This is a genomic window from Thermus oshimai DSM 12092, assembly GCF_000373145.1.
In the GTDB taxonomy this organism is placed as follows: Bacteria; Deinococcota; Deinococci; order Deinococcales; family Thermaceae; genus Thermus; species Thermus oshimai.
Genome location: NZ_KB890622.1, coordinates 1 through 109,433 on the forward strand (window position 1 = coordinate 1; position 109,433 = coordinate 109,433).

The 109,433-nt window shown below is 68.8% G+C and carries 102 protein-coding genes, 1 tRNA gene, 2 pseudogenes, 1 CRISPR repeat array and 1 riboswitch (1 of these 107 running past the window's edge); of the genes and pseudogenes, 34 read left to right on the top strand and 71 right to left on the bottom strand.

Annotated elements, in window-relative coordinates; genetic code table 11:
* Positions 1–280, top strand: a pseudogene (locus B043_RS13430) (transposase); the annotation flags it as partial.
* A 16-nt stretch (positions 281–296) separates the two neighbouring features.
* Here B043_RS13430 and B043_RS12445 read toward each other — a convergent pair.
* A pseudogene (locus B043_RS12445) lies at positions 297–788 on the bottom strand (aminopeptidase P family N-terminal domain-containing protein); the annotation flags it as partial.
* Positions 789–871: 83 nt separating this feature from the next.
* On the bottom strand, positions 872–4,000 hold the full coding sequence (gene ileS / locus B043_RS0110285; protein ID WP_018461949.1) for an isoleucine--tRNA ligase: 3,129 nt from the start codon (positions 3,998–4,000) through the stop codon (positions 872–874).
* Between the two features lie 405 nt (positions 4,001–4,405).
* On the opposite strand from ileS, the gene fsa reads away from it, so the two are divergent.
* The 7 genes from fsa to pdxT all read left to right on the top strand — a co-directional run bounded on the left by fsa (position 4,406) and on the right by pdxT (position 11,796).
* Positions 4,406–5,077, top strand: a complete 672-nt coding sequence (gene fsa, locus B043_RS0110290) for a fructose-6-phosphate aldolase (protein ID WP_018461950.1) — start codon at positions 4,406–4,408, stop codon at positions 5,075–5,077.
* Positions 5,074–6,354 carry a transcription termination factor Rho gene (gene rho / locus B043_RS0110295; RefSeq protein WP_016329675.1) on the top strand — a complete coding sequence of 427 codons (1,281 nt, stop codon included), beginning with the start codon at positions 5,074–5,076 and terminating at the stop codon, positions 6,352–6,354. The genes fsa and rho overlap by 4 nt, the downstream gene beginning before the upstream one ends.
* Positions 6,355–6,443: 89 nt before the next feature.
* Positions 6,444–7,664, top strand: coding sequence for a peptidoglycan DD-metalloendopeptidase family protein (locus B043_RS0110300; protein ID WP_018461951.1), 1,221 nt, complete (start codon positions 6,444–6,446; stop codon positions 7,662–7,664).
* An 89-nt stretch (positions 7,665–7,753) separates the two neighbouring features.
* Positions 7,754–8,635, top strand: a complete 882-nt coding sequence (gene pdxS, locus B043_RS0110305) for a pyridoxal 5'-phosphate synthase lyase subunit PdxS (protein WP_026234234.1) — start codon at positions 7,754–7,756, stop codon at positions 8,633–8,635.
* 1 nt (position 8,636) lies between these two features.
* The gene (locus tag B043_RS0110310) at positions 8,637–8,999 is read left to right on the top strand and encodes an ArsR/SmtB family transcription factor (protein ID WP_018461953.1); all 363 of its coding nucleotides are present in this window, start codon (positions 8,637–8,639) and stop codon (positions 8,997–8,999) included.
* Positions 9,000–9,030: 31 nt separating this feature from the next.
* Positions 9,031–11,085, top strand: coding sequence for a heavy metal translocating P-type ATPase (locus tag B043_RS0110315; protein WP_026234235.1), 2,055 nt, complete (start codon positions 9,031–9,033; stop codon positions 11,083–11,085).
* 132 nt (positions 11,086–11,217) lie between these two features.
* A complete protein-coding gene (gene pdxT, locus B043_RS0110320) occupies positions 11,218–11,796 on the top strand; it encodes a pyridoxal 5'-phosphate synthase glutaminase subunit PdxT (protein WP_026234236.1) in 579 nt (192 codons plus the stop codon).
* Positions 11,797–11,983: 187 nt separating this feature from the next.
* On the opposite strand, the gene B043_RS12450 is transcribed toward pdxT, so the two are convergent.
* The 8 genes from B043_RS12450 to hisS form a co-directional block, all read right to left on the bottom strand.
* Positions 11,984–12,301 (bottom strand): PIN domain-containing protein, encoded by a 318-nt coding sequence (locus tag B043_RS12450; protein ID WP_018461956.1) that lies wholly within the window; start codon positions 12,299–12,301, stop codon positions 11,984–11,986.
* Complete coding sequence (locus B043_RS0110330; RefSeq protein WP_018461957.1) at positions 12,288–12,521, bottom strand: hypothetical protein; 234 nt, start codon at positions 12,519–12,521, stop codon at positions 12,288–12,290. The genes B043_RS12450 and B043_RS0110330 overlap by 14 nt, the downstream gene beginning before the upstream one ends.
* A gap of 65 nt (positions 12,522–12,586) precedes the next feature.
* Positions 12,587–13,837 (bottom strand): Na+/H+ antiporter NhaA, encoded by a 1,251-nt coding sequence (gene nhaA, locus B043_RS0110335; RefSeq protein WP_018461958.1) that lies wholly within the window; start codon positions 13,835–13,837, stop codon positions 12,587–12,589.
* Positions 13,838–13,868: 31 nt separating this feature from the next.
* Positions 13,869–15,185, bottom strand: coding sequence for an asparagine--tRNA ligase (gene asnS / locus B043_RS0110340; protein WP_018461959.1), 1,317 nt, complete (start codon positions 15,183–15,185; stop codon positions 13,869–13,871).
* Positions 15,186–15,187: 2 nt separating this feature from the next.
* Complete coding sequence (locus tag B043_RS0110345; RefSeq protein WP_018461960.1) at positions 15,188–16,006, bottom strand: HAD family hydrolase; 819 nt, start codon at positions 16,004–16,006, stop codon at positions 15,188–15,190.
* Positions 16,003–16,896, bottom strand: coding sequence for a PhzF family phenazine biosynthesis protein (locus B043_RS0110350; protein WP_018461961.1), 894 nt, complete (start codon positions 16,894–16,896; stop codon positions 16,003–16,005). The genes B043_RS0110345 and B043_RS0110350 overlap by 4 nt, the downstream gene beginning before the upstream one ends.
* Positions 16,889–18,634 (bottom strand): aspartate--tRNA ligase, encoded by a 1,746-nt coding sequence (aspS, locus tag B043_RS0110355; RefSeq protein WP_018461962.1) that lies wholly within the window; start codon positions 18,632–18,634, stop codon positions 16,889–16,891. The genes B043_RS0110350 and aspS overlap by 8 nt, the downstream gene beginning before the upstream one ends.
* 13 nt (positions 18,635–18,647) lie before the next feature.
* Positions 18,648–19,904: a histidine--tRNA ligase gene (gene hisS, locus B043_RS0110360; RefSeq protein WP_018461963.1), complete on the bottom strand. Its 1,257-nt coding sequence runs from the start codon at positions 19,902–19,904 to the stop codon at positions 18,648–18,650.
* Between the two features lie 40 nt (positions 19,905–19,944).
* On the opposite strand from hisS, the gene B043_RS0110365 reads away from it, so the two are divergent.
* The gene (locus B043_RS0110365; protein ID WP_018461964.1) at positions 19,945–20,271 is read left to right on the top strand and encodes a hypothetical protein; all 327 of its coding nucleotides are present in this window, start codon (positions 19,945–19,947) and stop codon (positions 20,269–20,271) included.
* 457 nt (positions 20,272–20,728) lie between these two features.
* Here B043_RS0110365 and B043_RS0110375 read toward each other — a convergent pair whose 3' ends face one another.
* The 5 genes from B043_RS0110375 to B043_RS0110395 form a co-directional block, all read right to left on the bottom strand.
* Positions 20,729–21,727, bottom strand: coding sequence for an ABC transporter ATP-binding protein (locus B043_RS0110375; protein WP_018461966.1), 999 nt, complete (start codon positions 21,725–21,727; stop codon positions 20,729–20,731).
* Positions 21,706–22,395, bottom strand: a complete 690-nt coding sequence (gene modB / locus B043_RS0110380) for a molybdate ABC transporter permease subunit (protein WP_018461967.1) — start codon at positions 22,393–22,395, stop codon at positions 21,706–21,708. The genes B043_RS0110375 and modB overlap by 22 nt, the downstream gene beginning before the upstream one ends.
* Positions 22,396–22,398: 3 nt before the next feature.
* A complete protein-coding gene (modA, locus tag B043_RS0110385) occupies positions 22,399–23,283 on the bottom strand; it encodes a molybdate ABC transporter substrate-binding protein (protein WP_018461968.1) in 885 nt (294 codons plus the stop codon).
* Positions 23,274–23,398, bottom strand: a riboswitch (molybdenum cofactor riboswitch). (Overlaps the previous gene by 10 nt.)
* Positions 23,399–23,419: 21 nt before the next feature.
* Positions 23,420–24,037, bottom strand: a complete 618-nt coding sequence (locus tag B043_RS0110390) for a uracil-DNA glycosylase (protein WP_016329651.1) — start codon at positions 24,035–24,037, stop codon at positions 23,420–23,422.
* On the bottom strand, positions 24,034–24,402 hold the full coding sequence (locus tag B043_RS0110395; protein ID WP_016329650.1) for a hypothetical protein: 369 nt from the start codon (positions 24,400–24,402) through the stop codon (positions 24,034–24,036). Before B043_RS0110395 ends, B043_RS0110390 begins: the two co-directional genes overlap by 4 nt.
* Positions 24,403–24,482: 80 nt before the next feature.
* Here B043_RS0110395 and B043_RS0110400 point away from each other — a divergent pair, with 80 nt between their 5' ends.
* The 8 genes from B043_RS0110400 (at position 24,483) to B043_RS0110435 (ending at position 32,033) form a co-directional block, all read left to right on the top strand.
* The gene (locus B043_RS0110400) at positions 24,483–25,514 is read left to right on the top strand and encodes a hypothetical protein (protein WP_026234238.1); all 1,032 of its coding nucleotides are present in this window, start codon (positions 24,483–24,485) and stop codon (positions 25,512–25,514) included.
* 4 nt (positions 25,515–25,518) lie between these two features.
* Positions 25,519–26,115 (top strand): hypothetical protein, encoded by a 597-nt coding sequence (locus B043_RS0110405; RefSeq protein WP_018461969.1) that lies wholly within the window; start codon positions 25,519–25,521, stop codon positions 26,113–26,115.
* Between the two features lie 7 nt (positions 26,116–26,122).
* Positions 26,123–27,361 carry a histidinol dehydrogenase gene (gene hisD / locus B043_RS0110410; protein ID WP_016329647.1) on the top strand — a complete coding sequence of 413 codons (1,239 nt, stop codon included), beginning with the start codon at positions 26,123–26,125 and terminating at the stop codon, positions 27,359–27,361.
* Complete coding sequence (locus B043_RS0110415; protein ID WP_018461970.1) at positions 27,358–28,155, top strand: ABC transporter substrate-binding protein; 798 nt, start codon at positions 27,358–27,360, stop codon at positions 28,153–28,155. Before hisD ends, B043_RS0110415 begins: the two co-directional genes overlap by 4 nt.
* 33 nt (positions 28,156–28,188) lie before the next feature.
* A complete protein-coding gene (locus tag B043_RS0110420) occupies positions 28,189–29,601 on the top strand; it encodes a S8 family serine peptidase (RefSeq protein WP_018461971.1) in 1,413 nt (470 codons plus the stop codon).
* An 80-nt stretch (positions 29,602–29,681) separates the two neighbouring features.
* A complete protein-coding gene (locus B043_RS0110425) occupies positions 29,682–30,815 on the top strand; it encodes an LCP family glycopolymer transferase (protein WP_026234239.1) in 1,134 nt (377 codons plus the stop codon).
* A 7-nt stretch (positions 30,816–30,822) separates the two neighbouring features.
* Complete coding sequence (locus B043_RS0110430) at positions 30,823–31,899, top strand: enolase C-terminal domain-like protein (protein ID WP_018461973.1); 1,077 nt, start codon at positions 30,823–30,825, stop codon at positions 31,897–31,899.
* Between the two features lie 45 nt (positions 31,900–31,944).
* A tRNA-Leu gene (locus B043_RS0110435) sits at positions 31,945–32,033 on the top strand.
* Between the two features lie 82 nt (positions 32,034–32,115).
* On the opposite strand, the gene acnA is transcribed toward B043_RS0110435, so the two are convergent.
* The 8 genes from acnA to B043_RS0110475 all read right to left on the bottom strand — a co-directional run bounded on the left by acnA (position 32,116) and on the right by B043_RS0110475 (position 43,163).
* The gene (acnA, locus tag B043_RS0110440; protein WP_018461974.1) at positions 32,116–34,821 is read right to left on the bottom strand and encodes an aconitate hydratase AcnA; all 2,706 of its coding nucleotides are present in this window, start codon (positions 34,819–34,821) and stop codon (positions 32,116–32,118) included.
* A 100-nt stretch (positions 34,822–34,921) separates the two neighbouring features.
* Positions 34,922–35,272, bottom strand: coding sequence for a carboxymuconolactone decarboxylase family protein (locus B043_RS0110445; protein ID WP_018461975.1), 351 nt, complete (start codon positions 35,270–35,272; stop codon positions 34,922–34,924).
* Positions 35,273–35,276: 4 nt separating this feature from the next.
* Positions 35,277–36,023, bottom strand: a complete 747-nt coding sequence (locus B043_RS0110450; protein WP_018461976.1) for an alpha/beta hydrolase — start codon at positions 36,021–36,023, stop codon at positions 35,277–35,279.
* Positions 36,020–39,322, bottom strand: coding sequence for an efflux RND transporter permease subunit (locus B043_RS0110455; protein ID WP_018461977.1), 3,303 nt, complete (start codon positions 39,320–39,322; stop codon positions 36,020–36,022). The genes B043_RS0110450 and B043_RS0110455 overlap by 4 nt, the downstream gene beginning before the upstream one ends.
* Positions 39,319–40,497 carry an efflux RND transporter periplasmic adaptor subunit gene (locus B043_RS0110460; RefSeq protein WP_026234240.1) on the bottom strand — a complete coding sequence of 393 codons (1,179 nt, stop codon included), beginning with the start codon at positions 40,495–40,497 and terminating at the stop codon, positions 39,319–39,321. The genes B043_RS0110455 and B043_RS0110460 overlap by 4 nt, the downstream gene beginning before the upstream one ends.
* Before the next feature lie 2 nt (positions 40,498–40,499).
* Positions 40,500–41,462, bottom strand: coding sequence for a TolC family protein (locus B043_RS0110465; protein ID WP_018461979.1), 963 nt, complete (start codon positions 41,460–41,462; stop codon positions 40,500–40,502).
* Positions 41,459–42,727, bottom strand: a complete 1,269-nt coding sequence (locus tag B043_RS0110470) for a TolC family protein (RefSeq protein ID WP_018461980.1) — start codon at positions 42,725–42,727, stop codon at positions 41,459–41,461. The genes B043_RS0110465 and B043_RS0110470 overlap by 4 nt, the downstream gene beginning before the upstream one ends.
* Positions 42,720–43,163, bottom strand: coding sequence for a MarR family winged helix-turn-helix transcriptional regulator (locus B043_RS0110475; RefSeq protein WP_016329635.1), 444 nt, complete (start codon positions 43,161–43,163; stop codon positions 42,720–42,722). Before B043_RS0110475 ends, B043_RS0110470 begins: the two co-directional genes overlap by 8 nt.
* 75 nt (positions 43,164–43,238) lie before the next feature.
* On the opposite strand from B043_RS0110475, the gene B043_RS0110480 reads away from it, so the two are divergent.
* Both B043_RS0110480 and cdd read left to right on the top strand, forming a co-directional pair.
* Positions 43,239–44,582 (top strand): hemolysin family protein, encoded by a 1,344-nt coding sequence (locus B043_RS0110480; protein ID WP_018461981.1) that lies wholly within the window; start codon positions 43,239–43,241, stop codon positions 44,580–44,582.
* Positions 44,557–44,934, top strand: coding sequence for a cytidine deaminase (gene cdd, locus B043_RS0110485; protein ID WP_018461982.1), 378 nt, complete (start codon positions 44,557–44,559; stop codon positions 44,932–44,934). Before B043_RS0110480 ends, cdd begins: the two co-directional genes overlap by 26 nt.
* Here cdd and B043_RS0110490 read toward each other — a convergent pair.
* From B043_RS0110490 to B043_RS0110500, 3 genes are read right to left on the bottom strand one after another with little or no spacing between them, the layout of a single operon-like run.
* Complete coding sequence (locus tag B043_RS0110490; RefSeq protein ID WP_016329632.1) at positions 44,931–45,581, bottom strand: LEA/WHy family protein; 651 nt, start codon at positions 45,579–45,581, stop codon at positions 44,931–44,933. The two genes, cdd and B043_RS0110490, sit on opposite strands and share 4 nt — an antisense overlap.
* Positions 45,578–46,429, bottom strand: coding sequence for a dihydrodipicolinate synthase family protein (locus B043_RS0110495; protein WP_018461983.1), 852 nt, complete (start codon positions 46,427–46,429; stop codon positions 45,578–45,580). The genes B043_RS0110490 and B043_RS0110495 overlap by 4 nt, the downstream gene beginning before the upstream one ends.
* Complete coding sequence (locus B043_RS0110500) at positions 46,426–48,351, bottom strand: hypothetical protein (protein WP_018461984.1); 1,926 nt, start codon at positions 48,349–48,351, stop codon at positions 46,426–46,428. The genes B043_RS0110495 and B043_RS0110500 overlap by 4 nt, the downstream gene beginning before the upstream one ends.
* Positions 48,352–48,368: 17 nt before the next feature.
* On the opposite strand from B043_RS0110500, the gene sdaAB reads away from it, so the two are divergent.
* Positions 48,369–49,025, top strand: a complete 657-nt coding sequence (sdaAB, locus tag B043_RS0110505) for an L-serine ammonia-lyase, iron-sulfur-dependent subunit beta (RefSeq protein WP_018461985.1) — start codon at positions 48,369–48,371, stop codon at positions 49,023–49,025.
* Positions 49,026–49,050: 25 nt separating this feature from the next.
* Here sdaAB and B043_RS0110510 read toward each other — a convergent pair whose 3' ends face one another.
* Genes B043_RS0110510 through B043_RS0110535 form a run of 6 tightly spaced genes read right to left on the bottom strand, consistent with a single transcriptional unit; the run spans position 49,051 to position 55,447 of the window.
* A complete protein-coding gene (locus B043_RS0110510) occupies positions 49,051–50,022 on the bottom strand; it encodes a sensor histidine kinase (RefSeq protein ID WP_018461986.1) in 972 nt (323 codons plus the stop codon).
* Positions 50,012–51,829: a translation elongation factor 4 gene (lepA, locus tag B043_RS0110515; protein WP_018461987.1), complete on the bottom strand. Its 1,818-nt coding sequence runs from the start codon at positions 51,827–51,829 to the stop codon at positions 50,012–50,014. Before lepA ends, B043_RS0110510 begins: the two co-directional genes overlap by 11 nt.
* A 40-nt stretch (positions 51,830–51,869) precedes the next feature.
* Positions 51,870–52,853 (bottom strand): PhoH family protein, encoded by a 984-nt coding sequence (locus B043_RS0110520; RefSeq protein ID WP_016329626.1) that lies wholly within the window; start codon positions 52,851–52,853, stop codon positions 51,870–51,872.
* Entirely contained in the window at positions 52,817–53,203 is a 387-nt protein-coding gene (locus tag B043_RS0110525; protein ID WP_016329625.1) for a hypothetical protein, read from the bottom strand. The genes B043_RS0110520 and B043_RS0110525 overlap by 37 nt, the downstream gene beginning before the upstream one ends.
* Positions 53,200–54,177, bottom strand: coding sequence for a flotillin-like protein FloA (floA, locus tag B043_RS0110530; protein WP_016329624.1), 978 nt, complete (start codon positions 54,175–54,177; stop codon positions 53,200–53,202). The genes B043_RS0110525 and floA overlap by 4 nt, the downstream gene beginning before the upstream one ends.
* Position 54,178: 1 nt before the next feature.
* Complete coding sequence (locus tag B043_RS0110535) at positions 54,179–55,447, bottom strand: NfeD family protein (protein ID WP_016329623.1); 1,269 nt, start codon at positions 55,445–55,447, stop codon at positions 54,179–54,181.
* A gap of 92 nt (positions 55,448–55,539) precedes the next feature.
* On the opposite strand from B043_RS0110535, the gene rpmE reads away from it, so the two are divergent.
* Positions 55,540–55,755, top strand: coding sequence for a 50S ribosomal protein L31 (gene rpmE / locus B043_RS0110540; RefSeq protein WP_026234242.1), 216 nt, complete (start codon positions 55,540–55,542; stop codon positions 55,753–55,755).
* Positions 55,756–55,814: 59 nt separating this feature from the next.
* The gene (locus B043_RS0110545) at positions 55,815–56,393 is read left to right on the top strand and encodes a thymidine kinase (RefSeq protein WP_016329621.1); all 579 of its coding nucleotides are present in this window, start codon (positions 55,815–55,817) and stop codon (positions 56,391–56,393) included.
* Here B043_RS0110545 and B043_RS0110550 read toward each other — a convergent pair.
* Complete coding sequence (locus B043_RS0110550; protein ID WP_016329620.1) at positions 56,390–56,791, bottom strand: Hsp20/alpha crystallin family protein; 402 nt, start codon at positions 56,789–56,791, stop codon at positions 56,390–56,392. The genes B043_RS0110545 and B043_RS0110550 overlap by 4 nt on opposite strands.
* 18 nt (positions 56,792–56,809) lie before the next feature.
* On the opposite strand from B043_RS0110550, the gene miaA reads away from it, so the two are divergent.
* Genes miaA through B043_RS0110570 form a run of 4 tightly spaced genes read left to right on the top strand, consistent with a single transcriptional unit; the run spans position 56,810 to position 60,936 of the window.
* Positions 56,810–57,718 carry a tRNA (adenosine(37)-N6)-dimethylallyltransferase MiaA gene (gene miaA, locus B043_RS0110555; protein WP_016329619.1) on the top strand — a complete coding sequence of 303 codons (909 nt, stop codon included), beginning with the start codon at positions 56,810–56,812 and terminating at the stop codon, positions 57,716–57,718.
* 7 nt (positions 57,719–57,725) lie between these two features.
* The gene (gene gatA / locus B043_RS0110560; RefSeq protein ID WP_016329618.1) at positions 57,726–59,141 is read left to right on the top strand and encodes an Asp-tRNA(Asn)/Glu-tRNA(Gln) amidotransferase subunit GatA; all 1,416 of its coding nucleotides are present in this window, start codon (positions 57,726–57,728) and stop codon (positions 59,139–59,141) included.
* On the top strand, positions 59,141–59,887 hold the full coding sequence (locus B043_RS0110565) for a 3'-5' exonuclease (RefSeq protein WP_016329617.1): 747 nt from the start codon (positions 59,141–59,143) through the stop codon (positions 59,885–59,887). Before gatA ends, B043_RS0110565 begins: the two co-directional genes overlap by 1 nt.
* Positions 59,884–60,936 carry a hypothetical protein gene (locus B043_RS0110570; protein ID WP_016329616.1) on the top strand — a complete coding sequence of 351 codons (1,053 nt, stop codon included), beginning with the start codon at positions 59,884–59,886 and terminating at the stop codon, positions 60,934–60,936. The genes B043_RS0110565 and B043_RS0110570 overlap by 4 nt, the downstream gene beginning before the upstream one ends.
* Here B043_RS0110570 and csaB read toward each other — a convergent pair.
* Genes csaB through B043_RS0110590 form a run of 4 tightly spaced genes read right to left on the bottom strand, consistent with a single transcriptional unit; the run spans position 60,911 to position 65,358 of the window.
* Positions 60,911–61,906 (bottom strand): polysaccharide pyruvyl transferase CsaB, encoded by a 996-nt coding sequence (gene csaB / locus B043_RS0110575; RefSeq protein ID WP_016329615.1) that lies wholly within the window; start codon positions 61,904–61,906, stop codon positions 60,911–60,913. The two genes, B043_RS0110570 and csaB, sit on opposite strands and share 26 nt — an antisense overlap.
* A complete protein-coding gene (locus tag B043_RS0110580; RefSeq protein WP_016329614.1) occupies positions 61,891–63,591 on the bottom strand; it encodes a DUF5693 family protein in 1,701 nt (566 codons plus the stop codon). Before B043_RS0110580 ends, csaB begins: the two co-directional genes overlap by 16 nt.
* Positions 63,588–64,217, bottom strand: coding sequence for a uridine kinase (gene udk / locus B043_RS0110585; protein WP_016329613.1), 630 nt, complete (start codon positions 64,215–64,217; stop codon positions 63,588–63,590). The genes B043_RS0110580 and udk overlap by 4 nt, the downstream gene beginning before the upstream one ends.
* A gap of 7 nt (positions 64,218–64,224) precedes the next feature.
* Positions 64,225–65,358, bottom strand: coding sequence for an ABC transporter ATP-binding protein (locus tag B043_RS0110590; RefSeq protein ID WP_016329612.1), 1,134 nt, complete (start codon positions 65,356–65,358; stop codon positions 64,225–64,227).
* 127 nt (positions 65,359–65,485) lie between these two features.
* Between B043_RS0110590 and mscL the strand changes: the two genes are divergently transcribed.
* Complete coding sequence (gene mscL, locus B043_RS0110595) at positions 65,486–65,860, top strand: large conductance mechanosensitive channel protein MscL (RefSeq protein WP_016329611.1); 375 nt, start codon at positions 65,486–65,488, stop codon at positions 65,858–65,860.
* Here mscL and B043_RS0110600 read toward each other — a convergent pair.
* Complete coding sequence (locus tag B043_RS0110600) at positions 65,844–66,665, bottom strand: hypothetical protein (protein WP_016329610.1); 822 nt, start codon at positions 66,663–66,665, stop codon at positions 65,844–65,846. The genes mscL and B043_RS0110600 overlap by 17 nt on opposite strands.
* Positions 66,666–66,688: 23 nt before the next feature.
* On the opposite strand from B043_RS0110600, the gene B043_RS0110605 reads away from it, so the two are divergent.
* Positions 66,689–67,747: a pyridoxal-phosphate-dependent aminotransferase family protein gene (locus tag B043_RS0110605; protein ID WP_018461989.1), complete on the top strand. Its 1,059-nt coding sequence runs from the start codon at positions 66,689–66,691 to the stop codon at positions 67,745–67,747.
* Here B043_RS0110605 and B043_RS0110610 read toward each other — a convergent pair.
* The 7 genes from B043_RS0110610 to B043_RS0110640 are packed head-to-tail and all read right to left on the bottom strand — an operon-like array spanning position 67,710 to position 74,841.
* Entirely contained in the window at positions 67,710–68,300 is a 591-nt protein-coding gene (locus B043_RS0110610; protein ID WP_016329608.1) for a TIGR01440 family protein, read from the bottom strand. The two genes, B043_RS0110605 and B043_RS0110610, sit on opposite strands and share 38 nt — an antisense overlap.
* A gap of 33 nt (positions 68,301–68,333) precedes the next feature.
* A complete protein-coding gene (locus tag B043_RS0110615; protein ID WP_016329607.1) occupies positions 68,334–69,401 on the bottom strand; it encodes a branched-chain amino acid ABC transporter permease in 1,068 nt (355 codons plus the stop codon).
* 1 nt (position 69,402) lies between these two features.
* Positions 69,403–71,256, bottom strand: coding sequence for an AMP-binding protein (locus tag B043_RS0110620; protein WP_016329606.1), 1,854 nt, complete (start codon positions 71,254–71,256; stop codon positions 69,403–69,405).
* 9 nt (positions 71,257–71,265) lie between these two features.
* Positions 71,266–72,015: an ABC transporter ATP-binding protein gene (locus tag B043_RS0110625; RefSeq protein ID WP_026234243.1), complete on the bottom strand. Its 750-nt coding sequence runs from the start codon at positions 72,013–72,015 to the stop codon at positions 71,266–71,268.
* Complete coding sequence (locus B043_RS0110630; protein WP_016329604.1) at positions 72,006–72,785, bottom strand: ABC transporter ATP-binding protein; 780 nt, start codon at positions 72,783–72,785, stop codon at positions 72,006–72,008. Before B043_RS0110630 ends, B043_RS0110625 begins: the two co-directional genes overlap by 10 nt.
* Positions 72,785–73,660 (bottom strand): branched-chain amino acid ABC transporter permease, encoded by an 876-nt coding sequence (locus B043_RS0110635; protein ID WP_016329603.1) that lies wholly within the window; start codon positions 73,658–73,660, stop codon positions 72,785–72,787. Before B043_RS0110635 ends, B043_RS0110630 begins: the two co-directional genes overlap by 1 nt.
* A complete protein-coding gene (locus tag B043_RS0110640; RefSeq protein ID WP_016329602.1) occupies positions 73,657–74,841 on the bottom strand; it encodes an ABC transporter substrate-binding protein in 1,185 nt (394 codons plus the stop codon). The genes B043_RS0110635 and B043_RS0110640 overlap by 4 nt, the downstream gene beginning before the upstream one ends.
* Before the next feature lie 119 nt (positions 74,842–74,960).
* Here B043_RS0110640 and B043_RS0110645 point away from each other — a divergent pair, with 119 nt between their 5' ends.
* The gene (locus B043_RS0110645) at positions 74,961–76,367 is read left to right on the top strand and encodes a lyase family protein (protein WP_018461990.1); all 1,407 of its coding nucleotides are present in this window, start codon (positions 74,961–74,963) and stop codon (positions 76,365–76,367) included.
* On the opposite strand, the gene B043_RS12455 is transcribed toward B043_RS0110645, so the two are convergent.
* Together B043_RS12455 and B043_RS0110655 are read right to left on the bottom strand one after the other, a co-directional pair.
* A complete protein-coding gene (locus B043_RS12455) occupies positions 76,266–77,330 on the bottom strand; it encodes an SLAC1 family transporter (protein WP_018461991.1) in 1,065 nt (354 codons plus the stop codon). The genes B043_RS0110645 and B043_RS12455 overlap by 102 nt on opposite strands.
* A 33-nt stretch (positions 77,331–77,363) precedes the next feature.
* Positions 77,364–78,296, bottom strand: a complete 933-nt coding sequence (locus B043_RS0110655; RefSeq protein ID WP_018461992.1) for an NAD-dependent epimerase/dehydratase family protein — start codon at positions 78,294–78,296, stop codon at positions 77,364–77,366.
* A 47-nt stretch (positions 78,297–78,343) separates the two neighbouring features.
* On the opposite strand from B043_RS0110655, the gene B043_RS0110660 reads away from it, so the two are divergent.
* Positions 78,344–78,553, top strand: a complete 210-nt coding sequence (locus B043_RS0110660; protein ID WP_018461993.1) for a hypothetical protein — start codon at positions 78,344–78,346, stop codon at positions 78,551–78,553.
* Positions 78,554–78,555: 2 nt separating this feature from the next.
* On the opposite strand, the gene B043_RS0110665 is transcribed toward B043_RS0110660, so the two are convergent.
* Complete coding sequence (locus tag B043_RS0110665; protein ID WP_016329597.1) at positions 78,556–79,122, bottom strand: thioredoxin family protein; 567 nt, start codon at positions 79,120–79,122, stop codon at positions 78,556–78,558.
* A gap of 72 nt (positions 79,123–79,194) precedes the next feature.
* Here B043_RS0110665 and B043_RS0110670 point away from each other — a divergent pair, with 72 nt between their 5' ends.
* Positions 79,195–80,271, top strand: a complete 1,077-nt coding sequence (locus tag B043_RS0110670; RefSeq protein ID WP_016329596.1) for a TRAP transporter substrate-binding protein — start codon at positions 79,195–79,197, stop codon at positions 80,269–80,271.
* Here B043_RS0110670 and fdhF read toward each other — a convergent pair.
* Genes fdhF through B043_RS0110695 form a run of 5 tightly spaced genes read right to left on the bottom strand, consistent with a single transcriptional unit; the run spans position 80,268 to position 86,288 of the window.
* Complete coding sequence (gene fdhF, locus B043_RS0110675) at positions 80,268–82,307, bottom strand: formate dehydrogenase subunit alpha (protein WP_018461994.1); 2,040 nt, start codon at positions 82,305–82,307, stop codon at positions 80,268–80,270. The two genes, B043_RS0110670 and fdhF, sit on opposite strands and share 4 nt — an antisense overlap.
* A gap of 1 nt (position 82,308) precedes the next feature.
* Positions 82,309–82,905, bottom strand: a complete 597-nt coding sequence (locus B043_RS0110680) for a 2Fe-2S iron-sulfur cluster-binding protein (RefSeq protein WP_016329594.1) — start codon at positions 82,903–82,905, stop codon at positions 82,309–82,311.
* Positions 82,895–84,364: an NADH-ubiquinone oxidoreductase-F iron-sulfur binding region domain-containing protein gene (locus B043_RS0110685; protein ID WP_018461995.1), complete on the bottom strand. Its 1,470-nt coding sequence runs from the start codon at positions 84,362–84,364 to the stop codon at positions 82,895–82,897. Before B043_RS0110685 ends, B043_RS0110680 begins: the two co-directional genes overlap by 11 nt.
* Before the next feature lie 9 nt (positions 84,365–84,373).
* Positions 84,374–85,417 (bottom strand): galactokinase, encoded by a 1,044-nt coding sequence (gene galK, locus B043_RS0110690; protein ID WP_016329592.1) that lies wholly within the window; start codon positions 85,415–85,417, stop codon positions 84,374–84,376.
* A 7-nt stretch (positions 85,418–85,424) separates the two neighbouring features.
* Positions 85,425–86,288 (bottom strand): metal ABC transporter substrate-binding protein, encoded by an 864-nt coding sequence (locus B043_RS0110695; protein ID WP_016329591.1) that lies wholly within the window; start codon positions 86,286–86,288, stop codon positions 85,425–85,427.
* A gap of 81 nt (positions 86,289–86,369) precedes the next feature.
* A CRISPR array of direct repeats spans positions 86,370–86,794; the repeat unit is 36 nt; unit sequence GTCGCAATCCCCTGACGGGGAAGCATCTCGTGCAAC.
* Between the two features lie 440 nt (positions 86,795–87,234).
* Between B043_RS0110695 and B043_RS0110700 the strand changes: the two genes are divergently transcribed.
* Positions 87,235–88,554, top strand: coding sequence for an aminotransferase class III-fold pyridoxal phosphate-dependent enzyme (locus tag B043_RS0110700; protein ID WP_016329590.1), 1,320 nt, complete (start codon positions 87,235–87,237; stop codon positions 88,552–88,554).
* Between the two features lie 4 nt (positions 88,555–88,558).
* The gene (locus B043_RS0110705) at positions 88,559–90,232 is read left to right on the top strand and encodes an ABC-ATPase domain-containing protein (protein ID WP_016329589.1); all 1,674 of its coding nucleotides are present in this window, start codon (positions 88,559–88,561) and stop codon (positions 90,230–90,232) included.
* Between the two features lie 10 nt (positions 90,233–90,242).
* On the opposite strand, the gene hemG is transcribed toward B043_RS0110705, so the two are convergent.
* The 3 genes from hemG to hemE are packed head-to-tail and all read right to left on the bottom strand — an operon-like array spanning position 90,243 to position 93,558.
* Positions 90,243–91,601 carry a protoporphyrinogen oxidase gene (hemG, locus tag B043_RS0110710; protein ID WP_026234244.1) on the bottom strand — a complete coding sequence of 453 codons (1,359 nt, stop codon included), beginning with the start codon at positions 91,599–91,601 and terminating at the stop codon, positions 90,243–90,245.
* Positions 91,586–92,542 carry a ferrochelatase gene (gene hemH / locus B043_RS0110715; RefSeq protein WP_016329587.1) on the bottom strand — a complete coding sequence of 319 codons (957 nt, stop codon included), beginning with the start codon at positions 92,540–92,542 and terminating at the stop codon, positions 91,586–91,588. Before hemH ends, hemG begins: the two co-directional genes overlap by 16 nt.
* Positions 92,539–93,558: a uroporphyrinogen decarboxylase gene (hemE, locus tag B043_RS0110720; protein ID WP_018461997.1), complete on the bottom strand. Its 1,020-nt coding sequence runs from the start codon at positions 93,556–93,558 to the stop codon at positions 92,539–92,541. Before hemE ends, hemH begins: the two co-directional genes overlap by 4 nt.
* A 26-nt stretch (positions 93,559–93,584) precedes the next feature.
* On the opposite strand from hemE, the gene B043_RS0110725 reads away from it, so the two are divergent.
* On the top strand, positions 93,585–94,490 hold the full coding sequence (locus tag B043_RS0110725; protein ID WP_016329585.1) for a peptidylprolyl isomerase: 906 nt from the start codon (positions 93,585–93,587) through the stop codon (positions 94,488–94,490).
* On the opposite strand, the gene B043_RS0110730 is transcribed toward B043_RS0110725, so the two are convergent.
* The 15 genes from B043_RS0110730 to carB all read right to left on the bottom strand — a co-directional run.
* Positions 94,447–95,325 carry a carbon-nitrogen hydrolase family protein gene (locus B043_RS0110730; RefSeq protein ID WP_018461998.1) on the bottom strand — a complete coding sequence of 293 codons (879 nt, stop codon included), beginning with the start codon at positions 95,323–95,325 and terminating at the stop codon, positions 94,447–94,449. The two genes, B043_RS0110725 and B043_RS0110730, sit on opposite strands and share 44 nt — an antisense overlap.
* A 24-nt stretch (positions 95,326–95,349) precedes the next feature.
* Positions 95,350–96,108 carry an SDR family oxidoreductase gene (locus B043_RS0110735; RefSeq protein ID WP_016329583.1) on the bottom strand — a complete coding sequence of 253 codons (759 nt, stop codon included), beginning with the start codon at positions 96,106–96,108 and terminating at the stop codon, positions 95,350–95,352.
* Positions 96,109–96,111: 3 nt separating this feature from the next.
* Entirely contained in the window at positions 96,112–97,716 is a 1,605-nt protein-coding gene (locus tag B043_RS0110740) for a long-chain fatty acid--CoA ligase (RefSeq protein ID WP_016329582.1), read from the bottom strand.
* A gap of 43 nt (positions 97,717–97,759) precedes the next feature.
* Complete coding sequence (locus B043_RS13240) at positions 97,760–97,927, bottom strand: PaaI family thioesterase (RefSeq protein ID WP_245538912.1); 168 nt, start codon at positions 97,925–97,927, stop codon at positions 97,760–97,762.
* 159 nt (positions 97,928–98,086) lie between these two features.
* On the bottom strand, positions 98,087–98,533 hold the full coding sequence (locus B043_RS0110750; protein ID WP_016329581.1) for a MaoC family dehydratase: 447 nt from the start codon (positions 98,531–98,533) through the stop codon (positions 98,087–98,089).
* Positions 98,534–98,545: 12 nt separating this feature from the next.
* The gene (locus B043_RS0110755; RefSeq protein ID WP_016329580.1) at positions 98,546–99,685 is read right to left on the bottom strand and encodes an acyl-CoA dehydrogenase family protein; all 1,140 of its coding nucleotides are present in this window, start codon (positions 99,683–99,685) and stop codon (positions 98,546–98,548) included.
* Positions 99,669–100,238 (bottom strand): TetR/AcrR family transcriptional regulator, encoded by a 570-nt coding sequence (locus B043_RS0110760; protein ID WP_016329579.1) that lies wholly within the window; start codon positions 100,236–100,238, stop codon positions 99,669–99,671. Before B043_RS0110760 ends, B043_RS0110755 begins: the two co-directional genes overlap by 17 nt.
* A gap of 34 nt (positions 100,239–100,272) precedes the next feature.
* Complete coding sequence (locus B043_RS0110765) at positions 100,273–102,165, bottom strand: TRAP transporter permease (RefSeq protein WP_026234245.1); 1,893 nt, start codon at positions 102,163–102,165, stop codon at positions 100,273–100,275.
* Positions 102,166–102,168: 3 nt separating this feature from the next.
* Entirely contained in the window at positions 102,169–103,332 is a 1,164-nt protein-coding gene (locus B043_RS0110770; protein WP_144033119.1) for a TAXI family TRAP transporter solute-binding subunit, read from the bottom strand.
* A gap of 93 nt (positions 103,333–103,425) precedes the next feature.
* Positions 103,426–104,274, bottom strand: coding sequence for a menaquinone biosynthesis prenyltransferase MqnP (gene mqnP / locus B043_RS0110775; RefSeq protein ID WP_016329576.1), 849 nt, complete (start codon positions 104,272–104,274; stop codon positions 103,426–103,428).
* Positions 104,271–104,621: an aspartate 1-decarboxylase gene (gene panD, locus B043_RS0110780; protein ID WP_016329575.1), complete on the bottom strand. Its 351-nt coding sequence runs from the start codon at positions 104,619–104,621 to the stop codon at positions 104,271–104,273. The genes mqnP and panD overlap by 4 nt, the downstream gene beginning before the upstream one ends.
* Before the next feature lie 23 nt (positions 104,622–104,644).
* Positions 104,645–106,195, bottom strand: a complete 1,551-nt coding sequence (locus tag B043_RS0110785) for an Rqc2 family fibronectin-binding protein (protein ID WP_016329574.1) — start codon at positions 106,193–106,195, stop codon at positions 104,645–104,647.
* A complete protein-coding gene (locus B043_RS0110790; protein ID WP_016329573.1) occupies positions 106,180–106,944 on the bottom strand; it encodes a tRNA (adenine-N1)-methyltransferase in 765 nt (254 codons plus the stop codon). The genes B043_RS0110785 and B043_RS0110790 overlap by 16 nt, the downstream gene beginning before the upstream one ends.
* A gap of 160 nt (positions 106,945–107,104) precedes the next feature.
* Positions 107,105–107,434, bottom strand: coding sequence for a cyclic-di-AMP receptor (locus B043_RS0110795; RefSeq protein ID WP_016329572.1), 330 nt, complete (start codon positions 107,432–107,434; stop codon positions 107,105–107,107).
* Positions 107,431–109,433, bottom strand: partial view of a carbamoyl-phosphate synthase large subunit gene (gene carB / locus B043_RS0110800; protein WP_018462002.1) — the 3' portion only. Its footprint extends 1,084 nt past the window's final position; 2,003 of the gene's 3,087 nt are visible here — the last part of the coding sequence; its start codon lies off the right edge, out of view; its stop codon occupies positions 107,431–107,433. Before carB ends, B043_RS0110795 begins: the two co-directional genes overlap by 4 nt.

The window sequence follows — 109,433 nt, forward strand, 5'->3', positions numbered from 1 at the left end:
GGTCCTCGGGGACCGGGGCTTTCGTTGGGTCCAGGGAGTCAAGACACCACCCTATCGGGTCAGGGGAGGAAGGGTGGTGGAGACGGGGTGGAGAGGGTGGATGGGAAGGGTACGGAACTGGATAGAGACCCGCTTCAGCGTGATGGTGCGGTCTTTGGGGCTTCATCGGATAGAGGCCCGGTCCTACTGGGGGCTGGTGGCCCGGGTGAACCTCATCCTGCTTGTTCACAACCTCATACGTAGCCGGGTGCTTCTCAGGATGGCCGGGGTGGAGCTATGAGGTAGCACACGAAGGAATACTCGATCTCCAGGGCCACGTCCCGCTCCCTCACCCCCGGCTTCAGGAGGGTGAGGGCGTGGTGGAAGGCCCGCTCCGCCAGGGCCTGGGCCCTCCTGATGGCCTCCACCTCCTCCGGGGCCTTCTTCAGGCGGAGGGCCTCGATGGCCCCTTCCGTGGGCACCCACTCCACGGGGGCCATCTCGCGGAGGGCCATGAGCCGGGCGTAGGGGAGGTGGGCCGCCTCAAAGCCCACCCGGCCCCGGAGGCCGGAGAGGAGGGCGGCCTTCTCCTCCCGCTTTAGGACCTTGGCCGGGAGGCGGCTTTCCCTTTCCGCTTCCGGGTAGCGGGGGTCGGTGAGGAGGAAGGCCCCTTCCTCCGTGAGGAGGACCTCCGCGTCCTCGGGGTGGGGGAAGCCGGAGAGGTAACGGACGTTTTGGGGCTTGGTGATGTAGAGGGCATCCAGCCCTAGGCGTTCCAGGAGTTCCCTTAGGTCCTGCACGGGAGGCACTATACCATCCCGGTGGGGCTAGGGGGGCGCGCCTGCACCCTACCGCAGCTTGGGGGGATGCCCTTGGGGCCTTTGCGGGGCGCTTAGGCCCGCTCCAGCCCGAAGGCCACCTTCCCCTCCTCGTCCTCCAACTGGGTGAGGAAGCCCTGGGGCTCCCCCGCCTCAAAGTGGAGGGCCAGGACCTCCTCGGCGATCCGCTCTTTGAAGCGCTCCAGGGCCTCCCGGTAGGGCCCTTCCGCCCGGTAGGCCACCCGGATGCGGTCGGAGACCTTGAGGCCCATCTCCTTCCGGGCCTGCTGCAGGTGGCGGATGAGGTCCCGGGCCAGGCCCTCCAGCCGGAGTTCCTCCGTGACCCGGACCTCCAGGGCGGCCACGTACCCCTCCTTCTCCAGGGCCAGGTACCCCTCGGGGGCCTGGGCCTCGAGGATCACCTCCTCAGGGGCGAGCACCAGGGTTTCCCCCTCCACCTCCAGGGGGATGGGCGCCCCTTTTAGGGCCAAGGCCGCCGCCCTTTCCGCCTCCTTCTCCAAGGCGGCGCGGATCCCCGGCACCCGCTTCCCGTACTTCTTCCCAAGAAGGGGCAGGTTGGGGAGGACGCGGTGGGTGAGGATCTCCTCCCCCGGCTCCAGCACCCGCACCTCCTTGACGTTGAGCTCCTCCGCCATCTCGCCGGCGAAGTGCCGTAGGCCCTCCCGCTCCAAGGGGGTGGGGGCGGTGGCCAGGAGGAGGGGGAGGGGGGTCCTGGTCTTGACCCCGCTTTTGGCCCGCGCCGAGCGGGCCAGGTCCACCACCTTGAGCACCGCCCGCATCTTGAGGAGAAGCTCCTCGTCCAGAAGCGCGGGGTCCACCTCCGGCCAGTCCGAGAGGTGGACGCTTTCCTTCTCTTCCGGGAAGACGCTCCGCACCAGGTTCTGCCACAGGACCTCCGCCAGGAAGGGGGTGAAGGGGGCGGTGAGCTTGGAAAGGAGGACCAGGGCCTCCCAAAGCGTGGCGTAGGCCGCCTCCCGGTCCAGGGCGTCCTCGTTCTTCCAGTGGCGGCGTCGGCCCCGGCGCACGTACCACTGGGAGAGGTCCTCCACCACGAAGTCCCGTAGGGCCCGGGCCGCGGTGGTGGGGTCGTAGGCCTCGAGGGCCTCCGTGACCTTCCTTACGAGGTCCTGCATGCGGGCGAGGAGCCAGCGGTCCAGCTCGGGGCGCACCTTAGGGTCGGGGCGCTCCTTTAGGTTCGGGCGGTCCAGGTTGGCGTAGGTGACGAAGAAGCTGTACACGTTCCAAAGGGTCAGGAAGTAGTCCCGCACCGTCTCCCGCACCAGGTTGGGCCCGAAGCGCCGGTCCGCCTCCGGGGGGGCGGAGATGTAGATATACCACCGGAGCGCGTCCGCCCCGAAGGTGCGGATGATGTCCCAGGGGTCCACCACGTTCCCCTTGGACTTGGACATCTTCTGCCCCTTCTCGTCCAGGATGAGGCCGTGGCAGATGACGTTCTTGAAGGCGATGGAGCCGAAGAGCATCACCCCAAGCTGGTGCAGGGAGTTGAACCAGCCCCGGGTCTGGTCAATCCCCTCGGCGATGAAGTCCGCGGGGAAGGCCTCCCGGAACTCCTCCCCGTTTTCAAAGGGGTAGTGGATCGAGGCGAAGGGCATGGCCCCGGAGTCGTACCACACGTCAATGACGTAGGGCACCCGGCGCATGGTCCCCCCGCAGGCGCACTCTAGCTCCACCTCGTCCACATGGGGCCGGTGGGGGTCAAAGGGCTCGGGGAGGGGCCCTTTGGCCCGCGCCCTGAGCTCGGCGAAGCTCCCCATGGCCTCCTCCTTCCCGCAAGCTCCGCAGACCCAGATGGGCAGGGGGGTGCCCCAGTAGCGGTTCCGGCTTAGGGCCCAGTCCACCAGGTTCCTCAGCCACTCCCCGTAGCGGCCCTCCTTGATGTGGGGCGGGACCCAGTTGATTTCCTGATTTTTCTTTAGGAGCTCCTCTTTGAAGGCGGTGTTTTTGATGAACCAGGTCTCCGTGGCGTAGTACATGAGGGGGGTGGAGCACCGCCAGCAGTGGGGGTAGCTGTGGAGGATCTGCTCCTCCTTGAAGAGGAGGCCCCGGGCGCGGAGGTCTTTCAGGATGGCCCGGTTGGCCTCGCGGAAGAAAAGCCCCTGGAAAGGCTCCACTAAAAGCCTCCCCTCCTCGTCCACCGTCTTCAGGAGGGGAAGACCGTAGGCCCGGGCCGTCTCCAGGTCCTCCGCCCCGAAGGCCGGGGCCTGGTGGACGATCCCCGTGCCGTCCTCCCGGCTCACGTAGTCCGCCAGGACCACGAGGTAGCCCTTTTCCAGCCCCTGGGGGTAGGGGGGCTCGTAGGCCAGGCCCTCCAGCTCCTTCCCCAAGAAGGTTTTGAGGACAGGGGTTTCCTCCCCGAGAAGCGCCCGCCCCAGGCCCTCTTCCAGGATGAGGGCCTCGTCCCCCACCTGGAAGGCGGCGTAGGTGAACTCGGGGTGCACCGCCGCGGCCACGTTGCCGGGCAGGGTCCAGGGGGTGGTGGTCCAGATGAGGAGGCTCGCCCGCCCAAGCCCCAAGGCCCCGGGGTTCTTAAGGGGAAGGCGCACGTAGACCGAGGGGTCGTGGATCTCCTTGTAGCCGAGGGCCAGCTCGTGGGAGGAAAGGGGGGTGCCGCAGCGGGGGCAGTAGGGGACCACCTTGTGGTCCCGGTAGAGGAGGCCCCGGTCAAAGAGGGTCTTTAGGCTCCACCAGATGCTCTCAATGTAGGTGGGGTGCAGGGTGGCGTAGGCCCTTTCCAGATCCACCCAGTAGGCGATGCGTTCCGTGAAGGCCTCCCACTCCTTCTCGTAGGTGAAGACCGACCTGCGGCACTCCTCGTTGAAGCGGGCGATGCCGTAGGCCTCGATCTCCCGCTTGCTCTTAAGGCCCAGCTTCTTCTCCACCTCCAGCTCCACGGGGAGGCCGTGGGTGTCCCAGCCCGCCCGGCGGGGCACGTAGTAGCCCCGCATGGTCTTGTAGCGGGGGAAGAGGTCCTTGTAGCTCCGCGCCTGGGCGTGGCCCACGTGGGGGAGGCCGTTGGCCGTGGGCGGCCCCTCGTAGACGGTGTAGCGGGGGCGCCCCCTTCGGGCCTCCACGCTCTTTTGGAAGATCTTTTCCCGCTTCCAGAAGGCCAGGATCTCCTCTTCCAGCTTGGGAAAGTCCGGTTCGCCCACTTCCTTGAACATACCCCCTCCTATGAAAACGCCCGCGCCCTAAAGGCGCGGACGAAAGCCCTTACGCTTCCGCGGTACCACCGCGCTTCCTGGGGTGGGCCCCAGGCCCTCGTTTGGGCGCTATCACGGGCGCACCCGGCGGGCATTACTCGGGGGCAAGCCCCTTTCCTCCCGCGGCTCCGGGGTGATCTTCCCGCCTTCCCTCACCGCCGGGCTTCCACCCTCCCCGGCTCGCTCTGGGCTTTTGGGAAGGGGTACTCTCCCCATCCTCGCCTTTACACCCTGCCCGCCCTGGGGTAAAATCCCCCGTTGGCGGCTAAGGCTATGCTAGCAGCCCTTTAGCCTTCTTGACAACGCCCCCAGGGGGTTCTAGGCTGAGGCTAAGCCGGTCATTTCCCTTTAGACAAGGAGAAGCGGATGGAGCTTTACCTGGATACGGCTAATCTGGAAGAAATACGGGAGATTGCGGCCTGGGGGGTCCTTTCCGGGGTCACCACCAACCCCACCCTCCTGGCCAAGGCCTTCCTGGACCGGGGCTTAAGGCCCACGGAGGAGGACCTTAGGGCCCACCTACGGGCCATCTGCGAGGCGGTGGGGGGCCCGGTCTCCGCGGAGGTCACGGCCCTCGAGGCTCCCCTCATGGTGGAGGAGGGAAGGCGGCTTGCTTCCATCCACCCCCAGATCGTGGTCAAGCTCCCCACCACGGAGGAGGGCCTCAAGGCCTGCAAGACTCTTTCCTCCGAGGGGATCCGGGTCAACATGACCCTTATCTTCTCCGCCAACCAGGCCCTCCTCGCCGCCCGGGCGGGGGCGGCCTACGTTTCCCCTTTCCTGGGCCGGGTGGACGACATCTCCTGGGATGGGGGGGAGCTCCTTCGGGAGATCGTGGAGATGATCGCGGTGCAGGACCTACCGGTGAAGGTCATCGCCGCCTCCATCCGCCACCCCCGTCACGTGACCGAGGCGGCCCTTATGGGGGCGGACATCGCCACCCTGCCCCACGCGGTGTTCAAGGCCCTCCTCAAGCACCCCCTGACGGACATCGGCCTTAAGCGGTTCACCGAAGACTGGGAGAAGGTCAAGCCATGAAGAAGAAGGAAAGCGTGCAGGAAACTTCCCTTTCCTACCAGGAGCTTTCGGGCAAGATCCTGCCCGAGCTCCACCTCCTGGCCCAGGAGGCGGGGATTGAAGGCTACAAGCGGATGAAGAAGGACCAGCTCATCATGGCCCTCCTAGAAAGGCAGACCCAGGGGGAGGGCCTGAGGCTGGTCAAGGGCTACCTGGAGATCAGCCCGGACGGGTACGGCTTCCTCACGGAGAACCTCCACAACATGGACGCCCGGGTGGCCATCGTTTCCGCCGGGCTCATCAAGCAGTACGCCCTACGGGCGGGCGACTACCTGGTGGGCCGGGCCCGCCCCCCACGGGAGAACGAGCGCTACGGCACCCTCCTCAAGGTGGAGGCGGTGAACGACCTGGACCCCGAGGTGGCCAAGAACCGGCCCCGGTTTGACGAGCTCATCCCCCAGTTCCCGGACCGGCAGATCCGCCTCGAGACCACCCCCGACGAGCTCTCCACCCGGGTCATTGACCTCCTGGCCCCCATCGGCCGCGGCCAGCGGGGGCTCATCGTGGCCCCCCCCAAGGCGGGGAAGACCACCCTCCTCAAGAAGATCGCCAACGCCGTCCTCAAGAACGAGCCCGACATCAAGGTCATCGTGCTCCTCATCGATGAGCGCCCCGAGGAGGTCACGGACTTCCGGGAAAGCGTCCAGGGGGCCGAGGTCATCGCCAGCACCTTTGACGAGCCCCCGCAGAACCACATCCGCGTGGCGGAGTTCGTGCACGAAAGGGCCAAGCGCATCGTGGAGGAGGGGGGGCACGTGATGATCCTCCTGGACTCCATCACCCGCCTGGCCCGGGCCAACAACCTGGTGACCCCGCCCACCGGCCGCACCCTTTCGGGGGGCTTGGACTCCGCCGCGCTCTACTTCCCCAAGCGCTTCCTGGGGGCGGCCCGGAACATCCGGGGTGGGGGGAGCCTCACCATCTTGGCCACCGCCCTGGTGGAGACGGGCAGCCGCATGGACGACGTGATCTTTGAGGAGTTCAAGGGGACGGGCAACATGGAGCTCCACCTCTCCCGCCGCCTGGAGGAGCGCCGCATCTTCCCGGCCATCGACATCCTGAAGTCCGGCACCCGCCGGGAGGAGCTCCTTCTGGGCGAGGAGGTGGTGCACAAGATGTGGCTTTTGCGCAAGGTCCTGGCGGACATGGACCCCGCGGAGGCCATGGAGATGCTCCTGGCCCGCCTGGCCAAGACCAAGAGCAACAAGGAGTTCCTGGCCGCGCTGGCGGCCCGCTAGGGCAAGGGGCAGGGGCACCTGCCCCTTGCCTTTTTCCGGGGGGGGGTTGGTATAATCCCCCAGAGTTTTGGGGGTTTTGGAGGTGAACGTTGTGGGCCATTAAGGGAATTCCCCTGCTCCTTTTCGCCCTACCCGCGGTTGCCCTGGAGATCAACCTTAGCCCTAGCGGGCTGCCCAAACCGGTCTTCCCCCTTCCCCTCCCCGAGCGGGCGGTGGAGGTGGCCTCCCCTGTGCGCAAGGGCTGGATCCTCTACGAGGTCAAGCCGGGGGACACCCTAAACGCCCTGGCGGCCCGCTACCGGGTGGACCCCAAGCACATTCTCTGGTCCAGCGGCCTCACCTCGGACCGCCTTTACCCGGGGCAACGCCTTCTCATCCCCCTCGTGGGGGTGGAGGAGCGCCCCCGCCGGGTGCCCCCCGGGGTGGAGGTCTACCGGGTGCGCCCGGGGGACACCCTGGACACCTTGAGCAAGCGCTTCGGCCTTACCCCCCTGGAGCTCATCTCCGCCAACCCTTCCCTGGAGAGCCTGGACCGGCTGGTGGCGGGGATGGAGCTCTACATCCCCAAGGGGGCCAGGGGCCTCCTCCTCACCCTGGGGGAGGGCCAGACCCTGGTGGACCTGGCGGCCCGCTTCGGCCTTTCCCCGGTGGCGGTGGCCCGGGCCAACGGGGTGGAGGACCCCACGGAGCTCAAGGCGGGGGACCTGGTCCTCCTTCCCGGGATCCAGGCCAGGACCACCTACCAGAACCTCCTGGCCAAGCAGGAGGCGGAGCGAAGGGCGCGCCTCGAGGCGGAGCGCCGGCGCCAGGAGGAGCTTAGGCGCCTGGCGGAGGAGAGGAGGAGGCAGCAGGCCTTGGCCCAGCAACGTGCCCGGCAGGTGCAGCAGGCCCAGACCCAGCGGCCCCAGGTGCGCCGGGTGAGTTACCAGGAAGGGGCCATGCGCTGGCCTCTTTCGGGCTTTCGCATCACCACCTATTTCGGCCAACGGGGAGTCTTTCAGCGCTTCCACACGGGGATTGACCTAGCTGCAGCGTACGGCACCCCCATCGTGGCGGCCAAGGCGGGGCAGGTGGAGGTGGCGGGTTGGAGCTCCGTGGGCTATGGCTTCCATGTGGTGTTGGACCACGGGGGCGGGGTGGAAACCCTTTACGCCCACATGTCGCGCATCGCTGTGCGGGCCGGCCAGTGGGTGGAGGCCGGGCAGGTGATCGGCTACGTGGGCTCCACCGGCTGGTCCACCGGGCCCCACCTGCACTTTGAGGTGAGGGTGGGTGGGGTGGTCCGTAACCCCTTGGCTTATTTGCCTTGAGTAAGTTTTAGTGCCCCCCGGGGGCCTTTGGGCCCCCGGCTTCTTTTGGCTTGACCCGGTGGGCGGTAAGCTGGAGGATGGAGGACGGGATGGAGAAGGGAACCTTTCAGATCAAGACGGGCTTCGCCGAGATGTTCAAGGGCGGGGTGATCATGGATGTGACCACCCCCGAGCAGGCGGTGATCGCCGAGGAGGCGGGGGCAGTGGCGGTGATGGCCCTGGAGAGGGTCCCCGCCGACATCCGGGCCCAGGGTGGGGTGGCCCGCATGTCCGACCCCAAGGTCATCAAGGAGATCATGGCCGCGGTTTCCATTCCCGTGATGGCCAAGGTGCGGATCGGCCACTTCGTGGAGGCCATGATCCTCGAGGCCCTGGGGGTGGACTTCATCGACGAGTCCGAGGTCCTCACCCCTGCGGATGAGGAGCACCACATCGACAAGTGGAAGTTCAAGGTGCCCTTCGTGAACGGGGCCCGGGACCTGGGGGAGGCCTTAAGGCGCATCGCCGAAGGAGCGGCCATGATCCGCACCAAGGGGGAGGCGGGCACGGGCAACGTGGTGGAGGCGGTGCGCCACGCCCGCACCATGTGGAAGCAGATTCGCTACGTCCAGTCCCTAAGGGAGGACGAGCTCGTGGCCTACGCCAAGGAGATCGGGGCCCCCTTGGAGCTGGTGAGGTGGGTCCACGACCACGGCCGCCTTCCCGTGGTGAACTTCGCCGCCGGGGGCATCGCCACCCCGGCCGATGCCGCCTTGATGATGCACCTGGGGATGGATGGGGTCTTCGTGGGAAGCGGCATCTTCAAGTCCGGTGACCCCAGGAAGCGGGCCAGGGCCATCGTGCGGGCGGTGACCCATTACAACGATCCTGAGGTGCTGGCCGAGGTTTCCGAGGACCTGGGCGAGCCCATGGTGGGCATTAACCTGGATCAACTGAGGGAAGAGGAGCGCCTGGCCAAACGGGGCTGGTGAGATGGTGTCGCGGGCGGTCTGCGGGGTTTACGAGATCCACCCTGAGCGGGTGGAGAAGGCGCGCGCGGCCTTGCCCGAGGAGGCGGTGCTGGGGGAAGCCGCCCTCCTCCTTAAGGCTTTGGCCGACCCTACCCGGATGCGGCTTCTTTTGGCCTTGAAGGCGGCGGGGGAGCTTTGCGTGTGCGATCTAGCCCTCCTCGCTGGGGTTTCGGTTTCTGCGGTGAGCCATCAGCTCAGGCTTCTGCGCCAGGCAAGGCTGGTGGCCTTCCGGAGAGAGGGAAAGCAGGTCTACTACCGCTTGGCGGACGAGCACGTGGAACGGCTTCTTGAGGGGGCTTTGGAGCACGCGGAAGAGAACACTTGACTAGCTACTCAAATGATGCTACCCTGGGAACATGGATGCTCACAGGGTTCGCGTGTTCCGGGTGGAGGGTTTGGACTGCGCCGACTGCGCCTTAAAGGTGGAGAAAGCCCTTTCCGAGGTGCCTGGAGTGGTGCAGGCCCAGGTCAGCTTTGCCAGCGGTAAGGCGTATCTGCACCTCGAGGTTCCCGGGGCGGAGAAGGAGGCGGAAAGGGTGGTTTCCGCCCTGGGCTACCGTTTGAAGCCTGAAGGGGACACGACCAGGGGGGTTTTGGGACCCTGGCGCTGGGCCTTGGCTTCCGGAGGGCTTCTCCTGGCGGCCTTTTTGGCTTCGCTCTTCCTCCCCGGCCTAGCCCCTTGGGGCTATCGGCTGGCGGCCTTGGTGGGGGTTTTCCCCCTGGCTCGTCGTGCGGTGGCTGCGTTCCGGCAAAACCCCTTTAGCATGCAGAGTCTGGTCACGCTGGCCACCCTTGGGGCCTTGGCCATCGGGGCGGAGGCCGAGGCGGCGGTGGTGGTCTTCCTCTTCCTGGTGGGGGAGGTGCTGGAGGCTTATAGCGTGGCCCAGGCCCGCAGGTCCCTTTACGCCCTTTCCGAGCTTCTTCCCAGGCGGGCCTACCGCCTGAAGGAGGGTGGGGTGGAGGAGGTGCCCCTTAAGGCCTTGAGGGTGGGGGACCTGGTGAGGGTGCCCCCGGGGGAGCGGGTACCGGCCGACGGGGTGGTGGTGTCTGGACAGGCTTCCGTGGAGGAGGCCGCCTTCACCGGGGAGCCCTTGCCTAGGCCCAAGGGGATAGGGGACCGGGTTTACGGGGGCAGTCTGGTGCAGGAGGGGAGCTTGGTGGTAAAGGTGGAGCGCCTTCCCGAGGAGGGCTTCCTGGCGGAGATGGAACGCCTGGCGGAGGGGGCCTTGCTTAAGAAGAGCCAGGCGGAGCGGGTGGTGGATGCCTTTAGCCGCCGCTACACCCCGGCGGTCCTGGCCCTGGCAGGCTTCGTGGCCCTGGTCCTTCCCCTTTTCCGGGGGGATTTCCTGGGGCATGTCTACAAGGCCTTGGGCCTTCTCCTCATCGCCTGTCCCTGCGCTCTGGTGGTGTCGGTGCCTGCGGCCATCGCCGCAGGGGTGGCCCGGGGAGCCAGGGCGGGGGTGCTCTTTAAGAGCGGGGCGGCCCTGGAGCGCTTGGCTGGGGTTCGCTACGTGGCTTTGGACAAGACGGGAACCCTGACCCTGGGAAAGCCCACGCTGGTGCGGGTGGTTACCTTTGGGGTTTCGGCGGAGGAGGCCTTGGCCCTGGCGAAGGGGGTGGCGGAGGGTTCCTCCCACCCCTTAGCCCGGGCGGTGCGGGAGGCTTTGGGCCCCAAGGCCTTGCCCTCGGAGGAGCATCGGGCGGTGCCGGGCCTCGGGGCCTTCGCTCGGGTGGAGGGGAAGGAGGTGGGTTTGGTGCGGCCCGAGGCCTGGGACCTGCCCCCGGAAGTAGAGGCCCAGGTGAAGGCCTTGGCGGAGGAAGGCTTCAGCCTTTCCCTCTTGGTTAGGGAGGGGGTTCCCTTGGCCCTCTTGGCCTTCCAGGATACCCCCCGCCTCGAGGCCCGGGAAGCCTTGGCCGAACTGCGCCGACTGGGCCTTAAGCCCCTCCTGCTTACCGGCGACCGGGAGACCTCTGCTTTGGCTTTGGGCACGGCCATAGGGCTTTTTCCTGAGGAAATCCGGGCTGGCCTTTCTCCCGTGGACAAGCTCCGCCTGGTGGAGGAGATGGAAGGTAGGGGTGGCGTGGCCATGGTGGGGGATGGGGTGAACGACGCCCCAGCCCTGGCCAAGGCCACGGTAGGGCTTGCCGTGGCCGAGGGCACGGAAGCGGCCCTGCAGAGTGCAGACGTGGGGCTTCTGAGCCTTGCCGCCTTGCCCCGGGCCTTCCGGCTAAGCCGCCTGACCCTGGGCGTGGTCCGCCAGAACGTGGCCTTGGCGGTGGGGCTCAAGGGGCTTTTCCTCCTCACCACCCTCATGGGTTACACGGGGCTTTGGACCGCAGTGCTGGCGGACAATGGAGCACTCGTGTTGGTGACGGCCAACAGTCTGCGTCTTTTGTGGCGCCGGGTATAGTAATCCCATGCCCAGGCGCAGGTATCCCAGGCTTCTGGAGCAGTTCCTTGCGAGTGAGGCCAAGGTGGGGGTGCCCTCCGCTTCCCTTCTGGCGGGGGGCTTCCCTTGACAGGGCGGGAGCCTAAGTCCAGGATGAGGGGCGTGGTTGGCGTTTTGGCCTTACAGGGGGATTTCCGCGAGCACAAGGAGGCGCTTAAGCGCCTGGGGATAGAGGCAAAGGAGGTGCGGAAGAAGGAGCACCTGGAGGGGCTCAAGGCCCTCATCGTGCCTGGCGGGGAGTCCACCACCATCGGCAAGCTGGCCCGGGAATACGGAATCGAGGACGAGGTGCGCAAGCGGGTGGAAGAGGGTTCCCTGGCCCTCTTCGGCACCTGCGCCGGGGCCATATGGCTGGCCCGGGAGATCCTGGGCTACCCCGAGCAGCCCCGGCTTGGGGTACTGGACGTGGCCGTGGAGCGGAACGCCTTCGGAAGGCAGGTGGAAAGCTTCCGGGAGGACATCCAGATTAAGAGCTTCTCGGAACCCTTCCCCGGGGTCTTCATCCGCGCCCCCCTCTTCCGGCGGGTGGGGGAGGGGGTGGAGGTTTTGGCGGAGCTTGGGGGGCTGCCCATCCTGGTGCGCCAGGGGAAGGTGTTGGCCTCGAGCTTCCACCCCGAGCTCACGGAGGACCTCCGCCTCCACCGCTACTTCCTGGAGATGGCCGGCCTGTAAGTACCCCGCCGAGGCGTTCGCTTCGCCGGGGATCCAGGAAGGGCGTCTGGCGCGCTTTTCCTCCGAGCTTCTTGAGGATTTTTTATCCCGAGGCGCTTAGTACGAAGAGCCGAAGGCCGGGGAAGCGCCGGAAGTCTCGGTCAAAGGTCACCAGACGGTGCCCGCCGGCCCGGGCGAAGGCGGCAAGCTACGCGTCCGTCCAGAGCCTTGGGGGAAGCCCTTCCTGGACCCATTCGCCCAGGACCTCTTCCAGGTTCTCCGGCTCTTCCAGGAGCGGCACCTGGGTTTCCCTTCGGAGGGCCTTGTAGAGGGTCCAGGCCTCTTCCGCCCTGAGGGGTTTGCCGTCCATGGCTTTGGGGTTGGTGAGGAGCCGGAGCAGCCCCAAGGCGGTGACCCTCACCAGGGCCGGCTCCTCCGCCTCCTCCCAATACGCCCGCGCCTGGGCGTGGAAGGGATGTTCGGGAACCAGGAGGGCGAACCAGACGTTGAGGTCAGGAAGGTCCATGGTCTTCCAGGAGCGCCCAGAGGTCCGCGTGGCTTAGGGGGGGGATGCGCCGCCCCGCCTCGGGGATCTGGGGGAGGCATTTGGGGGAGGTGGACCTCGAGCGGGCTAGGCCCTCCTCCAGGTAGCGGATGAGGAGCGCCCGCAGGGTTTTCCCCTCTTTGGCTGCCTGCACCTTCAGGCGCCGGTAGAGGGGGTCCGGCAGGTCCACGGTGGTTCGCATACAGCCATATTAGCATAAAAGGATCCCAAGGCACCCCCTTCGGGTAGGGGATAGGGGAACTCGGCCTACCCCCCTTTGCGGGCGCCCAGGTACGTCAGGCCGAGCCCCAGGAGGGCCGCCACCAGGGAGGCGGAGAGCACCCCAAGCTTGGCCTGGTCTAGGAGGGAGGGGCTTGGGAAGGCTAGGGCGGCGATGAAGAGGGCCATGGTGAAGCCGATGCCCGCCAGGAACCCCACCCCCAGGATGGCCTTCCACCCCACCCCTTCCGGGAGCTGGGCGAGCCCAGATTTCACCGCCAGGAAGGCGAAGAGGAGGATGCCCAGGGGCTTACCCAGGAGGAGGCCGAAGAAGGCCCCCAGGGCCACGGGGCCCAAGGCCACCCCTTCCAGGGCCACCCCCGCGTTGAAGAAGGCGAAGAGGGGCAGGACCAGGTAGGCCACCCAGGGGTGGAGGAGGTGTTCCAGCCGGTGCAGGGGGCTTTGGGCCCGGGCCAGGCTGGCCTCGAGGCCCTCCAGGGCCCCTTCCAGGGCCTCGGGGTCCTCGTGGGCCATTTCTCTAAGCTCCTGGTGCAGTTCCGGTAGGGGGAGGGCCCGGGTTAGGGGAACGGCCAGGGCCAGGAGCACCCCGGCTAGGGTGGCGTGGACCCCCGACTTGAGGGTGAAGTACCAGAGGAAAAGCCCCAGGACCATGTACACGGGAAGGGCCCGCACCCCAAGCCGGTTGGCCAGGAAGGCGAGCCCCAGGAAAAGGGCCGCCCAGCCTAAGGCCCCTAGGTTGAGGGTTTCGGTGTAGAAGAGGGCGATAACCAGGACCGCCCCCAGGTCGTCCACGATGGCCAAGGCGGTGAGGAAGACCTTGAGGGCTAGGGGCACCCTGGAGCCCAGGAGGGCCAGCACCCCCAGGGCGAAGGCGATGTCCGTGGCCATGGGCACGCCCCAGCCCCTTAGCCCCTCCCCGCCCCAGTTGAAGGCCAGGTAGACCAGGGCCGGGGCCACCATGCCCCCTAGGGCGGCGGCCACGGCCAGCCCCGCCCGCCGGGGGTCTTTGAGCTCCCCCTGGAGGAGCTCCCGCTTGATCTCCAGCCCCACCAGGAGGAAGAAAAAGGCCATGAGGAGGTCGTTGATCCAGAGGACCAGGGGCTTTTCCAGCTTCCAGTCCCCAACGCCCACCCCTAGGGGGGTTTCCTTCAGTCCAAAGTAGGCCGGGCTCAAGGGGGAGTTGGCCACGAGGAAAGCGATGAGGGCGGCGAGGAAAAGGAGGACGCCGCCCTTAGACTCGCTTTCCAGGAACTGGTCCAACAGCTTTGGAAAGCGCATGCCCCCATTATAGGTAGGGGGCCTTTCCCCCTCAGGGGCGCATGCGGGTGTACATCCGGGGGAAGGGGATGGCCTCCCGCACGTGGGCCAGGCCGCAGATCCAGGCCACGGTGCGCTCGAGGCCCAGCCCAAACCCCGAGTGGGGCACGCTCCCGAAGCGCCTCAGGTCCAGGTACCAGCCGTAGACCTCCTCGGGGAGGCCGAACTCCCGGATCTTCTGCTTAAGGAGCTCGAGGTCGTGGATCCTTTGGCTGCCCCCGATGATCTCCCCGTAGCCCTCGGGGGCCAGGAGGTCGTCGTTGAGGACGAGCTCGGGGTCCTCGGGGTCGGGCTCCATGTAGAAGGCCTTCACCTTGGCGGGGTAGCGCTCCACGAAGACCGGCCGGTCAAACCGCCGGCTTAGGGCGGCCTCCTGGGGGGCGCCGAAGTCCTCCCCGTAGACCATGGGGGGCACCTCGGGGTCCTCCTCCGCCAGGCGGTTCACCAGGGCCACGGCCTCCTTGTAGGTGAGGCGGGGGTAGTTCCCCTCCGCCGCGGGCTCCAGCGCCTTTGGGTCCCGCTCCAGCATCTCCAGCTCCCGGGCCCGTCGTTCCAGGACCCGGCCCACCAGGAAGGCCACCAGTTCCTCCTGGAGGGCCATGTTCTCCTCGTGGGTCATGAAGGCCACCTCGGGCTCCACCATCCAGAACTCCAGGAGGTGCCGCCGGGTCTTGCTCCTTTCCGCGCGGAAGGTGGGGCCGAAGGTGTAGACCTTGCCGAAGGCCAAAGCGCCGGCCTCCGCGTAGAGCTGGCCCGACTGGGAGAGGTAGGCCTTCTCCCCGTCAAAGAGCTCCACCTCGAAGAGCTCCGTGGTGCCCTCCACCGCGCTCGGGGTGAGGATGGGGGCGTCAAAGCGGAGGAAGCCCCTCGCCCCGAAGAACTCGTGGATGGCCCGTTCCAGCTCGTCCCGGATGCGCAGCACCGCGAAGGGCCTGCGGTGGCGGAGCCAGAGGTGGCGGTGGTCCAGGAGGAAGTCTATACCGTGCTCCTTGGGCCCGATGGGGTACTCCTCCTTTGGGCGGCTCACCACCTCGAGGTCCCGCACGGCCAGCTCGTACCCCCCGGGGGCCCGCTCGTCCTTGCGCACCACGCCCCTTAGGATGAGGGCCGTCTCCTGGGGGAGGTGGTCCGCCTCCCGGAAGGCCGCCTCCGGCACCTCCCCCTTCACCACCGTGGCCTGGAGGAAGCCGGTGCCGTCCCGGAGGATGAGGAAGTGGATCTTCCCCTTGCTCCTTTTCCCGTAGAGCCAGCCCCTGAGCTCCACCTCCTGGCCCTCGTGCTGGGCGATGTCCTCTATGAAAACCCGCATACCTAGGGGATTTTACCCCCTATCCACCTTAGGGCCTCCCTAAGCCCGCAGGCCTCCACCGGGGGAGCCACCCAGCGGGCCGCCTTCTGCACCGATAGGGGCGCGTTCCCCATGGCCACGCCCAGGCCCACGGCCCGGAGGAGCTCCAGGTCGTTCTCCCCGTCCCCCACCATGGCCGCCTCCTCCAGGGAAACCCCGTAGGCCTGGGCCACCCGCTCCGCCGCGGTGCGCTTGCTCACCCCCCGCTTGGTGAGGGAGAGGAAGCGCACCCCGGGCATCTTGGGGCTTTCCGCCAGGTGGGGGGCGAGCTCTTCCGGGAGGGCTTCCAGGAAATCCTCCAGGGGGTCTTCAGGCCTCAGGAGGACCTGGAGCCGGACCAGGCCGGTGAGGGAGAGGAGGTCTTCCTCTTCCGCCTTCAGGTCCAGAAGGGCTTGGTGGGCATCGAGGATGGGGTCTTCCCCCTCCACGTAGAACCCCCCGTCCGCGGTGTAGGCCTCGAGGAGAAGCCCAAGCCTCCGCCCAAGCCGCACCGCCTCCTTCGCCGCCCCTTCCGGCAGGGCCTCCACGTGGAAGGGGAGGGCCGGGGGGGTATGGAGGTCTTGGCCCAGGGCCAGGACCACCGCCCCGGACTCGAAGATGTGGAGGCCCGTGGGGTCCAGCCTCCGGGCGTAGCGGAGGGCCGCCCCCCGCCCGGGCCGCCCCGTGACCAGGCTGAAGCGAACCCCCTCGGCCTTGGCCTCCTCTATGGCCTCCCAGGCGCACGCCGGCACCCCCCTGGGCCCCACCAGGGTGCCGTCCACGTCCAGGAAGACGAGCCTCAAAGCTCCCCCACCTCCACGAGGGCGGCCTCCCCCCCGATCTCCACCCCGTAGGGCTCCCCCGAGGGGCTGTAGGCCACCCGCACCTCCACCGTGCCCGGGTTCCCCAGCCGGTGCCCCTGGTAGAAGGTGAGGCGGACCTCCCCCTCGCGCCTCGGCACCACCCCCGCCCGGGCCAAAAGGGCCCCTAGGGCGGCGTTGGCCGAGCCCGTCACCGGGTCCTCGGGGATCCCGAGGAGCGGGGCGAAGCTCCGGGCGTAGAAGCTCCGCGGGCCCATGGGGGCGTAGGCGTGCACCGTGCCCAGGCCAAGCTTTTGGGAAACCCTCCTGAGGGCGGCCATCTCCGGCTCCAGGGCGTCCACCACCCCGGGGGCCACCAGGGGGACGAAGAGGCTCCAGATGCCGGTGTAGGCGATGCCGTAGGGAAGCCCCCGGTGGAGGTAGCGCTCGTCCGTGCCCAGGGCCTCCAGGACCTCCTTTAGGGTCTGGTAGGGGGGGAGGTCGCGGAAGCGGGGCCTGGGCCCCCGCACCCAGGCCTTCTGGGGCGTGCCCGCCTCGTAGGCGATCTCCACGGGGAGGGTTTCCCCCGGGGTTTCCAGGTAGATCCGCTCCACCCCTTCCGGGGCCAGGCCCAGCCGCACCAGGGTGAGGCCCAGGGCGATGGCCGCGTGGCCGGAGAACTCCACCTCCCCCTCGGGGGTGAAGAAGCGCACCCCGTACACCACCCCTTCCCGTTCCAGGACGAAGGCCGTCTCCGGGGTGCCCGTCCTTTGGGCAAGGGCCCGGAGGGCCTCCGCGTCCAGGCCCCGGGCGTCCAGCACCAGGGCCACCCGGTTCCCCGCCCCCGGGGTGGGGGTGAAGGCGTCCACCAAGGCGTAGGGAATCCTAGCCATGCCGGATCACCATCAGGCCAAGCTCCCGGAGCTGCTCCTCCGAGACGGGGCTCGGGGCCCCCGTGAGGGGGTCCTTGCCCTCCTTGTTCTTGGGGAAGGCGATGACCTCGCGGATGGAGGGGCTTCCCGTCATGAGGGCGAGGAGGCGGTCCAGGCCCCAGGCGATGCCCCCGTGGGGCGGGGCCCCGTAGGTGAGGGCCTCGAGGAAGAAGCCGAACTTCTCCTTTTGCTCCTCCTCCCCGATGCCGAGGAGGCGGAACATCCGGGCCTGGAGCTCGGGGTCGTGGATGCGGATGGACCCCCCGCCCACCTCCACCCCGTTCAGCACCAGGTCGTAGGCCAGGGCCCGCACCCGCCCCGGGTCCTCCTCCAGAAGGGGCAGGTCCTCGGGGTGGGGGCTGGTGAAGGGGTGGTGCATGTAGGTCCAGCCTCCCCGCGCTTCGTCCCACTCCAGGAGGGGGAAGTCCACCACCCAGAGGAAGGCGAAGCCCTCCCGCTTAAGGCCGAGGAGGTCGGCTAGCTGGAGGCGCACCGCCCCCATGGCCTCCTGCGCCCTTCTCAGGCCCCCCGCGGCGAAGAGGAGGGTGTCCCCCACCCCTGCCCCCGTGGCCTCCAAGAGGGCCTCCCTTTGGGCTTCCAGGTGCTTGGCCACCCCTCCGGAAAGGCCCCCTTCCTCCACCCGGGCCCAGGCCAGGCCCCCGGCCCCGTGGCGCTTGGCCACCTCCTCAAGCTCCGCGATCTCCTTGCGGGAGAGGGCCTTGGGGACGGCCAGGGCCTTCACGCTCTCCGCCTCGCGGAAGAGGGCGAAGGGGCTTTCCCGGAAGAGCCCCCCCACCTCCTGGAGCTCGAGGCCGAAGCGGGTGTCGGGCTTGTCCGAGCCGAAACGCTCCATGGCCTCCCGGTAGGGGAGGCGGGGAAAGGGGAGGGAAAGCTCCACCCCCAGGGCCTCGCGGAAGACGTGGGCCATGAGGCGCTCGTTCAGGGAGAGGATGTCCTCCACCTCCACGAAGCTCATCTCCAGGTCCAGCTGGGTGAAGTCGGGCTGGCGGTCGGCCCTTAGGTCCTCGTCCCGGAAGCAGCGGGCGATCTGGAAGTAGCGGTCCAGCCCCGCCACCATGAGCATCTGCTTGAAGAGCTGGGGGGACTGGGGGAGGGCGTAGAAGAGGCCGGGCTCATGCCGGTAGGGCACCAGGAAGTCCCGCGCCCCTTCCGGGGTGCTCTTGGTGAGGAAGGGGGTTTCCACCTGGACGAAGCCCTCCCGGTCCAGAAAGTCCCAGATGGCCTTGATGACCCGGTGGCGGAGGCGGAGGTTTTCCTGCATGCGCTTCCGCCTGAGGTCCAAATAGCGGTACTTCAGGCGGAGCTCCTCCGAGGCCTCCTTCTCCTCCTCCCCCCGCCAGCCGGCGTCCACGGGGAAGGGGGGGGTCTTGGCCTGGGCCAGGACGGTGAGCTCGGAAAGCTCCACCTCCAGGCTTCCCGTGGGGAGCTTGGGGTTGGGCTCCGGGCGGCGGCGCACCACCCCCTTGGCCCGCACCACCCACTCCCCCCGGACCTTTTCCGCCTCCCGGTAGGCCGGGCTTTCGGGGTGGGCCACCAGCTGTACCAGCCCTTCCCGGTCCCGGAGGTCCAGGAAGATGAGCCCCCCCAGGTCCCGGCGGCGGTTCACCCAGCCCTCCAGGACCACCTCCTTTCCGATATCCTCTTCCCTTAAAAGCCCGGCGTAGTGGGTACGGCGCATAATCTTCCCAAGATTACCCCAAAGCCCTAAGGAGATGCCCCAGGACCTCCTCTTCCCTCAGGCGCACCTGCTCCCCGGTGGCCAGGTGCTTGAGGGTGACCTCCTTAAGCCGTAGCTCCTCCTCCCCCAAAAACCCCACGAAGGCCGCCCTTCGCTTCAGGGCCTCCTCCAGCCCCTTGGCGGGCTTCTTGGGGCTTAGGCTGAACTCCACCCGCACCCGGGGCCTTAGGCGCTGGGCCAGGTGGAAGGCCGCCTCCACCCCTTCTTCCACCAGGGGGATGAGGTAGAGGTCGGGGCCCCGCTCCGGGGGGAGGGCCACCCCCTCCGCCTGCAGGGCCAGGGCCACCCGCTCCACCCCGAAGGCGAAGCCCACCCCCGGCACCCTGGGCCCCCCCAGGAGCTCGGAAAGCCCGTCGTACCGCCCCCCACCCCCTAAGGCGGACTGGGCCCCGATCTCCTGGTGGTGGACCTCAAAGGCGGTGCGCACGTAGTAGTCCAGGCCCCGTACCAAGGCCGGGTCCAGCTCGTAGGGGATGCCGAGCTTTTCCAAGTGCCTTTCCACCGCCAAAAGGTGCGCCCGGGCCTCCTCCCCAAGGAAGTCCAGCATGGGCTTCACCCCAAGCTCCCTTAGGAGGGCCTGGTCCTTTTCGCTCTTGGAGTCCAGGATGCGCATGGGGTTGAGGAGAAGCCTTTCCTTGGAGTCCTCGGAGAGCTCTTCCCGGTAGGGGCCTAAGACCTCCCTTAGGTAGGCGTTGTAGCGGGCCCGGTCCTCGGGGTCGCCCACGGAGGAGAGCTTCACCAAAAGGCCCTTAAGCCCGAGCTCCCTCAGGACCATCCAAAGGAGGGCGATGGCCTCCGCGTCCACCAAAGGGTCCTCCGAGCCCAGGGCCTCGTAGTCCACCTGGTGGAACTGGCGGTAGCGCCCCTTTTGCGGCCGTTCTGCCCGGAACATGGGCCCCGCCATCCAGAGCCTCACGGGCTTTGGCCAGACCTTCATCCCGTGCTCCAGGTAGGCCCGCACCATGGCCGCCGTGCCCTCGGGGCGGAGGGTGAGGGAGCGTCCCCCCCGGTCCTGGAAGGTGAACATCTCCTTGCGCACGATGTCCGTGGAGGCCCCCACGCCCTTTTCAAAGACGTGGGTCTCCTCAAAGATGGGGGTGATGAGCTCTAGGGCCCCCGCCGATTCCAGCACGGCCCGGGCCTGGGCCACGATGCGCTGGTGAAGCCTGAGCTCCTCCCCGAAGAGGTCCTTGGCGCCCTTAACCGCCATACCCTTCCACTTTACTAGGGGCCTCCCGTATCCTGAAGGCATGCCCTTCTGGGGTAGAGCGCGGGGCCTCCTCCTGGGGCTTTACCTCTTCCTCGCCCTCCTCGCCTCCACCGGGGTGGCCCTGCAGCTTTACCTCATGCAGGTGCAGAACCCCGCCCTGAGGGGGGATCTCTGCACCGCGGAAAGGCCGGTCCACCTCGAGCACAGCCCCCTCTGTGGCCTGCAGGTGGCGGAGGGCCTCCCCCCCGTGGAGCCCCCCCAGGCCCCGGCCCCCCTCTTCGTGGGCCTTGGGCGGGCCCAGGGCCTCCCGGGCTTTCCCGAGGCCTTCCCCGAGGCCACCCGCCCTCGAGGCCCCCCTTCCCTCTAAGCCCCTAACGGCGCCTTTGGGCTTTCGGGCTTTTAGGGAAGGAGGGAACGCCGTGGTGGCGGTGGTGTACACCGAGGATCTGGAGCTTTACGCGGAGCTTTACCGGGTTTTGCGGAACGCGGGCTGGAAGGTTTCTTGGAAAGAGGGTAAGGGGGTGGCCCTGGCGGACCTCGGCCACCTCCCCTGGGGCCAGGTCTGGGTCTGGCGCACCCCTTTCGGCCTAAGGGCCTACGAGCCCAAGGCCCTCCGCTTCCTCACCCGCCGGGACGACCCAAAGACCCTTCCCCAGGGCCTCCTGGGGCGGGGAGGGTTTTGCCTTTCCCCCGGGGAGGCGCGGGCCCTGGCCCACCTGGGGGGGGTGGAGGGGGCTCTGGAAGGGCTCAACAGGGACCAAAGGCGTTTTTTCCTCAAGCGAATCCGCCTCAAGTTCGGCCTCCCCGAGCCCCTCCTCCAGGCCCTAGCGCGGCATCAGGTGGAGGTAGCGGGGCTTCAGGACCACCTCCAGAGGCTGGCCCGGCTGGAGGCGGAGCCGTTCCTGCACGTGCCGGGGCAGGAGGATCTCCAAGGTCAGAGGCCCCTGGAAGCGGCCCCGGTGGCCTAGCCCCTCGGGGTAAAGGGTTTCCAGGGTGCCCTGGAGGGTGTTCTCCTGGGGCTTGGGCCGGTCGGGGCGGACCACCAGGACCTCCTCCGCCCGCACCGCCAAAAAGGCCCGCGCCCCGGGCCGGGCCCAGGCGGGGAGGGGGAGGCGGAGGAAGACCCCTCCGGCCCACACCCCCCCTTCCCCCACCTCCACGGGGAAGACGTTGGCGTAGCCCAAAAGCCGGGCCACCCGGCTCTCCGCGGGGCGGGCCAGGACCTCGGGGGTGGGGCCTTCCTGGACGATCCGGCCCTCCAGGAGCACCGCCAGCCGGTCGGCGAAGCCCACCAGGTCGGGGTCGTGGCTCACCGCCAGGGTGGGGAGGCCCTCCTTGCGGATGAGGTCCACCAGTTCCGCCAGCACCTGGGTGCGGGTGAGGGCGTCCAGGTTGGAGGTGGGCTCGTCCAGGAGGAGGAGCTCTGCCCCCCGGGCCAGGGCCCGGGCCAGGGCCACCCGCTGCCTTTGCCCCCCGGAAAGCTGGTGGGGCCGCTTCTCGGCGTGCTCCAAAAGCCCCACCCGCTCCAGGAGGAGGAGGGCCTTTCTTCGGGCCTCCCTGGGGGGGTCTTTGAGGGGGAAGGCCACGTTTTCCCAGGCCCTAAGGTGGGGGAAGAGGGCCAGGTCCTGGGGGAGGTAGCCCACGGGCCGCCGCTCTGGGGGGAGGCCGGAAAACGGCGTCCCCTCCGCGGGTAGGAGGCCCGCAAGGGCCTTTAAGAGCGTGCTCTTCCCCGCCCCGCTTTCCCCGAGGAGGACGGTGAAGCCCTCCACGGTGAGGTGGGCCTCGAGGCGGATGGGCCTCCTTATCTGGTAGCGGATCTCCACCGGCGCCCCCTTTCCTCCAGGCTCCGGCCCAGGTAAAGGAAGAGGAAGCTCAGGAGGAAGAGCACCCCCGAGGCCCAGGCGGCCTCCCGGAACCTAAGGGCCTGCACCAGGTCGTAGATGTAGATGCTCACCATCTGGGTCTTGCCGGGGATGGCCCCCCCCACCATGAGGACCACCCCAAACTCCCCCAGGGTGTGGGCGAAGGCCAGGAGGCTCCCCGAGAGGAGGCCGGGCCAGGTGAGGGGGAGGATGAGCCTCCCCCAGAGCTTGAAAGGTCCCGCCCCCAGGGTGCGGGCGGTGTCCAGGAGGCTTCGGTCCAGGGCTAAGAAGGCCTCCCGGTAGGCGGTGAGGGCGAAGGGGAGGCTGAAGAGGACGCTGGACACCACCAGGCCCTCAAAGCGAAAGGCCCAGCTCAGCCCCAAAAGGCGGTGGAGGGGCCCCTCGGGCCCCAGGAGGAGGAGGAGGTAGAACCCCAGGACCGTGGGGGGCAGGACCAGGGGGAGGAGGAAGGGGAGGAGGAAGAGGGTTTCCAGGACCCGCTTTCCCGGAAAGGCCTTGAAGGCCAGGAGCCAGGCCAAGGGTACCCCGAGGAGGAGGAGGAGGAGGGTGGAGGCCAGGGCCACCCAAAAGGTGAGGTTCAGGGTTTGGAGGAAGGCGGGATCCGGCACCGCTTACCCCTCCCCGGGCAGGAGGAAGCCGTAGCGGCGGAGGATGCTCCGCCCCTCCGGGCTTCCCACAAAGCGGTAAAAGGCCACCACCTCGGGCCTGTTCATGCCCTTGAGGATCACATAGGCCTGCTCCAGGCTAAGGTGCCGGTCCAGGGGGGTCACCCAGTAGCGCCCCTTTTCCTCCAGGGCCGGGCTCTTGGCCACGGAGAGGGCCAGGAGGCCCACCCCCGTGCCGGTCAGGGCCAGCTGGGCGGCGTGGCTGATGTTCTCCCCGTAGACGAAGCTGAAGTTCCCCTTCCCCTGCCTTAAGGGGCTCACGTCAAAGTAGGCCTCGAGGCCCCGGTTCATCTCCTCCCAGGGGAGCTCTTTCCAGGAAAGCGCCCTAAATGGGCGCGGCAGGGCCAGAGGGGGGTTGGGGAGCCGGCGCAGGAGGCCGTAGCTCTCCAGGAGCGTGACCGCGGCCCGGCCGTAGGGGGCGTGGACGGGGTTGGCGAGGGCGATGCGGGTCACCTTGGGGTCCTTGAGGATCTCCGGCCCCCGGGAGGGGTCCAGCCCCAGGTCCTTCCGCACCCAAAGGACCATCCGCCCCACGGCGTAAAGGGCCCGGGTGCCGGGTTCCGCAAGCCCCTTTTCCTCCAGGAGCTTGGGGTAGACCTCCTCCGCGGAGAAGTAGAGGTCCGCGGGGAGGCCCTGGAGGAGCTGGGTGTAGAACTTGCCGGAGGAGCCGAAGCTGAGGGTCACCTTGACCTGGGGGTTGGCCCTTTGGAAGGCCTGGCGCATCTCCTCCAGGGCGTACTGCAGGTCCGAGGCCGCCACCACCCGCACCTCCTGGGCCAGGATCGGGCTTGGGAAGAGGAGGAGCCAAAGCAGGATGAGGGGGGTTCTCACGTCCACCTCCTTTGCGTCCGCGGCAGGCGGTGGGGTTGCCCCCACCACCCCGGAGCCTGAAGGGCTCGGCCCAGAAGGCCCTGGGGGTCTTCCGGGCTCGGAGGCGGGTTCATTTTACGGCCCCCGGGGTGGGGCCCTAGAAGAGGGGTTCCTGGCTCACCGCCCGGATCTGGCGCCGGGGCTTGGGGGGGAGGGCCTCCAGGGCCTTCTTGACCTCCTGGATGTCCAGCCAGGTGAGGTGCTTGGGGCTCCCCTGGGCCCGGCTAGGGTTCCTTAGGAGGTAGGCGGGGTGGAACATGGGGAAGACCCGGATCCCGTGCCAGGTGAACCACTGCCCCCGCACCTTGGTGATGGAGACCTTGTCCCCCAGGAAGAACTCCGCCGCCACCGCCCCTAGGGGGACGATGATCTGGGGGGCCACCAGCTCGATCTGCTTGAGGAGCCACTTGTCCGTGCAGATCTTGGCCTCGTCGGGCAGGGGGGCGCGGTTCCCCGGGGGGCGGCACTTGACGATGTTGGTGATGTAGACCTCCTCCCGGGGAATCCCTGCGGCCTCGAGGATGCGGTTCAGGAGCTGCCCCGCCTTGCCCACGAAGGGCCGGCCCGTCTTGTCCTCCTCCTCCCCCGGGCCCTCCCCCACGATCATCAGGTTGGCGTCGGGGTTGCCCTCGCCGAAGACCACCTGGGTGCGGCCCTCGGCCAGGCGGCAGGCGGTGCAGGCCTTGGCCTGGGCTTCCAGGACGTCCAGGTTCATTCTAGGGATTTCCGGGCCTTGCGGGCCTCGCGGCGGGTCTTGGGGTCCAGGCCGATCATGAGGAAGAAGTTCTCCAGGGCGTTTTCCTGGCCCTTGATCTCGGGGTACTGGTCCTCCGGGGTGCCGCTCACGAAGGGCAGGGACTTGTAGAGTTCTAAAGCGTACTGGACCACGGCCTCCGGCCCCTCCCGTTCGGCCACCTCCGCCAGCTTGGCGTACACCTCCCGCCGGGCCTCCGCGTGGCGGCGGAAGACCTCGGGGTTGGGCGTCTCCGGTGCCCGGAGGACATCCTGCTTGGCGATGCGCCGGTAATGCTTGAGCCCCCTGACGATTTCCTCCGTGGTCAGCGTGATCTTGAACTCCATCCCCGCTCCTTTCCGGCCGATGGGCCCTTCCTTTGGCAGATTATACGCCGCCCTCATGGGTCGTGCGTATACTTGGGGGGATGGAGGTCTTGGGAACGCATTGGCTTCGCCGTATTATCGCCCGTATTCCCCCCCTTACCGTGTACGAGGGCCAGGATACCCGCACCGGAACCCCGGTGATGGTCCTAAAGGGGGCGGAGGGGAGGCCCCTGGAAGGCCCCGCCCTGCTTCCCTTCCTGGAAGCCCTCGAGGACGCCTGGGTGCTGGAGTGGCCCCTGGGGGCGGTGCCCCTTTCCCACTACCTGGGGGTGGCGGACCTCGAGCGGCTTGCCGTCTGGGTCCGGGCCATGGCCCAGGCCCTCAAGGACCTGGAGGCCCAAGGGGTGGCCTACGCCCCCCGGGCCGAGCTCTGCTTGGTGAAGGGCCGGCGGGTGTGGCTGGCGGGGGCGGGGCTTAAGGCGTTGGAGGGGGACGGGCGGCAGGCCCTTCTGGAGCTGGCCAAGGCCCTGGCGGGGGGGCGCTTTGAGGAGTTTCCCCTAAGGGAGGCCCTGGAGCGGGGGGACCTGGAGGCCCTCCTTGCGCCACAGGAGGCGGCTTCGGAGGCCCTTCCCCAGGAGCCCCCGCCGGAGGAGCCCAAAAAGCGCCCCCTGCCCGTGGAGGAGGAGGCCCCGCCCGAACCCCCCAAGGCCCTTCCCGAGGAGCCCCCGCCCCCCTCCCCAAGCCGTCCCAAGGTCATCCGCATAGAGGAGAAGGACGAGCCCCCCTTCCCCGTGGTGGAGCCCAAGAACCCCGGCAGGAGGCGGATCCTTTGGCTTCTGCCCCTCCTCCTGGTCCTTTTGGGGCTTTTCCTCTTCAGGCCCAGACCCCAGGGGCAGGGGCCCTACGCCGTGGAGTTCCGCACCGAGCCCCCCTCGGAGAAGGCCGAGGTCTACCTCCTGGAGGCCCCTCCGGGTTCCAGGCTCCAGCCCGGCACCCTTCTCCTCACCGCCCCCGGGCGGGCGGAGGTGGACGCCCCCGGGGTGTACCGGCTCCGCATCCGGGTGCCCGGCCGCGACCCCGTGGACTACCTCCTGGAGGTCCCGGGCCCTCCCCTCACCATCCGGGTACGCTAGACCCATGCGCGCGCGCAAGGCCGTACACCTTTACCGCTTCTTCCACGCGGGGGAGCCCGCGGGGGAAGGGCGGTTGGAGGTCCTCCCCGGCAGGGAAGGGGTGAAGGCCACCTTTCAGGCCGAGCTCCTCCTGCCCCTGCCCCGCACCAAGGTCCGCCTCAGCACGGAGACCGACCTCGAGGGGTTTTCCCGCTACTTTTCGGAAAGGGTGGAGGGCCGGGAGGCCCGGGTCTTCACCGTGGAACGGCTGGAGGGGGAGGGGCTGGTGATGGTGAGCCAGGGCAAGGAGAGCCTGGCCTACCCCTACCTCGCGCCCTACCACGACGCCCTTTCCCTCCTCCTCGCCTTGCCCCACCTGGACCTCCTTCCCGGGGAGGTGGCCCGCTTTGCCCTCCCCGGGGGGCGGGCCTACGTGGAGCGCCTGCCGGACCTCGAGGCCGAGGGCCGGCCCCTCCGCCAGTACCGCCTCCGCCCGGGGCTCACCCTGGTCCAGGTGGAGGGGGACCGGGTGGTGCGGGTGGCCCAGCAGGTGGGCGACCACGTGTTTGAGGCCCTGTGGGAAGGGGAGGAGGAGCCCAGGCGGAGGCGGCGTTGGGTATAGTGGGGGCATGATCTACCGCGCGGAGGAGGTGCGGGAGCGGTTTGCCCGCCGCGGCCTCGCCTTTGACCCCAAGGTGGAGGGCATCGTCCGGGGGATCCTGGAGGCGGTGCGCACCCAGGGGGACGAGGCCCTGGACCGCCTGAGCCGGGACCTGGACGGCCACCCCGTGGAGGAGATCCCCAAGAAGGCCTGGCGGGAGGCCTACGAGGACCTGGACGAGGAGCTAAGGGACGCCCTGGAGACCGCCCGGGAGCGCATCGAGGCCTTTTACCGGGAGGAGGCCCGGGGGGGCTTCCTAAAGGCCGACGAGAGCGGGGTCCTGGGCCAGCTGGTCCGGCCCTTGGACCGGGTGGGGGTCTACGTGCCGGGGGGAAGTGCCCCCCTCCTTTCCAGCCTCCTCATGACCGTGGTGCCCGCCAAGGTGGCGGGGGTGGGGGAGGTCATCGTGGCCAGCCCCCCCCGGGTCCACCCCGGGGTCCTGGCCGCGGCTTGGGTGGCGGGGGCGGACCGGCTTTTTGCCATGGGGGGGGCCCAGGCGGTGGCCGCCCTGGCCTACGGCACGAAAAGGGTCCCCCGGGTGGACAAGATCGTGGGGCCGGGGAACGCCTACGTGGTGGAGGCCAAGCGCCAGGTCTACGGGGCGGTGGGGATTGACGGCCTGGCGGGCCCCACGGAGACCCTCATCGTGGCGGACGGCTCCGCCTCCCCTAAGCTCCTCGCCGCGGACCTTTTGGCCCAGGCGGAGCACGGCCCCGACTCTGAGCCCTGGCTCCTTTCCCCCGACCGGGCCCTTTTGGAAAAGGTGGAGGCGGAGCTTGTCCTTAGGCTTCAGGACCTCCCCCGGGCGGAGATCGCCAAAAAGGCCCTGGAAAAGGGGGGGCTGGTGCTCACGGAAAGCCTCGAGGAGGCCTTTGAGCTCGCCAACCTCTACGCCCCCGAGCACCTCTGCCTGGCCCTTTCCGATCCCTTGCCCTGGCTTGGGCGGGTGCGGAACGCCGGGGGGGTCTTCCTGGGGGAGGGGACCCCGGAGGCCCTAGGGGACTACATCGCCGGGCCCAGCCACGTGATGCCCACCTCCGGCACCGCCCGCTTCCAGGGGGGGCTTGCGGTGCGGGACTTCCTCAAGGTCATCCCCGTGCTGGGCCTGGCGGAAGGGGCGGTGCGGCGGCTTGCCCCCAAGGGGGCCCTCCTCGCGCGGGCGGAGGGCTTGGAGGGCCACGCCCGCGCCCTGGACCTGCGGAAATGAGGGTTTTCCACGAGATCCTGGGGCCTTTGGACCTCCCCGATCGCTTTGAGCGCATCGTAAGCCTCGCCCCTAACGTCACGGATGCCCTCTTCGCCCTGGGGGTGGGGGAGAGGGTGGTGGGCCGGAGCGCCTTCTGCCACCGCCCCGCGGAGGTCCTTTCCCTCCCCGTCCTCGCCTCCTACACCAAGATCCGCACGGAGCTCCTAAGGAGCCTAAGGCCCGACCTGGTCCTCCTCTCCACGGGGGTGCAGCGGGAGCAGGCCCTGAGGCTCAAGGAGGAGGGCTTTCCCGTCTACGCCCTGCCCCTCCCCACCAGCCCCTACGGCATCCTGGAAAACCTCTCCACTTTAGGCCACCTCCTGGACCTGGAGGAGCGGGCCACAGAGCTCGCCCACACCCTCGCCCAGCGCTACGCCCGCTTAAGGGGCCGCTTCCAGGCCACGGTCTACTTTGAGATGGACCTGGGGGGGCCCATCACCGTGGGCCGGGGGAGCTACATCGCCCAGGCCCTCCTCCACCTGGGCCTGAGGCCCCTCTTCCTGGACGTGCCCCAGGCCTACTTCACCCCGGACCTGGAGGAGGTGCGAAGGCGAAGGCCCGACCTCTTCCTCTACGAGCCCAAGCCCTGGGGGAAAAACCCCTGGGAACGGGCAAGGGCCCTGGCCCAGGAGAGGGGTTGGGACTTTCCCGTGGCCGCCACCGACGGGGACGAACTCGCCCACTACGGCCCCCTGTTCTTCGCCTTCTTGGAGAAGGTGGCGGAGCGGGTGGCGGAAACCTTAGGGCAAGCTTAAGAAGGGCCTTTCCCAGGTGGGTATAGTGGGGGCATGAAGCGCCTTGCCTTCGCCGGCCTTTTCCTGGGGACGGCCCTTCTCCTCACCGCCTGCCCCAATGAGTCTCCTCCGCCGCCCCCTCCCTCCACCAGCTGTACCCCCACCCCTACGGGGCTTTCCGTCCAAAGCCTGGGCTCCCAGCAGCAGACCCCCCAGGGCCTTGGGGACTTCTCGGCCCCCCATGTTCCGGGGGAGCTTTTGGTCCTTCCCGGGGGCCTCACCCCGCAGGGCCTGGCCGCCCGAGTGGAGGGGGTGCGGCCCCTTTCCGCCTTGGAAGGGGGGTTCCTGCGGGTGGGGGTGCCCAAGGGCCAGGAGCGGGCCAAGGCCGAGGCCCTCCTCCGGGCGGGGGCGCGGTTCGTGCAGCCCAACTACCTGTACTTCCCCCTTTACGTTCCGAACGATCCCCTATACCCTGCATCCCCGGCTGATCCTGCCCGCTTGCAGCCTTACCTCGTCCTCATCCACATGCAAGCAGCTTGGGACCTCGTGCGGGTGGCCTCCTACGGTTGCACCCCCATCGTGGCCGTCTTGGATACCGCCTTTAACCCCGCCCACGAGGACGCGGGACTCTTCCTTTCGGGCTACAACGCCACAGATGATGGCCTAGGTGCCAGCAACCTGGACCCATCTCCACCTCCGCCCAACAGCGCGTATGCGAACAGCGACCCCGACCACGGCCAAGGGGTGGCGGGCCTGGTGGCCGCGGCGGCGGACAACGGCAAGGGGGTGCCGGGCTTGGGCCTGGGCCGGGTGGCGGTCCTGCCGGTAAAGGTCTTCTACTGGGTGAACGGGGGTTACACCACCACTAGCACCACTCTCGCCAAGGCCATCCGTTACGCCGCCGACCGTGGGGCGGCCCTCATCAACCTGAGCCTGGGAAGCGCCACGCCCCTGGACGGCGTGGTCCAGGACGCTCTGAACTACGCCCTCTCCAAGGGAAGCCTCCCCGTGGCCGCCGCAGGCAACAACGGCACGGACGGCCTCATGTACCCCGCTGCCTATCCCGGGGTTTTGGCCGTGGGTTCGGCCCGTCTGGACGGGGCTCGCTCCGATTTCTCCAACTACTCCTCCACCCCTAAGGACCTGGTTCTAGCCCCTGGGGGGAACCGCACCCCAGCGCAGGCGTTTTACGTTCTTGCCCTTGGCCAGGACTACTCTTACTACGAGAGCTCGAGGCCCTACACGACAGGGGCCGGTACCTCCTTCGCCGCCCCCATGGTGAGCACGGTGGCCGCCCTTTATGTGGCCCACTACCACGCGGTCTACGGCCGGACCCCCACGGTGGGCCAGGTGAAGCAGTGCCTAATCCAGACGGCGAGCAACGGGGGTAGCTACAACGCCCAAACCGGGTATGGCCTCCTCCGCGCCGACCGGGTCCTTTCTGACCGCACCTACTGCTTCCCCTAAAGCCTCCCCCTTTCTTCCCCCGCCCTAGAGGGCGGGGGGTTTTCATCTCCCTAAGGGGGGAAGGGCTAGAATGGCTTTCTGTGCGCCGCCTTTTCCGTATGGCCTTTCTTCTCCTCCTTCTGGCCCTCCTCTACTGGGCCTTCCCCCTTTTAGGCCCCCTCCTCCGGTATGGCCTCCCCGACCCCCGGGGCCTGGACCGGCCCCTGACCCTCCTCGTCTACGGGGTTTCCCCGGAGTACTCGGGCTATCACCAAAGGGCCCCCGAGCGCTTTAGGGGCCTGGCGGACACCGTCCTCCTGGTGCGGCTGGACCCCGGGGCGAACCGGGCGGTGGTCCTCTCCATTCCCCGGGACGTGTGGGTGGACCTTCCGGGGTACGGATGGCACAAGATCAACGCCGCCAACCCCCTGGGGGGCCCCAAGCTCCTGAAGGCGGCCGTGGCCCAGGCCGTGGGGGTGGAGGCGGAGCGCTTTGTGGCGGTGAGCCTAAACGCCCTTTACGCCTTCGTGGACGCCCTGGGGGGGGTGAGGGTGTGCGTGGAGAAGCCCCTCCGGTATGAGGACAAGGCGGCGGGGCTTTCCATAGACCTGAAGCCCGGCTGCCAGGTGCTGGACGGCAAAGGGGCGGAGGGCTTCCTCCGCTTCCGGCACGACGCCCTGGGGGATATCGGGCGCATCCAGCGCCAGCAGGCCTTCTTCCAGGCCCTAAAGGAGAAGGTCCTAAGCCCCGCTGGCCTCCTCCGCCTACCCCGGGCGGTGGCCCAGGCGGAGGCCCATGTGCGCACGGACCTTTCCCGAGAGGAGGTGGGGCGGATCCTGGGCTTTGCCCTAAGGCGCCCCGAGCTCGTAAGCCTCCTCCTTCCGGGCCACTTCGGGGGGGGGTGGCAGGTGGACCGGGAAGCCCTTTTGGAGCTCCGCGCCCTCTACTTTGAGGGGCGGGCTTGGTCCGAGGAGGCCTCCCTAAGGGGGCGCACCGTGGCCCTGGTCTACGGCCCTTCCGCGGAAGGAAAGGCGGAGGAGGTGGCGGAACGGCTTAGGGCCCTGGGCCTGAAGGTTTGGAAGCGCCCCCTCGAGGCCGACCCCCCCCGCACGGAGGTCCTGGAAAACGGCCCTGGCCTTTTGGCCCGCGCCCTAGGGGAGGCCCTTGGGGTGCCCCACCGGGTGAGCGGAGAGGCCCTTTTGGGGGCCGACCTCACCCTCCGCCTCGGGCCATAATGGGGGCATGCCGGCGATCAAGGACCTGCGCCTTATCCCGTTTTCCATCCCCCTAAGGGCCCCTTTGCGCTGGGGCAAGGCCTCGGAGATGGCGGCCCTGGAGCACGCCCTCTTGGAGGTGGAGCTATCGGATGGGAGCCTCGGCCGGGCGGAGGTGGCCATCCGCCCCACCATCTACGGGGAGACCCTGGGGAGCGTGCGCTCCGGGCTGGAGTACCTGAGGCCCAAGCTCCTTGGCCTCGAGGCCGAGGACCAGGATGCCATCCGGGCGGTCTTGGAGGCCTTCCCCTTCAACTACGGCCTAAAGGGGGCCCTGGACACCGCCCTTTGGGAGGCCTGGGCCAGGAGCGAGGGGGAGGAGCTCCACCAGGTCCTGAAGCCCGCCAAGCACCGGGTGCGGGTGGCCTACATCCTGGGCATGGCCTCGGAGGAGGAGATGCTGGCAGACGCCCAAATGGCCCACGGGGCGGGGGTCCGGGTCTTCAAGGTGAAGGTGGGCCGGGACCTGGAGGAGGACCGTAAGAAACTCCTCCGCCTAAGGGAGGCGTTCCCCGACGTGGAGCTTTACGCGGACGCCAACGAGACCCTAAGCCCCAAGGAGGCCGAGGCCTACCTGAAGGCCTGGCGGGAGATGGGCCTTCTCTACGTGGAAGAGCCCCTCCCCGTTGAGGAGGTCCTGGCCCGCAAGGCCCTCAAGTCCAAGGGCCTCCTACCCCTCATCGCCGACGACTCCGCCATGACCCCGAGGGACCTCAGGCGGGAGCTTGCGCTGGACACCTTTGACATCCTGAACCTCAAGCCCGCCCGCACAGGGATAACCTGGACCCTGGAGATGCTGGCCTTAGCCCGGGAAAAGGGCAAGCGGGCCATGGTGGGCAGCCAAGCCCAAAGCAGCTTCGGGGCCTACCAGTCGGCCCTCCTCGCCTTCCAGCAGGGGGTGACGGAGCCTTCCGAGCTCGCCTTCCACCTCAAGGCGGAAGGGGGCTTTCTGGACTTCCCCGCCTTCCGGGAGGGCTGGCTTTACTGGGAGGACCTGGTGGAGGCCCGCTTCCAGGAGGAGGCCTTCCTCCGCTACGCCCGCTAAGCCTTGCCCGTTCCCGGCCCCTTGCCGTAGGATGAGGCCGGTTTCGCCGGGGTGGCGGAACGGTAGACGCTGCGGACTTAAAATCCGCTGGGGGAAAATCCCCCGTACGGGTTCGAGTCCCGTCCCCGGCACCAAAAGGCCCCCGCCGGGATGCCCGGCGGGGGCTTTTTAGGTACCCCGCCGAAGCGAAAGCCTCGGCGGGGGCCCCAGGGGGGCCTACCTGGCCTTCTCCTCCTTGAGGATGTTCAGGAGCACGGTCTGGAGGATGCCCCCGTTCTTGTAGTAGTCCACCTCCACCGGGGTGTCCAGGCGGGCGATGGCCTGGAAGCGGACCTCGGTGCCGTCTTCCCGCCTCGCCACCACCTCCACCACCTTCCTGGGCTTTAGGTCGGAAAGGCCCAGGATGTCGTAGGTCTCGTAGCCCGTGAGGCCCAGGGTTTCCCGGTTCTGCCCCGGCAGGAACTCCAGGGGCAGGACCCCCATCCCCACCAGGTTGGAGCGGTGGATGCGCTCAAAGCTTTCCGCCAGCACCGCCTTCACCCCCAGGAGGTAGGTGCCCTTGGCCGCCCAGTCGCGGCTACTTCCGGTGCCGTACTCCTTCCCGGCGATGACGAGGAGGGGCGTCCCCTCGGCCTTGTAGCGCATGGCCACGTTGTAGACGAAGTCCACTTCTCCTTCGGGGAGCTTCTTGGCGTAGCCCCCCTCAATCCCGTCCAGCATGAGGTTCTTGATGCGGATGTTGGCGAAGGTGCCCCGCATCATCACCTCGTGGTTGCCCCGCCGGGCGCCGTAGGAGTTGAAGTCCTCGGGCTTCACCCCTTTGCTCAGGAGGTACTGGCCTGCGGGGCTCTTCACGGGGATGGCCCCCGCGGGGGAGATGTGGTCCGTGGTCACGGAGTCCCCCAGGACCAAGAGGACCCTGGCCCCCCGGATGTCCCCCACCTGGTTCTGGCCCAGCTCCTCAAAGAAGGGGGGGTTCTGGATGTAGGTGCTCTCGGGGTCCCAGGCGTAGAGCTCCCCGGTGGGGGCGGGCAGGGCCTGCCAGCGCTCGTCCCCCTGGAAGACGGTGCTGTACTCCTTCTTGAAGAGCTCGGGGTCCAGGGTCTTGCGGATGGCCTCCTGGATCTCCTCCATGGAGGGCCAGATGTCCTTGAGGTAGACGGGCTTGCCGTTGGGGTCAAAGCCCAGGGGTTCCGTGGCCAGGTCAATGTCCATGCGCCCGGCCAGGGCGTAGGCCACCACCAGCATGGGGCTCGCCAGGTAGTTGGCCTTCACGTGGGGGTTGATGCGCCCCTCAAAGTTGCGGTTGCCGGAGAGCACCGCGGCCACCACCAGGTCCCCTTCCTCCACCGCCTTGGCGATGTCCTCGGGGAGGGGGCCGGAGTTGCCGATGCAGGTGGTGCACCCGTAGCCCACCACGTGGAAGCGGAGGGCCTCCAGGAAGGGGAGGAGGCCGCTTGCTTCCAGGTAGTCCGTCACCACCTTGGAGCCGGGGGCCAGGGAGGTCTTCACCCAGGGCTTGGTGTCCAGGCCCGCCTCCACCGCCTTCTTGGCCAGAAGCCCCGCCCCCAGCATCACCGAGGGGTTGGAGGTGTTGGTGCAGCTGGTGATGGCGGCGATGACCACGGAGCCGTGGGTGAGCTCAAACTCCTCGTCCTGGCGCTTTACCAGGACCTTCTTGCCGAGCTGGTCCTCGGAGAGGCCAAAGCCCCGCTCCTTCACCGGCTTGGTGAGGTGGAGGAGGAAGCTCCTCTTGGCCTCCTTGAGGGGCACCCGGTCCTGGGGCCGCTTGGGGCCGGCCAGGGAGGGCTCCACCGTGGAGAGGTCCAGCTCCAGGTGCTCGGAGTACACCACCTTCCCCTCCGCCTCGGGGGTGCGGAAGAGGCCCACGGCCTTGGTGTAGGCCTCCACGAGCTCAATAAGCTCCTCCGGGCGGCCGGTGAGCCTCAGGTAGTTCAGGGTTTCCTCGTCCACGGGGAAGAAGCCCATGGTGGCCCCGTACTCGGGGGCCATGTTGGCGATGGTGGCCCGGTCGGCCAGGGGGAGCTTGGAGACGCCGGGGCCGTAGAACTCCACGAACTTGCCCACCACCCCGTGCTTGCGGAGCATCTCCGTGACGGTGAGGACCAGGTCGGTGGCCGTGGCCCCCTCGGGGAGCTCCCCGTAGAGCTTGAAGCCCACCACCTTGGGGGCCAGCATGTAGTAGGGCTGGCCCAGCATCACCGCCTCGGCCTCGATGCCCCCCACGCCCCAGCCCAGGACCCCCAGGCCGTTCACCATGGTGGTGTGGCTGTCCGTGCCCACCAGGCTGTCGGGGAAGGCCAGGGTGAGGCCGTCCCGCTTTTCCGTCATCACCACCTTGGCCAGGTACTCCAGGTTTACCTGATGGACGATCCCCGTGCCCGGGGGCACCACCCGGAAGTTCTCCAGGGCCTGTTGCCCCCACTTGAGGAGGAGGTAGCGCTCCCGGTTCCTTTCGTACTCCTTCTCCACGTTGTAGAAGAAGGCGTAGGCGGTGCCGAAGGCGTCCACCTGCACGGAGTGGTCAATGACCAGGTCCGCGGGGACGATGGGGTTGATGCGCTTAGGGTCCCCGCCCCGCTTCTTCACCGCGTCCCGCATGGCCGCCAGGTCCACCACCGCGGGCACGCCGGTGAAGTCCTGCAGGATGACCCGGGCCAGCTTCAGGGGCACGTTGACCTCCCCCGGCTCGGGCTGCCAGCGGGCCAGGGCCAGGATGTCCTCCCGGGTCACCTGGTAGCCGTCCTCGTTTCTGAGAAGGCTTTCCAGCATGACCCGGATGGAGAAGGGCAGGCGGCTCACCTCCGCCAGGCCCTGCCGCTCCAGCTCCAGGAGGTCGTGGTAGCCGTAGGTGCCGCCTTTGGTGCTCAGGGTCTTGAGGGTTTGGAAGCTGTCCTTCATGGCGCTCCTTTCCCTTCCCCCAAAAAGGGAACGGGGAGGTGGGGTGGATTGTGGGGGAAGTTTGGGCTCCGAGGGGGGGCGCCCGCCCCGGCTTCCCCCACTATAGCACTTCCAGAAGAGAGGTGGCGTGGCCTAGGACGGCGTTGGCCTGGGCCAGGCGGGCGATCTTCAGGGTTTCCAGGAGGGCCTCCTTGGGGATGCCGAGCCCCTTGGCCCGGTGGGCCATGGCCCGCACGCAGGGCTCGGAGCCCGTGGCCAGGGCGATGCCCAGGAGGATAAGGGTCCGGGTCTTCTCGTCCAGGGCCCCCTCTTCGGGCATGGCGAAGCTCCAGCTCCGCCCGTGCTCCAGCAGGAGGCTCGGGGCCTTTTCCAGAAGGAGGGGGATGGCCTCGGGGAGGCCCTCCCCCAGGTTGGCCTGCATGGCCTGGAAGATGCGTTCCTGGGTGGTCATGCCCTTAGCGTACCGCCTGGGGCGGGGGCGGGGTGGAGAGGCCGAGGCTTTCCAGGAAGAGGAGGACCTCCTCCCCGATCTCCCGCCAGAGGGCCTCCCGGGGCCTCTTGGGGGGCCTATCCCCCCGCTGGGGGCCGTAGGCCCCGAAGCCCGCGTGGTTGAGCCCGGGGAGGAAGACCACCCGGGCCCCTTTGGGGAGCCTCTTGGCCTTTTCCCGGGCCTCGGCAGGGGGCAGGAGGCCGTCCTCCTCCCCGTAGAGGGCCAGGGTGGGGAGGTTTTGGGCGGAGAGGTCCCCCTCCGGGTAGGCGGCGAAGAGGAGGAGGGGGAGCCCTTCCCGGGCGGCGAGCTCCGCCGCGGCCACCCCCCCTAGGCTGTGCCCCCCCACGATGAGGGGGAGGCCCGGGAAGTCCCGGGCGGCCTCGAGGGCCCGCTCCTTCCCCAAAAGGGCGATCCCCGAGGGCACCTTGAGGAGGGCCACCGCGTAGCCCTGCGCCTTCAGGGGGGCGAGGACGGGGGCGTAGGCCAGGGGGTCCACCCGCCCCCCGGGGTAGAAGGCCAGGAGGGCCTTGGGGGCTTTGGGGGCCAGGAGGAAGCCGTAGGGCCTTTCCTCCCCCCCCGCCTTTTGGAAGGCCTCCCGGGCTAGTGCTTCCGCGGGGTAGGGGCGGAGGAAGTAAAGGCTTAAGGCCACCACCAGCCCCGCCAGGAGGAAGGCCGCGGGGATGAAGTAGAGGAGAAGCCGCTTGGCGCTCACGTGAGCACCTCCGCCTTTTCCCGCGCCCTTCCCTCAAAGGCGAAGAAGGCCGCGGGCACCACGAAGAGGGTGAGGAGGGTGGAGGAGAGGAGCCCCCCCAGGATGATGACCCCTAAAGGCCTCCGGTACTCCGCCCCCTCCCCCGTGCCCAGGAGGAGGGGCAGGCTGATGATGAGCACCGTGAGGGTGGTCATGAGGATGGGCCTGAGCCGAAGCCTCGCCGCCTCCACCAGGGCCTCTTTGAGGGGCCTTTCCTCCATGCGGCGCACGGCGAAGTCCAGGAGGAGGATGGCGTTTTTGGTCACCAGGCCGATGAGCATCACCACCCCCAGGACGCTGATCACGTCCAGGCCCGTGCCCAGGAGGTAGGTGAGCCAGAAGGCCCCCACCAGGGCTAGGGGCACGGGGAGGAGGAGGTAAAGGGGGTAGCGCCAGGCGTTGAACTGGCTGGCGATGACCAGGTAGTTCAGCACCAGGGCCAACAGGAAGGCCAGGGGGGCCAGGCGGGCGAGCTCCCCGGTGAAGCTCCCAAGCCCCGCGCTCACCAGGCCGACCCCGTCCCCCAGGAGGCCCTTCGCCTCAAACTCCGCCTCCAGCTCCCGCTGGATCTGGAAGGTGCCCGGGGCGCCTGGGCGCAGGTTGATGTTGACCCCTGCGGCGTAGGCCTGGTTGCGGCGGGAGATGAGGGTGGGGCCGGGGCGCTCCTCAAACCGCCCCAGGCTCCCCAAGGGCAGGAAGGCCTGGAGGGCGGGGGCGTAGACGGGAAGGCTTAGGAGGTCGGTCTCCCCGGAAAGGCGAAGGGGGTCTGCCTGGACGCGCACGGGGAACTCCTCCCCGCCCCGGCGGGCGGTGGCCGCCTGGACCCCTGAGAGGTAGAGCCTCAAGGTCTGGGCCAGGTCGCTTGGGGTGAGGCCGGTGCCCGCAAGCTTAGAGGGGTCGGGGACGAAGACCCGCTCCCGTTGGGTGGCCTCGAGGGTGCTCTTGACGTTCAGCACGTAGGGCTTGGAGCGGATGAGCTCCACCATGGCCGCCACCCGCTCCTCCAGGAGGGCCCGGTCGGGGCTCGTCACGAAGAACTGTAGGTCCGCGTCCCCCGCCTCGGGGCCCGTCTGGGCCAAAACGCGGAGGTCGGCCCCGGGGAAGCCCTTTAAGACCTCCTTCCCCTCCCGGTTAAAGGCCTCGGTGAGGGTGAAGATGTCGGGCCGCTCCCCCTTGGGCTTGAGGACCACCTGGAGCTGGATGCGGCTCGGGTCCCCCACCTGGGCCCCGCCGGTGGCGCTGGCCCCCACGGTGGTCACCACCCGTTCCACCGCGGGGTGGGCCAGGAAGTAGCCCTCCAGCGCCCGGGCCGCCCGGTCGGAAAGGGGCAGGGGGGTGTCCTTGGGGAGGAGGAGGGTGGCGGTGAGGACCCCGGTGTCGGACTGGGGGGTGAAGTTGAAGGGGATCCGGGGCAGGATGGGGAAGATGGAGAGGAAGGCCCCTCCCGCCAGGAGGAGGACCAGCCAGGGCCGCCTTAAGGCCCCTTCCAGGCTCCGGGCGTAGCCCTCGGTGAGGCGCCTAAGCCCCCCTTCCACCCCCTCGTGCAGGAGGCGGGCGAGGGCCCCGGCCAGGTCAAGGAGGAAGCGGGCGAGGTAGCGGAGAAGCCCGAGGAGGGCGGGGTAGAGGGGCAGGAGGAGGAGGTAGAGGGGGCCTTCCCGAAGGAGGAGGAAGAAGCTCCCCGCGCCCACAAGAAGCCCCAGGGGCCGGTAGAACCCCTGCCGGTAGGCCCAGAGGAGGTCTTTGGGGAGAAGGCGAAGGGCGCGGAGGGCCTCCCGGAAGGCGGGGGGCTCGGGGTCGGGGAAGTAGGCCAGGCGCACGGTGAGGAAGAGGAGGGCTTCCAGCCAGCTCACCGCGATGGCCGCGGCCATGCCCAGGCCGAACTGCTGGAAGATCTGCCCGATGAGCCCGGGGAGGAAGCTGATGGGCAGGAAGACGGCGAGGAGGCTTAGGGTGGCCGCGGCCACGGCCACGCTCACCTCGCTCGCCCCCTTTAGCACCGCCTCCTTCAGGCCGTAGCCCATCTTCCGGTAGCGGTCTATGTTCTCCGCCACCACGATGGAGTCGTCCACCACGATGCCCACCGCCACCGTGAGGGCCAGGAGGCTGATGAGGTTGTAGGTGAAGCCCAGAAGCCCGAAGAGGAGGATGGCCCCCGAAAGGGTGATGGGGATGGCCAGGATCACGGAGAAGACGGAGTTGAGCTTGCCCAGGAAGAGGAGGACCACCAAGGAGACGGCGAAGGCCGCCAAGAAGGCCTCCCGCACGGTGTCCTCCACCGCGGCCCGGATGAAGCGGGTGGTGTCCAGGGCCACCTCCGCCTGGAAGCCCCTGGGAAGCCGGATCTCCTTCAGGGCCTCCTTCACCCCGTCGGCCACGGCCACGGCGTTGGCGTCCGGGGTCTTCACCACCGCCAGGAGGACCGCGGGCCGGCCGTTTAAGCGGTTTAAGGTGGTGGGCTCCTCCGTGGCCTCCACCACCCGGGCCACGTCCCGCACCTTGAGGCCCCGGCTTGGGTCCACCAGGACCTCGGCCACCTCCTTGGCGGTGGCGGGGGTGTTCCTGAGGGTGTAGACCAGGCGCTTTTCCCCCTCCTCCAGGCTCCCCAAGGGGAGGTTGAGGGCGGAGGCGGAAAGGGCCTGGACCACCTGCCCCGGGGCCACCCCCAGGGCCTGGAGGCGGTCCGGGTCCAGGTAGACCTGGATGGCGGTCTTGGGGGCCCCGGTGAGGCGGATGTCCGCCACCCCGGGGACCAGCTGGAGCTTGGGTTTGAGCTCCCGTTCGGCGTAGCGCAGGACCCGGGCCAGGCTCTCCCCGGGGGCCTCGAGGGCCACGTAGAGGATGGGGCTGGCGGAGGGGTCAAACTTCTGCACCACGGGGGCCGAGGCGTCCCTGGGAAGGGCGCTTCGCACCGCGGCCACCTTCTGGCTCACCTCCACCGCCGCCTGGTCCACGTTCACCCCTTGCTTGAGCTGCACGAAGACCAGGCTGAACCCCTCGGTGGAGGAGCTCCCGATGGTGTCCACCCCGCTTAGGGTGGAGAGGGCGTCCTCCAGGGGCTTGGAAATCTGCTCCGCCACCTCCTCGGGCCCCGCCCCCGGGTAGGCGGTGGAGACCGCCACCACCGGCACCTGGAAGCGGGGCAGGAGCTCCACCCCAAGCCCCAGGCCCAAAAGAAGCCCCACCAGGACGAGCCCCACGAAGATGGCCGTGGCGAAGACGAAGCGCTCCACAAAGAAGGCCACCAGGGGGTTCGTCCTCACGGCACCACCTCCACCGGGTCCCCGTCCTTAAGCCCTTCGGGAACGGGGAAGATCACCCGCTCCTCCCCGCTTAGCCCCGCCACCGCCGCCCGGTCCCCTTCCTGGGCGAGAAGGCTCACCCTTTTCCTGCGGGCCTGGCCTCCCTCCACCGCGTAGACCACGGCTTCCCCGCCTTCCGCCCGCACCGCCCCCGCGGGCAGGAGGAGGCCCTCCGCCAGGACCTTCCGGTAAACCGCCTCCGCGGGGCCGGGGAGGAGGGCGCCTTCGGGCTTTAAGACCACCTCCACCAGGCGGTTCTGGCCGGGGAGGTCGGTCTTGCGCAGGAGGGTGGCCCCCGCGGTGCGGCCGTTTTGGCGCAGGGTGAAGGGGGTTTCGGGGCCTAGGCGGGCGGCTTCTTCCGGGGGGAGGTAAACCTTGGCCAGGAGGCGGTCGGTGGTGGCCAGGCGGAAGGCCCGGCTCCCCGCCCCCACGAACTCCCCTTCCCGCACGTAGACCTCCACCACCTCCCCCGCGAAGGGGGCGCGGATCACGGTTTCCCTTAGGTTCCGCTCGGCCTGCCGCACCTGGAGGCGGGCGGACTCCACCTGAAGCCGGAGAAGCTTCAGGTCCTCCCCCCGCTCCAGGCGGTCCAGGGCCTCCTTGGCGTTCTCGTAGGCGCTTTGGGCCTGGCGGTACTGGGCCTCCAAGGCCTTCAGGTCCAGGGGGGCCAGGGCCCCCGCCTGGAGGAGGGCCTGGCCCTCCTCAAAGCGGCGCCTGGCCGCTTCCAGCTGGGCCTTGGCCGCCTCCAGCTGGGCCAGAAGGGCGGCGCGGTTGGCCCTAAGCTGGTTCTCGGTTCGTTCCAGGTTGGCCTCCGCCTGGGCCAGGGCCAGCCGGGCGGCGGAGAGGGCCTCCTGGAAGGGGGCGGGGTCCAGGAAGACCACCCCCTGCCCCGCCTCCACCCGGCTTCCCGGGTTCAGGGTGCGCAGGACCCGGCCCGAGGCCCCCGCGGCCACAAAGCTTTCCTTCTCCGCCTGGACCGTGGCCGAGGCCCGCACCTCCGCCTCCAGGGCCCCCCGCGTGGGGGGGACGGTTTTCACCTGGAAGGCCAGGGGCTTGGGGGCCTCCTTAGGGGCCTCGGCCTTTTTGGGGGCGCAGGCGAAGAGGAGAAGGGGGAGGAGGAGAAGGGCGCGCCGCATGGTCACCTCGAGGCCATAAGGCCGTAGTAGGCCTTCAGGTAGGTCCCCCGGGCCTGGGCCAAGGAGAGCTCCGCCTGCAAGAGGCCAAGCTCCTGCTGCAGGAGGGCGAGCTGGCTGGAAAGCCCCGCCCTAAAGCGCTTTTCCTCCGCGGCGTAGCGCTCTTGGGCGAGCTTTAGGGCTTCTTCTGCGCTCCTCACCGCCTGGAGGAGGGGGGCAAGCTGGCGGTGGCGGGCGGAAAGCCCCACCCGGAGGCTCCTTTCTAAGTTCTCCAGGTTCTTGGCCACGGTGGAGAGCTGGTCCTCCAGGGCCTCAATGTCCTTTTTGGGGGTGAAGCTCTCGTCCAGAAGGCCCCGCTGGAAGCGGAGGAGCTCTAGGGTGTTCCGGAGCTGGAGGAGGTCCGCGTGGGCCTTGAGGAGCTCCTCCACCACCCCTTCCTGGGGAAGCGGGGGGAGGGCCTTAAGGGGCTCCACCTTCCAGTCCCCGAGGAGGTTTTTGAGCTGGGCTAGGGCGCTTTCCCGGCCCCGCTCGGCGAGCTCCAGGTTCTTCCTGGCCTCCAGGACCCGGTTTTGGGCCTCCAGGAGGTCTATGGCCGTGGCCCCGCCCCCCCGGAGGCGGATCTCCGTGGCCTTCAGGCCGAGCTCCGCCACCTCCAGGGCCTTTTGGGCCAGGCGCACCTGGGCCTCGGCCTCCAGCACCCCGGTGTAGGCGGAGGCGATGCTCTCCTCCCCCTGGGCCAGGGCCCGGTTCAGGCGGGCCTCGGCCAGGGCCAGGGCCTGGCGGGCCTGGAGCTCGGCGAGGGGGGTGCGCAAGGGGTCCTGGAGGGTTCGTTCCAGGTCCTTGGCCCGGGTTTCGTACTCCAGCCGGGCGGTGACCACCGTGGGGAGTTCCGGGGCCTTCTTCAGGGCCTCGGGCAGGGGTTGGGCCAGGGCTAGGGCCAAAAAGGGCAGGGCCAAAAGCTTTCTCATTCCGTTACCTCCGGTAGGAGTTCCCCATAGAACTGGTAGAGTTCCAAAAGCCTTTCCTTAACCGCGTACTCCGCTTGGACCAGGGCGAGCTCCGCCTGCAGGAGGCCAAGCTCCGCCTGCAGGACCCCCAAGGGGCTTTCCAGCCCCAGCTCCAGGCGCTTCCTCGCCTCCTCCAGGGCTTTGGCCGCGGAGGCCTTCTTGAGGCGGGCCAGCTCCAGGGTGGCCTCCGCGCCCTTTAGGGCGTTCTTAAGGCCCGCCTCCTGCAAGGCGGCCTGGAGCTCCGCCGCCCTTAGGGCCTCTTCTGCCGCCTTTTTTTGGGCCTCGCTGGCCTCGAGGGCCGCGAGGAGCCCGGGGGAGAGGGTGAGGCTGAGGCTTAGGCGGAGCTCCTCCGCCGTGCGGTAGCTCCCCGCGTTCGGGACCGCCGTGGGGGGGCGGGCGGGGTCCTGGCGGGTGTAGGAGAGGGTGGGCTGGAGGGTCTTGCTGGAGAGGCTTAGGGCCAGGGTGTCGTTCCCGCTGGGGTAGAGGAGGAGGCTTCCTTGCAGGGTGGGGAGGAGGGCTCTCCTGGAGGCCTCGAGGGCGATCTCCGCTTCCCGCACCGCAAGCCGGGCCTCCTCCAGGCTTAGGGGGGTGGTTCCCTTCGGGGGGGGCACCTCGGGGAAGGGGGCCTTCAGGTCCACCAGGCCCTCCGCGGCCCGCTCCGCTAGGGCTAAGGCCCTTTGCGCCTCCTCCAGCCGGTTCTCCGCCTCCTTCAGGTTAAGCTCCGCTTCCCTCAGCTCCTTGGGGCCTGCCCCCCGCTTCCTGGCCGCCTCCAGGGCCAGGGCGGAAAGCTCCACCCCTTTCTCCGCCAGCCTCACCCCCAGAAGGGCCTGGCGGTGGCGGCCGTGGGCGGAGGCCGCCTGAAGCTGAAGGGCGGCGAGGGCCCGGCGGTAGCCGAGCTCCGCCCGCCTCAGGGCCAGCCGGGCCCGTTCCAGGCCGTCCGCCACCTCCCCGAAGGGGAAGGGGGTGAGGACCAGGCTTAAGGTGAGGCTCCCCGCGGTCTCGGGGAGGCTTTGGCAGAGGGCCAAAGGGGTGCACTCGTAGCCCAGGCGGGCGTAGTTCCCCTGGGCGTTTAGGGCGAGGGGGGCGGCCTGGGCCTCGAGGGCCTTCCGGGCCGCCAAGAGCCCCGCCTCCGCCTGGCGCTTTAGGGGGTGGTCCTTAAGGGGAAGGAGGGCGCCCGCCAGGGCGGGGGCGAGGAGGAGCAGGAGCCCCACCCCAAGCCTAGCCATGGGCCACCCCCGTGAGCTTCCTCAGGATCGCCCGGAAGCGGAGGAGGTCCTCTTCCTCCAGCCGGGAGAGGTGCCGGGCGAAGGCGGAAAGCCAGGCCTCCTCCACCTTCCTGTGCAGCTCCTCCCCCTTGGGCGTAAGGCGTAGGAGGGTTCGCCTGCGGTCCTCGGGGTCGGGGGCCCTTTCCAAAAGGCCCTCCTCCTCCATGGCCGCAAGGAGGTGGGACACCTGGGAGGGCTGGACCTCCAGGTGCTCCGCCAGGCGGGAGGGGAGGTTCACGCCCTGGGCCAGGAGGGTGAGGAGGTGGCTTTTCTGGGGGGAGAGGCCGTGCTGGGCGAAGACCTCCTTGGCCTCCTGGAAGAGGAGGCGCATGAGGGCGTAGCCTAGGTCGGCCAGCTCCTTCACCAGGGCCTTGGGGGGTCCGGAAGAACCCTTCATACTCCTCAACTATATACCAAAGTCAACTTTCAACCTGGGCCCCGGCCACAATGGTGTACAATGGCCCAAGGTGATATGGACAGACCTCCCAGTCGGTGGCTCTTCCTCTTGCCCTTCGGCTCCCTAGCCCTGGCCCAAACCCCAACCCCAGCCCCAAGCCTCGGGGATGTTTTTCTTTTGGCCCTCCTTCTGGTCCTTTCCGCCTTTTTCTCCGCCAGCGAGACCGCCTTCACCACCCTCTACCCCTGGAAGGTGCGGGAGCTGGCCGAACGGAAAAATGGCCCCTTCCGCCTCCTCGCACAGGACATCACCCGCTTTCTCACCACCATCCTGGTGGGGAACAACCTGGTGAACATCGCCGCCACCGCCCTGGTCACGGACCTGGCCACCCGGGCCTTCGGCTCCACGGGGGTGGGGATCGCCACCGGGCTCATGACCTTCCTCATCCTCTTCTTCGGGGAGATCACCCCCAAGTCCCTGGCCGTGCACCACGCGGAGGCCCTGGCGCGGGTGGCGGCCTGGCCCATCTACTTCCTCTCCGTCCTCTTCTACCCCTTGGGGCGCTTTTTTAGCCTGGTTTCGGGGGCCCTCCTCCGGCTTCTGGGCCTCGAGCCCCGGGACACCCCCCTGGTCTCGGAGGACGAGCTAAGGCTCATCCTGGCGGGGGCGGAGGAGTCGGGCACCATCGAGGCCCAGGAGGAGGAGATGATCCACTCCATCCTGGAGCTGGAGGAAACCCCCGTGCGGGAGATCATGACCCCCCGGGTGGAGATGGTGGCCATAGAGGCCGAGGCCACCCTGGAGGACTTCCTCCACCTCTTCCGCGAGCACCGCTACAGCCGGGTGCCCGTCTACCGGGAGAGCGTGGACCACATCGTGGGGGTGGCCTACGCCAAGGACCTTTTGGACTTCTACTGCGAGGAGGACCTGAAAGGGCGCACCGTGGTCTCCATCGCCCACCCCCCCTACTTCGTCCCCGAGAACATGGACGCCTGGAGCCTCCTTAGGGAGATGAAACGGCGGAAGGTGCACATGGCCATCGTGGTGGACGAGTTCGGCGGCACCGCGGGCCTAGTCACCCTGGAAGACGTCATGGAGGAGATCGTGGGGGAGATCTACGATGAGACGGACGAGCCCGAGGACGCCGCCATCCGCCGCCTGCCCGACGGGGCCCTTTCCATCCAGGCCCAGACCCCCATAGACGAAGTCTCCGAGGCCCTAGGGGTGGAGCTTCCCGAGGGGGAGTACGACACCCTCTCCGGCTTCCTCTACGAGCGCTTCGGCCGCATCCCCAGCGTGGGGGAGAGCGTGGAGTGGGCGGGGTTCCGCTTCCTGGTGGAAAGCGCGGACCAACGGCGCATAGAGCGGGTGCGGGTGGAGAGGCTGGTGGAGCATGGAGAGGATTCGCACACGCCTTAAGGCCCACCTGGAGCGGGCCTACGCCCCCTACTCCGGCTTTCCCGTGGTGGCCTTAATAGAGGCCGAGGGGGAGGAGTTTTTAGGGGTGAACGTGGAGAACGCCGCCTACCCCCTCTCCCAGTGCGCGGAGCGGAACGCGGTGGCGGCCATGGTCCTTGCGGGGAAAAGGCGCCTCCAGCGGGTCCACATCTATAGCCCCAAGGGCCCCATCCCCCCGTGCGGGGGGTGCCGCCAGGTCCTCTATGAGTTCGGGGGGCCGGAGGCGGAGGTGGTCCTCCACGGGCCCGAGGGCTACGAGATCTGGACCCTGGGGGATCTCCTTCCAAGGGCTTTCGGCCCCAAGGACCTCTAGAGGGGAAAGGCGGCCTCCCAGGAGAAGAAGCCGGGGAGGGTGAGCCGGAGCCTGAGCTCCCTTTCCCCCCCTAGCCCGGGCCGGTAGCCCGAGACCACAAGCCGCCCCTCCCCCCTGGGGGGAAGGGCGAGCCGCACGGCAAGCCGCTGGCCCAGGAAGCGGAGCTCCCCTTCCGCCTCGAGGGGGAAGGGGTTGGGGTTTTCCACCAGGAGGTTCGCCCCCACCGTGCGTACCTTTAGGGGGGCGATGGGGAGGGCCAGGGTGGTCTGGTAAAGGGTGAGGCTTTGGCCCAGGACCCGCCCCTCCAGGCGGAAGGGCACCCCTTCGGGGGAGAGGAGGCGGCGGGCGGTGTCCAGGGCCTCCGCGGGCCTTAGGCGCAGGGTGAAGGTCTGGAGGCTTTCCCCGGGGGGCAGGGTGGCGGAAAGGGGGAGGGTGAGGCCCCCGAGCCGGGCCGCCACCCCGAAGGCCTCCAGGGGGAGGGGGAAGGGGTTGGGGTTGCGGAAGGCCACCTTGAGGCCCAGGAGGAGGGCCGGGCCCTCGGCCTCGAGGCCCAGGACCTCGGCCCCCTGGAGGCGGGCCTCGGGGGGAAGGGGCCTGGGGGCGCAGGCGGCGAGGAGGAGGAGAAGGAGGGCCAGGGCGGGCCTCATAGGATCCACCCCTCCTCCCTAAGCCCCTCCAGCACCGGGAGGAAGCGGGGCCACAAGGGGCTTTCCTCCGGGTAGGGGGGCCTGGGGTAGCCCGCGGGGAGGCCCAGGTGCCTTAGGGCCTGCTTCAGGAGGGGGACCCCGCCCTTGGCCAAGAGATCCCCCAGGGGGAAAAGCTTTTCCTGAAGGGTCCTGGCCTCCGCCATCCGCCCTTCCTGGAAGGCCTGGAGGAGGGCCTTGTAGCCCTTAGGGGCCAGGTTGGCCGCGGCCAGGATGCCCCCTTCCGCCCCCAGGGCCAGGGCCCCCAGGAAGGTGGGGGCGTGGCCGGTGTAGGCCCTGAAGCCCTTAAGGGTGGCCCCGTAGAAGGCCATGCGGGCAAGGTCCCCGCTGGAGTCCTTGATGCCGAGGATCTGGGGGTGCGCCGCAAGCCGGGCCACCGCCTCCAGGGGGAGGTCCACCCGGGTGTTCTGGGGCACGTGGTAGAGGAAAAGGGGCATCCTTTCCGCCAGGGCCTCGTAGTAGCGGAAAAGCCCCTCCCCCAGGCTTCCGTGGTAGTAGCGGGGCGGGGTGACGAGGAGGGCGAAGGCCCCCCGTTCCTTGGCCTCCTCCAAGGCCCCTTCCGCCTGGGGCAGGGTCTCCTCCATGAGGCCCACCAGGAAGGGCTTCCTGGGGGCAAGGGCCCTGAGGCCCAAGGCCCTTTCCTGGGGGGTGAGGTGCACGCCCTCCCCGTTGGAGCCGTAGACCAAAAGCCCGTCCACCAGGGGCTCCAGGGCCTCCGCCAGGGCGCGGAAGGCCCCGGGGTCCAGCCGTCCTTGCCGGTCAAAGGGAGTGGGGATGGGGGGAAGGATCATCCTGGCCTCCTAAGGGAGCCTACCAGGAAGAGGAGGTGCAGGCCATAGGCCAGGAGGAGGAGGCCTGGGCCTTCCCCCTGGAGGAGGCGGAGAAGCCCGTAGGCGGCGAGGAGGAGCAAAAGAAGCCCCAGCCCCCCCGCAAACCCCAGGCTCCCCGGGAAGAGGAGCCGCACCCAAAGGGCCCACCCCCAGGGGGGGGCGTGGGGGCGCCGGGGGAGGAAGAAGGAGAGGAGGTGGTAGAGGAGGAGGAGGAAGAAGGCCAGGAAGAGGGCCACCCGGCCCCAGCCGGGTAGGTCCAGGGGAAGGCCCAGGGCCAGAAAGCCCCGCAAGGGGTCTTCCAGGAACCGCGTGAGCTCCACCCGGAAAAGGGCGCGGTATAAGGTGGCCGCGCTGGGCCCGGGCTCCCTGGGCCCCCAGGGGTCCTCCCCTAGGCCAAGGGCGCTCCGGATGGGGCCCGCGTGGGGGGCCTTCCGGTAGGCCTCTGCCAGGGCCCCCTCCTCCCCCAGGAGGGCCTGGGCGAAGGGGAGGGTGGCCCCCTCCTGAAGGAGGGCCTTGGCCTCCTTGGGGTTTTCCCCCAACAGGGCGTAGCCCTGGAGGGCCCGCACCTCGGGGAGGGGCGGGAGGTCCATGAGCCAGGCCTGGGCGGCCTCCGTGCGCAGGGTGCCCTGGTCCAGGGGCGGGGCAAAGAGCTGGGCCCGCACCCGGCCGTCCAGCCCCTGGAGGAGGACCCCTGCCCCCAGGAGGAGGAGGAGGCCCAGGGCCAAAAGCCTTTCCCCGAAGGAGGCGTAGGCCAGGTGGAGGTGGCGGAGCCTTAGAAGGGGGTGGCGGAGCCAGCCCCCCAGGTACCCCCCAAGGGGCTTCAGGTCCTTAAGCTGGGCGGGGAGGTGGTAGAGGAAGAGGTAGAGGAAAAGGGCCAGGTAGGCCAGGCCCAGGAGCAAAAGCCCCTCCCGGAGGGGGCTTAGGTCCGGGGGGAGCCAGGTCCTTAAGACCTTCAGGGCTTCCCGGAAGCGGAGGGCCCCCGCGGGGTGGCCCTGGGCCTCGAGGCCCTCCGCGAAGCGCTCAAAAAACGCTAGGGAGCCTGGGAAAAGGGGGGTGTGGCGGAGGAGGGCCTCCGCCAGGAGGCGGGCCTTCTCGGGGTCCTTTTCCTGGAGGAGGGAGGCCGCCTCCGCCATGCGCAGGACCCCTTCCTGGCCGAAGGGGAGCTCGGGCCGGTGCCCCCTAAGCCGGAGGTCCTCCCCGTAGGCCTTTAGGTCCTCCTCGGTGAGGCTTTCCGGGGGCAGGGCCCAGTAGGCGAAGTAGGGCCAGGGCCTGGGGGGCTTGAGGGCCTCCAGGAGGGCCCCAAGCTCTTTCAGGTCTTCCTCCTTCCCCGAGAAGGGGAGGGGGGGAAAGGGGAGGGGGAGGGCCCTTTCCCCCTCCAGGAGGGCCTCGGGGCCGGGCCTTAGGGCCAGCACCCTCCCCGGGGCGAAGTGGAAGCGGAGGACCTCGGGGCGGTCCTGGGCCACCTCCAGCACCAGAAGCCCCCGGGCCACGTAGACCCGGTCCCCCTGGACCAAAGGGCCCAGCCAGGGCCCCTCCGGGAGGGGGAGGACCCCGCCGGGGAGGGAAAGCCCCCTTTCCAGGAGCTCGGGGGCCTGGGGGGCCAGGGCCTCGAGGCGGGCCTCCAGGACCCCCGAGGGCAGGGCCAGGCGGAAGCGGTAGGCCCCCGGGGCCTTAGGGGTGAAGGGGAGGCGGAAGCTTCCCTCCCGCACCTCCACCTCCAGGGCCTCGCTCCCTTCCGGCCCCTCCAGGGCCAGGGGGAAGCGGCCGTTGGGAAGGTTTTCCCCCCGGATCTCCACCGCCTCCCCCACCCGGGCTTCCGGGGGTGTGAGGAGGCTTTGGGCCAGGGCCAGGCCCAGGAAGAGAAGGAGGGCCAGGGCGCGCATGGGGTTATTCTACCGGTATGGGACTTTTGGACATGATCGGCCCGGTGATGGTGGGGCCCTCCTCCAGCCACACCGCGGGGGCCTGCCGGCTGGCCCTTTTGGCCCGCCACCTCCTAGGGGAGAAGCCCAAGCGGGTGGAGTTTGGCCTCCACGGCTCCTTCGCCAAGACGGGGGCCGGGCACGGGACCCACCTGGCTTTGGTGGCGGGGGTCTTGGGCCTCAGCCCAGACGACGAGCGGCTTAAGGAAAGCTTCGCCCTGGCGGAGCGGGAGGGCCTGGAGGTGGCCTTCAAGGAGGTGGAGCTTGGGGATGTCCACCCCAACACCGTGCGCATGGTCCTGGAGGGGGAGAAGGAGCACCTTACGGTGACGGGAAGCTCCCTGGGCGGGGGGCTGGTGCGCATCTTTGACCTGGAGGGGTTTGAGGTGCGCATCACCGGCCAGGCCCCCACCCTGGTGGTGAAGAACGTGGACACCCCGGGGGTGGTGGCCCGGGTGGCCCGCATCCTGGCGGACGACGAGGTGAACATCGCCCACCTCACCGTAAGCCGGAAGAAGCGGGGCGGGGAGGCCATGATGAGCCTCGAGGTGGACCGGCCCCTCTCGGAGATCCCCCTCCTCTACCTGCAAAGCCTCTCCTACATCCTCTGGGTGCGCCAGCTTCCCCCCGTATAGGGGCCCCCACCGAAGCGCAAGCTTCTTAGATCCGGTTCCCCGGCCTGAGCTCAAGCCGCAGGGCGGCCCCGCCTAAGGGGCTTTGGCCGGCGCAAAGCCGCCCCCCGTGGGCCTCGGCCACCCGCCTGGCGGTGTAGAGGCCAAGCCCGCTTCCCCCCCGGTTCCCGGGCCCCTGCCGGAAGGGCTGGGCCAGGGCCTCCAGGGGGAGGGGAAGGCCCTCCCCGTCGTCCTCCACCACCAAGGCCCCCTCCTCCACCCGCACCCGCACCCGGCCTTTGGCGTGGCGGAGGGCGTTTTCCAGGAGGTTGGCGAGGGCCCGTTCCAGGAGGACCCGCTCCCCCCGGGCGCTTCCCGCCCCCTCGGCCCAAAGCCTAAGCCCCCGCTCCTCCGCGGCTTTGCGGTAGCGGAGGAGGAGGTCTTCCGCCAGGGCCCTCAGGTTCAGGGTCTCGGGGGAGAGGGGGCGGGCCTCGAGGCGGGAGAGGGCGAGGAGGTTCTCCACCAGGCCGTACCCCCGGGCGAGCTCCGCCTTGACCTCCTTCAGGAGGGCCACCCGGGCCTCCTTGCCGATCCCGTCCGCCTTCTCCAGGTACTCCAGGGCCCTTAGGGCGGAAAGGAGCGGGGTCTTGAGGTCGTGGGCCAGGGCCCCGTAGTAGGCCTCCCGCTCCTCCAAAAGCCTCCGCACCCCGCCGAGAAGCTCCTCAAACCGCGCCCGGAGGAGGGCGATCTCCGAAGGCGGGGCTTCCTTGGGCGGGGGGAGGCGGAGCTCGTGGAGGGGGCCTTCCTTAAGGGAAAGGTAGGTCACCGCCCGGGTGAGCTCCGTGAGGGGCCTGAGGAGGCTGTTGGCCAGGAGGTAGCCTATACCTCCGGAGACCAGGGCCACCAGGAGGAGCCAAAGGAAAAGGCTGGGGGAAGGGTGCCCCAGAAGGAGGGCCAGGACCAGGTTGGGCAGAAAGGCCAAAAGGGCGATGGTGAGGGCAAGCCGGGCCCTAAGACTCATCCTTCCCCGCGGAGAGCACGGCCAAGAAGGCCTCCTGGGGCACCTCCACCTTGCCGATGGCCTTGAGCCGCTTCTTCCCCTCCTTCTGCTTTTCCAGGAGCTTCTTCTTCCGGGTCACGTCCCCCCCGTAGCACTTGGCGAGGACGTCCTTGCGGAGGGCCTTCACCGTGGCCCGGGCGATGATCTTCCCCCCGATGGCCGCCTGGATGGGCACCTCAAAGAGCTGGCGGGGGATGACCTCGGCCAGCTTGTCCACGATGGCCCGGGCCATGGTGTAGGCCTTGTCCCGGTGGGCGATGAAGGTGAGGGCGTCCACCGGCTCCCCGTGGACCAGGATGTTCACCTTCACCAGGTCCCCGGGCTGGTAGCCGATCTGCTCGTAGTCCATGGAGGCGTAGCCCCGGGAGAGGCTTTTCAGGCGGTCGTGGAAGTCGTAGAGGATCTCCCCAAAGGGGACCTCGTAGATGAGCTCCACCCGCTTCTCCGCCCCGGGGAGGTAGTTCATGGCGAGAAGCCTCCCCCGCTTTTCCTGGACCAAGCCCATGATGCCCCCCACGTACGCCTCCGGGGTGAAGATGGTAAGGCGCACGTAGGGCTCCAGGATCTCCTCGATGCGGGTGGGGTCGGGAAGGTCCGCGGGGTTTAGGACCTCCACCTCCTCCCCGTTTTTGAGCCGCACCCGGTAGACCACGCTGGGGGCGGTGGCGATGAGCTCGAGGCCGAACTCCCGCTCCAGCCTTTCCTGGACGATCTCCGCGTGGAGAAGCCCCAGGAAGCCGCAGCGGAAGCCGAAGCCCAAGGCGGTGGAGGTTTCCGGCTCAAACTGGAGGGCGGCGTCGTTCAGCTTGAGCTTCTCCAAGGCCTCCCGGAGCCGGCCGTAGTCCCCGGTGTCCACGGGGTAAAGCCCGGCGAAGACCACGGGCTTGGCGGGGCGGAAGCCGGGGTAGGGGGCGTCCGTGGGACGGTGGGCCAGGGTGATGGTGTCCCCCACCTGGACGTCGTGGATGTCCCGGATGGCCGCGGTGACCCAGCCCACCTCCCCCACCGAGAGCTCCTCCGTGGGGGTGAGGCCCTGGGGGGTGAAGACCCCCACCTTGTCCACGATGAACTCCTTCCCCGTGGAGAAGATGCGGATCCGGTCCCCCGGGCGCACCCGGCCCTCAAAGACCCGGAGGTAGGGGATGACCCCCTGGTAGGCGTCGTAGACCGAGTCAAAGATGAGGGCCTTTAGGGGGGCCTCCGGGTCCCCCTTGGGGGGCGGGATGCGCTGTACGATGGCCTCCAGGATCTCCTCCACCCCCTCCCCCGTCTTGGCGGAGGCGAAGATGGCCTCGTCCGCCGGCAGGCCCAAGACCTCCTCCAGCTCCAGGGCCACCTCCAGGGGCCGGGCGTTGGGGAGGTCAATCTTGTTGATCACGGGGATGATGACGTGCCCCTGCTCCAGGGCCATGTAGAACTTGGCCAGGGTTTCCGCCTCCACCCCCTGGCTGGCGTCCACCACCAATAAGACCCCCTCCACCGCCGCCAGGGCCCGGGAGACCTCGTAGGTGAAGTCCACGTGCCCGGGGGTGTCGATGAGGTTCAGGGTATAGGTCTTCCCGTCCTTCGCCCGGTAGAAGACCCGCACCGCGCTGGCCTTGATGGTGATGCCCCGCTCCCTTTCCAGCTCCAGGGAGTCCAGAAACTGCTCCCGCATCTCCCGCTCGCTCACCGCCTGGGTGGCCTGGAGGATGCGGTCGGCCAGGGTGGACTTCCCGTGGTCCACGTGGGCGATGATGGAGAAGTTGCGGATCGGGCGGTCTTCCATCCCTTTAATCCTCAAGGCTTAGAGGGCCAAAGTCAAGGCGCTAGCCCTCCCCTTGGTAGCTTTCGTAGGCCTTGATGATGCGGGCCACCAGGGGGTGGCGGACCACGTCGGACTCCTTGAAGTAGACGAAGGCGATGCCCTCTATGCCCTTCAGGACCTTAAGGGCCTCCACCAGCCCCGACTTCTGGTGCTTGGGCAGGTCAATCTGGGTGATGTCCCCGGTGATGACCATCTTGGAGGAGAAGCCCATGCGGGTGAGGAACATCTTCATCTGCTCGGGGGTGGTGTTCTGGGCCTCGTCCAGGATGATGAAGGCGTCGTTCAGGGTCCTGCCCCGCATGAAGGCCAGGGGGGCCACCTCGATGATCCCCGACTGCAGGTACTGCTCAAAGCGCTCCGCGTCGATCATGTCAAAGAGGGCGTCGTAGAGGGGCCTCAGGTAGGGGTCCACCTTGGCCTGGATGTCCCCCGGCAAAAAGCCCAGCTTCTCCCCCGCCTCCACCGCGGGCCGGGTGAGGACGATGCGCTTCACCCTGCGGGCCTTAAGGTGGCTCACCGCCATGGCCACCGCCAAATAGGTCTTGCCCGTCCCTGCGGGGCCGATGCCGAAGGTGATGTCGTGCTCGGCGATGGCCTCCACGTACCGCCTCTGGCCCGGGGTCTTGGGGCGGAGCTTGCCGGGCAGGGCCAGGCCCACCTCCGGGGTGGTGGCCTGGTAAAGCCCCTCCCCAGAGAGGGCCAGGGCCACGGCCTGCTCCAGGGTGGGCTCGTCCAGCTCGGCCCCCTGGCGGAGGAGGGCCAGGAGGTCCCGCACCGCCTTCTCCGCCACCTCCACCGCCTCCTTGTCCCCTAAGAGCTCCAGGGCCTCCCCCCGGGCCACCAGCTTGAGCCGATCGCCGAAGGCTTCCTTGAAGAGCCGGCGGAGGGTTTTCAGGTTCCGGTCCGCCTGGCCCAAAAAGGCCAGGGTTTCCTGGGGCCTTAAGGGGATTACCAGCCTTTGGGCGGTTTCAGGATCTCGTGCCATACCATGCCTTTGAGGATCTCGTTTTTTTCCATGCTTAGAAGGCGCGGGCGCTTTTTCCTCGGCGTTTCCACCTCTTCTTGGGCTTCCCGGAAGGTGACCTTAAGGGCCTCGCGGGGGGCGGCTTCCAGGGAGCGGAGGGGTTCGGGGGTGGCCTCGAGGGGCCTTTTGGGGGGTTCCGGGGGCTTGGGGCGCTTTTTGGGGCGGGGTTTTGGAGCCGGGGGCAGGGGCTCGGGTTCGGGGAGGTCCAGGGGGAAGCCGGGCGGGGGCGCTTTTCGGGAGAGCCCCTGCAGGGCGGGCAGGACGATGAAGAAGAGGAGGAAGAGGAGGCCCAAAAGGTCGTCCAGGCTCATTCTTCACCCTCGGGCTTGGCCGCCCGGCTGATGGACTCCCGCATGTCCGTGTCCGCCTCGATGTTCTTCAGGCGGTAGTAGTCCATCACCCCCAGCTTTCCTTGCCTCAGGGCCTCCGCCAGGGCCAGGGGCACCTGGGCCTGGGCCTCCACCAGCTTGGCCCGCATGGCCTCCACCAGGGCCCGGTTCTCCTGCTCCGCGGCCACGGCCATGGCCCGCCGCTCCTCCGCCTTGGCCTGGGCGATCTTCTTGTCCGCCTCCGCCTGGTCTATTTGGAGCTGGGCCCCGATGTTCTTCCCCACGTCCACGTCGGCGATGTCCACGGAGAGGATCTCAAAGGCCGTGCCCGCGTCCAGGCCCTTGTCCAGCACGGTTTTGGAGATGCGGTCGGGGTTTTCCAGGACCTCCTTGTGGGAGTTGGCGCTGCCGATGGTGGTCACGATGCCTTCCCCCACCCGGGCGATGATGGTCTCCTCCCCGGCCCCGCCCACCAGCCGGTCAATGTTGGCCCGCACCGTGACCCGGGCGGTGGCCAATAGCTGGATGCCGTCCTTGGCCACCGCGGCCACCATGGGGGTCTGGATGACCTTGGGGTTCACGGAGACCCGCACCGCCTCCAGCACGTCCCGGCCCGCCAGGTCTATGGCCGCGGCCCGGTCAAAGGTGAGCCGGATGCCCGCCTTGTCCGCGGCGATGAGGGCGTCCACCACCCGGTCCACGTTGCCCCCCGCCAGGTAGTGGGCCTCGAGGCGGTCCAGGCGCACGTCCAGCCCCGCCTTGGTGGCCTTGATGAGGGGGTAGATGATCTTGGCGGGGGGTACGCGCCGTAGGCGCATGGCCACCAGGGTGATGAGGGGCACCCGCACCCCCGCGGCCCAGGCGGAGATCCAAAGGCCCACCGGGATAAAGCTGAAGAAAAGGAAGACCAGGACGAGGACAACAAAGGCCAGAAAGATGAGACCGATTCCTTCCATGCTATTCCTCCACCGCTTCCACCAGCACCGTGGGCCCCCGCACCTCCACCACCCGGATGGGGGTGCCCTTGGGGATGAACCCACGGTTGGCCACCACGTCCACGCGCTTGGCCCCAAACCGCCCCACGCCCCCGGGCCTCAGGTCCGTGAGGGCCACGCCAAGGCTACCCACCTCCACCGCCTCCTCTGCGGCGTGCTCGGAGATGGCGCTTTCCAAGACCAGGGCCTGGGCGGGCCGGGTTCTGGGCAGGTAGCGGAAGACCAGGAGGAGGCCAAGCCCCAGGGCGATCACCGCGATGGCGATGACCCAGAGGGCGTTCTCCCCGAAGGTGAAGTAGACGGAGGCCAGGATGGCCCCCACCCCCAGGGCCCCCGCCAGGCCGAACCCGGGGAAGAGGAAGGCCTCCGCCAGGAGGAGGGCCACCCCCAGGAAGAAGAGGACCAGCTCAAAGGCCCCGGAAAGCCCCGCCAGCCACCCCCCGGCGAAGTAGAGGCCGAGGAGGGCGAGGCCCAAAGCCCCCATGACCCCAAACCCCGGGGTGAAGAGCTCCAGGAGGAGGAGGAGAAGCCCCAGGGCGAGAAGCAGCCCCGCCACCGCGGAGCTCGTGAGGAAGCGGGCCACCTGGACCCGGGGGCCCGGGGTGAGCCGCTCCACCTCCCCCGAAAGGCCCGCCTGCCTCAGGGCTTCCTGCAGGCTTGCCGCCTTGAAGTCCGCCACCTTGAGCTCCACCGCCTTGTCCGCGGAGAGGGTGAGGGGCTCCCCCTTGGCGGAAAGCCCGGGGACCTCGAGGGCCGGGTCCACCATGGCCTCCGCCAGGTTCACCGGCCGCCCCCGGGCCTCGGCCACCGCCCGGAACTTCCCCTTGAGGGCCGAGATCACCTTCTGGTCCGCGGCCTCGGGTTCCTGGAAGGGGAGGGCCACCACGGGCAGGGCGGCCCCGATCTCCGAGCCCGGGAGCATGGCGATCTGCTGGCAGGATAGGGCGACGAGCGCCCCCGCGGAGAAGGCGTTCTGCACCACGGCCAGGGTGGGCAGGGGGGTCTGCAGGATGCGGTCGGAGATGCGGATGGCCGCGTCCACCCGCCCCCCGGGGGTGTCTATGAGGAAGGCCACCCCGCTGGCCCCCTCCGCTTCCGCCCGGGCCAGGGCCTGCTCCACGAAGACCGCCAGGGCCGGGTCGATCTCCCCCTGGATGGGGATGAGGTAGGTCTTCCCCAGGGCCAGGGAGAGGAAAAGGGCTAGGGCAAGGAGCCGTTTCACCGCCTCCATTCTATACGCTTCCCCTTGCGGGAGGGGGCTTTTCCCTGTAGACTGGACCATGGTTTTTGCGCACGGCCAAGACCGTGCGGGAGGAGGCGAACGTGAAGGAAGGCATCCACCCCAAGCTGGTTCCGGCCCGCATCATCTGCGGTTGCGGCAACGTCATCCACACCTACTCCACCAAGCCCGAGATCCACGTGGAAGTCTGCAGCAAGTGCCACCCCTTCTACACCGGCCAGCAGCGCTTCGTGGACACCGAGGGGCGCGTGGAGCGCTTCCAGCGCCGCTTCGGGGACTCCTACCGCAAGGGCCGCTAAGGGAAGGCCCCCGTCCCCCCGCCTGGGCCCAGGCGGGGGGTTTAAAATGGCCCTCCGGTATGCCCCCCGTCTTCCACCGCCCCGGCTGGATTGAGGTCATCGTGGGGCCCATGTTCTCCGGGAAGAGCGAGGAGCTCATCCGGCGGGTGAAGCGGGCCCTCATCGCAAGGCAGAAGGTCCTGGTCTTCAAGCCTCGCCTGGACGACCGCTACCACCTCGAGGCCGTGGTGAGCCACGACGGGGAGCGCATAGAGGCCATCCCCGTGGGGAGCGCGGAGGAGATGGAGGCCCACCTCTCCCCCCTGCCCGAGGTGGTGGCCGTGGACGAGGTCCAGTTCCTGGACCGGGGCCTGGTGGGCCTGGCGGAGGCCCTGGCCGGGCGGGGGGTGCGGGTGATCCTGGCCGGCTTGGACCTGGACTTCAGGGGGGAGCCCTTCGGCATCATGCCCGAGCTTTTGGCCCGGGCGGAGTTCGTGGAGAAGCTCACCGCCATCTGCCCCCGGTGCGGGGCCCCCGCCACCCGCACCCAGCGCCTGGTGGACGGGAAGCCCGCCCGCTACTCCGACCCCGTGATCCTGGTGGGGGCCAAGGAGCACTACGAGCCCCGCTGCCGGGGCTGCCACCGGGTCCTGCCCTAGAGGGGGAGGACCCCTCCCTTCTTCTTCCGGAAGCGCACCTCCAAAACCCCCTGGCGGAGGCTCGCCTGGGCGGTGCCCTCCTCTATGGGCCCGGGCAGGTCCAGGGTGCGGCGGAAGGTGCCCATGGGCCGTTCCTCCAGGAGGTAGGTGCCGGGGAGGGGGTGGCGCACCCCGGCCAGGGTGACCCGGCTCCCCTCCTCCAAAAGCTCCAGGTCCTCGGGGCGCACCCCGGGGAGGTCCACCAGGAGGACGTAGTGCTCCTCGTCCTCCAGGAGGTCCACCCGTGGGCTCCAGGCCGCGGGCTCCTCCCCGGTGAGCTGGTAGGCCAGCTCGGCGATGCGCTCCTGCAGCTCCCGGAGTTTTCTTAGGGTTTCCAGGCGGTCCAGGCGCTCCAGCATGCCCTTAGCATAAGGGATGTGCAGGCGATTCCCGCCCTTTTGGGTCCCACGGGAAGCGGCAAAACCCTCCTGGCCCTGAGGCTTGGGGAGGAGCTTCCCCTGGAGGTGGTCTCCGCCGACGCCACCACCGTCTACCGGGGGCTGGACATCGGCACGGATAAGCCCACGCCCGAGGAAAGGGCCCGGGTGCCCCACCACCTGATAGATGTCCTGGAGCCCAGCGAGGCCATGAGCGTGGCCCGCTTCCGGGAGATGGCGGAAGGGGCCATAGCGGAGGTCCTCGCCCGGGGGCGGGTGCCCCTCGTGGTGGGGGGGACGGGGTACTACGTCCGCGCCCTCTCCGAAGGGCTCCACGAGCTCCCCCCGCCGGACCCCGTCCTCCAGGAAGCCCTTTGGCGGGAGCTTGGGGAAAGGGGTCTGGAGCCCCTTCTAGAGGAGCTCCGCTTGGCCAGCCCGGAGGATGCCCGGCGGGTGGGGCAAAACCCCCGGCGCCTGGTGCGGGCCCTGGAGGTCCTAAGGCGCACCGGGACTCCCCCCGCCCGCTTCCCCAAAAGGCCCCCCCGGTTCCGTTACAAGAAGCTCGTCCTCCTCCCCCCGCGGGCCTGGCTTTGGCCCAGGCTGGAGGAGCGGGCGAGGCGTCAGTTCGCCCGGGGCCTGGTGGAGGAGGTGCGGGGGCTTCTCGCCCGCTACCCCGAGATCCCCACCGCCCTCCAGGCCATCGGGTACAAGGAGGTGGTGGGCTATCTGAGGGGGGAGTATTCCCTGGAAGAGGCCCTGGAGCGGGACATCCGGGCGGTGAAGGCCTACGCCAAGCGCCAGTACACCTGGTTCCGCCACGAGCCTGGGGACGTGACCTACCTCTTGAAGGGGGGCGAGGCGGCCTACGAGGGCCTTCGGGACTGGTTTCGCCTCCACTTCGGGCTATAGTAGGGGCATGCTGGCCCACGAGCTCCGCGCCCAGGTGGCCCGGAAGGCCCTTTCCCCCAAGGAGGTGGCCCAGGCCTACCTGGAGCGCATCGCCAAGCTGGACCCAGGGATCGGGGCCTACCTCACCCTGAACGAGCGCCTCCTGGAGGAGGCGGAGGCCCTGGACCCCGCCCTGCCCCTTGCGGGGCTTATGGTGGCGGTGAAGGACAACATCGTCACCAAGGGCCTCCGCACCACCGCGGGAAGCCGCCTTCTCCAGGACTTCATCCCCCCCTACGAGGCCACCGCGGTGGCCCGGCTCAAGGCGAGGGGGGCTCTGGTCCTCGGCAAGACCAACCTGGACGAGTTCGGCATGGGCTCCAGCACGGAGCACTCCGCCTTCTTCCCCACCAAAAACCCCTTTGACCCCACCCGGGTCCCCGGGGGGTCCAGCGGGGGGAGCGCGGCGGCGGTGGCCGCGGACCTGGCCCCCCTGGCCCTGGGCTCGGACACGGGGGGGAGCGTGCGCCAGCCCGCGGCCTTCTCGGGGGTCTACGGCCTCAAGCCCACCTACGGCCGGGTGAGCCGGTTTGGCCTCATCGCCTACGCCAGCAGCCTGGACCAGATCGGCCCCCTGGCGCGGAGCGTGCGGGACCTCGCCCTTCTCATGGACGCCATGGCGGGGCTAGACTCCCTGGACGCCACCAGCCTGGACCTCCCCCCCCGCTTCCAGCAGGCCCTAGAGGAGCCCCTTCCCCCCTTAAGGCTTGGGGTGGTGCGGGAGGGGCTTTCCGGGAACACCCCTGGGGTGGAGCGGGCCCTGGAGGAGGCCCTAAGGGTCTTTGAGGGGCTTGGGCTTCGGGTGAAGGAGGTCTCCTGGCCCGCCCTGCCCCTGGCCCTCAACGCCTACTACATCCTGGCCCCCGCGGAGGCCAGCTCCAACCTGGCCCGCTACGACGGGACCCTGTACGGCGCCCGGGTGGCCTCGGAGGACCTGGAGGAGATGGTGGGGCGGACCCGGGCCCTTTTCGGCCTCGAGGTCAAGCGGCGGATCCTCATGGGCACCTTCGTCCTGGCCAGCGGTTACTACGAGGCCTACTACGCCCGGGCCCAGGCCTTCCGCCGTCGGCTCAAGGCCGAGGCCAAGGCCCTCTTCCAGGAGGCGGACCTCCTCCTCCTCCCCACCGCGCCCCACCCCGCCTTTCCCTTGGGGAGCCGGCCCGACCCGCTCGCCCTCTACCGGGAGGACCTCTACACCGTGGGGGCCAACCTCACGGGCCTCCCCGCCCTCTCCTTCCCCGCGGGGTTTGAGGGGGCTCTCCCCGTGGGCCTCCAGCTCCTCGCCCCCTGGGGGGAGGACGAGCGGCTCCTCCAGGTGGCCCACCGCTTTGAGGAGGCCACGGCCCGGGCCCATCTCAAGACCCCTCTGGGCGAGACCCTCTGATGGAAGGCCCCCTGCGCTACCGCCTGGCCACCCGCCTGGCCCGGAGGCTTCGGGCCGAGGGAAGGCCCCTGCCCCTGGAGGCCCTGGGGGAGGCCTTGGGCCTAAGGGGGCCGGTGGAAAAGGTCCTCCTTCCCCTCCTGGACGGGCGCTTTTTCCGGGAGGAGGGGGTGGGGCTTTGGGAGTGGCGCTACCCCTTTCCCAAGGGGGAGGCGGTGGCGGTCCTGGACCTGGAGACCACGGGCCTTGCCCCGGGGGTGAACGAGATCATGGAGGTGGCCCTTCTCCGGCTGGAGGAGGGAAGGCGCCTGGCCTACGGGAGCCTGGTGCGCACCAGGAAGCCCCCAAGCCCTTTTGTCCAGCGCCTCACGGGCATCCACCCCGACGAGCTCCTTTCCGCCCCGCCCCTAGAGGCCGTCTTGGAGGAGGCCTACCCCCTTCTCCAGGGGGCCACCCTGGTGATCCACCACGCCCCCTTTGACCTTTCCTTCCTCCGCCCGGCCCTGGAGCGCGTGGGCCTCCCCTTGGAGAACCCCGTGGTGGACTCCCTGCGCCTTGCGCGGAGGGCCTTCAAGGGGGTGAAGCGCTACGGGCTGGACGCCCTTTCCGAGCTTTTGGAACTCCCCCCAAGAGGGGTACACCGGGCCATGGGGGACGTGGAGCGCACGGCCCTTGTCCTTCACGAGGCGTACTATATACTGAGCGCAGGAAGGCCTAAGCCCTTGCGGGATCTAGGGAGGTTTTCGTGACCGCACGTTATATCCTCACCAGCCTGTGTATCCAAAACGGCACCATGACCCTCACCGCCTCCCTCCGGGCCCACCTCCTGGGCCGGGAGCGGGTCCGTTTCCTGGACGAGGACGGGGAGGTCTACGAGGGGGAGGTGGACTGGAAGGCGGGGGTGGTGCGGGGTCTTGGGCCCTACTACGCCAAGCGCCGCCTGGCGGCCAACGAGGCGGTCCTCCTCCACTTCCGGGGGGAGGCGGTGGAGCTCCAGGCGGCCCCCCGCGCCCCCTTCCGCCCCCCCGAAAGGCCCGAGCCCCCTAAGGAGAAGGCCCCGCCCCCCGAGCCCAAGGGGCGCCGGGTGCGGGTGGCCCCCTACCCCCGGGAGGTCCTCTTCCCCCACGAGCCCCTAGACCCCCCAGGGGCCACGGAGGACCTGAAGCGCCTGGGCTTCGCCCTCGAGGGCGGCCCCCCCTGGGTCTACACCGCCCACCTGGGCCGGCGGACGCTCCGCCTCGTCCTCCTGCGCCTGGGGGAAGGGGAGCCCGACCTCCTGAAGCCCTACCGGGCCCAGGGGGCCTACGCCGCCCTCCTGGCCCCCGAGTCCCAGAAGGGGGAGGTGGAGGCCCGGGGCCTTCCCTTCATCTCCCCCGAGGCCCTAAGCCGCCTGGTGCGCCTCAAGGCCCGCTTCCCCCTTTCCCCTTTGGACCTGGAGGACCTCCTTAAGGGGGGCCGGGTGGACCTCGTGGCGGTGGAGGCCCTGGAGGACCGGCTGGTGGCGGAGTTCGCCGAACGGGGGGCCGTGGCGGCCCTTCTCCTTCTCCTCGCCAAAAGGCCTTTGGGGGAGGTCTTCCTCCTTGCGGACCTCGAGGCCGAGGCCCTGGAGGAGGGCCTCCTGCCGGAGACCGTCCGCCAGGGGGTGGAGCTCTTCTCCGGGCCCCCCTTCCTCCTCCTCAAGCGCCTGGCCCCTGGGGAGTTCCTCCTGAGGCAGGGGGTGGAGGAGGCCTTGGCCGACCTCGAGGCCTTCGCCCAAGGGGTGAGGGCCCGGCTCAGCCGCGTCCAGAAGGGCGCTTGACGGGGTGGGCCTCCCCTAAGGCCAGGTCAAAGCTCCGCCGGGCCCTCTCCTTCAGGTGGGCCACCTTGTCCCAGTCCGGCCCCCGGCCGTACAGGGCGGCCTTGGCCAGGAGGAGGGGGTCCCCCGGGAGCTCCTGGTGGTAGGCCCCCGTTTCCTTGGCGAAGGCCGCCACCTTGGGGTCGTAGGAGAGGGCGGCGAAGGGGGTGCCCGCGGCCGCGGCCAGGATGAGGCCGTGGAGGCGCATGGAGATCACATACCCCGCCTGGGCCGCCAGGTAGAGGACCCGCCTGGGGTCCCCCGTGCGCTCAATGCGGTGGTGGAGGAAGACCTCCGCCACCTCGTCGTCGTAGCCGGGCTGCATGAGGAGGACCAGGACCTGCCGCCCCTCGTGGAGGAGGTGGTTGGCCGCGGCGTAGAGGGTTTTCACCCCCTCCCGGTAGGCCTCCCCCGCCCGGGGGATGACCAGGACCAGCCCCTCCTCCCGGGCTACTGGGGGCGGGGTGAGGAGGAGGGCCGGGTCGGCCCCCAGTTCCGCCTTCAGGCCCAGCCTTTCCGCGTAGGCCAGGGAGTCCTGGTCCCGGAGGAGGAGGGGAACCCCCTTTAGGGCCCTCGCCACCTGCCGCTCCCCCCAGGGGGAGAGGGGGCCTAGGGACTGGTTGAAGACCACCACCCGCTTCCGGAAAAGCCGGGCCAGGCGGAGAAGGCTTAGGTAGTATTGAAGGCTTAGGCGGCTGGTGAAGTCCTGCAAAAGCCCCCCGCCCCCAAGAAGCCAAAGCTCCGCCTTGAGGAGGGCCAGGGGGTTCAGGCGGTGGTAGGCGGGGGCCCCGTGTTCCTGCCGGGTGAGGGCGGGGTTGCCCGAGAGGACCACCGCTCCATGCCCCCGGGCCCTCAGCTCCCGCAGGATGGCCTCCAGGATGGCCTCGTCCCCCGCGTTTTTAAAGCCGTAGTACCCCGCTACCCCCACCACCATCGCCAAAGCCTCCTTACCAGGATAACCCCTATAAGCCCCAGGGCGAGGCCCAAGAGGGCCCCGTTCAGGGTGCGGAAGAGGGAGATGAGGAAGGGGGTGTGGAAGTGGCTGAAGGTGTTCAGGATGGAGGCCACCCCAAGGGCCGCCAGGAAGAGGAGGGCGTTTTGCGCCCAGCGGGGCCAGGGGAGGAGGAGGGCCAAGGGGAAGAGGGCGTGGCCGAAGACCTCCTTGAAGCGGGGCCGGACCATGGCCTCCTGGAGGAGGCTCCTAAGCTTGAGTTCCCACTCGGGGACGATGGGGGCCTCGTTCCCCCGGCGGAGGAGGGCCAGGGCCAGAAGCCCCAGGCCCACCGCCACCAAGAAGGTCTCCCCCAGGCGCACGGGGTGGTTCCAGAGCCGGAGGAGCATGGCCTTCAGGTCCTTTTCCAGGAAGCTATAGGCCACCAGGAGGGGCGGCAGGAGGAGGGTGAGGGAGACCCCCTTGAAGGGGGCAAGGCCCAGGAGGCTTTCCGGCCTCGAGCCTAAGGCGGTGAGGAAGACCGCCCCCATGAGGGCGTACCCCAGGGCCCTAAGCCACATCCAAAGCCCGTTCCGCGGCCCAAGGAAGCCCAAGACGGGGAAGACCAAGGCGGCGAGGAGGCCCCCCCCCTGGCCCCCCGCGTAGCCCAGGGCGAAGAGGAGGAGGAGCCCCGCCACCAAGGGCCCGTAGAGGGGAAGCCCCAGGGCGAGGAGGCCAAGCCCCGCCAGGACCCCCACCCAGGCGGCGAGGCGGAAGGGGCTTGGGGTGAAGGCGGGGGGCTCGGGGCGGCCCAGGGGGATGCCGCTCGCCTCCAGGCCCCTACGGATTTCCTTCAGGAAGGCTTCGGTGTCCTCCGGGTAAGGGTAGGGCCTTAGGTAAAGAAGCTTATGCCCCCGTTCCCGCGCGGCCAGGACGTACTTGGCCGCGGCCTCCCCCGGGCTTAGGGTGAGCTGCCACTCGTAGCGCAGGCCGAAGAGGCGGAGGATCCCCTTTTCCCGGAAGGCGGCAAGGCCGGGCTGGGGCGTCCCCTCAATGAGGGCCACGGGGACCCGGACCAGGGCCTCCGCCTCCTCCAGCCGGTAGGGGTAGCCCAGGGCCTCGAGGCCCGCGAAGACCACCGCGTCCGCCCCCTCGGGGACGATGGGCAGGCCCGGGTCCAGGCGGCGGAGGCGGGCGTTGATGGGCCGCACCGCCACGTAGAACCCCTCCTCCTTGGCTTTCCGGATGGCCTCTAGGTCGTAGAAGGCGGGGAAGACGCTTACGTCCAGGGGAAAGCCCAGCCAGGGCCCCACCCGCTCCGTGGGAAGCTCGTAGGCCCCTTCCAGGAGGTCCAAAAGCCAGGCCTCCCCCTTCAGGTAGTACCAGCCCGGCCGCGCGGGGAGGCCCATCTCCCTTAGCTCCGCCCCCGGGCGGTAGAGGAGGGCCCCTGTGTCCACCCAGTCCTTGAGGAAGCGCTCGGGGAAGGCCACCCCCTCCACCCCTAGGGCCCGGTAGCGCCTTAGGGCGGTGAGGAGGTCCTCCCCCCGGGCGCGGGCCTCGTCCTCCAGGGCCTTGCCGTCCATGAGGAGGACCACCGGGCCCGGGCGGTCCGCTTGAAGCCTGGGCCCCAAGGTGGGAAGGCTTAGGAGGAAGGAGAGAAAGAGGAGGCCCTGGAGGAAGGCCCTCATGCCGCACCCTCCGCCAGCTCCCCTAGGGCCTTGGCCTTCAGCATGGCCAGGGCCACGGGGTTCTCCCCTCCGCCGGGCAGGATCACGTCCGCATGGCGCTTGCTGGGCTCCACGAAGGCCAGGTGCATGGGCTTCACCCGGGTGAGGTACTGCTCCACCACCTCCTCGAGGCTCCGGCCCCTTTCCTTCACGTCCCGCTTAAGCCTGCGGATGAAGCGCTCGTCCGCGTCCGCGTCCACATAGACCTTGAGGTCCATGCGCCGCCTCAGCTCCTCGGGCCAGAGCACCAGGATGCCTTCCAGGATCACCACCGGGGCGGGGCCCACCCGCACGGTCCCGGGGGCGCGGGTGTAGGCCTTGAAGTCGTAGTTGGGCATCTCCACCCCCTCCCCCCGCAACAGGGCCTCGAGGTGGGCCAGGTAGAGCTCCAGGTCAAAGGCCTCGGGGTGGTCGTAGTTCATCCGGGTGCGCTCGGGGAAGGGGAGGTGGGAGAGGTCCCGGTAGTAGTGGTCCATGGGCAGAAGGGCCACCCGGGCCCCCAGGGCCTGGGCCAGGGCCCGGGCTAAGGTGGTCTTGCCGCTGGCGGTGCCGCCCGCAATCCCTATGACGAAGGGCCGCTTCCTCACCCCTCCATCATAAGGACCGGACGGCCGCCCTTTCCTGGGCGTGGCCGATGGCCTTCTCCGTCTCCGGGTCAAAGGCGTGGAGGCGGGAGAGGTCGGCCAGGAGCTCCACCTTGTCCCCCACCCGCACCGGGGCGTGCCCGTCCACCTTGGCCACCAGGAGGGTGCCGTCCACGCTCACGTGGATCTCCGTCTCCGCCCCCAAAGGCTCCACCACCTCCACCTCCCCCCGGAGGACGTTCTCCTCCTCGGGGATGACCGTGTAGCCCTTAAGCCCCAGGTGCTCGGGCCTCACCCCCAGCCACACCTCCTTGCCCCCGTAGGGCCTGAGGGCCTCGCCCAGGATGGGGTTGGTGCGGAGGCGGAAGCCGGGGGCCACCAGGTAGGCCCTTTCCCCCTGGAGCTCCACCCGGGCCTTGATGAAGTTCATGGAGGGGCTTCCGATGAAGCCCGCCACGAAGCGGTTGGCGGGGAAGTCGTAGAGGTTTAGAGGGGTGTCCACCTGCTGGACCTCCCCGTCCTTCATGACCACGATGCGGTGGCCCAGGGTCATGGCCTCCACCTGGTCGTGGGTCACGTAGATGGTGGTGACCCCAAGCCGGCGCTGGAGCTTGGCGATCTCCGCCCGCATCTCCACCCGGAGCTTGGCGTCCAGGTTGGAAAGGGGTTCGTCCATGAGGAAGACCTTGGGCTCCCGCACGATGGCCCGGCCCATGGCCACCCGCTGCCGCTGCCCGCCGGAAAGCTCCCGGGGCTTGCGGTTTAGGAGGTGCTCGATCTTCAGGATCCGGGCCGCCTCCTTCACCCTGCGGTCAATCTCGTCCTTGGGGTAGCGGCGGAGGCGGAGGCCGAAGGCCATGTTCTCGTAGACGTTCATGTGGGGGTAGAGGGCGTAGTTCTGGAAGACCATGGCGATGTCCCGGTCCTTGGGGGGGACGTCGTTCACCAGGCGGTCGCCGATGTAGATCCGGCCCTCGGAGATCTCCTCCAGCCCGGCGATCATGCGCAAGGTGGTGGTCTTCCCGCAGCCCGAAGGCCCCACGAAGACTACGAACTCCCCGTCCTCCGTCTCCAGGTTGAAGTCCTTGACCGCCACCACCTTGCCGAAGCGCTTCCACACGTGCTCCAGCCTGACCTTGGCCATACCGTCCTCCTCATGACCCCGCGCTTTGAGCACCCTTGCGCCCATCGGGGGTTCTCGGCTATTATATAGGGGCTTTTTTTACAAAACTTTCACACAATTGCTTTAGGGTGTTCTGCGGAGGTGGGAGATGCTAAAGGGATTCAAGGATTTCCTCATGCGGGGCAACGTGGTGGACCTGGCGGTGGCGGTGGTCATCGGCGGGGCCTTCGGCCAGGTGGTGAACTCCCTGGTGGCGGACGTCCTCACCCCCCTCATTGGGGCCCTGGGGGGCGCGCCCGATTTTTCCGCCATCAAGCTCGGGCCTATGGCGTTGGGGAAGTTTATCAACGCCCTGGTGAACTTCGTGGTGGTGGCCGCGGCCATCTACTTCCTGGTGGTGGTGCCCATGCAGGAGGTGAGCCGCCGCTTGAAGAAGGAGGAAGCCCAGGCCGCGCCCCCGCCCCCGCCGGAGGAGGTCCGGCTCCTTAGGGAGATCCTGAAGGAGCTCAGGAAGAGGGCTTAAGCCGGTTCCAGAAAAAGAGGCCCAAGAACCCCAGGCCGAGCTCCGGCCTGGGGTCTAGGGTTACGGAAAGGGCGAAGGCGTGGAAGAGGGGGATCTCCAGGGCCCTCGTGGGGGCCTGGAGCAAGAGCTCCCTAAAGGCGGGCCCCTGGCGCAGGAGGAGGAGGGCCAGGTAGGGGAGGTAGGGCCAAGGGCCGGTGCCCACCCCTAAGGCGGAAAGCCCCAGGGCGCCAAGGGCCAAGGCGCGGGCCGGGGGCAGGGGGTCTGGGCCCAGGGCCCTTAGCTCCCCCCAGGGGAGGCTTTCCTCTCCCGGCCAGGGGCCCCGGAAGAGGAGGAGCCTCCTCCCCTCGTGCCCGCCCAGGTAGGCCTCGGGCCTGGGGGCCACCCCTAAGGGGAGGAGGTGGGCCGGGTCCTCCTTGAGGGCCTGGAAGAGGTTTGGGTCCAGGGGAAGGCCGTCCACCAGGTACCAGGCGTGGGGCCTGCCCGAAAGGAGGAACCCCAGGGCCCGTTCCACCCGGTGGCCCCGGTGGGCGAGGATACCGGGCCAGGCCTCGGGGGGCTCCTTTAGGAGGGCCTCCCGCCAGGGCGGGGTTTCGCGGAGGGGGGTGGGGGCCAGCCGGAAGCGGACCTCCAGGACCTCCCCGGCCTCCAGGGGGAAGCGCCCGAAGAGGTTCCCCCGGGCCTCGTAGACCTCCAGGGGCTTTCGGGAGAGGAAGAGGTCCTCCACCCGCTGCCCCGGGGCCTCCTGGGGCAGGGGGAGGGTGTGGACGCCGGCCTCGAGGGCCCGGAAGCGCAGGGCGAGGCGCACGGGGTATACGATACACTTTTCCCATGGACTGGCTCCTCACCCCTGGCCCCGTGCGGCTCCACCCCAAGGCCCTGGAGGCCCTGGCCCGGCCCCAGCTCCACCACCGCACGGAGCCCGCCCGGGCCCTTTTCCTGCGGGCGCGGACCCTCCTCAAGGCGGCCTTCCGCACGGAAGGGGAGGTCCTCCTCCTCACGGGAAGCGGCACCCTGGCCATGGAGGCTTTGGTGCGGGGGCTCTTCGCCCCCGGAGAAAGGGTCTTGGTCCCGGTCTACGGCAAGTTCTCCGAGCGCTTTTGGGAGATCGCCGAGGCCGCGGGGCTTTCCGTGGACCGGCTGGACTACCCCTACGGCCGGGTCCCCCGCCCGGAGGACGTGGCCAAGGGGGGCTACCGGGGCCTCCTCCTTGTCCACTCCGAGACCTCCACCGGGGCCCTCGTGGACCTTCCCGCCCTGGCCCAGGCCTTCAAGGCGGAAAACCCCGAGGGCCTGGTGGGGGCGGACATGGTCACGAGCCTCCTGGTGAAAGAGGTGGCCCTGGAGGCGTTTGGGGTGGACGCGGCCGCCTCGGGGAGCCAGAAGGGCCTCATGTGCCCCCCGGGCCTGGGCTTCGTGGCCCTTTCGCCCAGGGCCCTGGAGGCCTTGCGCCCAGCGGGCTACTACCTGGACCTCACCCGGGAGCTTAGGGCCCAACGGGAAGGGGAGAGCGCCTGGACCCCGGCCATCAACCTGGTGGGGGCGGTGGCCGCGGTGCTGGAGGAGATCCTGCCCCGCCTAGAGGAGCACCTGGCCCTCAAGGCCTGGCAGAACGACCTCCTCTACCGGGTGGGGGAGGAGCTTGGGCTAAGGGCGGTGCCCGAGGTGAGAAGCCCCGCGGTGGCCGCCTTTTACCTGCCCGAAGGGGTGCCCTATGGAAGGGTGAAGGAGGCCTTCGCCCGGCGGGGCGCGGTGATCGCCGGGGGGCAGGGGCCCTTAAAGGGCCGGATCTTCCGCCTCTCCCTCATGGGCCACTACACCCGCTACGAGGCCCTAGGGGTGGCGGCCCTTTTCAGGGAAGCCCTTGCCGATATTCTTCCACCTTCCTAAGCATCTCCTCCCGGGTGTAGACCGCCCGCCCTCCCCCGATGAGGGGCGGGCGGGTTTTGGCGGCGAGGAGCACCGCCTCCCCAATCCTTCGCACGGAAAGCCGTAGGGGCACGGCCACCGGGCGGAGGTGCATCCCGATGAGGACCCCCCCGATGTCCATCCCCCCGTGGGCCTGGGCCCTTAGGGAGGCCACCATCACCGGGTCCTGGAAGCGGAGGAAGGCCACCGTGGCCAGGCTCCCCCCGGCCTTGGGGTGGGGGAAGACCGTGACCTCCTCCAGGCCATAGGCCAAGGCCGCCTGCCTTTCCACCACCAGGGCCCGGTTCAGGTGCTCGCACCCCTGCACCGCCACCCACACCCCCCGCTCCAGAAGGGGGGGGAGGAGGCCCTCCAGGATGGCCTCTGCGGCCTCGAGGCTGGGCCTCGTCCCCACCTTTTCCCCCAGGACCTCGCTGGTGGACCCCCCGAGGACGAAGAGGCTTCCCTTGGGCATGGGGAAGAGCTCCAGGAACTCCCGGATGGCCCCTTCCGCCTGCTTGCGGATGCCTTCCATACCCCAAGCTTAGCCCCGCCTTTGTTCTTAGGCCTAGTAGGGGAGGGGCCAGGTGCGGAAGTAGTCCCTTACCCTCCCCCAAAGCCCCACCAGGCCCAAGGGTTCCAGGATGAGGAAGAGGAGGATGAGGAGGCCGAAGACCACGTTCCGCCAGGCGGCCAGGGCCGCCGCGTACTGGGGCCCGAGGGCGCCCACGAAGCTATTCAGCACCTCGGGGATGAGGAGGACGAAAAAGGCCCCGAGCACCGCCCCCAGGACCGTCCCCGCCCCGCCCACGATGACCATGGCCAGGTACTGGATGCTCACGGAAAGGGGGAAGTACTCCGGGGTCACGGCCTTGTAGAGGTTGGCCAGGAGGCCCCCCGCCACCCCCGCGTAGAAGGCGGAAAGGGCGAAGGCGAAGAGCTTGGTCCGCACCAGGTCCACCCCCGCCACCCGGGCGGAGAGGTCGTTGTCCCGCACCGCCCGGAAGGCCCGCCCCGCGCGGGTGGAGAGGAGGCGCTTGCCGTAGAAGAAAAGGGGCAGGGCGAAGAGGAGGACCAGGTACCAAAGGCTTTCCGCGTTTCCCAGGGAGAAGCCCAGAAGCTCCGCCGGGGGCAGGGTGCGGCCCCGGATCCCCCCCGTGGCCGCCTCCCAGTTCTTGAAGGCGTAGTCCGCCAGGAACTGGAAGGCCAGGGTGGCGATGGCCAGGTACACCCCCTTGATCCTCAAGGAGGGGAGGCCGAGGAGGAGGCCGAGGAGGGCGGAAAGCGCCCCCCCGAGGAGCACCCCCAAGGGGGCAAGGGGCCCAAAGAGGTGGCTTGCGGTGTAGGCCCCCACCCCCATGAAGGCCGCGTGGCCCAAGGAGATCTGCCCCGCCCCCCCCACCAGGAGGTGGAGGCCCAGGGCGCTTAGGGCCCCGATGGCCACCAGGGTGAGGACGTACATGGGGTAGGGCCCGAGGAGGAGGGGGAGGAGGAAGAGGAGGAGAAGGAAGCCGAGAAGGGCGAGCCGCCCCAAGGGGGTGCTGGCGTAGGCCTCGTCCTCCCGGTAGGTTTCCCGCACCGCCCGGGCAAAACGGCGGCTGAAGCCATCGGTGAGGCGCTTGGAGAGGGCGTACATCCTAGACCTCCTGGACCTCGAGGCTCGCCTCCAGCCGGCCCTCGCCCTCGAGGTAGCGGATGGGGAGGGTGACCTCCACCCGCCCGCCCTCCCCGTAGAGGGCCTGGAGCACGGGGGCGTAGCGGGCCTCCACCACCTGGCGGCGCACCTTGCGGGTGCGGGTGATCTCCTCGTCGTCGGGGTGGAGCTCCTTGGGCAGGATGGCGAAGCGCTGGATGCGGAGCTTCTCGGGAAGGGTCCGGTTCACCATGCGGATCTCCTCGGCGATGAGCGCGCGCACCTCGGGGCGCTCCGTGAGGGAGAGGTAGGTGGTGAAGGGGATGCCCCGGCGCCGGGCCCAGTTCTGGACGTTCTCGGGGTCTATCTCTATGAGGGCGGTGACGTAGGGCTTCCCGTGGCCGAGGACGATGGCCTCGCGGATGTAGGGGGAGTACTTCAGGCGGTTTTCCAGGAACTGGGGGGCGAACCGGGTCCCGTCCAGGAGGGCCCCCACCTCCTTCACCCGCCCGAGGACGATGAGGTGGCCCCGCTCGTCCAGCGCCCCCGCGTCCCCCGTGCGCAGGAAGCCGTCCTCGGTGAAGGCCTCCTCCGTGGCCTTTTCCCCCTTGAAGTAGCCCTGGAAGACCTGGGGCCCCCGTACCAGGATCTCCCCCTCCTCGCTCAAGCGTACCTCCGTCCCCGGCAGGGGGGGGCCCACGGTCTCCGGGGGGGCGTCCCCCGTGCGGTGGGCGGTGGTGGCCGCGGCGGTCTCCGACTGGCCGTAGACCTGGCGGATGTCCACCCCCAGGGCGCGGAAGAAGGTGAAGACCTCGGGGCCCAAGGGCGCCCCCCCCGTCACCGCGATGCGGCAGGCGGCAAGGCCGAGCCGGGCCCGGAGGGGCCTCGCGATGAGGGGGTAGAAGAGGGCCCGCTTCAACTCCAGCCAAGGCCCCACCTTTTCCCCCCTGAACTCCCGCCTGGCCCCCTCCAGGAGGGCCGCCATCCCCGCCCGAAAGAAGAAGGCCTTAAGGGGGTCCGCGTCCGCCATGCGGCTTTGCACCAGGCTCGCCATGTCCTCCCAAAGCCTGGGGGGGGCCAGGAAGAAGTCGGGCTGGACCTCCTTGAGGTCCTCCCGGAGGGTCAAGGGGTCTTCGGGGAAGTGGACCACCGAGCCCTCGAGGAGGGCCTGGACCACGGTGAGCATCTGCTCCCCGATCCAGGGGAGGGGGAGGTAGCTGAAGACCCAAGCCCCCTTCTGGAAGCCCAGGGCCTCCCTGAGGGCCAGGTGGCCGGCGATGAGGTTTTGGTGGGAGAGCATGGCCAGCTTGCTCCGCCCCGTGGTGCCCGAGGTGGGGGCGAGGAGGGCCGTCTCCTCCGGGCGGCGCTTCGCCACGTGGGGGAGGGCCTCCTTGGGGTCCAGGAAGGCCTCGCTGAAGCGCCTGACCTTCCCCCGGAAGTGGCGGCTCATCCCCGCCTCCTCCCACACCAGGACGAAGTCCAAAAGGTGCAGGTGGGGGTAGACCTTGTCCAGCTGCTCCTCGTCCGAGACCACGATGCCCCTGGCCCCGGTGAACTCCAGGAAGTAGCCCACCTCCTCGGGCATGGCGTCGGCGTAGATGCCCATGGGGAGGGCCCCCAGGGCCTGGGCCGCGAGCTCCGCCTCCACCCACTCGGGGGCGTTGTGGCCCAGGATGGCCAGGACCTCCCCCTCTCTAAGCCCTAACGCCCTAAGCCCCGCGGCCAGGCCCAAGACCTTCTCCCAAAGCGCCCTCCAGGAGGTCTTCTGCCAGACCCCAAGCCGCTTCACCCGGAGGGCGGGGGCGTGGGGCTGGGTCTCCGCGTTACGATGGAGATATTCCAGAAGCGTTCCCTTCACGCGCCACCTCTAGGCTTGCCCTAAGTAGGCCTCGGCCACCTTGGGGTCTTCCCTCACCCCTTCCGGGGGGCCCTCGTAGAGGACCTCCCCGTAGGAGAGGACGAGCACCCGGTCGGATAGCTCCAGCACCGCCCTTAGGTCGTGCTCCACCCAAAGGAGGGTAACCCCCCACTCCAGCCGGGCGTCCAGAAGGAAGCGGGCCAGGTCCTGCTTCTCCTCCAGGGCGAGCCCCGCCATGGGCTCGTCCAGGAGGAGGAGTTTGGGCCGCCCGGCCAGGGCCCGGGCCACCTCCACCCTTTTCTGGAGCCCGTAGGGGAGCATGCCTGCTGGCGCGTGGCGGTAGGGGGAGAGGTGGAGGTAGTCCAGGACCTCCTCCGCCCAAGCGCGCAGGGCCCACTCCCGCTCCGCCCGGGGCAGGCCCATGGGGTAGACGGAAAGGGCCAGCTCCGCCCCCAGCTTCACGTTGTCCAGGACGCTCATCCCCCGGAAGAGCTCGAGGCCCTGGAAGGTGCGCCCAAGCCCCATCCGGGCCCGTTCCTGGGGGCTTTTCCCCTTGAGGCTTTGCCCCAAGAAGGCCACCTCCCCCCGCTCCGGCTCGTAGACCCCGGAAAGGACGTTGAGGAGGGTGGTCTTTCCGGCCCCGTTCGGGCCGATGACCGCGTAGAAAGCCCCTTCCTCCACCCGGAAGGAGACTCCGTTTAGGGCCTTCACCCCTCGGAAGGAAAGGTGGAGGTCTTTGGCTTCCAGGATCACACCCACCGCTTCCTCCTCCGGTAGCGCTTGGCCTCGCGGAAGCCCACCACGTCCTTGCCCAGGTAGAACTCCATCACGTCCTGGTCCGCCATGGCCGCCTTGGCGTCCCCCTCAAAGACCACCCGGCCCCGCTCCAGCACGTAGACCCGGTCCACCACCCCCAAAGCGGCCCGGGCGTTTTGCTCCACGAGGAGGAGGCTTAGCCCCTTTTCCCGCCTTAGGGCGTCCAGGGTGGCCATGACCTCCGCCACCAGCTTAGGCGCAAGGCCCAAGGAGGGCTCGTCCACCACCAGGAGCTTGGGCTCCGTGAGGAGGGCCATGCCGAGGAGGAGCATCTGCTGCTCCCCGCCCGAGAGGTAGCCCGCCTGCTCGTTCCTGCGCTCAAAAAGGCGGGGGAAGCGGGCGAAGACCTCCTCTATGCCCTCTTTAAGCGCCTTGGGGGAGAGGCGGTGGCCCGCGGCCACCAGGTTCTCCAAGGGGGTGAGGTGGCGGAAGATGGGCCGGCCCTCCAGGAGGGCGGTGAGCCCTAAGGCGGAGAGCCGGACCGGGTCCAGGTGGGTGGCCTCCTGGCCGTTCAGGCGGATGTGGCCGTCCAGGACCCGGCCTTCAAACTTGGGTAGGAGCCCGGCCACCGCCCGCACCAGGGTGCTCTTCCCGGCCCCGTTGGGCCCGAGAAGGGCCACCGCCTCCCCCGGGCCCACCCTGAGGGACACCCCGTCCAGGGCCAGGATCACCCCCCGGTAGACCGCCTTGAGGTTTTCCACCAGGAGCTCCATCACACTCTCTCAATCTCGCGCTGTCCGAAAAGCCCGTAGGGCCGCACCAGGAGGACCAGGAGGACCACCAGGAAGGGCAGGGCCTCGGTGAAGCCGGGGAGGACCGGCTCCAGGTAGCGCTGGGAAAGGGCCTCCAGCACCCCTAAGAGGAACCCCGCCACCAGCGCCCCCCCCACGGAGTCCAGCCCCCCCAGGATGGCCACGGGGAAGACCTTGAGGCCGAAGAAGACCAGGTTGTACCCCACCCCGCTGGCCGCGGCCAGAAGGGCCCCCGCCAGGGTGGCGAGGAGGGCGGAAAGCCCCCAGACCGCGGCCAGGATGCGGGCCGTGGGGATGCCAAGGGCCAGGGCGGCCACCTCCCGCTCGGAGATGGCCCGCACCAGGACCCCGTAGCGGCTTCGCCTGAGGAGGTAGAGGAGCAGAAGCCCCACGGGCAGGGCCAGGAGGAGGTTCCAGACGGCCCTCGAGGGCACGAACACCCCCCCCGCCTCAAACCCCAGCTCCGGAAGGCCCGTGGGGAGGTACTTGAGGTCGGGGCCCCAGACGAGCTGGGTGCCCCCGTCCAGCACCGCGGCCAGGCCGATGGTGGCCATGATCACCGCCACCACGTTCCGCCCGAGGAGCGGGCGCACGAACCCCCGCTCCACCAGGAGCCCGAAGAGGAAGGCGGGGGGCAGGGCCAGGAGGAGGGCCGGAAGGAGGGGCAGGAAAAGGCTTAGGGTGTAGGTGAGGTAGGCCCCCACCAGGAGGAACTCCCCGATGGCGAAGTTCACCACGCTGGTGGCCCGGTAGACCAGGACGAAGCCCAGGGCCAAAAGCCCGTAGAGCGCCCCGTTGGTGAGCCCCCCGATGAGGTAGGGGAAGAGGTCGGTCATGCCAGGGTGAGCCAGTCCGTGATGGCGTCAAACCGGCCCTTGGCCACGTTGGCCCGGTAAAGCTTGGTGTAGGGCAGGCGGTGGTTCACGAAGCGGTAGCTCCGCTGCAGGCCCAGGCCGTTGTAGTCCTCCAGCTTCTCCAGGTACTCCACCAGCCCCGCGCGGGTGAGCTTGCCGGCCCCCGCGGCCCGGCGCAGGGCCTCAGCCACCGCCAGCACCACCCCCAGGCTCCCCATGTAGTAGGTGGGGCGGTAGGAGAGGTCCCGGCCCTTCCGTTGGCGGAACTTCCGCATCTCGTCCACGATGGGCACCAGGGTGTCGTACCAGTAGGCGTTGTGGTAGGTGACGGTGAAGCCCTCCGCCGCCGGGCCCGCCCGCTGGATGAGGGCGAGCTCGGCGGAGTAGTAGGTGCCCATGAACTTGGCCCTAAGCCCCTGCTCCCGCGCGGCCCTCAGGATGAGGGGCTCGGCGGAAAGGGCGTAGCCCTGGAGGATGACGAAGTCGGGGTTGGCCCGGCGGAGGTTTAGGGCGATGGGGGTGGCGTCGGTGAAGGCGGGGGGGGTGACCTCCTCGTGGACCACCTCCATGCCCAGGGCCTTGGCCCGCTCCTTGGCGTAGGGGATGGGGTCGCGGCCGAACTCGGTGTTGGAGTACACCAGGGCGATGCGGGCCCGGGCCTTCTCCAGGCGGATCTGGCGGAGCAGGGCCTCCATCATGTCGTTGTAGGTGGGGCCGAAGACGAAGATGGTGGGGTAGGTCTTGGGGTCCGCGAGCTCGCTGGCGAAGCTGGTGGCGGAGTAGGGCAGGGCCAGCCGGGCGATCTCCGGGGCCAGGGCCTTGGAAAGCCCGGTGGAGTCCCCGTAGACGAAAAGGAGCTCGTCGGGCCGCTCCCGGCTCAGCACCCGGTTGAAGGCCGCGGTGCCCTTGGCCACGTCGTAGCCCGTGTCCTCCACGATGAGCTCCAGCCTGCGGCCGGCGATGCCCCCCTGGACCTCGTTCACGTACTCCACCCCGTCCACGAACCCCTCCCGCCCCGCGTTCCCCGCGAAGGCGAAGGGCCCGGTGAGGGGGAGGAGGGTGGCGATCTTCACCGGCCGGGCCTGGGCCCGGGCGAAGAAGGGCATGCCTAGACCTAAAAGCGAACCCACACCCACCTTCTGCAAAAACTCCCTGCGCTTCATGGAAGCCTCCTTTCTCCTTTTGGCCCCAAGCCTACCAGGAGGCCCGGGTTTTGGCAAGGGGGTTACCGGACGGTTGGTAGGGGCCCCGCGCCCTCGAGGGAAGGGCGTAGCATGGGGCCATGGCCCGCTGGCACCGGGTGTTCCGCCGCTGGGTCCTGGCCCGGCACTACCGCTTTGCCCGGGAGGCCCTCGTCCCCCACTTCTTTGATGCCCTCACCGCCTACGCCCTGGAGCTTTCCCGCCTGGGCGTGCCCCATGCCAAAGAGGCGGTGGCCGCCCTGAGGGAGCTCAGGACCCTGCCCCTGCCGAGCTTCACGGGGGAGGTGGAGGACGCCTTCTTCTCCATAGAGGCCCAGCTCCTGGAGCACTGGGGGGAGGAGGTGGCGGGGGCCCTGCGCCGGGGCCTGAGCCGGAACGACCTGGACCTCACGGTGTTCCGGGCGTACCTCAAGGACCGCGCCCTGCTCCTCCTGGGGGACCTCCTGAGGCTCCGCAAAGCGCTCCTCGCGCGGGCCCGGGGCCACTTCGGGGTGCCTTTGGTCCTCTCCACCCACCACCGCCCCGCCCAGCCCACCACCCTGGACCACTACCTCCTGGGGGTGGAGGCCCTCCTCGCCCGGGATACGGAGCGGCTTTTCCGGGCCCTTTCCGGGGTGGACCGCTCCCCCTTGGGGGCCAGCGCCCTGGCCGGAAACCCCTACCCCGTGGACCGGAGGCGGCTCGCCCACCTCCTGGGCTTTGCGGGGCCGGTGGAGCACACCCTGGACGCGGTGGCCTCGGGGGACTACGCCCTGGAGCTGGCCGCCGCCTTGGCCCTACTGGGGACGAGCCTCACCCGCCTGGCCACGGACCTCCTCCGCTGGGCGGAGGCGGGGGCCTTTTTGGTGGGGGAGAGCCTGGCCCAGGGCTCCAGCTTCATGCCCCAGAAGCGCAACCCCGTGGTCCTGGAGCACGCCCGCATCTACGCGGCCCGGCTCCTTGGGGGGGTGGGCACCCTTCTCGCCCTCAACCACAACACCCCCTTCACCGACCTGAACGACCACTCCACCGGGGTCCTGGAGCCTTTGTCGGAGCTCCTGGAGGCGGGGGAAGGGGCTTTGGAGCTGCTTTGGGTGGCCCTGGAGGAGAGCCAGTTTGTGGAAGAGCGGCTCCTTTCCGAGCTTTCCCCCGAGGTCATGGCCTCGGAGGCGGTGGACCTCCTGGTGCGGAAAGGGCTTCCCCTCCGGGAGGCCTACGCCCGGGTGAAGGCCGCCCTGCCCGGGGTGCGCCCGGAGACCCTAGGGGTGGAGCGGGAGGAGCTTCTCCACTGGATGAGCCTCGAGGGCTTCTTCGCCCGCCGGGAGGTCTTGGGCGGGGCAGGGCCGAGGGCGCGGGCGGAAGCCCTTTCGGAGGCGGAACGGCGCCTAAAGGAGGACCAAAAGCGCCTAGGCGCCCTTAGGGCCCGGGTGCGCGCCGCCCGGTTTCTCCTGGCCCGGGGCCTGGAGGACCCGCAGGCGGAGGAAGGCCAGGAGGGTGAGGTAGGCTAGGGGCAGGTAGAAGACCAAAAGCACCAGGAAAAGCCCCCAGGCCAAGACCTGGAAGACCCCGCTTCCCAGGCCCTCCCCCAAGGCCCTAGCCGCCAGGGTGAGGGCGGCCAGGGGAAAGACCAGGCCCCAAAGCCCGGGGTTAAACCCTATCCGCACCCGGTGCAGGAGAAGGCTTTCCAGGAGGAGGGCCAGGGCCAGGAGGAACCACCACCCCCCAAGCCCCAAGAGGGCCGTCCCCAGGAGGTAAAGCCCTTCTGGGAAGGGCATCAGGCCCGCCTTTTCCGCCCCCTCAAAGAGGCGCAAGGGGGCCAGCACCCCCACCCCCACGGGGGCCAGGCCCACGAAGAGGCTGGGGATGAGCTCGTGGGCGGGCCGTTCGTGGGCGTAAAGGCGGCCGAAGAGGTTGGCCCCCACCCAGAGGAAGAGGACCAGGCCGAGGCCTAGGAAGAGGAGGTTCAGGTGGAAGGCCTCCCGGGCCCAGGGCCCGAGGGCGGTAAGGAGGCCGCCCCCCGCCAGGGGCACCACCAGGCTGGACACCGGGGGGATGAACCAGGTCCCGTTGGCGCTTTCCAGGGGCAGGCGCAGGCGGCTCACCGTGAGAAAGCCGATGAGGAGGCTCATGAGGAGGACGAGGAAGGCCCCCACCAGGTAAAGCCCCAGGGCGAGGCCCGTCCAGCCGGGGTAGAGCCCCTGGGTGGCCAGGGAGAGGAGGAGGAAGGCCAGGGGGAAGGTGGCGTGCATCTGGGAAAGGAGGGGGTGGTGGAGGTCCTGCCAGACCCTTTGCGGGTGGCGGAGGAGCTTCCCCAGGAAGAAGGCCAGGCTGAGGAGGAACCAGAAAAGGGCCAGGGCGTACGCCGCTTGGGCCAGGAGGGGGAAGCCGAAGGCCTTAAGGGCCAAGGCCACCCCGCTTCCGCCCATCACCGCGGCGAACCAGCTGGGGTTAAAGGCGGCCAGGCTCCGCATACCCCCCATCTTCAGATAGGGGGGTGGGGTATGTCAAGGAGCCCGGAAGCTCTCCACCGTTTTGCGGATGCCCTCCCGGAAGTCCACCTTGGGCCGCCAGCCGTGGGCCATGAGCTTGGCGGGGGAGAGGACGCTCCGTTCCAGGTCTCCGGGGCGTGGGGGGGCGGGGCGCACCTCGGGGGTCCGCCCGGCGGCCTCGGCCACGGCCTGGAGGACTTCCAGGGTGGTCCGGCCCTCCCCGGTGCCCACGTTGTAGACCCCTTCCAGGGAAAGGAGGGCAAGCCGGTGCGCCGCCACCACGTCCCCCACGTAGATGTAGTCCCTCACGCACCCTTCGTCCCCCGGGGTCTTGCGGGCGTAGAGGGTTACGGGCTCCCCCTTGAGGACCCGCTCCGCGAAGATGGCCACCACCCCGGCCTCCCCGTGGGGGTCCTGCCGGGGGCCGTAGACGTTGCCGTAGCGCAGGGAGGCCCACCTGAGCCCGTAGTTCTGCCCGTAGGCGGAGAGGTAGTGTTCAAAGGAGGCCTTGCTGGCCGCGTAGGGGCTTTTGGGCTTGGGGGGCCAGGTCTCCTCCGCGGCCTCCCCCTCCGGCACCTCCCCGTAGATGGCCCCCCCGGTGGAGGCGAAGACCAGCTTCTCCACCCCGTACTTCCGGGCGAGCTCCAGGAGGTTCAGGCCCCCCACCAGGTTCACGGCGAAGTCCAGAAGGGGGTCTTCCACGCTCACCTTCACCGAGGCCTGGGCCGCCTGGTGGGAGAGGTGGGTGGGGCGGAAGTCCTGGAAGACCCCTTCCAGCGCTTCCCGGTCCCTTAGGTCCGCCTCGTAGAAGGCCACCCCCTGGGGGAGGTTTTCCCGCTTGCCCGTGGAGAGGTTGTCCAGCACCGCCACCTCGAGGCCCGCCTTTAGCAGGTCCTCCACGATGTGGCTGCCGATGAACCCCGCTCCGCCCGTGACGAGAACGCGCATGGGGAAAGCCTACCTTTTCTCAGGCTCCCGGTCAATAGAATGGGCATGTGGAGCCCCTTTTCTTCCTAGCCCTTCTGATCTTTTTGGTACTTTTTCTGCTTAGGGGCCTGGGAAGGCCGAACCCCCCCTGCCCGGCCTGCGGCATGCCGAGGTCCTTAGCAGAAGAGGTTCGCCTGGGGCGCCGCCACTGCCCAAGGGTGGCCTTCCGCGCCTGCCCCTTTGACCCCAGGAAGGGGCTTTGGCGCCAGCGCCGCTAAGGCTAGCCGATCTTTACTTCAGGCTCGTTTCCGGGCCGCCACTTGATGCTGCAGCCCAGGGCGGGGGCCTCCTTCAGGGGGGGGTCCTGCCCCTGGAGAAGGGCCTCTATGGCCGCTTTGAGGTCGTGGCTTTGCACCTGGTCGGGGAACTTGGGGTTGTCGTTGATCCGGCCATGGTAGCGCAGGAGGCGCCTCTCGTCAAAGAGGAAGACCTCGGGGGTACGGGTGGCCCGGTAGGCCTTGGCCACCTCCTGGGTTTCGTCCACCAGGTAGGGGAAGAAGATGCCGTGCTCCTTGGCGAAGGCCACCATGCCTTCGGGGCTGTCCTCGGGGTAGCGCTCCCAGTCGTTGGGGTTGATCCCCACGAAGGCCACCTGCCCCCGGTAGCTCTCGGCCAGCTGCACCAGCTCCCGGATGGAGCCCTTCACGTAGGGGCAGTGGTTGCACATGAAGACCACGGCCAAGAGGGGCTCCGTGAACTGGGAAAGCCGGTACCGGCCCCCCCGGGGGTCGGGGAGCTCCACGTCGATGAGGGGGCTTTCCAAGGGAAGCTCGGGGTACTGGAGCATGGCCCCATGCTACCGAGAAGGAGGCCTGGAGGGCAAGGGTGGAGGGTATAATCCTTGGCCAAAGGAGGGGTTATGGAAAGGCGGCGCTTTCTGGCCAAGGTGGGCGTGGGGGTGGTGGCGAGCGCGTTCTTTGGGGCGCGGGCCCAGGCGAGCCCGCAGGTGCGCTGGCGCCTGGCCTCGAGCTACCCCCGGAGCCTGGACACCCTCTACGGGGGCGCGGAGGACCTGGCGGCCCGGGTGGCGGAGCTCACGGGGGGGCGGTTCCAGATCCGGGTCTACCAGGCGGGGGAGATCGTGCCCGGGGGGCAGGTGCTGGACGCGGTGCAGCAGGGCACGGTGGAGGCCGGGCACACCTACGGGCCCTTCTACGTGGGGAAGAACCCGGCCCTGGCCTTTGACGGGGGCGTGCCCTTCGGCATGACCTACCGCCAGCACAACGCCTGGATGCTCTTCGGGGGCGGGCTGGAACTCCTCCGGGGGCTTTACGCCGACTTCGGGGTGATCCAGTTCCCCGGGGGGAACACCGGGGCCCAGATGGGGGGTTGGTTCCGCAAGGAGATCAAGGCCCTTTCCGACCTAAGGGGCCTCAGGATGCGCATCCCCGGCCTTGGGGGGCTGGTGATGGGGCGGCTTGGCGTGGTGCCCCAGACCCTGGCCGCGGGGGACATCTACCCCGCGCTGGAGCGGGGCACCATTGACGCCACGGAGTTCTCCGGGCCCTACGACGACGAGAAGCTGGGCTTTTACAAGGTGGCCCGGTACTACTACTACCCCTCCTTCTGGGAGCCCTCCGCCCAGCTTTCCTTCCTGGTTTCCCTAAGGGAGTGGCAACGCCTGCCCAAGGAGTTCCAGGAGGCCTTCCAGGTGGCCGCGGCCGAGGTCAACCTCACCATGATGGCCAAGTACGACGCGCAGAACCCGGGGGCCCTAGACCGCCTCCTGAAGGCCGGGGTCCGCCTCCGGAAGTGGCCCGCGGAGATCATGAAAAAGGCCCTGGAGGAGGCCCGGGCCCTTTACGAGGAGCAGGCGGCCAAGGACGCCACCTACCGCAAGATCTACGGCGCCTACTGGGCCTTCCGAGGGGAGCAGTACCGCTGGTTCGCGGTGGCCGAGCTGGGCTACGAGACCTTCGCCTTCCCCAGCCTCTAGTCCAGCTTCTCCAGCCGCACGGCGCTCACCTTGTACTCCGGGATGCGGCTGATGGGGTCCAGGGCGTCTTGGGTGAGGCGGTTGGCGGGGGCCTCCGCGAAGTGGAAGGGGGCGTAGACCACGCCCTCGGGGGTGCGGTCCGTCACCCAGGCCCGGGCCTGGATCCGTCCCCGGCGGCTCACCACGAAAACCCGCTCGCCGTCCGCGATGCCCAGCCGGGCGGCGTCCCGGGGGTTCACCTCCACCTTGAGCTCGGGGTAGGCGGCCTCGAGGCGGCTGTTCCGGCTCAAGGTTCCCCCGTGCCAGTGGAAGAGGACCCGGCCCGTGGAGAGGGTGAGGGGGTAGGCCTCGTCGGGGGTCTCCGCCGGGGGGGTGTAGTCCACGGGGAAGAAGCGGGCCCGGCCCGAGGGGGTGTTGAAGCGTTCCCGGAAGAGCACCGCCTCCCCCGGGTGGTCCTCGGAGGGGCAGGGCCAGCGCACCCCTTCCTTCTCCAGCCTGCGGTAGCTGATCCCCCCCATCATCCCGGGGAGGGCCCGCCGGATCTCCTCCCAGATGGCCTCGGGGCCTTCGTGGAGGGGCCAGGGGCGGCCGCTGAGGGCGGCGAGCCTCCGCCCCAGCTCCCGGGTGATCCACCAGTCGGGCCGGGCCTCCCCCGGGGGGTCCAGGACCCGCCGCACCCGCTGGACCCGGCGGTCGGTGTTGGTGAAGGTCCCCTCCTTTTCCAGGAAGCTGGCCGCGGGGAAGACCACGTCCGCGAAGGGGGTGGTCTCGTTCTCCAGGATGTCCTGGACGATGAGGAAGGGGAGGGCCTCCAGCTGGGCCTTGGTGTGGTCCTGGAAGGGCTCGGAGGTCATGGGGTCTTCCCCGATGAGGTAGATGGCCTTCACCTCGGGGATGGCCTCAAAGACCTCCGTCATGCGCAGGCCCGGCTTAGGGCTTAGGGGGACGCCCCAGAAGGCCTCAAACCGCCTCCTTGCCTCCTCCTCCGCCACCTTGGCGTAGCCGGGGAGGACGTCGGGCAGGGCCCCCATGTCCCCCGCCCCCTGGACGTTGTTCTGGCCCCGCAAGGGGTTGAGCCCCGCCCCTTCCCGGCCCACCTTGCCCGTGGCCAGGGCCAGGTTCACCAGGGCCTGGGCGGTGGCCGTGCCCTTGGTGTGCTGGGTGACCCCCATGGCCCAGTAGGCCCCGGCCCGCTCCGTGGTGGCGTAGAGGCGGGCGGCCTCCCGGATCCGCTCCCCCGGCACCCCTGTGACCTCCTCCGCCCGTTCCAGGGTGTAGGGGGCGAGGCTTTCCGCCCAGGCCTGGAAGCCCTCCGTGCGCTCCTCCACGTAGGCCCGGTTCCAAAGCCCCTCCTCCACCACCACCCGGGCCATGGCGTTGAGGAGGAAGAGGTCGGTGCCCGGGCGCACCCGGAGCCACAGGGTGGCGGCCTCGGCCATCCCCGTGTACCGGGGGTCCACCACGATCATCCTCGCCCCCTGGCGCACCCGCTTCTTGATCATGGCGGCGATGACCGGGTGGGTTTCCGTGGTGTTGGAGCCCACCACCAGGAAGAGGTCGGTCTTCCAGATATCCTCCAGGGGGTTGGTCATGCTGGCCCCGCCCAGGGCGCGGCTTAGGGCCGCGGTGCTGGAGGAGTGGCAGAGCCTCGAGCAGTGGTCCACGTTGTGGGTGGAAAGGAGCACCCGGGCCAGCTTCTGTGCCAGGTAGACCTCCTCGTTGGTGGTCTTGGCGGAGGGGAAGACCGCCAGGGCCTCGGGGCCGTGGGCCTTTAGGGTTTCGTGAAGCCGGTGCGCGGCGAAGTCCAGGGCCTCCTCCCAGCTCACCCGCCTTAAGGGGGCCCCCTTCCGCTCCCGGAGCATGGGGTAAAGGAGGCGCTTCCCGGAGAAGGGGAAGTCCAGGCCGAAGCGGCCCTTCACGCACAGGGCCCCGTGGTTGGGGGGGAGGTCCGGGGCCAGGACCCGGACCACCCGGCCCGCCCGCACCTCGGGCTCCAGCTGGCAGCCCACGCCGCAGTAGGGGCAGGTGGTGCGCATCTTAGACCTCCGTAAGGGGCCTTAAGGCCCCTGTGGGGCAGACCTGGACGCAGTTGCCGCAGAAGACGCAGGGGGTTTCCGGCAGGGGGCGGTCCAAGGGGGTGGTGGGGTGGGCGAGAAGGCCCCTCCCCGTCAGGGTGAGGGCGTAGACCCCCATGATCCCGTCCCCGCAGGCGTCCACGCAGCGGCGGCAGTTCACGCACTTGGCGTAGTCCCGGAGGAAAAAGGGGTTATCCTCTATGGCCTCCCGCCCCTTCCGGCCCGGCACCTCGCCCCAGCGTCCGGGCTCGGCCTCGAGGGCCAAGGCCAGGGCCTGGAGCTCCGGGGCCAGGCTGAGGTCGGTGGTGAGGAGGAGCCACTCCAGGAGGGTTTTCCTGAGGGCCCGTAGCCCCGGGGTGTCGCTCCATACCTCCATCCCCTCCCGGGCCTCCGTGGCGCAGGCGGGGCTTAGACGGCCGTCCACCTCCACCAAACAGAGGCGGCAGAGCCCCCGGGTTTCCGTGTGGGGGTGGTGGCAGAGGGTGGGGACCTGCACCAGCTCTAAAAGGAGCGCCCCTTCCCGGGCCTCCATTTCCTTCCCGTCCACCTTAAGCCGCACCTTCCACCTCCAGTAGGCTCCGGTAGGCCCAGTAGGCGGACTGGCCCAGCCCGCAGAGGCTTCCCTTTAGGGTGCTCGCAAGGTCCTCCACCAGCCGGGCATCCCGCACCCGCCTTTGGACCAGGGCGAGCTGGACCGTTGTTCCTAAGGGGCAGGGGAAGCACTTGCCGCAGGACTCCTCCTGGAAAAAGTGGGCCAGGCCCTCCAGCACCGCCCAGAGGTCCACCCCCTCCCCGAAGGCCACCACCGCCCCCGCCCCCAAGGGGAGCCGTTCCCGGTAGCGCAAGGGGAAGGCGAAGTCCCGGGTGAAGACCCCCGCCGCGCCCCCCAGGAGAACGGCCTTCAAGCCTTCCGGCTCCCCCCCGGCCCGCCTCAGGGCCTCCCCCAAGGGGGTGCCCAGGGGGAGCTCGTAAAGCCCGGGGGCGGCCACGTCCCCGCTGATGGAGAAGAGCTTGGGCTCCTCCCTCCGCCAGGCCTCGAGGCCCTCCAGGATGCGGGGGATGGCGGCCAGGGTCTCCACGTTCTGCACCGCGGTGGGCCTGCCCCAAAGCCCCTTTTCCACCGGGAAGGGGGGCTTCAGGCGGGGCTCGGCCCGCCGGCCCTCCATGGACTCCAAAAGGGCCGTCTCCTCCCCGCAGATGTAAAGCCCCCCGCTTTGGAAGACCTCCGTGGGGACCAGGAGCAGCCCCGCCTCCTCCAGGGCGCCTATGGCCTCCTTAAGCCCCCGGATGGCCGCCTGGAACTCCTCCCGGATGTAGAGGTAGACCCGGCTGGCCCCCACGGCAAAGCCCGCCAGGAGGGCCCCTTCCAGGACCAGGAAGGGGTGGTGCTCCAGGAGGAAGCGGTCCTTGAAGTTGCCGGGCTCGGACTCGTCCCCGTTCGCCACCAGGTAGCGGGGGGCCTCCCCCCGGGCCACGGCCCGGAGCTTCAGGTGGGTGGGGAAGGCGGCCCCGCCCCGGCCCAGAAGCCCCGCCTCCTCCACCGCCTTTAGGAGGGCCTCCGGGGTGAGGTCCCCTTTGCGGGCGGCCTCCAGGGCCCTAAGCCCCCCCTGGGCCCGGTAGGCCTCGAGGGTGTCCGTGGGCTCCGGCGGGAGGAGCTTCCGCCCGTGGCCCAGGGCGAAGGGGAGGCGGAAGGTGGCGAAGGGCTCGGCCCGCCCCCCCACCTCCACCCACCGCTCTTCCCCCTCCACCCGCACGTAGGCCGGGGCCAGGGCCTCGAGGCCCAAGGGGGGATGGGTGCCCACCGTGCCCTCCAGGAGGCTCCCAATCCCCCGGGCCCGGGCCACGGGGTCGTCCACCAGATAGCGCCCCTCCCGCACCTCCCCATACCGCGGGTAGTAGCGCACCACCCCCCAGGCCTGGGCCAGGCTCACCCCCGCCAGGCGGGCGGCCTCGGCCACGCCCTCCTCCGTGAGGGGAAGGCGGGCGTCCAGGAGGGGAAGGAGGCCCGGTTTTTCCATACCCTCAGCTTAAAGGATGCGCAGGCTGGGGAAGCGGGCGAGAAGGGCCTCGCGGAAGCCTGGGTAAAGGCCTTCCGCCACCAGGGCCACCACCGCCCCCCCAAACCCGGCCCCCGTGAGCTTGGCCCCAAAGGCCCCGGCCTTAAGGGCCTCCTCCACCAGGGCGTCCAGCTCCGGGAGGCTCACCTCGTAGTCCCGGGAGAGGGAGCGGTGGCTTTGGGTCATGAGCTCGCCAAAAGCCCGGGCATCCCCCCGCCTAAGGGCCTCCACCCCCCTCAGGACCCTCAGGTTCTCCCCCACGATGTGCCGGGCCCGGCGGTCCAGGGGAGGGGGAAGGCTTTCCACCATGCAAAGGTCGGCCACGTCCCTCAGGGCCTTCACCCCAAGCCGCCTGGCCGCCTCCTCCGCCTCCTTCCGCCTCTCGTTGTAGCCGGACTCGGAAAGCCGCCGCCCAAGCCCCAGGTCCAGGACCGCCACCCGCACCCCCGGGGGCAGGGGCAGGTTCTCGTGGGCCAGGGTGCGGGTGTCCAGGAAAAGGGCCTGGCCCACCTGGCCCAGGCTGGCCGCCATCTGGTCCATGATCCCGCACCGCACGCCCACGTACTCCGCCTCGGCCTTCCGGGCCAGGAGGGCCACCTCCTGGTCGGAAAGGGGCAGGCGGTGGAGGGCCCGTAGGGCCTTGAGGGCCGCCACCTCGAGGGCGGCGGAGCTGGAAAGCCCCGCCCCCATGGGGAGGTCGCTCCGGATGTAAAACCTAGCCCCCTCCACCCGGTGCCCCGCCTCCCTCAGGGCCCAGACCACCCCCAGGAGGTAGTCCAGGAAGTCCCCCTGGGGGCCTCCCCCTAGGGGCCTGGCCCTCAGCTCCTTGAGGGTTTCGCTGTAGGCCTCCACTCGGCCCTCCGCCCGGCCCACCTCCACCCGGGTGAAGTAGGGGAGGGGGGTGGGGAGGACGTAGCCTTCCTGGTAGTCCGTGTGCTCCCCTAGGAGGTTCACCCGGCCCGGGGCCTGGGCGCTGGCCTCTGGGGGTGCGCCGAAGACCTCTTGAAAGCCCATGCCTCCATTATGGGCAAAGGGCCTTCAGGTTGTGGTCCAAAAGGGCCAGGTAGGTGGGGACCTTGGCGTCCAGGGTGTCCGTGTAGAGGAGGGCCACCCGGGCCCCCGTGGCCTCCGCCAGGGCCCTAAGGGCCTGGCCCCGGAACTGGGGTTCGGCCAAAACGAGCTTCACCCCTTCCCGTTTGGCCTTTTCCACCAGCGCCAAAAAGGCCCGGCTTCCCACCTCCTGGGCGCTGCTGCTGGAAAGCACCCCCACGATCTCCAGGCCGTAGCGCCGGGCGAAGTAGCGGAAGGCATCGTGCTGGGCGATGGCCTTCACCCCTTTAAGCCCGCAGGCCCTATAGGCGCGGTCCCGCTTGGCCACCTCTTCCCGGAAGCGGGCCAGGTTGGCCCGGTAGGCCCCTTCCCCTTTGGGGTCCAGCCGGGTGAGCTCCTGGGCGATCTTTTCCGCGTAGCGCAGGGCGTAGGCGGGGTCCAGCCAGAGGTGGGGGTCGCAGGGGCCGTGGGCGTGCTCCTCCTCCCCGTGGCCGTCCTCCCGATGGGCTTCCTCGCAGATCAGGTCCTTTTCCCCCTCCCCAAGCCGCACCACCCGGGCCCCCTTGGGCAGGAGGGCCTGGAGCTTGGGCAGGAAGGGTTCCAGTCCCAGCCCGTTGGCAAAGAGGACCCTCGCCTGGGCCAGGGCCTTGGCGGTGGAGGGGGTGGGCTCAAAGGTGTGGGGGTCGGCCCCCGGGGGGACCACGCCCGCCACCCGCACCCTCTCTCCCCCCACCTGGCGCACCAGGTCCGCCAGGATGGGGGTGGTGGCGGCCACCTGCACCTGGGCTAGGGCGGGGAGAAAGGCCAGAACCAGCAGGGCAAGAACCCGGCTCATGTTTAGAATGATAAACCATTATCAGCAAAAAATCAAGCCCCTAAAGACCGCACCCCCGGGCCGGCCCGGGGGGGTGCCTCCGTCGCAATCCCCTTGCGGGGAAGCATCTCGTGCAACACAGCCAAGCAAGTGGCCATCGGCCAAGAGGTAATCGTGGTCGCAATCCCCTGACGGGGAAGCATCTCGTGCAACACGTAGTAGCTCAATGGTTAGAAACCGCGGCTCAAGATTCCAATTGTCGCAATCCCCTGACGGGGAAGCATCTCGTGCAACATGAGTCTAGGCCCCTAATCTCTAGGCAAAGCGAATGGGACTGGTCGCAATCCCCTGACGGGGAAGCATCTCGTGCAACGGGAAAGGGGGAAAAAGATGTACCTAATCGGGAAAGAAGTCAAGTCGCAATCCCCTGACGGGGAAGCATCTCGTGCAACGTAAAAACCTGGGGCCATCAATCCTCGTGTATCCCGGGAGTCGCAATCCCCTGACGGGGAAGCATCTCGTGCAACTCTACCCCCTAAAGAGCCCCGTCCTGGACAGGCTTGCTGAAAGGGGGTTTGTGAGAAAGATGAAGCTTGGAATATACATAAGGCGAATAAAGGGCTTTTTGCGAGGTTTAGGCCCATGCTTAAGCCGCAGAGGAAGGTGCGATGAGAATCCAAATGCGCATACTTGCGTGCTGAACGAGACTAGATTGTCAAGATCCACCGCCGGATGCCCGGCTTTGGAAACATGCTACCAGCGTTGGACTCGGTAGGTCAAGGGTGGTGAGAAGCCGCTCCCGGAGAGAACATTTTGGCCTTAATGGAAAAAATACATTCGGATTTTGCCTTTGAGGGCCAAAGCTTTCCTTTGTGAAAGTCAAGGGTTTTTAGGGAAGCGGGCGCTTAGGGTTCGGGGCGGCTTGGCTTGGGGTTCCGTGTTGCTCTATGGGGTAAAATCAGCCCAAATGGACCTCAAGGCCCTCCACAAGAAGCACGTCCTCACCCCCTGGGTGGCCCAGAAGCCCCTGGACCCTCCCCTGGTGGTCCGGGGGGAAGGGGTTTGGCTTTGGGACCAGGGGGGTCGGCGCTACCTGGACCTTTCCAGCGGTCTGGTGGCCGTGAACCTGGGGCACGCCCACCCCAAGGTGGCCCAGGCCATCGGCGAGCAGGCGGCCACCCTGGCCTACGCCGCCCCGAGCCTCTTCCACGACAAAAGGGCCCTTCTCGCCCAGGCCCTTTCGGAGATTGCCCCCTGGCCGGAAGGGGCGCGGGTCTTCTTCACCCCCTCGGGCACCGAGGCCAACGAGGACGCCATAAAGTTTGTCCGGCACCTCACGGGCCGGTTTAAGATCCTCGCCGCCTACCGCTCCTTCCACGGGGCCACCATGGGCTCCGCTGCGCTTACGGGGGAGAACCGGCGCTGGCCCGCGGAGCCCGCCATGCCTGGGGTGGTCCACTTCTTCGCCCCCTACCCCTACCGGAGCCCCTTCTACACCGAAGATCCCAAGGAGGAGGTGAAGAGGGCCCTGGACCACCTGGAAAGGGTCCTCCTCCACGAGGACCCCAAGCGGGTGGCGGCCATCTTCCTGGAGCCCGTGGTGGGGTCCAACGGGGTCATCGTCTACCCCGAGGGGTACTTGGAAGGGGTCCGGGCCATATGCGACCGCTACGGCATCCTCCTGGTCTTTGACGAGGTCATGACCGGCTTTGGCCGCGTGGGGGCGGCCTTCGCCGCGGAGCGGTTTGGGGTGGTACCGGACCTCATCACCTTCGCCAAGGGGGTGACCTCGGCCTACGTGCCCCTGGGCGGGGTGCTGGTGCGGGAGGGCCTGGCCCAGGCCTTTGACGAAACCCCCCTGCCCACGGGCCACACCTACGCGGGCCACCCCCTGGCGGTGGCCGCGGGGCTCGCCGCCCTCCGGGCCTACCAGGAGGAGGGGCTTTTTGAGCGGGCCAGGCGCATGGAGCCCTTCTTCCGCGAGGCCCTTTCCGCCCTCCTCGCCCACCCCTGGGTGGGGGAGGTCCGGGGCCTGGGGGCCTTCTACGGGGTGGAGCTCGTCCAGGACCGGGAGACCAAAGAACCCCTTTCCCCCTGGCACGCGCCCTTCAGTCCCCCCATGCAGGCCCTCCTGAAGGCCCTCTTCGCGGAAGGGGTGTACCTTCTCGCCAAGCACAACCTCCTGGTGGTGGCCCCGCCCCTCACCATCACCGAAGAGGAGTTCCTGGAAGGGGTGGAGCGCCTGGGCCGGGCCCTGAGGCGGGTGGAGGCGGAGGTTGTAAGGTAGGAGGGTGCGTCGCTACGCGGACCTTCTAGACCTTCTCCGGACGCTGGAAGGCCGCCCCTACCCCGCCTATAAGGACCTGAAGGGGAGCTGGGTGGGGGAGGGGTTCGTTCTCCGCTTCGTCCACGTGCAGGGGGACCCCTTCGCCACCCCCTCGGTCCTGGAGGTGCGCTACCCCAAGGAGGCCCTGGGCCCCTATAGGGTTTACGCCAACGAGGCGGGCCGGGTGGCGGCGGAGGACTTTCTCTTGAGGAGCCTTAAGGCCCGTCTGAAGGCCCTGCCCCACGTGGGGGGCTCGGGGGCCTCGGGGCGGGTGAGCGTGGCGGTGGAAAGCCCCAAGGTGCTGAAGCGGGCGGGGGCCCATCTGGGCGAGGGCCTCTCCTTGCGCTTCCGGGTGGGCCTTCCCGCGGCGGGGCGGCGCATCCTGGGGCGGGAGGCGGAGCGGCTTTTCCGCGCCCTGGGGGAGGCCTTGAGGGGCTTCCTCCCGGAGCTTGACCGGAAGGCCCTTCTCGCCCACGTGCACCAGGCGGAGGACCATAGGGCCATCCAGGAGGCCTTAAAGGCGCGGGGCCTGGTGGCCTTCGTGGGGGAAGGAAGCGTTCTTCCCCGGGAGAGCGGGGTGAGCCAGGCGCCCCTCAAGGGGGCCATTCCCTTTGAGAGCCCTCCTTCCCTCCGGGTGGCCTTCCGCACCCCCCACCGGGGGGAGGTCTTTGGCATGGGCCTTCCTGAAGGGCTCACCCTCATCACCGGGGGCGGGTTCCACGGGAAGACCACCCTCCTCGAGGCCCTGGTCCACGGGGTCTTCCCCCACGTCCCGGGGGATGGGCGGGAGTGGGTGGTGACCCGAAGGGGGGCGCAGCGGGTCCAGTCGGAGGACGGGCGGAGCGTGGTGGGGGTGGACCTGAGGCCCTTCGTCCACGACCTGCCCCTGGGCCAGGACACCCGCTTCTTCACCACGGAGGACGCCTCGGGCTCCACCAGCCTGGCCGCGGGGATTCTGGAGGCCCTGGAGATGGGGGCGGAGGTCCTTTTCCTGGACGAGGACACCTCGGCCACCAACCTCCTGGTGCGGGACGCCCGCATGCAGGCCCTGGTCCGGCGGGAGACCCTCACCCCCCTTCTGGACCGGGTGGGGGACCTGAAGGCTTTGGGGGTGAGCCTGGTCCTGGTGGTGGGAGGGGTGGGGGACTACCTGGAGCTGGCGGACACCGTGGTCCTCATGGAGGGGTACCGGCCCAGGGAGGCCACCCTCGAGGCCCGCGAGGTGGCCCGGGCCCACCCCACGGGCCGGGTCTTCGGCGAGCCCCGCTACCCCCTTAGGGTCGTCCCCCGGGCCCCCCTCCCCGAAAGCTTTGACCCCAGGCGGGGCCGGAAGGAACGGGTGAAGGGCCGGGGCCTGCGGGAGCTCCTCTTCGGGGAAGAGGTGGTGGACCTCTCCGCCCTGGACCTCTTTGAGGAGGCCCAGGTGCGCGCCTTAGGGGCCCTTTTCAAGCGCCTCCAGGCCCTTTCGGACGGGAAGACCCCCCTGAAGGCCCTGGCGGAGCGCGCCCTTTCGGGGGTGGAGGACCTCTTCTTCCTGGAGGAGGCCCCGGAGCTCGCCGAGGTGCGCCCCCTGGAGCTCGCCGCCGCGGTGAACCGGCTGAGGAGCCTCGAGGTGCGGCAGGTGTCTGGAGAGGGGTAGGCCTTTTCCGCTAGCCCGGGGCCTTTTCCAAGGCCAGATACGCCAGGGCCCTGGCGGCCGCCTTCCTGCCGGAGCGCACCACCTCGGGGAGGCCCACCCCCTCCAGGTAGTTCCCCGCTAGGAACACCCCGGGGGCCTTGAGGAGGGCCATCTCCAGCCGCTCAATCCGCTCCAGGTGCCCCACCCGGTAGGCGGGCATCCCCTCGGGGAAGCGGAAGGCCCAGGCCCGGTGGACCTTGGGCGTAAAGCCAAGGAAGCGGGCGAGGTCCTCCAGGGCCAGGCGGATGAGCTCGGCCTCGCCCAGGCGGGCCTCCTCCCCCGAGAGGTAGGCCCGCACCAGGCTGAAGCCTTCCGGGGCCCTTTCCGGCCACTTCTGGTGGGTCCAGGTGAAGCCCCGCACCCTGTACCCCTCCCCCTTGGCGATGAGGAGGCCGTGGCCGGAAAGGGGAAGCGCCTCGGCGAAGGCCAGGCTCACCGTGGCCGCGGGGGTGTGGGGGATGCCCTTTAAGAGGGCGGTGGCCTCGGGGAGGAAGGGCCTTAAGAGCGCGGCCGCCTGGGGGGCCGGGGTGGCCAGGACCACCGCCTCCGCCTCCAGGAAGCCCCTTGGGGTGTGGACCCGGTAGCGGCTTCCCTGGGCCTCGAGGCCTAGGGCCGGGGTGCCGAGGAGGACGCTTTCCGAAAGGGCCTCCGCCATCTTGCGGGTGAGGGCGGAAAGCCCTTCCCGGAAGGAGAAGAAGAGGCTTCCCCCCTCCCGGCTCCCCCGGGCCTTCCTGGCCCGCATGGCCCCCAGGATGAGGCTCCGGTGCTTCCGCTCCAGCTCCAAAAGCTGGGGGAAGGCCGCCCGCATGGAAAGCTCGTCCGGCTCCCCCCCGTAGATCCCCCCGCTCAAGGGGGCCACCAGGGCCCGGTAGACCTCGGGCCCAAGCCGCCGTTCCACGAAGGCCTTCAGGCCCTCGTCCGGGGCGCCACCCCGGGGGAGGAGGAGGTCTAAGAGGGCCCTAAGCTTCCCCGAGAAGGAGAGGAGAGGGGTTTTGGCCAGGGCCCTCAGGTCCCCCGGCACCACCTGGAGAAGGCCCTCGGGCAGGGGGTGGGCCTTGCCCCCTTTGAGGATGTAGGCCGAGGGCTTGGCGGGGAGGGTCCCCACGGGCTCCAGGCCAAACCGCTCCCCAAGCTCCAAGACCTCCTTCTTGTAGCGCACGCTGGCGTCCGGCCCCCCCTCCAGGAGAAAGCCCTCCTGGCGGTGGGTGCGCACTTTGCCCCCAAGCCTTAAGTTCCCTTCCAGGAGGAGGACCTCCGCCCCGGCCTCCTTGAGGGCGAGGGCGGCGGAAAGCCCCGCCCAGCCCCCGCCCACCACTACGACCTGAGCCACGCCGCCTCCACCAGGTCCTTCAGGACCTGGATGTAGTCCAGGTCGGCGTTCAGGCTCCGGGTGCGGAGGAGCCTTAGGCCCACCTCCTGGGCCGTGGCCTGGGCCTCGAGGTCCAGGTCGTAGAAGACCTCCAGGTGGTCCGCGGGGAAGCCCACCGCGGTCACCACCACCTCCTCGTACCCCTCCTCCTTAAGGGCCCTCAGGTGCTCGTTGATGTCGGGGCCGAGCCAGGGCTCGGGGGTGCGGCCCGCGGACTGGTAGGCCACGCTGAAGCGGGGGAGGCCCAGGCGCTTGGCCACCAGCTCCGCCGTCTTCTCCACCTGCCTGGGGTAGGGGTCCCCCCGCTCCACCGCGGCGACGGGGATGGAGTGGGCGGTGAAGACGAAGGCCGCCTTTTTCGGCTCCCTAAGCCGCCAGATGGCCTCCTCTACCCTTCTTGCGTAGCAGGCGATGAGGCCGGGGTGGGCCTCGTAGCTTTCCACCCAGACCATCTCTATGGGGTCGGGGAGGCCCTTTAGGGCCTGCTCCACCTTCTCCTTGTACTCGGCCACGCTCCTTAAGGAGTAGTGGGGGGCGGCCACGATGGCCACCGCCCGCCGCACCCCGTCCTCGTGCATGGCCGCCACCGCCTCCCCGATGGAGGGGAGCCAGTGCTTGGTGCCCACGTAGACCCGGGCCGGCCCCTGGGGGGCCCGGGGGGGGAAGGGCCCCTGGAGGCGGCGGGGGTAGGGGGGGGCCTCGAGGTTCAGGAGGGCCTGAAGCCTTATGGCCTGGACCAGGGTGATCTCGTTCAGGGGGCTTTTGCCGATGGCCTCGTAGCGGCCCTGGAGCTCCTCCAGGAGCTCATGGGGGGGCTTTTTGCCCCGGCGGATGTCCGTGTAGTAGGGCTCGAGGTCCTCAGGGCCGTAAGGGGTGCCGTACGCCATGAGAAGGACGTTCATCTTCCCTCCTTCAGGAGTTCTACCACGTAGCGCACGTGTTCTTCTGGGGTCTTGGGCAGAATCCCGTGCCCCAGGTTGAAGATGTGTCCGGGGCGGCCTGCGTTTTCCGCCAGGATCCGCCCCACCTCCCGCCGGATCACCTCCTTGGGGGCGAAGAGGAGGGCGGGGTCCAGGTTGCCCTGCACGGGGGTGTCCCCCAGGACCCCCCGGGCCCAGGGGAGGGGGGTGTGGTGGTCCAGGCCGATGACCTCCCCCCCCGCCTCCTGCATGTCCTTAAGGAGGCCCATGGTGCCCACGCCGAAGTGGATCACGGGCCCCGCCCCTTTTAGCATCCCGAAAAGCCTTTCCATGTGGGGCTTCACGTAGCGGCGGTAGTCCGCAGGGGCAAGGGCCCCCACCCAGGAGTCAAAGACCTGGAGGAGGTCGGCCCCTGCCGCTTTCTGGGCCAGGAGGTAGCGGGCCATGGCCTCGGTGAGCTTCTCCATGAGGCGGTGCCAGAGGGCCTCCTCCCGGTACATGAGGCCCTTCACCTCCAGGAAGTGCCGGCTTGGCCCCCCCTCCACCAGGTAGCTCGCCAGGGTGAAGGGGGCCCCGGCGAAGCCGATGAGGGGCACCTTTAGCACCTCCTTGAGGCGCCTGATGCTCTCCAGGACGAAGGGCACGGCCTCCTCGGGCTCCAAGGGCCTTAGGGCCTCCACATCCTCCGAGGTGCGGATGGGGCGGTGGATCACGGGCCCCTTCCCCTCCACCAGGCTCAGGTCCACCCCCATGCCGTAGAGGGGGGTGGTGATGTCCGCGAAGAGGATGGCTGCGTCCACCCCCAGTTCCCGCACCGGCAGCAGGGTGACCTCCACGCAAAGCTCGGGTTCCCTCACGATCTCCACCAGGCTGTAGCGCTCCCGGATGCGCCGGTAGGAGGCCTGGTAGCGCCCGGCCTGGCGCATGAACCAGACCGGGGGGCGGGGGGTGGGCTCCCCCCGGGCGGCCCTAAGGATCAGATCGTCCACGCCCCCCATCCTACCCTAGGGTGGTAGGATGGGGCATGCGTCTTTTTCTAGCCCTTTTCCTTGCCCTCGGCCTGGCCTCGGCCCAGGAGAACGTGGTGGCCCAGGTGGGCCCCGAGGCCATCACCAAGGAGGCCTTTGAGCTCCGCTACGGCCTCTTCATCAAAAGCGCCCTTGGCCAGCTGGGCCTGCCCGACACGGAGGAGACCCGCGCCCTCCTCGCCCAGTACCGCGCGCCCTACCTCGAGGCCCTGGCCGAGGAGCGGGCCCTCCTCCTAAGGGCCCAAAGGGAGGGGCTTTTCCCCAAAGAGGAAGAGGTGGAAGCCCGCGTCCAGGAGCTTAGGGGGGCCTTCCCCAGCGAGGAGGCCTTCTTGGAGGCCTTAAGGGGCGCGGGCCTTCCCGACCTCCCCACCTACCGCACCCTCCTCCGGGAGGCCCTGGCCCTGGAGGCCCTGGAGGCCCGCTACCGTGCCCGGCTTCAGGTCTCCCCGGCCGCCCTCCGCTTCCTCTACCACCTAAACCCCCCAAGGAGGCCCGCCCTGGCCTGCGCCCGGCACATCCTGGTGCCCACCTTGGAGGAGGCCAAGGACCTCCTAAACCGGCTGGAGCGGGGGGCTTCCTTCGCCGAGCTGGCCCAGGCCCACTCCCAAGACCCCGGCTCCGCCCCCCAAGGGGGGGCCTTGGGGTGCGAGGCCAGGGGGGCCTACGTGCCCGCCTTTGACCAGGCCCTGTGGGCCTTAAGGCCAGGGGAGGTCTCCGCCCCGGTGCGCACGGAGTTCGGCTACCACCTGATCCTTCTGGAGAGGCTCCTCCCCGCGGGGCGCGTCCCCCTGGAGGAGGTGGCGGAGGAGCTTAAGGCCCCCATCCTGGACCGGGCCTGGGAGAGGCTCAGCCGGGCCCTCATCCGCCCCTATCCCATCCAGATCTTTCCGGAAAGGTTATAAGGAGAGCCTCGTCCCCCGTGGGCCCCTGGGCCAGCCGTAGGGCCTCCCCGGGGGCGTAGATCCCGCTTTGCCCTTCAAAGGTGAGGCCCAGGATCCTCCCGTTCAGCATGGGGTTCAGGAGGAGCCCAAGGTTCTCCCGCCCCAGGAGCCGTGCCCGGGCGGAGGCCAGCCACACCTCCCCCTCCTTCCGGCTTGGGTCCTTGGGCCAGGGGCGCTCCCAAGGGGCAGGGTTGGCCGAGGGCTGGAGGAGGAGTTCCGCCCCCAGGGCGTCCAGCCGGGCCAGGTGGGCTTCAAAGAAACCGTCCAGGCAGATGAGAACCCCCACCCGCCCGGCCTGGGTGGCCACCAGGTGGGGTCCGAAGGCCCCCCGCTTCAGCCAGCGCTCCTGTGGGGTGAGCTCCATCTTGGGCACCTGGGCCAGGAGGCGGCCTTGGGGGTTGAAGAAGAGGGCCAGGTTCTGAAAGAGGGGGGTGCGGGGGAAAAGCCCCCGGGCAAGCTCCTCCTCGTAGGGGGGGGAGAGGAGGGTGCCCGCAAGGAGGTAGGCCGAAAAGCGCCGGGCGGCCTCGGCCATGGTGTCCCGGAAGGCCCTATAGGCCCGCCGGGCCCGCCGCCAGGGGCTTAGGGGGTCTTTCAGGAGTTCCCGCGGGTGGAAGTCCCCCTCCAGGTGGAGGAGGAGGGGGAGGCCGAAGAGCTCCGGAAAGGCGGCGAGGCGGGGGGAAGGGGTGCCCTCTAAGGGCCTTAGGAGGGCGAAGACCCTTTCCCGGAAGGCCTCCTCCGTGCGGTAGTGCTCGGGGTGGACCTCGGTTTGGAGGGCAAGCAGGGTGCGGAAGCCCATCTGGGTGCCCTTTCCTTGGGGTGCTTAAACCGCGCTGGCCCCTCCGTCCACCGTGAGGACGGCCCCCGTGACGTAGTCCGAGGCGGGGCTGGCCAGGAAGAGCACCGCCCCCCCAAGCTCCCCCGGCTGCCCCGCCCGGCCCAAGGGGGTGAAGGCCTTGAGGAAGGCCTCCGCCTTGGGCAGGACCTTTTCCGTCATGCGGGTGGGGAAGAAGCCGGGGGCCAAGGCGTTCACCCGGATGCCCCACCGGCCCCACTTGGCCGCGGTGTCCCGGGTGAGGGCGATGAGCCCCCCCTTGGAGGCGGAGTAGCCCACCGCGTCCAACACCTCGGGGAACTCCCCCTTGAGCCCGGCGATGGAGGCGATGTGGACGATCTTGCCGTAGCCCCGCTCCTTCATCCTCCTGGCGGCGGCCCGGCTTACCAGGAAGGCCCCCACGAGGTTCACCTCCAAGACCTCCCGCACCTTCTCCGCGGGCATTTCCAAGGAGGGGGCGCCCCAGCTCACCCCGGCCGCGTTCACCAGGACGGTGAGGGGGCCTAGGCTCCTTTCCACCTCCTCCACCACGGCTTCCACCCGGGCCTCGTCCCGCACGTCCCCTTCCAGGTAAAGGGCGTCTGGGAGGTGCTTCCTGGCCTCCTCAAAGAAGCTGGCCCGGCGGGCCATGACCGCCACCTGGGCCCCCGCCTCCCTCAGGGCCAGGGCGGCCTCGAGGCCAAGCCCCCTCGAGCCCCCGGTGACCAGGGCCACCTTCCCGTCTAGGCGGAACTTTTCCAGAAACATCGGCTACCCTCCCCCGTACAGGTTCTTGTATTGCTCCCTCAGGGCCCGCTTCAGGAACTTGCCGGCGCTGGTCCTCGGGATCTCCTCCACGAAGACGTAGGCGTCGGGGAGCTGCCACTTGGCGAAGCCCGCCTGGAGGAGGTGCTCGTTCAGCTCCTCCGGGGTGGGCCTCTCCCCCCGGGGCACCACCACCGCCAGGGGCCTTTCCTGCCACTTGGGGTGGGGGATGGCCACCACCGCCGCCTCCTTCACCTTGGGGTGGCCCATGAGGGCGTTTTCCAGGTCCACGCTGGAGATCCACTCCCCGCCCGACTTGATGAGGTCCTTGAGCCGGTCCTTGATCTCCAGGTAGCCCTCCTCGTCCCACACGGCCATGTCCCCCGTGCGGAACCAGCCGTCCGCCGTAAGGGCCAGCCGGCTTGCCTCCTCGTTTTTGTAGTACCCCCCGGTGATCCAGGGGCCCTTGAGCTGGATCTCCCCCATGGTCTTCCCGTCCTTGGGCACGGGCTGGCCCCTCTCGTCCGCCACCCTGAGGCGCACCAGGGGGATGGGGAGGCCGGTCTTGGCCTTGAGCGTGAGCTTTTCTTCGGGGGAGAGGGTTTCCAGGTGGCTCTTGGTGAAGTTCTGCACCACCACGGGGGAGGTCTCCGTGAGGCCGTAGCCCTGGCGCACCTCAATCCCCATGCGCTCAAAGCGCCCGATGAGGCTCCTAGGGGCCGCGCTTCCCCCCACCACCAGGCGCTTCAGGGTTTTGAGGCGGTGGCCCGTGGCCTCCAGGTGCTCCGCCAGGGCCAGCCACACCGTGGGCACCCCCGCGGTGAAGGTGACCCCCTCCCCGTCCATGAGCTCCACCAGGGAGGCGGGGTCCAGCCGGGGCCCGGGCAGGACCTGCTTGGCCCCCACCAGGGTGGCCGCGTAGGGGAGGCACCAGGCGTTCACGTGGAACATGGGCACCACGGGGAGGACCACGTCCCTTTCCGAAAGGGCGGTGCCGTCCGCAAGGCTCGCCGCCAGGGTGTGGAGGACCAGGGCCCGGTGGCTGTAGACCACCCCCTTGGGCAGGCCCGTGGTCCCGGTGGTGTAGGCCATGCCGCAGGCCGCCCGTTCGGGGACGCGCACGGGTTCGGCCTCTTCCCCCAGGACCTCTTCGTAGCTCAGGTACCCTTCGGGGGCCCGTTCGTCCATGACCACGAAGTGCTCCACGGTCTTGAGCTCCGGCCGGAGGGCCTCCACCAGGGGGAGGAGGCCCGGGTCAAAGAGGAGGACCTTGTCCTCCGCGTGGTTCAGGATGTAGGCGATCTCCTTGGGGGAGAGGCGGGGGTTGGCGGTGTGGAGCACGGCCCCCATCCCGGGCACGGCGAAGTAGGCCTCGAGGTGGCGGAAGTGGTTGAAGCCCAGGGTGGCCACCCGGTCCCCCACGCCCACCCCTAAGGCCCTCAGGCCCCCCATGAGCCGTTTGGCCCGGCGGTGGACCCGAGCATAGTCCGTGCGGTGGATCTCCCCGGTGTGCAGGCGGGAGACCACCTCTTTCTTTCCGAAAAGCTCCGCCGCCCGCTCCAGGAAGTCCCAAAGGTTGAGCTCCTCCTCCATCATGGTGCTTGGGAACATGCCCACCTCCTTAGGCGTTGGACCCAGTATATTCCCCTACCCGCTAGAAGACCCCCTTGGCGAAGGCCACGCGCCTTCCCTCCAGGAGCGCTTCCCCCGCGGCGTGAAGGAGGTGTTTTCCGGGGTGGACCACCCACCCCCGGGCGAGGAGGGAGCCCCCTCGCACCGGCCGCAGGTAGCTCACGGAAAGCTCCGCGGTGACCACCCGCACCCCACCGCCTGGCCCAGGGCGCTGTCCAGGAGGGCGGCCAGGATCCCCCGTGGACCAGGCCCTGCCCCTGGAGGAACTCCTCCCGCACCTCCAGGGCAAGCTCCGCCTCGCCCCCTTCCCGCTTTAGCACCTTCGCGCCGAACCACCGGGCAAAGGGGCTCACGCCGGCCTCCGCCGGACCATGGTCACGAACTCCCCTTCCTGCACCACCTCGCCCCGCTGGTTGTAGACCCTAACCCGCTGCACCAGGATGCCCCGGTCGGGCTTGGAGGTCTCCCGCTTCTCCAGGATCTCGCTTTCCCCATGGACCGTGTCCCCGATGAAGACGGGCTTGAGGAAGCGGTAGTTCCGGATCTCCATCCAGGCGATGACCGTGCCCTCAAAGTGCCCCGAGCGCTGCCTCAGGCCCGTGAGCATGGAGAGCACCAAAAGCCCATGGGCGATGCGCTGGCCGAAGGGGGTTTCCTTGGCGAACTCCGCGTCGGTGTGGATGGGGTTGTAATCCCCCGAGACCCCGGCGAAGTTCACCACGTCCGCCTCCGTCACCGTGCGGGCTGGGGTCCTGAAGGTCTGGCCTACCTGGAAGTCCTCAAAGTACATGGGCATGCGCCTCACCTCCTAGCTGAAGGCCCGGAGGCCGGTGAGCTCCGCGCCGATGATGAGCTTCTGGATCTCGTTCGTCCCCTCGTAGAGGGTGGCCACCCGGGCGTCCCGGTAGAGCCGGGCCGCCTCGTACTCCTCAAAGAAGCCGTACCCCCCAAGGAGCTGGATGGCCCGGTAGGCGTTGCGGTTCGCGGCCTCGGAGGCGAAGAGCTTGGCCAGGCTGGCCTCCAGGGTGTAGCGCGCCCCCGAGAGCTTCTTGGCCGCGGCCTGGTAGGTGAGGAGCCTCGAGGCCTCCAGCTCGGCCTTCATCTCCGCCAGGGTGGCCTGGACCAGCTGGAAGGCCGCGAGGGGCTTCCCGAACTGCTTCCTTTCCTTCACGTGGGCGAGGGCGATCTCCAGGGCTTTCTGGCTGATCCCCACGGAGCCTGCGGCCAGGGAGATCCGGCCCGTGTCCAGGGTGGAAAGGGCGATCCGAAAGCCCATCCCCTCCTCCCCCAAAACGCGGTCCTTGGGCACCCATACCCCGTCCAGGAAGACCATCCCCGTGTCCGCGGCCCTGAGGCCGAGCTTCCCCTTAAGGGGCGTGCTCCTCACCCCGTCCTTCCGCTCCACCAAAAAGGCGGTGATCCCCTTGGCCCCCTTCTCGGGGTCCGTCTTGGCGAAGACGAGGAAGACCTCGGCCACGTTGCCGTGGGAGATGAAGGTCTTCTGGCCCTCGAGGACATACCCGTCCCCATCCCGGTGGGCCCGGGTCCGGAGGCTTGCCGCGTCCGAGCCCGCCTCGGGCTCCGTGAGGCAGAAGGCCCCCAGGACCTCCCCCCGGGCCAAAGGGGGCACGTACCGGGCCTTCTGGGCCTCGGTGCCGTAGGCGAGGAGGGGGGAGAGGACCAGGCTCTGCTGCACGGAGAGGATGGAGCGCAAGGAGCCGTATCCCCCCATCTCCTCCAGAAGGGCCAGGTAAGCCCAGAAGTCCAGCCCCGCCCCCCCGAGCCCCTCGGGGACGAAGACCCCGAAGAGGCCGAGCTCGGCCATCCGCCGCACCAGGGGCCAGGGGAAGGCCTCCTTAGCCTCGTACTCGGGGAGGACCCCCTTGGCCTCCTCCAAGAACCTCCGGGCCAGGGCCCGGATCTCCTTCTGCTCAGCTTCCTTCCACATGGAGCCCCCTATGGATGAGGTCAAAGTACTCCCGCGCCACCTCCTCCGCCCGCTTGGGGCCACCGGGTTTGAACCAGCGGATCATCCAGTTGAGGAGGGAGAGCACCGCCCGCCCCGCCAGGGCCACGTCCACCGGGCGGAAGGCCCCCTCTTCCACCCCCCGCCGGAGGATGGCCCGGAGGTTCCCCTCGTGCCGGTCCCGCAGGGCCACGGTCTTGGCCCGGCCCTCGGGGGAGAGGCTTTCTAGCCCCTGGAGCATGGCCACGAAGAAGGGGCGGTTCTCCTCAAAATAGCGGGCGTGGGCGGTCATGAAGGCGAGGAGGGCCTCCTTGGGGTCTTCCACCTTCAGGGCCTCCTCCCCGGCCCGGACCAGGCCCTTTAGGGCCAGGAGGCTGATCTCCAGGAGGATCTCCTCTTTGCTCCGGAAGTGGTGGTAAAGCGCGGCCTTGGAAAGGCCCAGGGCCTCGGCGAGGTCCTGGACGCTGGTGGCCTCGTAGCCTTTCTCCGTGAAGAGCTGGGCGGCCTCCTGGAGGATGCGGGTGCGGGTGTCCATGGCCAGACCTCACCGACCGGTCGGTAAGGACACCTTACTGCAGCCCGGGGGGGGTTGTCAACCGTTTTTGGGTTCTTAGCCATACGGTCAGGGCTATGCTTAGGAAGAGGGCTAGGAGGCTAGACAAACCCTCTGGCAAGGCGAGGAGGAAACCGAGGATGACGTAGGCGGGACGGCTCCAAAAGGGTAGAGGGCCTAGGCCCCAGAGGTACCCCTCGAGCCCTCCTACGAGTAAGAGGATTCCAACCGCTGCTAAAAGGCCATGAACAAGGATGAATGCGATACTTCCTTGGAAAACCAGGGCAGGCTCAAAGAGGAAGAAGAAGGGGATGAAATAGATGGCCAATCCTAGCTTCACGGATTGCCAGGCCGAGGCCATGGGGTGCGCGCCGGCGATCCGGGCTGCAAGGAAGGCGGCCACGGCGACGGGGGGCGTGATGGCGGAGAGCATGGACCAGTAGGCGACGAACAGATGGAGGGAAAGGGGGTTGAACTCCCCCAGGCGTGCCAAGGCAGGCACCAAGGTCACCGCGAGCAGGATGTAGGCCGCCACCATTACCCCCGCCATCCCCAAAAGGAAGGCCACAGCCACCCCCAGGAAGAGTACCAGCAGGAGGTTGTCTTGGCCTGCCCGGACTAGGGTGCTGGTGAGGGCAGGGGCTACCCCGGTCCCCAGAAGACCCGCCAGGATCAGCCCTACAGGCAGGATGAGGGCCAAGGTTTGGCCGATCAGCGAAGCTCCGGCGATAAGGGCCTGGAGGAGCTTCTGGAAAGAGAGTTCCCGGATGAGCAGCAAAAGAAGCAGCCCGAGGGCGTAGAACGGTGCAAAGCGCTCCAGCCTCAGGTAAAGGAGAGCAAAGACGAGAAACCCCAGAACGAGAAGAAAGGGCAATCCTCGCCGCAGAGCCTCTCCCAACAGGGGTAGATCTTCTCTTGGAAGGCCTCTTAGGCCTTGGCGTGCCGCGTAGAGATCTACATGGGCGAACAGGGAAAGGTAGTAGAGTAGGGAGGGGATGGTTGCCGCCAAGACCACCTGCCCATAGGGCACCCCTAGCAGGGTGGCCATCACAAAGGCCACGGCCCCCATGACCGGGGGCATAAGGACCCCCCCTGTGGAGGCGCAGGCCTCCACGGCAGCCGCATAGGCTTTAGGGAAGCCTGACCGGATCATGGCAGGAATGGTCAGGCTTCCTGTGCTTGCTACGTTTGAGAGAATGCTTCCGCTTAGGCTCCCAAAAAAGGCGCTAGCCACAACGCTTACTTTAGCCGCGCCGCCTCGTGCCCAGCCGAATAGGGATGATGCGATTTCAAGAAAGGCCTGCCCCGCTCCGCTAGCTATTAGAAAGGAGGCGAGAACTAGAAATCCAACCAAAAGCTCGCCTACGGTGCGCATGGGGAGGCCCAAAAGACCTTGGGTGGAATAGATGCCATATCCCAGCAACTCCTGCCAGGTTATGGGCGGCCCCCAGAGCGCCCCTGGCATGTAGGGTGCCACCAAGGGATAGGTGCTGAGGAAGAGGGTTACCAAGGAAAAGCCCAACCCTCCCACCCGCCTGGCGCCTTCCAGAACAGCTATGAGAAGGAAGAGGGCCAAGGCTATCTGCCATGGATTTTCTGGGTTCGTCCACGGGCGGAGAACCATAGAAGGCCCATGCCAGGCCAGCACCGCCCCTCCGCCCAAGCTTCCCAGACTCAGCAAGTGGTCGTACCAGGCAGGCCGGGCCTGGCTGGGTTTTGCGGGGAAGAGGAGGAAAACTAAAGGGAAGAAAAGGGCGAGGAGGAGCCAATAATAGCTAAAGTCCAGTAGAGCCTGCTGTAGGAGTCTACTCCCAAAGAAATAGTAGAAAATGACCCCAAAACCCGCAAGAGCAGACACACTAACCCAGGCCTTGACCCAGGTTGGCAGGGTTCCGTAGCGCCCCTCCATAGTTTAGGGCCGCCAGGCCTGGGAGAAGCGGGGCACCCGGTTCTCCTTGAGGAGGTCGTTCCAGAACTTTTGCCAGGCCTCGTTGGCGGGGTCGGTGGGGATCCGTCTGGCCTTTGCCAAGGCGGAGGCCCTCTGGTAGAGGGCGGTGTACTGGTCTACGAGCCGTTCGGCGGTCTCTTGCTTTTGGGCCATCTGCTCCGTCCAAAGCCCTTTTTCCTTCAGGTAGCGCACGGTTCCTCGGTGCAGGGGCACTCCCATGTTTTCCACAATGAAGCGGAGGCTCTCTATGCTCTGGAAGCGGGCGAGGCTGTGTTTTTCCCTGTAAACTTTATGGTTTTCGTCCAGCCACTTGACCAGATGGTATACGAGCTCTTCGCTGACGTCCGCCCGGCTGTAGTACACGCTAGGGATTACGAACATGCGTACTCCTCGGGCCGACTGCACCCCGATGTCTGCTGGCCGGATGAGGCGCAGAAGGGGGTAGGCCCTTTGCCACTGCTGCAGGCAGGTCCGGTCTTCCTGGGGGGTGGGTATGGAAAGCCAGCGGATGCCCCGAGGGTTTCCCTCCACCTCTATGTTTACGTCGGAAACGGGAGAGGTAAAGGCCAGTTCGGCACTGCCCTCGGCGATCGCTCTGGAGTTGGCGTTGTAGTTGGCCACGGGTACCAGGCGGACCTGTTCTCGGCTAAGTCCTCGGCAAGCGAGGAGGCCATCCAGGATGCGATGGAAATAGGAAAAGGGCGGCCAAGCGATCCGCACTCCCGGACCGATATCTTGAACGCGGCGGTAGGGGCTGTCTCCCCTGACCATAAGGCCCCACGGGGTCAAGATGGCGGGGTATACGATCCTTAGGGGGCCGGGGCGGTATCCCGGTTCGCCGTCAAGGGCTTCGACCAAAACGGTGAGCGGAGCGGAGGTAAAATCCACCCGCCCCTCCAAGAGCCAGCCCGTGATGGTTGGGGTAGATCCTGGAGAAACCCTGACTTGCACCCCAGTGGCGTTGCTGAACTCAGAGCTCCACGCAACCAAAAGGGAGTAGCCTGCCGTGCCGACTTCCGTGGAGCCGAAAACTAGTTGCCGGGGCCACTGGAAGCTAGCTTGGCCCTGGCCTGGGAGGCCAAACAACCCCAGAGCTGCCACTGCTAAAGAGATGAGGGAAAGCCTCATGGATACCCTCCCGATTTAACCGACCGTTCGGTAGGTCCCTGGGTACACTATATCAAGTTCGCGTTCTCTTGTCAATGTGCGGAGCAGAGCCTTCTAGATCCAAAGCTCCAGCACGATGAAGAGGAACATCCCCAGGCTCACCCCCACGTTGGCCTGGAAGAAGGCCACGTCCACCCGAGAGAGGTCCTCGGGGGAGACCAGGCGGTGCTCGTAGAGGAGAAGCCCCCCCACCAGGAGGAGCCCCAGGTGGTAAAGGGCCCCGGCCCCGTAGGAAAGCCCCGCCAGGAGGAAGGCCGTCCAGGCCAGGAGGTGGGAGGCCCGGGCCACCTTTAGGGCCAGGGGGATGCCGAAGCGGGCGGGGATGCTCTTCACCCCAAAGGCCCGGTCAAAGGCGTAGTCCTGGGTGGCGTAGAGGATGTCAAAGCCCGCAATCCAAAGCCCCACCCCCGCCCAGAGCCAGTAGGCCGTGGGGTGGAAGCTGCCCGTGACCGCGATCCACCCCCCCGCGGCCGCGGCCCCGATGGTGAGCCCGAGGACGTAGTGGCAGAGCCAGGTGAAGCGCTTGGTGTAGCTGTAGACGGTGAGGAAGAAGACGGCCACGGGGAGAAGGCGCGCCGTGAGGGGGTTTAGGGAAAGCCCCGCGTAGACCAGGAGGAGGAGGCCCAAAAGGGCCAGGAGGAGGGTTTCCCAGGGCTTCACCAGCCCCTTGGGAAGGTGGCGGTCCTTGGTCCTGGGGTTTAGGGCGTCTATGCGCCAGTCTATGAGCCGGTTCAGGGCCATGGCCATGGTCCTGGCCCCCACCATGGCCAGGGTCACCAGGAGGAAGGTCCGCCCCCCCGGCCACCCCCCCGCGGCCAGGAGCATGCCCCCGTAGGCGAAGGGGAGGGCGAACAGGGTGTGTTCAAAGCGGACGAGGTCCAGGTAAAGCTTGATCCGGGTCACCCTTGGCGCACCTCGAGGATCCGGTTCTTCTCGTCCACCAGCACCACGGTGGGCTTGAGGCTCCGGGCCTCCTCCTCGTCAAAGACCCCGTAGGCCACGATGATGACCAGGTCCCCCGGGCGCACCAGATGGGCCGCGGCCCCGTTGATCTTCACCGCCCCCGAGCCCCTTTCGCCGGGCAGGGCGTAGGTGGTGAGCCGGGCCCCGTTGGTGATGTCGTAGATGTCCACCTGCTCGTAGGGCAGGATGCCCGCGGCCTCCAGGAGGTCCTGGTCCACGGTCACCGAGCCCACGTAGTTTAGGTCGGCCTCGGTCACGGTGGCCCGGTGGATCTTGGCGTGGAACATCACCCTCTTCACGGGGTCTAAGTTTACGCCCCTCCTTCCCCTTCGGGAAGGGTGCCCTCCACGAAGAGGGTCTTGGCCCCGGTGTAGAGCACCTGGCCGGGGGCGGCCTTGCGGGGCCGCCAGACGTGCTTCTTGCGGGTGTAGTCCACGGGCACCTGGCGCTCCCCCCGGGCCTTGGAGTGGTAGGCCGCGAGGCGGGCGGCGAAGAGGAGGTCCTCCAGAGGGGGGTTTTTCCCCTCGCACCGGAGGATCACGTGGCTTCCCGGCACCCCTTGGGCGTGGAACCAGAGGTCCTCGGAGTGGGCGGTGCGGGTGAGGAGGTCGTTTTCCTTGGCGTTCCGGCCCACCAGCACGGTGAAGCCCGAAGGGGAGGTGTAGCGGAGGCCGAGCCTAAGGTCCTTTTCTCCCTTGGGCCTTTGGGAAAGCCTGAGGAGCTCTTCCAGATCGGCCTGGCGGATCCTCTCCATCTCCTCCTCCAGGGCCCGGATCCTTTCTTCCGTTTTGGGGATAAGCTCTAGGGCCCGTTCCGCCTGCTCCTCAAGCCTCCTTGCCCTTTCGTAGAGCTTCTTGGCGTTCTCCTGGGGGCTGAGGGCGGGGTCCAGAGGGATTTCCACCCGTTCCCCCTGGAACCCCTCCAGGACGGCCCGCTCCGCCCCCCGGGGCACCGCCTTGAGCCGGGCCAGGAGGAGGTCGGCCTTGGCCCTGAGCTCCTCGGCCTCCTCCAGGCGCTCCAGGGCCTTTTGGTAGTCGGAAAGCCGGGCGAGAAGGGTTCTCTTCTCCCGCTCCAGGGCCTCGAGGAGGGGCTTCCTCAGGGCCTCCTTTTCCTCCTCGGCCCACTTCCTCCTTAGCTCCTCGGAAAGCTCCGTGCGTAAGGAGGGGTCCTCCACCAACGCCTTTAGGGCGCGGTGGACCGCCTGAAGCCCCGCCTCGTCCAGGGGGGTTTCCGGGGTGAGGCCCGCCCGGCGGGCGAGCTCCCGCATGAGCTCTAAGCCCACCCCGTCCACCTGGCGCACGATCTCCTTGAGGGGCTTCCCCAAAAGGACGCGGAGGTCCTCTTCCCTTAGGGTCCTCGGGTCCAGCTTCTCGTAGGGGGGCGGGGGGGTGTAGGGGAGGCCTGGGCGGAGCTCCCGGTAGCGGTTCACCTCCCGCCCCACGGGGCGGTCCACCCCCAGGATGGTCCCCCCCTCGTCCAGGAGAAGGAGGTTGGCGTTCCGCCCCGTGGCCTCAAAGACCAGGGTGGAGGGGGGGGTGTCCACGAAGCCCTTCTCCCCCCCGAAGCGGAGGAAGACCACCCGGTCCAGCTTGAGCTGTTCCGCGGCGAGGAGGGGGCCTTTCAGCCGGGCCTGAAGGAGGCGCTGGAAGGGGGTTTTGGGCTCCCCCTCCAGGCGGCCTTCCTCCAGGACCAGGCTCGGGCTTGGGGGGCGGTAGCGGAGGACCAGGTTGAAGATCCGCCCCGAACGCCCTTTGAGGAGGAGGGCCAGGGTGGCTTCGTCGGGGAAGGCCGGGCCCAGGAAGAGGGCGGGAAGCTCCTTCTGGAGTTCCCTTAAGAGGGCGTGGATCAGGAGGCCTTCCATCGGCGAAAGACCACCAAAAAGGCGGTGTGCCCCACCTGCTGGAAGCGGGGGTGGGCCACGGGAAGCCTTATTTCCCACTCCCGCCAACCCACCTCCAAGACCCTTTCCAGCCTCAAGGGAAGCCCCTCCGCCCCCTTCACCAGCTCCAGCACCTGGGTGATGTTGGGGAGGTAGGCCACCAGGAAGCGGTCGGGCATGAGGGCTAGGGCCGCTTTGGGGAGGACCTTCCAGGGCTCCATGAGGTCCAGGGCCACCCCGTGGTAGGCCTCCCCCTCAAGCTCCGCCTCCTCCAGGGCTTTTAGGTGGAAGCGGACGTTGTCGTGGGGCCAGAAGGCCCGCACGTTGGCCTCGGCCTGCTTGAGGTGCTGGGGGCGGGCCTCGTAGCTGTCCACAAGCCCTTCCGGCCCCACCGCCCGGGCCAGGAAGAGGGTGAGCCCCCCGGAGCCCGTGCCCGCCTCCAGGACCCGCATCCCCGGGGCCAGGTCCAGAAGGGCCACCATGGCGCTCGCGTCCTTGGGGTAGGTGGGGGTGGCGCTCCGCTTCATGTGGAGGACGTACTCCTCCAGGCTCGGCCGGTGCACGGAAAGCTCCTCCCCCAGGTGGGTTTTCACCCTTCCCCCGGGGCCGGCCTCGAGGATGGCCTCGTGGGGCACCGTTCCCCGGTGGTGGTGGAAGACCCCCCCGGGCTTCGCCCGCACCAGGAAGGCCCGGCCCTTGCCGTCCTTGAGGAGGAAAAGCCCCTCGTCCATCCCGACCACTCTACGGGCTCTTCCTTGGAGGCGCAAGGCTTAGAGGTCAAAGAAACCCCCGCCTGCCGCAGGGTGCCCACGGCGGTCTCCTTGTGGGCGGGTAGGCTCCCGGAGGATTCCTTCCGGACGCCAGCCCTGAACCGGCGCTTCCCGGCTCCCCCTACACCTTGAAAAACCCCTCCACCGGCAGGACGAAGACCACCGCCCCCCCCACCTGGACCTCCACCGGCTGGGCCAGGAAGGGGTCGGGGGCTTCGGAGAGGGGGAGGCCCCGGGTGACGAGCCGGGTGCGGGTGCGGCACTTCTCCCGGATGATCTCCAAGGCCTCCTCCACCCGGTCGTCCTCGAGGCCGATGAGGAGGGTGGTGTTCCCCTCCCGCAGGAAGCCCCCGGTGGAGGCCAGCTTGGTGGACTGGAGGCCCCGCTCCAAAAGGGCCTTGGTGAGCCCGGGGGCATCCGTGTCCTGCACGATGGCCACGATGAGCTTCATTGGGCCTTATTGTACACCCCGTGCCAGGCCTGGAGGGGTTGGACCTTTAAGGGGGCTTCCCGGGCCGCAAGGATGGCCTTCAGGCTCCACCAGGCCCCCTCCTTGGTGGTGATGAAGGGGAGGCCCCGCTCCACCGCCCGCCTCAGCTCGGGGTGGGGGAGGGTGGCGATGAGGAGGTCGTATTCTTCCTCGGAAAGCTCAAACCCCGCCTCCCGGTAAAGCGCCTTGAGCTCCTCGAGGCCCTCCCCGATGAAGCGGACCCGGCCCCTTAGGGGTAGCCGCTGCCCCGCGCCCAGCTCCGCCTTGTAGTAGGCCAGGTAGGGGTTCTCGTCTATGCCCATGCTCTCCCCCGTGGAGCGCATCTCCGGGCCCAGGACCGGGATGACCCCCGGGAACTTGAGCCAGGGGATGACCACCTCCTTCACCGCGTAGTAGGGGGGGACGGGGTCCAGGTCCCGCACCCCCAGCGCCCTGAGGGTCTTGCCCACGGCGATGAGGGCCGCCAGCTTGGCCAGGGGCACCCCGATGGCCTTGGACACGAAGGGCACGGTGCGGCTCGCCCGCGGGTTGGCCTCGAGGATGTACACCTCCTCCCCCAGCACCGCGTACTGGACGTTCAAAAGCCCCTTCACCCCCAGGGCCAGGGCCAGCCTCCTCGTGTAGGCCCGCACCCTCTCCAGCGCCTCCTGGGAGAGGTGCACGGGGGGGAGCACGGTGGCCGAGTCCCCGGAGTGGACCCCCGCCCGCTCCACGTGCTCCATGATCCCCGCCACCATGACCTCCTCCCCGTCGGAAAGGGCGTCCACGTCCAGCTCAATGGCCCCTTCCAGGTACCGGTCCAGGAGGAGGGAGGGCCGCTCCACCAAGGGGGCGTAGACCTCCTCCAGGTAGGCCTTAAGTTCCTCCGGGCCCCGCACCACCCGCATGGCCCGCCCCCCCAGGACGTAGGAGGGGCGCACCAGGAGGGGGTAGCCCACCTCCTCCGCAAGCCTCAGGGCCTCCTCCGGGCCCTCCGCCACCCGGCCCTCGGGCTGGGGGATGCCGAGCGCCTGGCAGAGCCGGTTGAACTCCGCCCGGTCCTCCGCCTTGTGGATGGCGGAGAAGGGGGTGCCTAGGAGCTTAACCCCCGCCTCCTCCAGCCCCTTGGCGAGCTTCAAGGGGGTCTGCCCCCCCAGGGTGGCGATGACCCCCAGGGGCCTTTCGTGCTCCACCAGGTTGAGCACGTCCTCCAGGGTGAGGGGCTCAAAGTAGAGGCGGTCCGCGGTGTCGTAGTCCGTGGAGACGGTCTCGGGGTTGGAGTTCACCATGATGGTCTCGTACCCCGCCTCCTTCAGGGCCCAGACCGCGTGCACCGTGGCGTAGTCAAACTCCACCCCCTGGCCGATGCGGATGGGCCCCGAGCCCAGGATGACCACCTTGGGCTTCTTGGAGGGCCAGACCTCGTCCTCCAGCTCGTAGGTGGAGTAGTGGTAGGGGGTGTAGGCCTCAAACTCCGCGGCGCAGGTGTCCACGGTCTTGTAGACGGGGGCCACCCCCTGCGCCTTCCGCTCCGCCCGCACCTCCCCTTCCTTCCGCCCAAGGAGCTCCCCCATGCGGGCATCGGAAAGCCCTAAGCCCTTGTAGAAGCGCCAGTCCTCCCGGTCCCTTGGGGGGTGGCCCCTTAGCCACTCCTCCGCCTCCACGATCTCCTTCACCTGGTGGAGGAACCAGGGGTCAATGCGGGTGGCCTGGTGAAGCTCCTCCACGCTCATCCCCCGCCTTAGGAGCTCAAAGACCGCGTAGATCCGGTCGGGGTTGGGGTAGAGCTTCCTCTCCAGCTCCTCCGTCCGCACCCCGGCCAGGGCCCGCACGTCCCGCTCCAGGCCCCTTAAGGCCTTCATGAGGGCTTCCTTGAAGGTGCGCCCCATGGCCATGACCTCCCCCACGGACTTCATCTGGGTGCCGAGCTCGTCCTTAAGCCCCCCTTGGGTGTTGGGGAGGTCTTTGAACTTCTCAAAGG

Coding starts and splice junctions, on each gene's coding strand:
- ileS (WP_018461949.1), bottom strand. CDS start 4,000: ATGTTCAAGGAAGTGGGCGAACCGGACTTTCCCAAGCTGGAAGAGGAG.
- fsa (WP_018461950.1), top strand. CDS start 4,406: ATGGAGCTTTACCTGGATACGGCTAATCTGGAAGAAATACGGGAGATT.
- rho (WP_016329675.1), top strand. CDS start 5,074: ATGAAGAAGAAGGAAAGCGTGCAGGAAACTTCCCTTTCCTACCAGGAG.
- pdxS (WP_026234234.1), top strand. CDS start 7,754: ATGGAGAAGGGAACCTTTCAGATCAAGACGGGCTTCGCCGAGATGTTC.
- B043_RS0110310 (WP_018461953.1), top strand. CDS start 8,637: ATGGTGTCGCGGGCGGTCTGCGGGGTTTACGAGATCCACCCTGAGCGG.
- B043_RS0110315 (WP_026234235.1), top strand. CDS start 9,031: ATGGATGCTCACAGGGTTCGCGTGTTCCGGGTGGAGGGTTTGGACTGC.
- pdxT (WP_026234236.1), top strand. CDS start 11,218: ATGAGGGGCGTGGTTGGCGTTTTGGCCTTACAGGGGGATTTCCGCGAG.
- B043_RS12450 (WP_018461956.1), bottom strand. CDS start 12,301: ATGGACCTTCCTGACCTCAACGTCTGGTTCGCCCTCCTGGTTCCCGAA.
- B043_RS0110330 (WP_018461957.1), bottom strand. CDS start 12,521: ATGCGAACCACCGTGGACCTGCCGGACCCCCTCTACCGGCGCCTGAAG.
- nhaA (WP_018461958.1), bottom strand. CDS start 13,837: ATGCGCTTTCCAAAGCTGTTGGACCAGTTCCTGGAAAGCGAGTCTAAG.
- asnS (WP_018461959.1), bottom strand. CDS start 15,185: ATGCGGGTTTTCATAGAGGACATCGCCCAGCACGAGGGCCAGGAGGTG.
- B043_RS0110350 (WP_018461961.1), bottom strand. CDS start 16,896: ATGGCTAGGATTCCCTACGCCTTGGTGGACGCCTTCACCCCCACCCCG.
- aspS (WP_018461962.1), bottom strand. CDS start 18,634: ATGCGCCGTACCCACTACGCCGGGCTTTTAAGGGAAGAGGATATCGGA.
- hisS (WP_018461963.1), bottom strand. CDS start 19,904: ATGGCGGTTAAGGGCGCCAAGGACCTCTTCGGGGAGGAGCTCAGGCTT.
- B043_RS0110365 (WP_018461964.1), top strand. CDS start 19,945: ATGCCCTTCTGGGGTAGAGCGCGGGGCCTCCTCCTGGGGCTTTACCTC.
- B043_RS0110390 (WP_016329651.1), bottom strand. CDS start 24,037: ATGAACCTGGACGTCCTGGAAGCCCAGGCCAAGGCCTGCACCGCCTGC.
- B043_RS0110395 (WP_016329650.1), bottom strand. CDS start 24,402: ATGGAGTTCAAGATCACGCTGACCACGGAGGAAATCGTCAGGGGGCTC.
- B043_RS0110400 (WP_026234238.1), top strand. CDS start 24,483: ATGGAGGTCTTGGGAACGCATTGGCTTCGCCGTATTATCGCCCGTATT.
- B043_RS0110405 (WP_018461969.1), top strand. CDS start 25,519: ATGCGCGCGCGCAAGGCCGTACACCTTTACCGCTTCTTCCACGCGGGG.
- hisD (WP_016329647.1), top strand. CDS start 26,123: ATGATCTACCGCGCGGAGGAGGTGCGGGAGCGGTTTGCCCGCCGCGGC.
- B043_RS0110415 (WP_018461970.1), top strand. CDS start 27,358: ATGAGGGTTTTCCACGAGATCCTGGGGCCTTTGGACCTCCCCGATCGC.
- B043_RS0110420 (WP_018461971.1), top strand. CDS start 28,189: ATGAAGCGCCTTGCCTTCGCCGGCCTTTTCCTGGGGACGGCCCTTCTC.
- B043_RS0110430 (WP_018461973.1), top strand. CDS start 30,823: ATGCCGGCGATCAAGGACCTGCGCCTTATCCCGTTTTCCATCCCCCTA.
- acnA (WP_018461974.1), bottom strand. CDS start 34,821: ATGAAGGACAGCTTCCAAACCCTCAAGACCCTGAGCACCAAAGGCGGC.
- B043_RS0110445 (WP_018461975.1), bottom strand. CDS start 35,272: ATGACCACCCAGGAACGCATCTTCCAGGCCATGCAGGCCAACCTGGGG.
- B043_RS0110460 (WP_026234240.1), bottom strand. CDS start 40,497: ATGCGGCGCGCCCTTCTCCTCCTCCCCCTTCTCCTCTTCGCCTGCGCC.
- B043_RS0110465 (WP_018461979.1), bottom strand. CDS start 41,462: ATGAGAAAGCTTTTGGCCCTGCCCTTTTTGGCCCTAGCCCTGGCCCAA.
- B043_RS0110470 (WP_018461980.1), bottom strand. CDS start 42,727: ATGGCTAGGCTTGGGGTGGGGCTCCTGCTCCTCCTCGCCCCCGCCCTG.
- B043_RS0110475 (WP_016329635.1), bottom strand. CDS start 43,163: ATGAAGGGTTCTTCCGGACCCCCCAAGGCCCTGGTGAAGGAGCTGGCC.
- B043_RS0110480 (WP_018461981.1), top strand. CDS start 43,239: ATGGACAGACCTCCCAGTCGGTGGCTCTTCCTCTTGCCCTTCGGCTCC.
- cdd (WP_018461982.1), top strand. CDS start 44,557: ATGGAGAGGATTCGCACACGCCTTAAGGCCCACCTGGAGCGGGCCTAC.
- B043_RS0110490 (WP_016329632.1), bottom strand. CDS start 45,581: ATGAGGCCCGCCCTGGCCCTCCTTCTCCTCCTCCTCGCCGCCTGCGCC.
- B043_RS0110495 (WP_018461983.1), bottom strand. CDS start 46,429: ATGATCCTTCCCCCCATCCCCACTCCCTTTGACCGGCAAGGACGGCTG.
- B043_RS0110500 (WP_018461984.1), bottom strand. CDS start 48,351: ATGCGCGCCCTGGCCCTCCTTCTCTTCCTGGGCCTGGCCCTGGCCCAA.
- sdaAB (WP_018461985.1), top strand. CDS start 48,369: ATGGGACTTTTGGACATGATCGGCCCGGTGATGGTGGGGCCCTCCTCC.
- B043_RS0110510 (WP_018461986.1), bottom strand. CDS start 50,022: ATGAGTCTTAGGGCCCGGCTTGCCCTCACCATCGCCCTTTTGGCCTTT.
- lepA (WP_018461987.1), bottom strand. CDS start 51,829: ATGGAAGACCGCCCGATCCGCAACTTCTCCATCATCGCCCACGTGGAC.
- B043_RS0110520 (WP_016329626.1), bottom strand. CDS start 52,853: ATGGCACGAGATCCTGAAACCGCCCAAAGGCTGGTAATCCCCTTAAGG.
- B043_RS0110525 (WP_016329625.1), bottom strand. CDS start 53,203: ATGAGCCTGGACGACCTTTTGGGCCTCCTCTTCCTCCTCTTCTTCATC.
- floA (WP_016329624.1), bottom strand. CDS start 54,177: ATGGAAGGAATCGGTCTCATCTTTCTGGCCTTTGTTGTCCTCGTCCTG.
- B043_RS0110535 (WP_016329623.1), bottom strand. CDS start 55,447: ATGGAGGCGGTGAAACGGCTCCTTGCCCTAGCCCTTTTCCTCTCCCTG.
- B043_RS0110545 (WP_016329621.1), top strand. CDS start 55,815: ATGCCCCCCGTCTTCCACCGCCCCGGCTGGATTGAGGTCATCGTGGGG.
- B043_RS0110550 (WP_016329620.1), bottom strand. CDS start 56,791: ATGCTGGAGCGCCTGGACCGCCTGGAAACCCTAAGAAAACTCCGGGAG.
- gatA (WP_016329618.1), top strand. CDS start 57,726: ATGCTGGCCCACGAGCTCCGCGCCCAGGTGGCCCGGAAGGCCCTTTCC.
- B043_RS0110565 (WP_016329617.1), top strand. CDS start 59,141: ATGGAAGGCCCCCTGCGCTACCGCCTGGCCACCCGCCTGGCCCGGAGG.
- csaB (WP_016329615.1), bottom strand. CDS start 61,906: ATGGTGGTGGGGGTAGCGGGGTACTACGGCTTTAAAAACGCGGGGGAC.
- B043_RS0110580 (WP_016329614.1), bottom strand. CDS start 63,591: ATGAGGGCCTTCCTCCAGGGCCTCCTCTTTCTCTCCTTCCTCCTAAGC.
- B043_RS0110590 (WP_016329612.1), bottom strand. CDS start 65,358: ATGGCCAAGGTCAGGCTGGAGCACGTGTGGAAGCGCTTCGGCAAGGTG.
- mscL (WP_016329611.1), top strand. CDS start 65,486: ATGCTAAAGGGATTCAAGGATTTCCTCATGCGGGGCAACGTGGTGGAC.
- B043_RS0110605 (WP_018461989.1), top strand. CDS start 66,689: ATGGACTGGCTCCTCACCCCTGGCCCCGTGCGGCTCCACCCCAAGGCC.
- B043_RS0110610 (WP_016329608.1), bottom strand. CDS start 68,300: ATGGAAGGCATCCGCAAGCAGGCGGAAGGGGCCATCCGGGAGTTCCTG.
- B043_RS0110615 (WP_016329607.1), bottom strand. CDS start 69,401: ATGTACGCCCTCTCCAAGCGCCTCACCGATGGCTTCAGCCGCCGTTTT.
- B043_RS0110630 (WP_016329604.1), bottom strand. CDS start 72,785: ATGGAGCTCCTGGTGGAAAACCTCAAGGCGGTCTACCGGGGGGTGATC.
- B043_RS0110635 (WP_016329603.1), bottom strand. CDS start 73,660: ATGACCGACCTCTTCCCCTACCTCATCGGGGGGCTCACCAACGGGGCG.
- B043_RS0110640 (WP_016329602.1), bottom strand. CDS start 74,841: ATGAAGCGCAGGGAGTTTTTGCAGAAGGTGGGTGTGGGTTCGCTTTTA.
- B043_RS0110645 (WP_018461990.1), top strand. CDS start 74,961: ATGGCCCGCTGGCACCGGGTGTTCCGCCGCTGGGTCCTGGCCCGGCAC.
- B043_RS12455 (WP_018461991.1), bottom strand. CDS start 77,330: ATGCGGAGCCTGGCCGCCTTTAACCCCAGCTGGTTCGCCGCGGTGATG.
- B043_RS0110655 (WP_018461992.1), bottom strand. CDS start 78,296: ATGCGCGTTCTCGTCACGGGCGGAGCGGGGTTCATCGGCAGCCACATC.
- B043_RS0110665 (WP_016329597.1), bottom strand. CDS start 79,122: ATGCTCCAGTACCCCGAGCTTCCCTTGGAAAGCCCCCTCATCGACGTG.
- B043_RS0110670 (WP_016329596.1), top strand. CDS start 79,195: ATGGAAAGGCGGCGCTTTCTGGCCAAGGTGGGCGTGGGGGTGGTGGCG.
- fdhF (WP_018461994.1), bottom strand. CDS start 82,307: ATGCGCACCACCTGCCCCTACTGCGGCGTGGGCTGCCAGCTGGAGCCC.
- B043_RS0110685 (WP_018461995.1), bottom strand. CDS start 84,364: ATGGAAAAACCGGGCCTCCTTCCCCTCCTGGACGCCCGCCTTCCCCTC.
- galK (WP_016329592.1), bottom strand. CDS start 85,417: ATGGGCTTTCAAGAGGTCTTCGGCGCACCCCCAGAGGCCAGCGCCCAG.
- B043_RS0110695 (WP_016329591.1), bottom strand. CDS start 86,288: ATGAGCCGGGTTCTTGCCCTGCTGGTTCTGGCCTTTCTCCCCGCCCTA.
- B043_RS0110700 (WP_016329590.1), top strand. CDS start 87,235: ATGGACCTCAAGGCCCTCCACAAGAAGCACGTCCTCACCCCCTGGGTG.
- hemH (WP_016329587.1), bottom strand. CDS start 92,542: ATGAACGTCCTTCTCATGGCGTACGGCACCCCTTACGGCCCTGAGGAC.
- hemE (WP_018461997.1), bottom strand. CDS start 93,558: ATGGGGGGCGTGGACGATCTGATCCTTAGGGCCGCCCGGGGGGAGCCC.
- B043_RS0110725 (WP_016329585.1), top strand. CDS start 93,585: ATGCGTCTTTTTCTAGCCCTTTTCCTTGCCCTCGGCCTGGCCTCGGCC.
- B043_RS0110730 (WP_018461998.1), bottom strand. CDS start 95,325: ATGGGCTTCCGCACCCTGCTTGCCCTCCAAACCGAGGTCCACCCCGAG.
- B043_RS0110735 (WP_016329583.1), bottom strand. CDS start 96,108: ATGTTTCTGGAAAAGTTCCGCCTAGACGGGAAGGTGGCCCTGGTCACC.
- B043_RS0110740 (WP_016329582.1), bottom strand. CDS start 97,716: ATGTTCCCAAGCACCATGATGGAGGAGGAGCTCAACCTTTGGGACTTC.
- B043_RS0110750 (WP_016329581.1), bottom strand. CDS start 98,533: ATGCCCATGTACTTTGAGGACTTCCAGGTAGGCCAGACCTTCAGGACC.
- B043_RS0110755 (WP_016329580.1), bottom strand. CDS start 99,685: ATGTGGAAGGAAGCTGAGCAGAAGGAGATCCGGGCCCTGGCCCGGAGG.
- B043_RS0110760 (WP_016329579.1), bottom strand. CDS start 100,238: ATGGACACCCGCACCCGCATCCTCCAGGAGGCCGCCCAGCTCTTCACG.
- B043_RS0110765 (WP_026234245.1), bottom strand. CDS start 102,165: ATGGAGGGGCGCTACGGAACCCTGCCAACCTGGGTCAAGGCCTGGGTT.
- B043_RS0110770 (WP_144033119.1), bottom strand. CDS start 103,332: ATGAGGCTTTCCCTCATCTCTTTAGCAGTGGCAGCTCTGGGGTTGTTT.
- panD (WP_016329575.1), bottom strand. CDS start 104,621: ATGTTCCACGCCAAGATCCACCGGGCCACCGTGACCGAGGCCGACCTA.
- B043_RS0110785 (WP_016329574.1), bottom strand. CDS start 106,195: ATGGAAGGCCTCCTGATCCACGCCCTCTTAAGGGAACTCCAGAAGGAG.
- B043_RS0110790 (WP_016329573.1), bottom strand. CDS start 106,944: ATGGACGAGGGGCTTTTCCTCCTCAAGGACGGCAAGGGCCGGGCCTTC.
- B043_RS0110795 (WP_016329572.1), bottom strand. CDS start 107,434: ATGAAGCTCATCGTGGCCATCGTGCAGGACACGGATGCCCCCGGGCTC.